Genomic DNA, 111,662 nt, shown 5'->3' with positions numbered 1-111,662 from the left:
TTCCTAACTCCGGTTCCATGCCCCACATTCCAGACGCAGAAATCATCACCATCGGCGACGAGCTCCTCTATGGCCAGGTCATTGATACCAACTCCGCCTTTATGGGCCAGGAGCTGGGCAAGCTCGGCATTCGGGTCCGGCAGATTACCAGTGTTTCCGACCGCGCCGACGAGATTGTGCAGGCCCTGGACGCGGCCCGCACCCGGGCGCAGGTGGTGCTCATCACCGGCGGGCTGGGCCCCACCAAGGATGATTTGACCAAGAACATCCTGACCGAGTATTTCCACACCGAGCTGGTGCTCAACGAAGCCTCCCTGCGCGACGTGGAGTCCATTTTTGCCCGCTTCAACCGGCCCATGCTGGAAGTAAACCGCCAGCAGGCGTATTTGCCCGCCTCGTGTACCCCGGTGCGCAACGTGGTGGGCACGGCCCCCGGCATGTGGTTCGAAGACCAGGGCGTGGTGTTTGTGAGCATGCCCGGCGTGCCCTTCGAGATGAAGCGCATGATGACCGACACGGTGCTGCCCCGCCTCAAGCGCCACTTCCAGACCCCGCCCATCGAGCACATCGTGGTGCAGACCGTGGGCCTGGGCGAATCATTTCTGGCCGAAAAAATTGCGGCCTGGGAAGATGCCCTGCCCACTAATATGAAACTGGCCTACCTGCCCTACCTGGGCGGGGTGCGCCTGCGCCTGACCGGCTCCGACGACGGGCAGCCCAACCTGCGCCCCCGCATGGAAGCCCGCATGCCCGAGCTGCGGGCCCTGCTCGGCGACCATATTTTTGCCGAGGGCGAAATACCTCTTGAAGCCGCCGTGGGCCAGCTGCTGGCCGAGCGCGGCCTCACCCTGGGCACGGCCGAGAGCTGCACCGGCGGCTACGTGGCCCATAAGCTCACCAGCGTGACCGGTAGCTCCCGCTATTTCCTGGGCAGTATTATTTCGTATCATAACGACATCAAAGTCAGGGAGCTGGGCGTGAGCACCGAAAGCCTGGCTGCACACGGGGCGGTGAGTGAGGAAGTAGTGCGGCAGATGGCCGAAGGCGCCCGGCGCCGCCTGGGCGTCGACGTGGCCATTGCCACCAGCGGCATTGCCGGCCCCGACGGCGGCAGCGAGGAAAAGCCCGTGGGCACCTTCTGGCTGGCCTACGCCGACGAGCACCAAACCGTGGCCCGCAAAATTACCTTCAACCGCGGCCGGCAGCTCAACATCGAGTACGCCACGACCAGCGTGCTGAACCTGCTGCGCCAGAGTCTGCCCCGGCACTAAGGCCCCCTTTTGCCCCCGTTCTTTTCTGGACCGGGGTCAGTCATTCCTCGGGGAGCGTTCTGCTTTGCGGTTTCTGTTACCTTTGAGGCCTCAAACTCCCACCCAACAACCCCCAACAACCCAACAACCGCATGGCACGAGTGGAAATGGTGATGCCCAAAATGGGCGAAAGCATTATGGAAGGCACCGTCCTGAAATGGCTCAAGCAAGTCGGCGAGGCCATCGAGCAGGACGAATCAGTGCTGGAAGTGGCAACGGATAAGGTCGATACCGAAGTGCCCGCCATTCACGCCGGTGTATTGCAGGAAATCCTGGTGCAGGAAGGTCAGGTTGTGGCCGTCGGCGCCCCGATTGCCGTGATTGAAACTGATGCCGCCTCCGCTGGCGCTGCCGCACCCACGGCCGCTCCGGCCGCGCCCCAGGAAACGCCCGCCCCGGCCCTGAACGGCGCCGAAGTAAACGTACCCTACCTGCCCGAACAGCACGATCCGCAGGCCGACCAGCGCCTGGCCGTGGCCCAGCCCGGCCGCTTCTATTCGCCCCTGGTACTGAGCATTGCCCGCCAGGAAGGAATTTCGATGGCCGACCTGGAGTATTTGCCCGGCACCGGTAAAGAAGGCCGCGTTACCAAGCAGGACATTCTGGCCTACGTGGAAAACGGCAAGCAGCCGCTGGCTCAGGCCGCCCCCGCCGTGCCAGCCGCAGTTCCAGCGCCCGCCGCTACTCAACCGACCGCCCAGCTCCAATCGGCCCCGGCTCCCGCCGCCCAAGCTGCCCCGGCTGCCGTGGCCAGCAAGCCCGCCCCGTCGGTGAGCGGCAGCAACGAGCTGATCGAAATGGACCGCATGCGCAAGATGATTGCCCAGCGTATGGTCGACTCGAAGCGGATTTCGCCCCACGTAACCTCGTTTGTGGAGGCCGACGTGACCGAACTCGTGCACTGGCGCAACAAGCACAAGGACGCCTACAAGAAGCGCGAGGGTGAGAACCTGACCTTTACGCCGATCTTCATTCAGGCCGTGGCCCGCGCCATTCAGGACTTCCCCAACATCAACGTGTCGGTGGATGGGGACTACATCATCAAGAAGCGCGACATCAACATCGGGGTGGCCGTGGCCCTGCCTTCGGGCAACCTGATTGTGCCCGTGATTCATAACGCCGACCAACTCAACCTGAACGGGCTGAGCAAGCGGGTAAACGACCTGGCCGCGCGGGCCCGAGCCAACAAGCTCAAGCCCGAGGACCTGGAAGGCGGCACCTACACGCTGAGCAACGTGGGTTCCTTCGGCAACGTGATGGGCACGCCCATCATCATGCAGCCCCAGGTGGCCATCATGGCCGTGGGTGCCATCAAGAAAAAGCCGGCCGTGATTGAAACTCCGCAGGGTGATTTGATCGGCGTGCGGCACTTCATGTTCCTAAGCCACAGCTACGACCACCGCGTGGTCGACGGTTCGCTGGGCGGCATGTTCGTGCGCAAGGTGGCCGATTACCTGGAGCAATTCGACCCCAACACGGCCATCTAAACCCGCCGGGCCGAATTCCTTTTACACCAGAACAAGCCCGTCAAGTTGACGGGCTTTTCTTTTTGACAATCAGACTCGTATGAAAAATACCATCTACCTCATTGCCCTGGTTGTTTCCCTGGGCTGCATCCTGTTTCTGTACCAGAAGCTAACCGCCACGGAAGAAGCCCTGCACCAGGCCGAACAAAAGTTCGCCGACTGCCAGCAGGTCACCTTCCAACTCCAAAACCAACTCAGCCAAAAGAAGTGAGATGGTGAAATAGGGAAATGGTGAGTTGATGTTCAAACTGCGCGGTACGGCGCAAATCGAACGACAACTCACCATTTCCCTATTTCATCATCTCACCTTACGGCCGGCCGCCGCTGGGGCCCTGAGTGGGAGTGGCGCCGGCGCCGTTGCCCCCGTCGCTGTTGCCGCCGTCCTTGAGGTCGTCGTTGCTGACCGACTTTTTGCGGCGGTTCGGGGCCATGCTCATTTTGCCGATGCGGTAGCTCAGGTTGACGCGCAGGCCGGTGCGGTGAAACACGTTCAGGCTGTTCTGGTCCAAAGTGGCGGAGGAAATTTCGCTGCGCACCTTGTTGCTGGTCGTGAAGAAGTTGTCGGCCCCGAAGCCGATGGTGCCCTTCTTCTCGTTGAAGTCCTTCTTCACGCTGAGGCTATACACCCCGAAGCCGCCCTGGTAGCCCTGCAGCTGCACCTGCCGGCCGCGGTAGAAGCTGAAGGCCTGCAGGCCCCAGCCCTTGGTGAAGTTGTAGCCCCCCATCAGGCGCCCACTGGCCACCCAGCCCTGGTTGCTGGCCGCGTAGCGCGGGTCCGCGACGTTGTTGTCGAGCGTGGCGTAGTACACGTCGGCTCCGCCGCCCAGGGTTAGCTTGTTGTTGAGGTTCACGTTGGCAAACAGGCTGCCGCCGTAGGCGTTTTCGGTGCCGATGTTGGCGTAGCTGGTTTGAATGGCCCCGCCTTCCAGGGGCGTGCGGACCGGCTGAATCGAGCCGGTGGTGTTACGCACGAAGGTGGAGAAGTTGAGCGAGGTCTGCTTGAGGAAGGTATTGTAGCTCAGCTCGTAATTATTGGTGTATTCGGGCTGGAGCGTGGGGTTGCCGACGGTAATGTTGAGCGGGTTGGCCGACTGGGTATTCGGGTTCAGAAACTGCAGCGAAGGCCGCTGAATCCGGCGGTTGTAGGCCGCTTTAATCGTGTTGCCGTTGGTGAGCTTGCGCGAGAGGTTCAAACTGGGCACCAGCACCCCGTAGGACGGAATGGAGGGCGCGTTGTCGGTCCGGAAATCGGCGTCGATGGTGGTGTACTCGTAGCGGGCCCCGGCTTTGAGGGTGTAGTTTTTGAGGAAGCCCACCGTGTAGGAGGCGTAGCCGGCGGCCACGTTCTGGCGGTAGGTAAACACGTTGCTCAGGTTGAGGCCCGCCGTGGGCTGACCGTTGAGCAGGGTGGTATAGTCGCTGTTGACGCGGCGCATGATGTCCTTGCCGCCCAGCTCCACGAGCTGGTTTTTACCGACCGGCGTCTGGTAATCGGCCTGCACGGTTACTTCCTCGTTGTAGCTGTCGTTCTGGTTGCCGCGGGTGCTGCCAGCGCCTTCGCCCGTGAGGATGTAGTTGGTAAAGTCGTTGTTGCGGGTGTTGCGGCTGTACTGGGTGAGCAGGCTAAACTCGCGCTGGGGCGTTTCGAAAGTGTGGGTGTAGTTGAGCGTCGCGTCCAGGGTATTGGAGTTGTCGAGCACCTTCACGTCGCGCAAGCTGCTGGTAGCGGGCGTCGTGCCGTCGAAAAACTCGGTCGTGGTGGCCAGCCCGTCCTGGTAGTTGGTGCCGTTGCGCAAACCCAGCTGCACCGAGGCCGAGAGGAAGTTGTACTTGTTGATGTCGTAGTCCCAGCCCAGGGAGTAGCGCCCAAACAGGTTGTTGGTGCGCGTGTCGGCCGTTTGCAGGGTGCGGCTGCGCAGGCTGCGGGTGCTCAAATCGGAGCCCAGCAGGCTATAGGTGGTTTGCTCGTTGGTGAAGCTGCCGGGGGTGTTGTACATGGCCCGGCCGCCCCCGCCCAGTGAGAAGCCCATTTTGCCCACCCGGTAGGTGGCGTTCAAACCCAGGTCCGAACCGCGCAGGCCGGCGCTGCTGCGCAAGTCCAGGGTGAAGCCCTGCAGGTTGTTTTGCTTGGTCACGATGTTGATGATGCCCCCCGAGCCTTCGGCGTCGTACTTGGCCGAGGGCGAGGTAATGACTTCCACGCTCTTGATCTGGTCGGCCGGAATCTGCTTCAGGGCGTCGGCAATGCTGCTGGCCGAAATCGTGCTGGGACGGTTGTTGATGAGCACCTTGATGTTGGAGGAGCCCCGCAAACTCACGTTGCCGTCGAGGTCGACCGAAAGCATGGGCACGCGCTTGAGCACGTCGGTAGCGTCGCCGCCACGGGTGGTTTCGTCCTTTTCGGCGTTGTATACGGTCCGGTCTACCTTCTCCTCCACCAGGCTGCGCTGGCCTTCCACCACTACTTCGGCCAGCTTCTGCACCGACGATTCCAGGGTCAGATTGCCCAGCGCCACGGTGTTGCCGGCCTCGGTAATCACCACGCCGGGCTGCTCCAGGTTTTTGTAGCCGATAAAGCTGATCTGGACCGTGTAGGTGCCGGCCGGCACCCGCGGAATCGAGAACTTGCCCTTGTCGTCGGCCGAGGTGCCGTCCACGGCCTTGCCGGTGGCCGGGTTCAGCAGCACCACCGTGGCGTAGGATACGGGCTCCTTGGAAGCGGCGTCCGTCACGGTACCCGTAACGCGGCCGGTACCGACCGGAGCGGGAGCTGCCATCGGGGCGCCCTGGGGCGCCTGCCCGGGAGCTCCGGCAGGGCGGGCCCCAGCTGGGCGGGTTGCGCCGGCGGGCCGCTCACCTTGCGGCATCTGGGCCCAGGCCAGGCGGCCGGCGGTGGTCAGAACGAGAACGAGGAAAATCTTTTTCATGAACTTCAATCGAAAGCAAACCGCCCGGCAAACCGGCGCGGCACTGTGGTTACGCTATATATTGGCCCGAACTTACCCCGGGCCGGAAAGGGCCCCAAGCCAAATCGACTAACCGGCCGGTTCTCCCCCCGCAGACTGGTAAAGCATCCGCTGGTTTCGCCCGACAGGCACAGACACGGTTTTGCGGGCGGGGTGGCACCTAGCGGAAAAAATAGTCGTGCTTGGGCGGCCGAAGCCCGAAACCGCCCTGGCACCTACCCAGCCCTAACGGCCGCACCGGCCAAAGAAAAAGGCCAGCTCTACGGTAGAGCTGGCCTTTTCATATTTCGGCTAATTCGCTGCCTTACAAAGCCGCCAGGCTTTGCTCCAGGGCCGCAATTTTCGATTCGGCGTCGGCCTGTTTCTGCCGTTCGCGCTCCAGCACGTCGGGCTTGGCATTCTGCACGAACTTCTCGTTGCTGAGCTTTTTGAGCACTGTGTCGCGGAAGCCGCGGGTGTACTCCAGCTCTTTTTCCAGACGGGCTTTTTCGGCGCCTAAGTCAATCTGACCTTCGAGCGGCACGAAGAACTCCGCGCCACCCGACACGAAGCCTACCGAAGCCGCCGGGGCGTCCTGCACCAGGTTTACCTCGGTCAGGGCGGCCAGCTTGCGGATGATACCGTCGTAGTCCTGCAGCAGCTGGGCATCGTCGGTTTTGGCCGCCAGGGTCAGGGGCTTGTTGGGGCCCAGGCCCTTCTGGTTGCGGATGTTGCGCACCCCGGCCACGATGTCCAGGGCCTTGTCCATGCGGCTGAGCAGCTCGGCGCTGCCGGCCACGGGGGCCAGCTTGGGCCAGGGCGCCACGCAGAGGTATTCCTTGGGCCCCCGCTCCTTCAGCTCGTGCCAGATTTCTTCGGTGATGAAGGGCATGAACGGGTGGAGCAGCTTGAGCAACGTTTCGAGGTAGCCGATGGTGTGCTTCAGGGTTTCGGCGTCAATCGGGGCCTGGTAGGCGGGCTTCACCATCTCCAGGTACACCGAGCAGAAGTCGTCCCACACCAGCTTGTACACGGTCATTAGCGCGTCGCTCATCCGGAACTTGGCGAAGTGCTCATCCAGCTCAGCCAGCGTCGTTTGCAGCTTGGCCCCGAACCACTCCACGGCCTTGGCCGAAGCAAAGGGCAGCTCACTGTTCACCTCCCAGCCCTGGGTCAGGCGGAAGGCGTTCCAGAGCTTGTTGGTGAAGTTGCGCCCCTGCTCCACCAGCTTAATATCGAAGAGCAAGTCGTTGCCGGCCGGCGAGGAAAACAGCATGCCGGTCCGCACGCCGTCGGCGCCGTAGGTGGCAATCAAATCGAGCGGATCGGGCGAGTTGCCGAGTTGCTTGCTCATCTTGCGGCCCTGGTCGTCGCGCACGATGCCGGTCAGGTACACGTTGCGGAAGGGCACTTCCTTGCGGTACTCGAGGCCGGCCATAATCATGCGGGCCACCCAGAAAAACAGGATTTCGGGGGCCGTAACCAGGTCGTCGGTAGGGTAGAAATAGTTGATGTCAGCATTGTCGGGGTCCTTGAAGCCGTCGAACACCGAAATGGGCCACAGCCACGACGAAAACCAGGTATCCAGCACGTCCTCGTCCTGGCGCAGGTCCGAGAGTTGCAGCTCGGCATTGCCGCTCTGCTCCCGGGCCTGTTCCAGGGCCTGCTCCTCGTTCAGGGCTACCACAAAGGTGCCGTCGGGCAGGTAGTAGGCCGGAATCCGCTGGCCCCACCACAGCTGCCGCGAAATGCACCAGTCGCGCACGTTCTCCATCCACGCCCGGTACATGTTCTTGAACTTGGGCGGATGCAGCTTGATTTCGTCGTTTTCCACGACCTCCAGGGCCTTTTTGGCCATGTGGTCCATCTTGCAGAACCACTGCAAACTCAGCTTGGGCTCGATGACGGCCCCAGTCCGCTCCGAGGTCTGGAGCACGCTGTTGTAGTCCTCGATTTTCTCCAACAAGCCAGCTTCCTGCAGGTCTTTGGCAATCTGCTTGCGCACGGCAAACCGGTCCTGACCCACGTAGAGCTGGGCCTTTTCGTTGAGCGTGCCGTCGTCGTTGAGAATGTCAATTACGGGCAGGTTGTGCTTCACGCCCAGCTCGTAGTCGTTCAAATCGTGGGCGGGCGTCACCTTCAGGCCGCCGGTCCCGAAGTCCATGGCCACGTACTCGTCCAGGATAACCGGAATTTCGCGGCCCAGCAGCGGGATGCGCACTTTCTGGCCGTGCAAGTGGGTGTACCGCTCGTCGTTGGGGTTCACGGCCACGGCCACGTCGGCCATAATCGTCTCGGGGCGCGAGGTGGCAATTAGTAAGAACTTAGAATTCAGAGCTGAGAGCTGAGACTCGTTCTGGTCTTCCCCTTCATTTTCTGAGTTCTGAGTTCTTACTTCTGAGTTCTCATTACCTACCACTTCATACCGCAGGTAGTACATCTTGGCCACGGTGTCCTTGGCAATGACTTCCTCGTCGGAAATAGCGGTGCGGCCCTGCGGGTCCCAGTTGACCATCCGGATGCCGCGGTAAATCTGGCCCTTCTGGTAGAGGTCCACGAACACGCGCAGCACGGCCTCGGTCAGCTCGGGCTCCATCGTGAAGCGCGTCCGGTCCCAGTCGCAGGAGGCGCCCAGCTTTTTGAGCTGCTCGAGGATGATGCCACCGTACTTTTCCTTCCAGTCCCAGGCGTGGGTCAAAAACTCTTCCCGGCTCAGGTCGCGCTTTTCAATGCCTTGTTCCTTGAGCAAAGCCACTACCTTGGCTTCGGTGGCAATGGAGGCGTGGTCGGTGCCGGGCACCCAGCAGGCTTCCTTGCCCTGCATCCGGGCCCGGCGCACCAGCACGTCCTGAATCGTATTGTTGAGCATGTGGCCCATGTGCAGCACGCCCGTCACGTTGGGCGGCGGAATCACGACGGAGTAGGCGGGCTTGCGCGGGTTGGGTTTGGCTTTGAAAAAGCCCTGCTCCTGCCAGCGCTGATACCATTTGGCTTCAACGTCGGCGGGGGTATAGGTTTTGGCGATGGACATCGTCAACGGGGAATAGCGGTTCGGAATAGGGACAAAAGTAGGCAATTCGGCGCGGGGCGGGAAATTCCGGCCTCCTCCCTCCTGCACCTGCCCCCCGCTGCGACATTAAAAACATTACCCGGCTGCTATATGCCTCAAATCAAGCTACCTTTGCCCGCGACCAAAAAATCCCGTGGAGGTTTAATCAGTTTTTGATAACTTCTGATAATTTTCTCCTCTGCCTTTTGCCTCTATGGCTTCGCTTTTCGCCTTTTTGAAGAATAAGAAACCGGTTTCGGCCCCCGTTTCCCCTCCTTCGCCCTCCCCCGCCTCTACCGCCGCCACCGTCCGCATTGGCCTGGGCCAGCTGCTGGTGGAAGGCGGAGAACCCCAACGCAACCTCGAACGGGCCGCCCAGATGATTGCCGACGCCGCTCAGCAAGGCTGCGACCTGGTGCTGCTGCCCGAAACCCTGGACTTTGCCTGGACCCACCCCAGCGCCCTGACCGAAGCCCTACCCATTCCCGGGGCCTTCAGCGACGTGCTTTGCCAGGAAGCGCTGCGCCATAACATTATGGTGTGCGCCGGCCTGACCGAGCACCTGAACGGGCGCAACTACAACGCGGCCATTTTGATCAGCGCCCAGGGCGAAATTCTGACCAAGTACCACAAAATCAACCTCCTCACCGTCGAGCAGCCGTTTTACGCGGTGGGTCAGACCCTGAACGTGGTGGATACGCCCCTGGGCAAAATCGGGGTCAACGTCTGCGCCGACAACTACCTTGAGGGCCTTTCCATCGGGCACACCCTGGCCCGCATGGGCGCCGAGTTTATCCTGGCCCCGGCATCCTGGACGGTGGATTACTCCATTACGGAGGAAAACGACCCCTACCAGCAGAAGTGGGTGCGGCCGTTTTCCATTCTGGCCCAGCTCTACAACGTGGCCGTGCTCAGCACTACTTCGGTGGGCTACATCGTGGGGGGGCCTTACGAGGGCAAAAAAAGCATTGGCTGCTCCCTGGCCGTGGATGCCTCCGGCGTGCGCGCCCAGGGCGTTTTCAACGAATTTGCCGGCCAGCTCGTAGTTGCCGACATCCCGCGGCCGGTTCGGCCCGAGCAAGGCACGGCCATCGGCGACATGCTGCGCCGCAAAGGCTACCGTTTCGACGAGCTACCGGCTTAATCCCAAATTCTCTCCGCTCTTGCCTGCTCTTTCCACCTCTGATTCTGCTCCCGTTGCCCACCCTCGCCCTCAGCCTATGACGCACAGCTACCAACGCTGCACCCGTTGTATTATGGATACCACTGTGCCCGGCATTCAGTTTGATAACCGGGGCGAGTGTAATTTTTGCCTGCTGCACGATAAAATGGACCAGGCCTTCCCATTGGGCGAAGCCGGCCGCAAAAAAGTGCAGGAGCTGGCCGCCGACATCAAACGCCGGGGTCGGGGCCGCAAGTACGACTGCGTGCTGGGCGTGAGCGGGGGGCGCGACAGTTCGTTTACGCTCTGGTATTGCGTCACGCAGCTGGGTTTGCGCCCCCTGGCCGTACATTTCAACGACGGGTTCGGCAACCCCGTGGCCGGCGAGAACATGCTCAAGGCCTGCCGCAAGCTGGGCGTGGAAATGCGCACCATCACCTCCGACTGGCGCGAGTCCAAGGACCTCAAGATTGCCTTTCTCAAAGCTTCCACCCCCGATATGGAGGAAGGCACCGACGTAGGCATTGCCACGGCTCTCTACGGCGTGGCGGCCAAGGAAGGCATTCAGCGCATCATCATTGGGCAGTCGTTTCGCACCGAAGGCATTGCCCCGCTCTCGTGGAACTACCTGGACGGCAAGTACCTGAAGGCCGTACACGAGCGGTTTGGGTCGGTGCCGCTGCGGCCCTGGTCGCCGAACGACCCGGGCTTTAATCTGGGCCTGAAGGAAATGTTCTACTACACCTTCGTGCGCCGCATCAAAACCGTGACCCTGCTCTACCACGTCGATTACGTGCGCAGCGAGGTGGATGAGTTGCTGGCCCGGGAGCTGGAGTGGCAAAACCCCGGGGCCCACTACTTCGACGACCTTTACCAGAGCGTCATCTACTACCTGAACCGCACTAAGTTCAACATCGACCGGCGGCTGTTCAACTATTCGGCCCTGGTACGCGCGGGCCAGATGCGCCGCGACGAGGCCCTGGAGCGCACCAGCAAAATCAACTCCATCGAAGACCCGCGCGTTATTGACCTGTGCATTAAGCGCCTGGGCCTCACCCGCGCCGAGTTCGACCAGATTGTGGCCACCCCGCCCCGCACCTTCCACGACTACCCCAACAACTACCGCCTCATCCGTAAGCTCCGCTGGCCCATCCAGGCCCTGAGCCACCTGAACCTGCTCCCCGAGTCGGCCTACGACAAGTACTTCAACTGCGGCACGTGAGGCGAGGTGAGATGGTGAAGTGGTGAGTTTGTGCTGTTTTCATTAGGTACAAGCCACCCATCTGCCAGGCCCCACGAAACGCTGCTTTACCAAAAAGCCCTTTCCCGTTGGTACGAGAAAGGGCTTTTCGATTACTGGAGCTCGGTAAATTGTAAGGCGGAAGGCTGGCCTGACTAGTTTGCCAGCACAACAACTCACCACTTCACCACTTCACCATCTCACCTCACGCGCCAGCGTGCAGCCACTCTTTCTTGGTGAGCAGCTTTTCCTGGCTTTCGCGGTAGTCGGGGTCGTCCACGCAGCAGTCGACGGGGCAAACGGCAGCGCACTGGGGCTCTTCGTGGAAACCCACGCACTCGGTGCACTTGTCGGAGACGATGTAGTAGTACTCATCCGAGACGGGCGTTTGGGGGGCCGTCCCGGAAACCGTAGCGCCCCCGTCGACCTGTACTTCCTTCAGCGTAGTGCCGTCGGCCCACCGCCACTGGGCGCCGCCCTCGTAGATGGCCGTGTTGGGGCATTCTGGTTCGCAGGCACCACAGTTGATGCACTCGTCGGTTATCATGATGGCCATAGCCGGGGTCCTCTGGGTTGAGTTGATGCTAAATTATTACGAGCCTATACGCAGAAAATGCGTTAGTAGTAAGCCGGAAAGGCACGCAAAAGTAGAAACTAACCCGTACTCTTGCGAGTTTTTTAGTTGTTCCACCCTTGGAACGCAGCTTTGCCCAGGCTAAGCTAAGCGTTTACCCGCATTTTGCCCCTCCCCCATGAATCATTCCGACCGTGTTGCCGCCTTTGTGGCCCTGGGCCAGCGCCTGCAGCAGCTTTCCCCCGACGAACTCGCCGACCTAGCCCGCCGGGCCCGCAACAGCAATACCTGGTTTGACGAGCCCAACGTAACGGCTGCCGTGCGGGGCGTGGCCGCGCTGCTCAGTGAAGACACCCTGCGCACCTGGGCCGCCCGCTACCCGGCCGAGCCGGAACAGGCCCGCCGCGTGGGCGTGGTCATGGCCGGCAACATTCCGCTGGTCGGCTTCCACGACTTGCTCTGCGTGCTCATCAGCGGCCATTATCTGCTGGCTAAGCCCAGCGCCGACGACAAGGTGCTCATGACCTGGATTGCCCAGGAACTGACGACCCTGGAGCCCCGCTTTGCCGACCGAATCAGCTTCGTGGAACGCCTCAACGAGGCCGATGCCTTCATTGCCACCGGCTCCAACAACACGGCCCGCTACTTCGAGTACTACTTCAGCAAGAAGCCTAACCTAATCCGGCGCAACCGCACCAGTCTGGCCATCCTGACGGGTGAGGAAACCGCCGACACCCTGGCTGCCCTGGGCCGCGACATTTTCCAGTACTACGGCCTGGGCTGCCGCAACGTGTCGAAGCTTTACGTGCCCGAAAACTATTCCTTCACGCCCCTGCTCGACGCGCTGCAGCCCTGGGAAACGGTGCTGCAGCACAACCGCTACCAGAACAACTACGACTATAATAAGAGCATTCTGCTGGTCAACAACGTGCCGCACTACGACAACGGCTTTCTGCTGCTCAACGAGGCGGCCCCGCTCGTGTCGCCCATTTCGGTGCTGCACTACGGCACCTACGGCAGCGAGGTCGACCTGGTGGACCAACTCACCGACGCGGCCGAGCAGATTCAGTGCATCGTCTCGGACGGGGCGCGCTACGCCGGCAGCTTTGCCTTCGGGCAGGCCCAGTCGCCCAAGGTCACGGACTACGCCGACGGGGTAGACACCATGGCTTTTCTGGCGGAAATAGGCTAATACTTTCGGCCGATAGCACGAAAGAAATAACTTCACAAGTTTCTCTGACTTTTAATTGTATTTTTCGAACCAATTCCCCAAGTTAATAGGGCACTTCTCACCGACACGCCCTATATGCACACGCTTGAACAATCTCCAGAAATCGTAGCCAAGGAAGTCATTAGCACTTTCCGGTTTTCGGCCACCGACGTCCTGCCCCTGCCGGCCCAGCAGCAGTGGCGGCGCTACGAGGCCGAACGAGCCACGACGCTCGGCAATGGCTACCACAGCAAGGTTGACATCTATTTCCAGACCGCCGACGGCCGCACTAAGCGGGTATATACCACCGTCTGGGCCTGCGACGCCGAGCACCTGACGCTGAAGTCGGGTGGGGCGCTACCGCTGCGGGCCGTCGTCGGGTTCGACTTCTACTAGTTTCGCCGCTCTACCCCTGCCGGCGAATATTCACTGCTGCAACAGATTTCGCCAATAGCACAAAACAAAGCCCCGACCTAAGCAGGCCGGGGCTTTGTTTTGGGTAGCAACAGCTCAACTACGCACCGCGCAAGTTGAATTATTCTGCTAGCCGAATCCTTACACCCGGTCGAGCGTTTTCTGGATCAGGTCGTTGACGGTAGCTTCGGCGTTGGTGGCAAACTCGCCGGTGGCACGGTTGGCCACAATGGCGTTCAGCGACACTACTTCGTGGCCCAGCATGCGGCCCAGGGCGTAGTAGCCAGCGGTTTCCATCTCGAAGTTGGTCAGGCGGAATTCGCCCTCGGCGCTCTGGTGACGGAAGCTCTGGAAGCGGCTGATCAGGTCGGGCTGACGCAGGTCGAGGCGCAGCACCCGGCCCTGGGGGCCGTAGAAGCCGGGGCAGGTGAGCGTGTTGCCCACCACCATGCCGGCGCCCAGCTGCTCGCGCAGCAAGTCGGAGCCGCGCACGCAGTACGGGCGGTAGGCCAGATCCAGGCTTTGCTGAATGCCGGTGGCTACTTCTACCTCCAGGCCGGTTTCGACCAGCGGGTAGAACTGCATGAGCGAATCGAGGCCCACGGCGTGCTCGGTCACCAGGTGGGAGCCAATCGGAATATCGGCCTGCAGGGCGCCGCTGGTGCCCACGCGCACGATGCGCAGGGAAATGCGCTCCTCCAGCGGCCGGGGCTCCCGGGTTACGAAGTCGATGTTGACCAGCGCGTCGAGCTCATTAATGAGAATGTCGATGTTGTCGGTGCCCATGCCGGTTGAAATAACCGTGAGGCGCTTGCCCTTGTAGTAGCCCACGTGGGTTACGAATTCCCGCTTGTGAATCTGGGTTTCGATGGAATCGAAGTGCTGGCTGACCAACGGCACGCGCTCCGGGTCGCCGACGGTGATAATCGTTTCGGAAATATGGTCGGGCAGCAGGTTCAGGTGGTACACGCTGCCGTCGCGGTTGATGATCAGCTCCGATTCGGGAATGGGCATGGTGGGAAAGGTTGAGAGTGAAATGGTAAACGTTGAATGGTACTAGTGCTGTGGGCCGCAGCAACGGCTGAGGTATTTAACGAAAGAAGCCGGAATTGGTGTTTCCGGCTTTTTCAGTGGCTTGCCTTACGGCATGAAATTCGGATAAACTACGCCCCCGGCGGCCGGTAGGAAAGCAGGCCCTGTTCGGGATTATAGTGGTTGCTGAGCTTGGGATACGTGCCCGTGCCGTCGTAGGGGCGCTTCTCGGGGTGCTCTTGGCAAACCGGGGAGCAGGCGCCGTCGAGCTGCTGGCCGCAGGCTTCGCAGAGGGCCACGTGGGCGTTGCAGTGCGGGTTGGCACAGTTGATCATCCGGTCGGAAGGCGTGTTGCAGTGGTGACACTGGGCAATGACGGTCGGGTTGACGCGGTTCACGTCAACTGTCACGCGGTTGTCGAACACGTAGCACTTGCCGTCGAAGTCCTCCCCGCCGGTTTCGATGCCGTACTTGATGATGCCGCCGTGGAGCTGGTACACGTTTTCGAATCCCTGTTCCAGCAGGTAAGCACTGGCTTTTTCGCACTTCACGCCACCGGTGCAATAGGTCAGGATTTTCTTGTCCTTAAACTCCTTGAGCTTCTCGACCCGCTCGGGGAAGTCGCGGAAGTTTTCCATGTCCAGGGTCACGGCATTCTTGAAGCGGCCCACGTTGTACTCGTAGTCGGAGCGCACGTCGACCACTACCACGTCGTCGCGGTCCTTGAGGGCTTTGAATTCCTGGGGCGAGAGGTGCTGGCCGGTTTTTTCGTGGGGCCGCACGTGGTGCAGGCTGCTGTGCACGATTTCGGGCTTCACGCGCACGTGCAGCTTCTGAAACGTATGCTCCGGGGCCTCATCCACTTTAAACTCCAGGGCCGCAAACCGCGGGTCGGCCTTGACCAGGCGCATGTATTCCTCGCAGTCAGCCACCAGGCCCGATACGGTACCATTCAGCCCTTCGTGGGCTACGATGATGCGGCCCAGCAGGTTGAGGCGCAGGCAGAGGCGGTGATGCTCGTCGCGAAACGCCACCGGATCCTCGATGGGCGTGTAGCAGTAGTAGAGTAAAACGCGGAAATCCATATTGTAGAGCTGAGAACTAAGAAGTTAGAGCTGAGACGTATCAACGAAGGCTGCCTTGCCGGCAACTCTGAGTTCTCAGTTCTAGGTTCTGACATCACACTTTCTGCGCGGGGTTGCCGAAAACGGTCTGGTTGGCGGGCACGTCGGCCACGACTACCGAGCCGGCCCCGATGCGGGCCTTGGCCCCAATCTTGACGCCGGCCACGATGATGGCACCCGAGCCGATAAAGGCCTGCTCGTCGACTTTCACCCCGGAGTTGAGAATAGCCCCGGCGCCCACCTGCACGTAGTCGGCCAGCTCGGTGCCCACTTCTACCACGGCGTTGGGCCCCACTAGGCAGCCGTTGCCCAGCTTGGCGTTGCTGGCTACCACGGCTCCGGCGCTGATCAGGTTGCCGTGGCCCAGCCAGGCATGCTCGGCCACGCTGGCCCGGGCATGAATGGCATTGACGGGCACTACCTCGTACTCGTCGCGCAGCATGTTGGTCAGGCTGCGGCGGCTGGCGGTATCTTCCGTGGCCACGAATACTTCGCACTTCTTGCCCAGCAACTTGAGCAGTTCCTTATCGTCGGTGTTGCCCATCACGGGCACGTTATTGAACTCGGCGTTCTGCAGCTTGGCATCATCATCGAGCAGGCAATAGACCACTACATCATTGCTGGTAAAGGCATCGAGGGCCGTGGTGCCGAGGCTTTGCGCCCCCAGAATAATGACAGGATTTTCCATGCAAACAATTGAAAGCCGGCGGGCGGCGGTGCTTTTAAACCAAACCGCAAAGATACAACGCGGGTGGGGCTACAACAAACGGGAAGGTAAACCGGTGCGGCTACGCCGAAATTAGAGCCCGATACGGCGCAGCCAGCGGGCCGCGTACTCGTTTTGCAGGGCCAGCAATATAAGATAGGGCAGCATTACGGCCCGGTAGCGGTTGAGCGTGCCCAGGTTGGGCGTGCTCAGGCCCAGCAGGGCGGCCAGCACCAGACAGTAAAAGCCCAGGGCTAGTATCAACGCAAACGGCAGTTGTCCCCACTTTCCTCGAAGAGTTGCCACCCCGGCCACCAGCAGTACGAATATCAGCAGTACGTTTTCCAGGCCGGCGGCCACGTACAGCGGGGTCGAATCTTCCCAGGGCCAGGGCCGCACCACCGCGCTGACCACGGCCTTAGGGGCATTGCGCAGCAGGCTGGGCACGGTGGGCGCCAGGTCGTCGTACTCGATGTGGGGTCGGCGCCCGGAGCCTTCCCGCAGGTCGGAGTAGGTCCGGATCAACTGGCTGGTAAACTTATTCAGGCGAAAAACCGGGCTGACTTCGCTCCCGGCCCAGCCGCCCAGAACCAGCACCGCGGCAAACAGCAGCACGGCCACCCAGCGGCGACGGGTGCCGCTCAAGTGCTGGGCTACCCGCACGACGGCCAGCCCCGAAAGGGCCGCAAACAGCAGCACGGCAAAGAAATACCGCATCTTGAAGTGCAGCACGGCCAGCAGCACGGCGCCCAGCACCTGGCCTGGGCGCGGCTTTTCGGCGTTATAAAGCCAGCCCAGCACCAGGGCCAGCAGCCAGGTGCCGCTACCCACCAGCAGGCACTCCTTGGTCAGGCCGGCCGTCCAGTACACCACCGTGGGCCAGAGCAGAAAGGCCACCACCGGCGCCCCAACCGGCGCCAGCGGAAACAGCCGGTTTAGGGTTTTGGTCAGCTCCCAGCCGCCCATAAAGCCGAACAGCGACAGGTAGAGGCCGTTGGCCCACAGGCTGCCCAGCGTGGCCATGTTCAGCACCGAGAGCAGCTTGATAATGAAGAACGTGTTGGAATAGCCGTGAAACACCAGGCGCTGGCCGCGGTACTCGAAGGCGTCGCCGAACAGAGTGCGGAGCCAGGCCCCGGGCGCCTCCCAGAGCTGGGTAGTCAGGCTCAGGGACCAGCGCTGGAAGTAGTCGGCGTCGTCGCTGAGCAGCCAGCAGGCAATCAGGCAAGCCACTACTTTCAGGCCCAGCAGCGGCAGCAGCAGGCGGCCCAGCACCGGGTGCCGGTACTGCCGGCTCAGCCAGGGCCCGATTAGGGCCAGCAGCCCACAATTCAGAAGAACGGCTACCAGTATGCTCACCCCAGCACCAGGTTTTGCTGCAGAATCTGGCTGCCGATGGAGCAGCGCAAACACTGCCGGGGCTCACAATACGCCCGGTGCAGGGCCAGCAGGCCCTGGGAGTCGGCGGCCGAGCGGTGCACGAAGCCCAGCAGCTCGTAGGGCTCGGTCAGGTGGTTGTGTTCGGCAGGCAGGTGTTCGAGTAAGGCCACGGCAGATTCAATAAGCTCGGGCTGCCCCACGTAGCGGGCGTAGGCCACCCGTAGGGGCACCACCACGTTGGCAACAAGCAAATGTAGGCTACTGCGGCCAAGTGCGGGCACCTTGCCGGGCTTGCCGGGCCGGTAGTGCTGCCGCCAATAGGCCGGCACCGGCGCCGTGAAGAATTGTTCCAGCGTGTGGAGGTCGGTGGCGGTGAGCAGGGCGCTGAACAACACGGGCCGGGCGTGCAGCACGGCCACCAGCTGCGCCAGGCGCACGGTGGGAAAGTTGGCGGGCCGCAGCCGCAGAAAATTCCACGCGTGGGCCGGCAGGGCCGCCGCGCTTAGCTGGTACTTATGGCGCAGAAACTCGTATTCCTGGGCCAATGTGCGCAGATATTCGTCCTCGGCCAGTAGGGCCGCATCGGCCAGAAAGCCGGCCTGCCCAAACACCAGAGCTTCGAGCTGCCGCTCCTCGTGGCGGTGGCGGCGCACCACGGCCAGCGGCAAAGCCTTAGCCAGGCGGGCCAGGGGTTCCGTATTTTTCTTGAAGCCAAAGCCCGCCGCCAGAGCGTGGTAGGCCGTAGCTTCCCAGTCCTGGCCCAGCTGCTCGTGCAGGGCGGCCACGACATCAGCTTTCTGCTCGACGCGCTCCAGCAGGGCCCGTTCCACCATCATGGTGCGGGTAATCATGGGCACCCGGGGCAACAGCCCGGCGCAGGGCAACGCGGCCGGATTCCCTCCTTCTACCAAGTTCAGGTAAGTATGCATCAAACTCAGGGCAATGCGCGGGCCCAGGGCCAGAGCCGGAATCAACGAGCCATTGGTGCGGGCAATGTCCTGGTCGGCGGTATACACGACGTGCAGAATGACCTGGTCGTACTTAGGGTCGGCTTGGTGCTGGTGGCGGAGCCAGTCGGAGGCCCGCAGGTGAATTTCCACGGCCCCGTTCCACTCCACCTCTCCTATTTGCAGGCGGGCGTTGAGAAAGTCGGGGCCGGCGTCGGCGTTGCGGTAGCCGGGCCGGAGCACCGTAATAGCTTCCCCCTGCTGGGTTTGGAGGTCAGTTTTGTCGAAATACTGGTGCTGCCAGACGTAGTGGAGAAAATCTTCTTTCATAAGAATAGACCCAAATAGAAGTAGCCCTGCTAAATGCAGTTGGGTAAAGTACTGATTCGGAGGCGTACTGCCTACTGCTCGCCTGATATTTCAACTTCCACCCGAAGCCCCAAAACCAAACCGGCCCGCCCCTGCACGTAGCAGAAGCGGGCCGGTCGTTTCGGCAGAAGCTCTGGGGCTTAGCGCAGGTCGATGACCTTCACGCCCTTGTACTTGGTTTTGTCGAAGTTAAAGGTCGTCGCGTCAATCGGCGGGTTGGGCTGGAACTTGCGGATGGTGTAGGTGTAGCGGTTGCCGTTCTTTTTGAACATCTTCCAGCTTTTCACCGACTTATCTACTTTGCTCACCGTCAGGCGCACCTTAAAGACGGGGTTGTCCTTGTTTTCGGGCGAGAGTTCAATAACGTCGCAGGCCTCCCCGGCTTCCTTGGTTTCCTGGACGTAGGTGTACTTGTAGCCCTTTTTGTAGAGAGTGAAAATCTGGGTCGGCGAGACTTCCTGCTCGTCGGGGTCGAAGTCAGAGATGTTCACCTCATTTTCGGCCTTCATGTAGGTCCACATGGTCTGGCCATTGTTGATGATTTCCTGGCCGTTGAGCTTGATGCGGAACTTCTGGCCGCTGACGGTGATGTCGCCGGTCAGGTTTTCCTTCACTTTGGCCGCGTCGTTTTCCAGGGTCTGGGTAAAGTTGGCCTTGAAAGCCTTCATAGCCTGGTACTTGGCACTCATCTGGTCCAGAATCTTGCCGGCTTTGGGGTCCTGCTGCGCCGAGGCCGCGTGGGCCATCGTAACCGAAAGGGTGAGCAGGGCGAGTACTTTTTTCATTAGAAAGGAGTGGTATCTTGAGTAAGGTTAGAAGCGGAGGGCAGAACTAGGTTTAATCCTGAATGACAAAAGCCTAACCAATGGGCGGCGCTTTTGTCTCCCGCGGCGCTATCTAACTTTTGGGCAGGTTATTCAACAACTGTTCCAAACTGTATTCGTCCGGAATTAATACCTCCCGGGCCTTGCTGCCTTCAAAGGGCCCGACGATACCGGCGTGCTCGAGCTGGTCGATGAGGCGGCCGGCGCGGTTGTAGCCTAGCTTGAGGCGGCGCTGCAAGAGCGAGGTGCTGCCCTGCTGGTGGGTAACAATGACGCGGGCGGCTTCCTCAAACATACTGTCGCGGGAGGCGGCGTCGAAGTCTTCGTCGCCGCCGTTGCCGCCGCCGCTTTCCCCGGCCACTTCCGGCAGCAGGTAGGCGTCGGGGTAGCCCTGCTGCTCCCCGATAAAGTCGCAGAGGCGGTCCACCTCGGGGGTATCAATGAAGGCACACTGCACGCGAATAATATCAGAGCCCTGGGAAATCAGCATGTCGCCCTGCCCCACGAGCTGGTCGGCGCCGCCGGCGTCGAGGATGGTACGCGAATCAATCTTGGAAGTTACCTTGAAGGAAATCCGGCAGGGGAAGTTGGCCTTGATAATACCGGTAATAACGTTCACCGACGGGCGTTGGGTGGCCACGATGAGGTGAATACCGATGGCGCGGGCCAGCTGGGCCAGACGGGCAATGGGCGTCTCGACTTCCTTGCCGGCGGTCATCATCAGGTCGGCCAGCTCGTCGATGACCAGCACGATGAAGGGCATGAAGCGGTGGCCTTTCTTGGGGTTGAGCCGCCGCTCGATGAACTTGCGGTTGTACTCCTTCAGGTTGCGGCAGCCGGCATCCTTGAGCAGGTCGTAGCGCTTGTCCATCTCCATGCACAGCGAATTGAGCGTGTTCACCACCTTCTTCGTGTCGGTGATGATGGCCTCCTCGGTGTCGGGCAGCTTGGCCAGGAAGTGGCGCTCAATCTTATTGAAGATGCTCAATTCCACCTTTTTGGGGTCGACGAGCACGAACTTGAGCTGGGCGGGGTGGCGCTTGTAGAGCAGCGAGGCCAGAATCACGTTCAGACCCACCGACTTACCCTGGCCCGTGGCCCCGGCCATCAGCAAGTGGGGCATCTTGGCCAAATCGACCACGAAGACCTCGTTGGTAATGGTGCGGCCAAAGGAAATCGGCAAATCCATTTCGGTGTTGATGAACTTGTCGGTAGCAAATACCGAGCGGATGCTCACCATTTCCTTCTTTGTGTTGGGCACCTCAATACCGATGGTGCCCTTGCCCGGAATGGGCGCGATGATACGAATGCCCAGGGCCGCCAGGCTCAGGGCAATATCGTCTTCCAGGCTCTTGATCTTGGAAATGCGCACCCCGGCATCGGGCACAATTTCGTAGAGCGTGACGGTGGGCCCGATGGTAGCCTTGATGCTGGCGATGTTGATGCCGTAGTGGCCCAGGGTTTCGACGATGCGGTCCTTGTTGGCTTCCAGCTCCTCCTTGCTCACCTGGGCCTTGGCCTGCCCGTAGTCGTTGAGCAGCTCCAGGGTCGGGTACTGGTAGCGCGAGAGGTCGAGCGTAGGATCGTAGTTGACGGCGGGCATGGTGTCCATGTCCTCGTCGTCTTCGGCAATGGAGGCCATGTCGGCGCCGGCGGCGGGGTCCAGCTCCACGGGCGTGGTGTCAATCTGCAGGGTGGGGCCGGTGGTTTCGCGCACGGGCGCGGGCAGCGGCAGCGTAGCGGGCAAGGGCGCCTCGTCGTCACCGGCCAGGTCGGCCATCGACAAGGGCGTTGGGATGCTGGAAGGAGCTACGGCCAGCGGCTCGGGGTCGGTGGGCGTTTCGAAGGAAAAGCTCGGGCCTTTGGGCGCGCTGCTGAGGGCAGCGCCAGCGGCCGCCACCGTGGCCGAGGCGCTGGCCAGGCTGGCGGCCGGGGCTACGGTCAGGGGCAGGGCGGCGGCACTAGCAGCCAGGGCCGGAGCGGGTTCGGGAGCAGTAATGCTGAAGGCCGGGCCCGAGGCACTAACGGGTCCGGAACGGAAAGGGGGCTCATCGACTTCTTCGAGCTCCAGTTCGGGCTCGTCGTCGGCTTCCACGGCCAACTGCGCCGCGGCGGGACCCGCCACGGGGCCTACGCGGCGCAAGGTCATTTCGGGAGCAGGCTCCTCTTCTTGCTCATCATCAAATGAGGCCGCGGCGGGGAAGGCACTGGTATTAAACCGGTTAGCGGCTACGGCGGCGCCGGCCAGGGCTGGCTCCTCGGCCTCTTCGTCGCCGTCGGCGCGGCGCAGGTTGAGGCTGGTCACGTTGAAGAAGTAGACCACGAAGGAAATCAGCAGGAAGGCCAGCAGCAGCACCGTGCCCCAGCCAATGAGGCTGTCGAGCCAGAGGGCCGCTTCGTAGCCAATGCCGCCGCTCAAAAAGTCGAGGCTGTGGGCCAGGGCCGGGTCGGCGTCGGGGGCCTGCAGGGTGAGCACCACGTAGCCCAGCAGCACGCTCAGCCAGAACATGGAGAACAGGCACAAAGCCAGCACGTAGCTCAACGACACCTCCGCGCGGCGGAACACGATTTTGTAGCCCAGGAAGAACACGATGGGAATGACGGCAAACGCCGCCACGCCAAAGCCCTTGTAAATCAGGGCCTGGGCCAGCAGGGCGCCTACCAGCCCGAGCCAGTTGCCGGACTCCTGCCCCGCTTCCTTCACCGGCGTCGAGCCCAGGCCTTCCACCACGCTTTGGTCGGCGTGCCCGGTGAAGATGAAGGAGACGAAGGCAATAGTCAGGTAAATGGAGCTGAGCAGGAAAAAGAAGCCCAGAAACAGCTGGAAGCGCCGGTCGCGCAGGAAGCCAAACACGTTGCCTACCTTGAAGGCGGGCAGCTTTACGGCCCGGCGGGGGGCTTTGGGAGCTGCTTTGGGCGCACTGGGCCGCGGCTCACGGGTAGGCTCGGCGGTGGGCCGGGCCTGGTTTCGCGCCGGACGGGGTTCATTGCCCCGGCTCGGAGCAGCAGGAGCGTTCTGCTTGTACGTATTTTTTGCCATCTATCACGCACTAAAAGGCCAAATCTAGGGAATTCCGGCGGTTTCATGCTCCGCCGGGGGTGGGTCAGCCCGCCAATTTTCAGGGCTGTACTTCGTAAAGATACAGGTGCCAGTACGCGTTCCTAGCCGAAAATTCTCCGCGGGGCGTCAGGCCAGCGCGGGCGGGCTGAGCTAAGCGGGCGGCAGCCAGCACGTAACGGCCACCCAGGCGGCGGAAGGCTTCGGCATCGAAGGCAAAATCCTGCACCACGCGCTGCTGGAACGCCCCGACCCGGAAATTCTTGCCCAGCTCGGCCGAAAACAGGTAGCACCGGTTGCCCCAGTCGTCGAAGTAGGTGCGCAGGGCCGGGCTCTTGGTCAGCTCCCCGGCAATGAGGGGCCGGAAGGCGTGCTTGTAGGCCAGCGGATAGTTGTTCTGGTAGCTGTCCAGGGTATAGAAGCCGTTGAGCTGGGCAATGGCCGGCGGCAGCCCCAGGCAGGCCAGGCGGTAGGTGCGCGGGCTCTGCCCAGTCGTTTGCCGGATGGTATCCTGGACGCGGGCAAACAGCGGGGCAGCCACAAACTGCTGGTAGTTGGGCTCGGTGCGTTTGGGCCGACCGGCCAGCTGCCGCACGTTGAGCAGCCATTCGGTATTCATGCCTACGCCTACTACTATCTGCATCATAACCAGCACCATAACTACCCGAGCATCACGCAGCACTTGCAGACTCAGGGCCAGCACGATAAAGCCCAGCAGCGCCGTCAGAAAGTGAAAGCGCGTCAGGTTAAAAGCCCCCAGGGCGGGCACGGTCCGCTGCAGAGGCTCGATAAGGCGGGGATACACGCCGCAGAACACGGCTACGGCCGCCAGGGCCGCCAGCAGCACCAGCAGCGGGCGGCGGCGCTCCGGCGCTATGGGGCTGCGGCGGAGCAAGGCCACGGCCAGGGCCAGTAAAATCACGCCGCGGAAAAACCGGCTGGCGTGGTACTGGCCCATGAAAAAGTACTGGCCCGCCGACTTTAGTGCCCCACCCCAGCCCTGGGGCCCGAGCTGGCCCAGGTTGAACTCGAGGCGGTGGGGCACAAACTGCTTGGCCACCAGCAACGAGTACACGAGCGGGTATTCGACGACCAGATAAAGCGCCAGCAGCAGCACCACACCGCCCACCACCGGCCACGACCAGCGCCGGTGCGCCACCCAGTCGTGGAGCAGCAACAGCCCCAGGCCCACGGCCACGAAGGGCCCCACAAAGACGAACATCGACCAGAAGGGAAACGCGGCAATCAGCAGCCAGTCGGTCCAGCGGCCGGCACCGCGGCGCAGGTTCAAAAAGGCGTAGAGCAGCCAGGGCTGGCCCAGCACGGTAAGTCCGTAAATGGAGTAAAACGGCAGCACCGCCCAAGCCAAACTCAGGCCCGCGGCCAGGCTTCGCTCGGTGGGGCCGGTCAGCAGGTGGCGGCGCAGCAGCGCGTACATGCCCAGCAGGGCCAGCAGCCGCACCAGAACCTGCTGCACCAGATAAGCCGGCAAAGGCTCCAGCAGCCCAAAGAGCAGCATCGTCACGCTCAGGCCCGGCCGCAGGGCGTTGCGCGGCAGCCCGTTCATGATGGGCTCCACGACGGTGGTGGGCCGGTAGTCGAGGGCTACGTGGTGGCGGGTGAGCAGGTAGGGAATGGTCAGCTCCACGTCGAGGTTGTCGTCGAGGGTGACGTAGCTCTGCTCCCGCAGCAGGGCAAAAGGCAGCAAAAACAGCAGCAGAGCCAGCCCGGCCCAGCCCAAAGGAGAAACAAAACGACGAGGTGCGTGCATGAGCAGAATAGGCCAGCCGCAAAAGTAACCACTCCCTCCTGCCCTTGCCACCAAACATTTCCACGCCGTCTGCGTGCTACTGGTAGTTAGCCTTACTCTCGCCCCAGCCCTTGCCTATGACTGGTCCTTCCTTTCTGCTAAGTAACCAAGCCCGGCACGTCTACTGCGCAGCCCAGCACGAGCCCGAGAACGGCTGGATCCGCCTCACCTGGAGCGGCTTCGTCATCAACGACGACGGCGTGCAGGGCGCCAGCAGTTACCTGCGGCTGCTGCAGGGTACGCCCTGCAGCAGGCTGCTCAACGACAATAGCCGCGTCACGGGCCCCTGGTTCGACTCTATTGACTGGCTGGAGCACGTGTGGGCGCCGCAGGTGGTGGCCCTGGGGTTGCGCTACGTGGCCCACGTGCTGCCCGCCAACGATTTTCCCTCGGTGCTGCCGCCGGCCGACACGTTTGCCGGGCTGTTTGAACTGCAGATTTTCACGACCGTGGCCGAGGCCGAGCAGTGGCTGCGCAGCCGCGGCGCCGCCCACTCGGCCGAACAGGTAGCCTAAGCCGGCCCGACAGCTTAGCTGCGGGGGTGAAACTCGGTGATGATCTGGCGCAGGTAGTCCCGGTCGAGGTGGGTGTAGATTTCGGTGGTCGTAATGCTCTCGTGGCCCAGCATTTCCTGCACGGCCCGCAGGTCGGCCCCGCCCTCGATGAGGTGGGTGGCAAAGCTGTGGCGGAAGGTGTGCGGGCTCACCACTTTGCCGATGCCGGCCTTGTCGACGACATCCTTAATAATGTTGAAAATCATGACCCGGGACAGTTTGGTGCCGCGCCGGTTCAGAAACACGAAGTCCTCGTGGCCGGGCTCAATGTCGAGGTGGCAGCGCACCCCGCTGATGTAGAAGCCAATGTGTTTCAGCGCGTCGCGGCCGATGGGCACCAGCCGTTCCTTGTTGCCCTTGCCGGTCACGCGCACGAAGCCCTGGTCGGCGTAGAGGTTGGAGAGGCGCAAATCCGTCAGCTCCGACACGCGCAGGCCCGAGGAGTAGAGCGTTTCGAGGATGGCCCGGTTGCGGGTGCCCTCGTTGGTGCTCATATCCACGGCCTCCAGCACCCGGGTGATTTCCTCGTAGCTGAGCGTGTCGGGCAGCTTGCGGCCTACCTTGGGCGCTTCGAGCGTGTCGGTGGGGTCCAGGGTGAGCAGATCCTCCATTATCATGAAGCTGAAAAAGGCCTTGATGCCCGATAGGGTGCGGGCCTGGGAGGTGGCACTCATGCCCAGCTCGCCGAGCCAGGCCAGGAAGTCGCGCAGGATGCGGGTCGTGACCTGGGCCGGCGAGGCGGGCAGCTTGGAAATCTCCAGGTACTGGCGCAGCTTGCCGATGTCGCGCACGTAGGCTTCCACCGAATTGGCCGACAACGACTTTTCCAGCTGCAGATAGCCTTCGAATTGCTTGATGCTGACGGACCAGTTGGACATAGGAAAGGAAGCTAAAAACTCGTCTTAGAACGCCTGGGCATCGAAGCGGCCGTCTTTCACCACCACCGTTTGCCCGCCTGGGGCGGCGGCCGTGAAGCTAAACGTGCCGGCCACCACGGTGTAGCGCGAGGTGACGTTGTTGAACGTGGACGTGCGCGCCTCCACCTTGGTAATCGTGAGGCTGCCCGTGGAGGTCGAGTAGGTGTCGATGCTGCCGCCGCCTTTTTTCTGGCGCTCGAACTGGGCGCTAAAGCCCTGGCCCACGGCGTAGGTGCCCGGCTGCACGTTGGCGGCCGTCACGTACAGATCAAACTGGGTATGGTCGGTGCCGTCGTCGTACTGCTCGGCCGATACCCGGAAGCTGGTGCTGCTGTAGTTGGCGTCCATCTTGTCGTCGAGCACGTGGTCGGTGTAGGGCACCCAAACCTTGTCGTCGAGCATACAGCCGAAGGTATTTTTGCCGTCCTGGGTGGCATCGGGCAGCTTGGGAGCAACGATTTCCTCCACTTTCTTGCAGCCACTGCCGGCCAGCAGGGCCAGCGCTATCCAGCAGGAAGCCACCCCGTGACTTTTGGTAAATACCTTTATCATAAGTTCGCAAGTTAGAGAATTAGCCTTGACTTAAGCCCGCACCGCTACCGCCGACTAGGCGGCTTACCTTTACCCTGTTCTTTCCCCAGCCCCATTCCTTCAGATCATGCAAATTCTTATTATCAACGGCCCCAACCTCAATCTGCTGGGCCGGCGCGAGCCGGGCATCTACGGTACCCGCTCCTTCGAGGAGTACCTGCCCGAGCTGCGCGAGGCCTTCCCCGACTTCACCCTGGAGTATTTCCAAAGCAACCACGAGGGTGAGCTGATCGACAAAATCCACGAGGTGGGCTTCACCTACCACGGCATCGTGCTCAACGCCGGGGCCTACACCCACACCAGCCTGGCCCTGGCCGACGCGCTGGCCGCCATCAACTCGCCGGTGGTGGAAGTGCACCTCTCCAACGTGGCCGCCCGCGAGGAAATCCGCCACAAAAGCCTGCTAGCCAAAAACTGCCTGGGCAGCATCAGCGGCTTCAAGCTCGACAGCTACCGCCTGGCCCTGCACTACTTCGAAGGTATCCGCCCCAAGCGCGTGGGGTTTAAGGTTTAATGTGCTCAAGTGCTAATGTGAGTAATGTGCTAAATGTGGAGAAATTGTAACTGAGAGGCGTGGCCGTGATAATCCGTCCTCTAAAATGTGCGGAGTGTTCTAGATTGAAAGGTCTTTTCAGGGCTTTCTGGTAGGACGGGTCGTGCTGGGCAAAGGCCGGATTGGCGTCACTTAATACGCGGAATGTCGTGCCTTCTCGCGAGGACACGAGTTTTCGTTCCCCCCATTTCCCACATTAGCACTTGAGTACATTTCCCACATTAGCACATTAACCCTATACCTTTGCCGCTCATCCCCTAGCCTTTTCCACCTATGTATACATTCAACCCCGGCCCGTCGCAGGTGTATCCTGAGCTGCGCGGCTACTTGCAGGATGCCTTCGACGAGGGCTGGCTTTCGGCGCCCCACCGCGGGGAGCGGTTTACGGGCCTGATGCGGCAGACCGTGGCCGACCTGAAAACCAAGCTCAACATCCCGCAGGACTACACCGTGTTTTTCCTGAGCTCGGCCACCGAGTGCTGGGAAGTGCTGGCCCAGAGCCTGACGCCCACCAAGAGCTTCCACCTCTACAGCGGCGCTTTCGGCGAGAAGTGGTTTGAGTACGCCAAGGCCCTGCGCCCGGCCAGCACCGCCCTGCAGTTCGGCCTCGACGAGCTGCCCGAGGTGTATACCCTGCCCCTGCCCGCCGACGATACCGACCTGGTGTGCATCACCCAGAACGAAACCTCCAACGCCACCCAGCTGCGCGACGGGTTCATTCTGAACCTCTACAACCGCCTGGGCAACGCCCTGCTGGCCGTGGATGCCACCTCCTCGCTGGGCGGCATTCAGATGAAGTACATCAAGGCCGATATCTGGTACGGCTCGGTGCAGAAGTGCTTCGGTTTGCCGGCCGGCTTGGGCATCATGGTCTTGTCGCCGCGGGCGGTGGCGCGCTTCCGCCAGATCAACGAGCGGAGCCACTATAACAGCCTGGTGGCCCAGTACGAGAAGATGCTCAACTTCCAGACCACTCACACACCCAACGTGCTCGGCATCTACCTGCTGAGCCGGGTGCTGCAGGACCGGGAGCCCATCAAGGCCGTGCACCAGCACCTGCTCGACCGCGCCACCAAGCTCTACGACTACTTCGACCAGGCCACCCAGCTCACCCCGCTGGTAACCAACCCCGAAACCCGCTCCACCACCGTCATCGGCCTGCAGGGCCCGCCCGCCCTCATCGACGAAGTAAAGCGCCGCGCCAAAGAGCAGGGCCTGCAGCTGGGCAACGGCTACGGCAGCTGGAAGTCGGGCTCGCTGCGCATCGCCAACTTCCCCGCCATTCCCGACGCGGCCTACGAGCAGCTGGTCCAGTTCTTCGCCCGCGAGTTTTCTTAAGTAGTGAAGTTGTGAAAGGTGAAGTTGTGAATCGTGCCGTTTGTGCCGTCAGAACGACAACTCACCATTTCACAACTTCACCATTTCACCACTTCACCTATGTTCTCTCTCAAGGAAATCTTCTCGGTTACGCTCACGCTGTTTGCGGTGATTGATATTCTGGGCTCCATCCCGATTATCATCCAGATTCGGCAGCGCGAGGGCAAGATTCACTCCGAGAAAGCTACGCTGGTGGCGGGCGTGCTGATGGTGGTATTTTTGTTTCTGGGCCAGAGCATTCTGAGCTTGTTCGGGGTCGACTACCAGTCGTTTGCCCTGGCCGGGGCCATCATCATCTTCCTGATTGGCATGGAGATGATTCTGGGCATTGAGCTCTTCAAAAACGACCCGACGACGCGCACCGGCTCCATCGTGCCGCTGGCGTTTCCCATCATCGTGGGGGCCGGCACCATGACCACGCTGCTCTCGTTGCGGGCCGCCTACTCCCTGCCCAACGTGCTGGTGGGCATCGGCCTGAACCTGGTCTTTGTCTTCATCGTGCTCAAAAGCTCGGCCTGGATTGAGCGCAAACTCGGCAAAGCCGGCGAAGACATTCTGCGCCGCGTGTTCGGCGTGATTCTGCTGGCCATTGCCATCAAGCTGTTTAAATCGAACTTTTAGTACATGTGAGCAATGTGAGAAGTGTGGAAAATGTGAGAAATAACCGAGTGAGTCCATTGACCACTGGTCAACCCATTTTCACATTACCCACATTCAAACACATTGCTCACATTAAATAACATGATTCAACTCTTTACCGACGGCTCATCCCGCGGCAACCCGGGGCCGGGCGGCTACGGCGCCATCCTGCGCTACGGGCCCCACGAAAAGGAAATTACCCAGGGCTTCCGCCTCACCACCAACAACCGCATGGAGCTGCTGGCCGTCATTATCGGCCTGGAAGCCGTGACGCGTCCCGAAATTCCGATTACCGTGACCACCGACTCGAAGTACGTGGTGGATGCAGTGGAGAAAAAGTGGGTGTTTGGCTGGGCCGCCAAGCCCGACTTCGGCAAGAAAGCCAACGAGGACCTGTGGCGGCGCTTCATCAAGATTTACAAGCAGCGCAAGGTGCAGTTTCGCTGGGTGCGGGGCCACAACGGCCACCCCGAAAACGAGCGGTGCGACCAGCTGGCCGTGCGCAGCGCCGTGCACGGCCCCCTGCTCATCGACGCCGGCTACGAGGCCACGGCCGGGCAGCTCTCGTGAGGCCGGCCGCCTACGTCCCCGCCCTGACGGGTTTCCGGGCTTTGGCGGCCCTGAGCGTGTTCCTGTTTCATTTCCCGCCGGTAACAGCCGGCGGCAGCGCCGTTTTCAGCGTCCTGCACGCCCTGTTTCGGGAAGGCCACGTCGGAGTGTCGTTGTTCTTCACCCTCAGCGGCTTTCTGATTGCGCGGCGCTACTCCCAGCAGCACTTGGCCGGCCCCGCGCTGCGGACTTATCTGTTTCGGCGCTGGGCCCGGATTTATCCGGTGTTTTTCCTGGTCACCACCGCCACGTTTGTTTTCAGCAAGCTGTATCAGAACCAGGATGCCCTGCGCCTGTACCTGGTCAACATCACCCTGCTCAAGGGCTTGCTGCCGAACTACGCCTTCACCGCCGTGGCCCAAAGCTGGTCGTTGACGACGGAGGAGTGCTTTTACCTGCTGGCCCCGGGTCTGTTCTGGCTGGGCCGCCGGGCGGCGGTGCGCTGGTGGGTGGGCGCGGCTCTGGCCCTGGCGCTGATGGGTTTTCTGGTATACGGCGTGCTTTTTCCCACACCCGAATCCGGCTTTGCCCGCTTCCACTTCATGCTTGTCGTCACCATTTTCGGGCGGAGCACGGAGTTTCTGCTGGGTGCGGCCTGGGCGCTGGCCCCCGCCGGGTGGCTGCGCCGCCGCGCCACGCTGCTCGGGGCGTTGGGCGTGCTGGTCGTGGGTGGGGGGCTGGCAGCCATTCAGCTGCATTTCGGCAAAGTCAGCATTGATACGCCCCTGGGCGTGGCCGTCAACAACCTGGTGCTGCCCGCCGCCACGGGCCTGCTGCTCTACGGGCTGGCCACGGAAGCTACCCGGCTGCAAGCTGTGCTCAGCACGAAGGTTTTTCAGGTGCTGGGCCGGGCTTCCTACTGCTTTTATTTGCTGCACATGGGCTTTCTGCACGATTTTCTGCTGCGGTGGCTGCCCACTGGCTGGCCGGCGGCCCTGCTCTACGGGCTGGTACTGCTGCTGACCGTGGCGGCTTCCCTGGCCCTGTATTACCTGGTCGAGCAGCCGGTGCACCGCTGGCTGCTAAGCCGCGGCCGGCCGGTGGCGGTGGCCGGATAATGCCCCGAATGTGCTTCCTTCGCCCAACCCTGGCCGTTCGGGGCGGGCTTTGCGTACAGCCGATTACTATGAAACTCTCCTTTTTTCCCGCCCTGCTCGGCGCGCTCAGCCTCGGGGCCTGCCAGCAACAGATGGAAGCTTCCACGCCGGCCGCGGCCCAGAGCGTGAGCGTGCCGGTGCGGCCGGCCGTGGCCTGCTCCTGCCCGGCCGAAGTGCCCCAGGCCAGCACCACCCCCGACAGCCTGTTCGTGTTTTCGGCGGGCCCGGTCGTGTCGGTGTGCGGGTCCCGGGAGAAGGGCAAGCAGCTGGAGTTTTTCTCGGAATTCGCCGTTTCCACCTGCCAGCCGCACAAGGTGCTCAAGTACTGGGACGTGCGCGAAAAGTGCCGCCTCACCTTCCGCAACGACACGCTGACGGTGGAATCGGTGAAGAACCTGCCGGCGGGCAAAAACTTCAGCTACGAGTTCGTGACCTTCCGCATCGACCAGTTTTTTCCCCGCCAGGGCCAGATCCGGCACCGCTCTTTCCTGAACCCGCGCCTGACGCCCTACTCGCCCGAGGAAGTAGCCCGGGTTAAGCAGGAGTTCGAGAAAACCGCCTCGCTCAAGCCCGAGAAAAGCATTGAGCTGGCCAACCGTTTGCTGCTCAGCGCCCTGAGCGGCGACCAGCAGGCGGGCATCTACTTCCGGCAGTTTCCCGACAAATACCCGCTCACCGGTGGCTACGCCGAGGAATTCGCCGAGCTCCAGCGCCTGCTGCGCGACTGGGACCGGGAAGCCGCCGCCCGCCGCTAGGGCCGGTTCTACTTTTCACGTCTTGCCCGGCAGCCCGTTGGCCAACACCTATTTCCGCTTCAAGCATTTCACCATCGACCAGGCCGAGTGCGCCATGAAAGTGTGCACCGACGCCTGCGTGCTGGGCGCCGCCGCCGAGCTGACCACCGCCACCCGCATCCTCGACATCGGTACCGGCACTGGCCTGCTGGCTCTGATGGCCGCCCAGCGCAACCCCACGGCCCGCATCGACGCCGTGGAAGTTGAGCCCCAAGCCGCGGCCCAGGCGGCCGCCAACGTGGCCGGCAGCCCCTGGTCCGGCCGGGTACAGGTGCTAGCTGGCAGTCTGGCCGCGCTGGCCGCCACCGAGCCGGCGGCTTACGACCATATCCTGTGCAACCCGCCGTTTTTCCGGGAGTCGCTCCGCTCCCCGTCGGCGGCCCGCACCACGGCCCGGCACACCGCCCCCGACACGCTGACGTTTCAGGAACTAGCCGAGTTTGCCTCCCGGTTTTTGGCGCCCGGCGGGCAGCTGAGCGTGCTGTTGCCGCCCCCGGAAATGCAGCATTTCGAGCGGGAAGCTGCCCACGCCGGGTTATTTGCGCAGCGGCGCCTGGTACTGAGTCATCGGCCCGGCAGCAAGCCCCTGCGCCACATTACCCACTTTGGCCACCAGTCCCGGGCCGTGGAGCAGCAGCCGTTGGCCATTCACGAAGCCGAGAGTGAGGCGTACTCGGCCGAATTTGAAGCGTTGCTGCGCGACTTTTACCTGGCCTTTTAGCGTTGAGAGGCGGGCAATAAATCGGCAATCTGGGCCAGCTTGTCCTGGTAGAGCGAGTCGAGCAAGTCAGCCGACAAGGCCCCGAATTCGGCGGCCGGGTAGTGGCGCAGCACGGTGCCGCCGGCCAGCAGAGTTATTTCGTCGCAGGTTTCGGTGAGCGTGCCCAGTAAGTGGGAGGTCAGCAAAATACCCCGGTCCTGGGCCCGCAGGCGCAGCAGAATTTCCTTGAGCAGCAGGTTGGTGCCCATGTCGAGGCCGTTGAAGGGCTCGTCCAGAATTAGGTAGCGAAAATCCTGGACCAGCAGTGCCAGCAAGGCCAGCTTTTTCTTCATGCCGGCCGAATACTCTTCCGCGTACTGGTCCAGGGGCAACTCCAGCAGGCTGTTCCAGGCCGTAAAATCAACCCGGGGCCGGCGCCGGGCCTGCAAACAGAACTCCAGGTATTCGCGCCCGGTGAGGCGGGGGTAAAAGTAGGGCTCGTAGGGCAGCACCCCGGTATGCTCCCGGATGGGCAGCCCGGTGGTTTCCCGAATCTGGCCTGAATAGTCGGTCAGCAGCCCGTAGAGGCAGTGGAGCAGGGTCGTTTTGCCGGCCCCGTTGGCGCCCACTAGCCCGTGAATGGAGCCCGGCCGCAGGTCCAGATGTACGCCCTGCAACACTTGGTGCGCCCCGAAGCTTTTCCCTAGATTATGAATGCTAAGCATGCCAGTAAAGTTGGAGCCGTTTGCGGCTTTTCCAGAGTAAGCCGCCCAGGGCCGCCGCCAGCAAGGGCGCGTAGGCGGCATCGAGCAGGGGTAGCAGCGCCATGGTAATGGCGCCGGCCTGGGTGAGGCGCAGCAGCGTGGCGTGGGGGTAAAAAGCGTATTTGGCCAGAATACTCAAGCTCAGCACCAGCAGGCTCCAGAGCAAGGCGCCCAGCGTGCCACCCCATCCGGCCGGACTCAGGCCCGCCAGCCCCAGCAGCGGCAGGGCCGTGAGCAGGTACAGCCCCAGGGCCAGCAGCAGCTTGCGCCGCCCAAAGGCCACCGGGCCGCGGTACCCGGTAACCATCGTCGAGGGCTCGGGAATGGCGTAGAGGGTAGTCAGCAGCAGGCTCCAGGCCAGCAGCGCCCCGGCCGGCACCACCGTGGCGTGCTGCCAGGCGGCGGCGCCCACGGCCGCCAGCCAGCCCAGGCCCAGCACCGGCCGCCGAAACCCGCTTACCCACTCGAAGGCGTCACTGCGGAACAGGCTCCGGCGCCGCCGCTGGGTGGCCGACTTGCGGCCCAGCGGCAGAAACGGCCCCAGCAGCCCCGCGGCAACCGTGGCCAAAGCAGCCCCAAAATGCCCCAAACCCAGCAGCAAGCCCCAGACCGGCCCGAGCAGCAGCGCCGACTCCACGCTCAGCCAGGTCTTGTAGCGCGGAGAAACTATCGGCAGAAAGTCCAGGTCGGTGCGCTGCCGGTAGCCCGACCAGCTCAGGCTCAAGCCCAGCGCCGGCGCGGCCCACTGCAGCTGGGGCTTAGCCAGGAGCAGTTCCAGCAGCTTGCCGGCGGCCACTATTAGCATGCCGCCCAGCAGCAGGAGCCGCACCCAACCGACTTCGGCCAACAGCCGCCCCAGCACCAGCAGCCGCAGCCGTAGATATGCGCGCATCGTTTACCGCTCCAAAAAATCAGGCCGGCACGCCGGGCTGCAAGCTCACCTCGTGCTCCTCGAACCGAATGCCGTAGTCGGCTGCCAGCTCGTCCAGAATGGGCTCGTACAGGCAGGCTTCGGTCGGGATGACCACGCCGCGCTGCGCTACCAGCCCCGCGGCCAGGCGCCGCACGGCCATAGCCACCGGCAGGCCCACGGTTTTGGCCATAGCCGTGTGCGTGGCATCGTCGCCGAGCACCACCAACGACGATTCCCAGCGGTGGGGCACCCCGGCCAGGGAGTAGTCAAGGGTGTGCTGCATTACAATCATGTCGTGGTCCCCGGCCTGTAGCTGCCACTTCTCGGTGAGCAGGCGCTCCAGCAGCTGGGCCGGCGTGGCATCGGCCAACCCTACCGGCCGCGCCGAAAACACGTCGAGCCAGGCCAGGCGCTGCATTTCGGGGCCGTCGGGCGCTAAACCCAGATACGCCGCCGTGCGGTCCGGCAACGAAGTTTCCCGTCCATTCGGGGCGGGCAGGAACGATTCAACCAGCGCAGCCCAGGTCATGTCGGCCGAATTGCCGAGGTGCACCGCGTCATCGGTGAGGCCCAAACGCACGAAGGCCTGCCAGGCGGCGCAGTAGCCGGCCCGGCGCAGGGTGCCGCGCAGCATAGTCGGAATAGCATCCAGACCGTAGGGCGCCCGGTAGCTGAGCGAGTCGCGGTTGGCGTAGCCGTCGAATTCACCGTAGCCAGCTACCGTAATGGGCGTGGTGCGGGCAAAGAGCTGCTGGTAGGGAATAAAGCGCAAGTGGCCGTTTTCGAGGTATTTAGCCGTGCTTTGCCCGGCCAGCACCACGTTGCGCGGGTTCCAGGTAAACTTGTACTTCCACGGATTCTCGCCTTCCGAGTCGGGGGCCAGTAGCCCGCCGCAGTACGAGCGGAAGGCCGTGAGCTGCCCGCCCCGGGCCCGAATATCGTGCAGGGCCCGCATGGCCGACATATGGTCCAGGCCCGGGTCCAGGCCGCACTCCATCAGAATCAGGATGTCGGCGGCCTTGGCCAGCGCGTCCAGCTCCCGGATTTCAGCCGATACGTAGCTGGCCGTTACCAAATGGCGGCCGTGCTGCACGCAGGCCTTGGCCACGGGTAAATGAAACAGGGCCGGCAGCATGGAAATGACAATGTCGGCCTGCAGGACCAACTCGGGCAGCTGGGTTTCCTGCTGAATATCAAAGGCCACGGCCCGGGCATAAGCAGTGTGGGCGGCCAGTACCGGGGCCAGGTGGGCCGGATTCACGTCGGCCACGGTAAGCTGCCAGCCCTCCTCGGCGGCGTGGAGGAGCAGATAATGAAGCAGTGAGGAGGCCGAGCGGCCGGCGCCCAGGAGCAGAATGCGGGACATTAGCTAGAAAGTCAGGTGGTATGCTGCGGTGGGTAGTGGGTGGCCGCCGCGGCACAGGGTGGGAACTGGGGCCAATAATCGGTAAAAAAAGCTAGTCCCGGTGCGAAACCTAATTTGCTACCCCGGCCAGCCGCTCAACAGTGCCTAGATAAAAGTCGCCGGCTTTTGGATAATTGTAGTACATTCACCGCCCCTTACCGGAACGGGGCCGCCATTCGGTTCCCGAACATTGTATTTTTCTCCCGATGGCCCACCCGCTCCATCTGACCATCACCGTCGAGGTGCTGGCCTCCGAAGCCGAACTCTCTCCCGCCGAAGCAACCACGTGGCAACAGGCCCGTGCCGCCACCGACCAAGCCTACGCGCCCTACTCCCACTTCCACGTGGGCACGGCGCTGCTGCTCGATAATGGCGTGATTCACAAAGGTACCAACCAGGAAAACGCGGCCTACCCTTCGGGCCTCTGCGCCGAACGCACGGCCCTCTTCGGCCTGGCTTCCTCCCAGCCCGAGCGCCGCATTCTGTGCATGGCCGTGGCAGCTAGGCCCGCCAACGGCGACTTCGTGGCCGTGACCTCCTGCGGGGCCTGCCGCCAGGTGATGACCGAGTACGAAAACCGCCAGGGCTCCCCTATTCCGCTGCTGCTGCCCGGCCCCAACAACACCATCTACCGCTTCCGCTCCCTGGCCGACCTACTGCCCTTCCAGTTCTCGGCCAGCGACCTGCCGACGGTGAATTAGTAAAATGGTGAGATGGTGAGTTTGCTGCTCTAGTAGCGGTGCAGCTCTGCGCCATTAGCGCAACTTAAACGAACAACTCACCATTTCACAAGTTCACCATTTCACTATATGGAGCGACGCCTCACCGTTACCCGCTCGGCCCGGTATTATCAGGCCGGAGAGCTCAGTGTGGCCACGCGGCGGGTGTGGTTTGTGTGCCACGGCTACGGACAGCTGGCCGCTTACTTTATCCGGCACTTCCAGCGCCTCAACCAAGCTGATCCTGCGACGGTCATTATTGCCCCGGAGGGCTTGTCGCGCTTTTACCTGAACGGCACCAGCGGCCGGATTGGGGCTACGTGGATGACGCGGGAAGACCGCCTGGCCGAAATCGAGGATTACGTAGCCTACCTCAACCAGCTGGCCCGGGCCGTACTGGCCGAGTGCGGCCCGGCGGCGCAGGTCACGGTGCTGGGCTTCTCGCAGGGCGCTGCCACCGTCAGCCGCTGGCTGGCCCGGGCTTCGTTTCGCCCGGCCCGCCTCATCCTCTGGGCCGGCGCCTTCCCGCCCGACATGGATTTCACCGTGGCCTCTCACCTGCTCCGGCAGCTGCCCGTCACGCTCGTGTGCGGCACCCAGGACGAGTTTATTGACGACACAGCCCTCACCCAGCAGCGGGACTTTCTGCAGAAGCTGGGCGTCGAGCCCGACATCATCCGCTTCGAAGGCCGACACGAGCTAAACGCAACCGTGCTGGACGGCCTGCATCAGGCTTCGTGAATTTGCCAAAAAGGCCGGCCACAGTGCGTGGTCGGCCTTTTTAGCGGAATACCGGTCGGTGAGTTAGCGGCGGTTTATCAGCGTGGCCGCGCCCTGGGACCCGGCAAAGACGGTGATTTCGGCAATGTGGACGTTGGCCGGCCGGGTCACCATAAACTGGATGACTTCGGCAATATCCTCGGGCTTGAGCGGGTCGTAGCCCTGGTACACCTTGGCGGCCCGCTCGGTGTCGCCCTTGAAGCGGACCTGGGAAAACTCGGTTTCCACCGCCCCGGGATTCACCTCCGCCACCCGGATGTTGAGCGGCAGCAAGTCAATGCGCATGGCTTTGGTCAGGGCCGCCACGGCCGCTTTCGAGGCGCAGTACACGTTGCCGTTGGCGTACACCTCGTGGCCGGCAATGGAGCCGATATTAATAATATGGCCCTGCTGCCGCTCCCGCATGCCCGGCAGCACCGCCTGGCTCACGTTGAGCAGTCCTTTCACGTTGCTGTCCAGCATGGCGTCCCAGTCGGTAGGGTCCCCGTCCTGAATCGGGGCCAGGCCGTGGGCCCCCCCGGCGTTATTGATGAGCACGTCAATCTGCCGAAACTCCTCCGGCAGACTAGCCACGGCGGCATCCACGGCAGCCCGGTCGCGCACGTCGAAGGTCAGCAGGTGAATCCGGGTGGGCGCCAGCTGCTCGGCCAGCTCTTCGAGGCGCTCCTGGCGCCGGCCGGTCAATATCAGCTGAAAACCGGTTTGGGCCAGGGCTACGGCCGTGGCGCGGCCAATTCCGGAGGATGCCCCGGTGATAAAGGCAGTACGAGTCATAACGTGCGGCAAGAACCGGCCGAAGCCGGTTTATTCGAAATTCAGGTAGAGCGTGACGGTGTTGCTTTTCATGCTCTGCAGGCTGCGGCTGTACACGTCCTTGCCCGGCACGAGCAGGTTAGTCAGGCCGTGGGAAAAGCGCAGCTCGGGGGCAAACTTGAACAGCGGGTAAAACAGGTCGAGTCCCACCCCGTACTCAATGGCCAGGTCCCCGCTGGCGGCCTGCAGCTGGTTGCGCAGCGGGTCCTTGCGGCGGTTGCCCACGTTGATGCTGGGCTTGAGGCCGCCTACCACGTACACCCGCGCGTTGCGCCGCCGCTCCGACTTAAACTTGAGCAGCAAGGGCAAGTCAATCTGGGTACCCCCGATTTCCTGGGTAAAGACCGAGTCGGCCGGCTCGTAGCCGTAGGGCTTGAATTCGATGCGCCGGGTCAGAAAGCTCACCCCAGGCGCAAAGCGCAGGTTGAAGTAGTCGGCCAGCCGCACGTCGCCGATAAAGCCCACCGACAGGCCCGGACTCACCAAAGAGTTGGCCGATACGGCCCGGCCGTTCTGGATGGCCTGCACGTAGGCGGGCGACTGCTCAATCTTGTAGCGCGAGAAGTTGGGGGCAATGTAGAAACCCGGGTGAAACCACTTATCGTCGTAACCGGGGTTGTTATTGACGGTAATGGATTTGACTTGTCCCCGGCTGCCCTTACTGGAGCTGGTTTTACTTTTTTTCTGCGCCAGAGCCGAGTGCGGGGCTAGGCCGGCTACCAGAGTCAGGGCCGCCAGGGCGGCTACTTTTGCGCCGTGTAAATGGAGCTGATGCCAAACGTGAGGGGTTGCCATGTAGGATTTGTAAAACCAACCTGCGTGAGAATAGCCAGGAAATTCTGGCCATCGGGAAAGGCCTGCACCGACTCGGGTAAGTAGGTATAGGCCGCGCGGTCCTTGGAAATCAGTTTACCGAACACCGGCAGAATGTGCCGGAAATAAAAGTTGTAGGCCTGCTTCATCGGGAAAGCCGTGGGCTTGGAAAACTCCAGAATCACCACTTTGCCCCCCGGGCGCAGCACCCGCTGCATCTCGGCCAGGCCCTTCTGCAGATTCTCGAAGTTGCGCACCCCAAACGAGGCCGTAACCGCGTCGAAGTGGTTGTCCGGAAACGGCAGATTCTCCGAGTCGCCCAGCTCCAGCTGAATCCGGTTGGCCAGGCCCTTTTCCGTGAGCTTGCGCCGCCCCACGTCCAGCATGCCTTCCGAAATATCGACGCCCGTCACCTTGGTTTCGGGCGAGAGGCGCAGGCTTTCGATGGCGAAGTCGGCCGTGCCGGTGGCAATGTCCAGAATCCGGGCCGGGCGCAGCTGCTTAAGCTGGTCAACGGCCTTACGGCGCCAGTAGATGTCGGTGCCGGCGCTGAGGAAATGGTTCAGGAAGTCGTATTTACCAGCAATGCTGTTAAACATCTGGGCTACCTGGGACTTTTTGCCGGCAGCATCATCTTTGTAGGGAACAACGGACATACTTCTGAGGCGAAGAACGAAGACTTAACGGGAGAATTGCCCAAACATAACGCTAGTGGCGGCATTATGTTGAAAAAAAACGGGCCGGGCGAAATGCCCGGCCCGTTTTGCGTAGCTCAACTGACAGCTTAGTCGTTGTCGGTCTTCACTTTGGTTTTCTCACCAGTGGCGTCTTTGGTCTTGGCGTCAATCGTACCATTTTTAGTTTTGGTCTTCGATTCTTCGCCGTTGGCGCCTTTGGCTTTCACCTTTACTTTGTCGTCATCCTCGTCCACCTTGGTTTTCACCTTGGTGCCGTCGGCCATCTTCACCTTGCTCTTGCCGGGGGTCAGCGTAGCCGGGTTGTTGCCCGACGAGCCGGGAGCACCCGAGCCGCTGCCCGTGGAAGAAGCACCGCTGGCGGCGGGCTGCAGGCGGGGCATGGCTTCACCCTCCTTCAGGATGGGGCGGAACTCCACGCGGCGGTTGAGCTGCATGTTCTCGGGCGAATCGTTGGTAGCAAAAGGCACTCTTTCACCGTAGCTTACCGTGGTCAGGCGGGTTTCAGCAATACCGCTCTTCTTCAGGTAGTTGTAAGCAGCATCGGCACGGTTCTGCCCCAGTACCATGTTGTACTCGTCGGTGTTGCGCGAGTCGCAGTGGCCTTCAATCGAGATGTTCAGGCCGGGGTTAGCCTTCAAAATGCCGCTGATGTTGTTCAACTCCTTGATGGACTCGGGGCGCAGCTTGTACTTATCGGTATCGAAGTAGATCTTCTTGAAAGCGTACGTGCTGGAGGTGTCCACGTAGGGCACGTAGAAGTTCTTCTCAATTACCGTCGAGTCGCTGGTCGACACCGGCACGGCAAACTCCTGGGTTTCGATGTTCTTGCCATCCTTCGACACGGCTACTTGGTAGGTACGGCCCGAAAGCACGCTTACCTGGTAGTCGCCGGTTTCAGGCTTGGTCACGTCGCGGTAGCTCAGGGCCGTTTTGTCGGCCTGGGTACCCGAGAAGACCAGCTCTACGCCGGGAATGATGGTGCTGTCACGCTGCGAGTACACCTTACCGCGGATGATGGCGTTCTTGATGTAGTTGATGGTGTAGATGTCCTTCTCGCCGTAGCCGCCGATGCGGTAGCTGGAGAGGTAGGCGTAGCTGCCATCGGGGCTCAGGCGGTAGTACGTGTCATCGTCGGGCGTATTGACGGGGTAGCCCATGTTTTCGGGGCGGCCCCAGGTGCGGCCCACCGAGTCGTACTCCGACTTGAAGATGTCGTAGCCACCCATCGTGTTGTGGCCGCGCGAGCTGAAGTACAGCGTCTTGCCGTCCTTGCTCAGGTAGGGGCTGTCGTCGTCGAAGGGCGTGTTAATCACGTTGCCCAGCGACTTGGGCGTGCCCCAGTCGCCGCCCGGCTGGCGGGTGGCGTAGTAGATGTCCAGCGTGTTCTGATCCGAATACTTGCTGGTTGAGAAGTAAATCGTTAGTCCATCCGGCGTGATATAGGCATCCGACTCGAAGGCTTTCGAGTTGATGTTGTTATTCAGCTTCTTGGGTTCGGTCCAGTCGCCGCTGGCTTTTTCGGAGTAGAAAATGTCGCCATTCTCATCCTGCCGATACATCAGCATCTTAGTGTCGTTGTCGAACACCTGGATGGAGGCATCGTGGCCTTTGCCGTTCAGGGCGCCGCTTAGGGAGCGGGGCTTTTCCCAGTTCTCGTCGTCGATGCGCTTGGCTTCGAAGATATCCTCGTAGTATTCGCCGTCGGCGGCTACGCTCTTGTTCTTGGGGTTGGCCGTCGAACCCGAGGCGCCGGTAACGTTTTCGCCGCGCGAGGTGAAGAGCAGCAGCTTATCATCATTGGAAATCACGGGGCTGTGCTCCGAGAAGGCCGTGTTGATGGTTGGGCCCAGGTTCTTAACGAAAATGTCCTTGGGGCTATTGAACTGCACCTTGGCGTTTTTGCTGTGCTGGATCAGCTGAGCCAGGGCGGCTTTGCGGGTATCCTTCTTGCCCAGGGTGGTGTTGTAGGCCTGGAAGTGGGCAATTGCCTCGTCGAAGTTGTAGTTCAGGTGATCCACGCGGCCGAGCCAGTACTCCACATCCTTCGAAACCTTGGGTTTCAGGCGCTGGGCCTTGTAGATGTAGTCGCTGGCCTTTTCCTTGTCAAAGGACATGTACGCAATACCAGCCCGGAACAGGGCCAGCGCGTTGTTCGGCTCCTTGGCCAACACCTGCTCGTAGAAAGGGATGGATGCCCGGTAGTTCTCTTGGTCAAAGAACTTGTTTGCAGTCTTTAGCGTCTTGCGGGTGCTCTGGGCCAGCGCAGGCTGGGCCACGGCTGCGGCAAGAGCGAAGGTGCAAGAGGCTGTCAATAACCTTCTGACTAAGTTGTCCATTGTAGGAGGGGTTTGAGAATAAGGAGTTGCAGGGAGGTTTGCAGAAAAAGCGCCGCCCTTTGCGGCTGCAAATTTTTTAAGAGTTGCCTCTTATACTGAAAACCTGTTCCAGGGTTAAGCCTGCCAGCCGTTTTTTTCTGGACTGAAGCGTTACAAAGAGAACATTCACGCTTCTAAAGGAACCAGCTTGGCAATACGGAACAAGGCAAGTTGCGGGCAAAGATAGAAATTTTATAATACGACCTTAGCCGTATCCAATTGTAAAGAGGTTTTACATAATCCAAGCGGCGGAAAGGACTTGGGCTGCCATATGTAAAAAGAGGCTGCAGGCCGCGCAAATATAGGCGTGCTTCGTAAACTGCAAGGTTTTCCGTAAAAATTTATTGCGCGGCATCACCCGGCGTTATCTGCTACCTTTGCAGCCTCACCCCAGCAGTTTTGGCTTATGATTATCCGCGAAGCAAAATTTATGATGAGCAATTCGCGCGTTGACCAATGTCCGCCGCCGACGTTGCCCGAATACGCCTTTATTGGCCGTTCCAACGTCGGCAAGTCTTCCTTAATTAATATGCTGACTGGCCACAAAGGATTGGCCAAAACGTCTTCCTTGCCCGGTAAAACCCAATTAATCAACCATTTCTTGATTAATGACAACTGGTACCTGGTCGACTTGCCCGGCTATGGCTACGCTAAAGTCAGCAAGGATTCGCGGGCTACCTGGGGCAAAATGATTAATTATTACCTGCGCAATCGGGAAAATCTGGCCTGCGTATTTGTGCTGATTGACTCGCGCCACGCCCCGCTGGCTCCCGACCTGGAATTTATGGAAATGCTCGGCGCGGAAGGAATTCCGTTCGTAATGGTTTTTACCAAAGCCGATAAGCAGTCGACCTCCCGCACGCAGCAAAATATTACGGCTTACCTGCAGAAGATGCAGCAGAGTTGGGACGAGCTGCCGCGTCATTTTATTACATCGGCCGAGGAAAAAACTGGCCGCGAGGAATTGTTGGGCTTCATCGACGAAATAAACCGGCAATTAGCCCAGCAAGCGGAGAATGCGTAGATTGGCCCTGTAATTGCCACGCTCACCGGCCAACAATTCGCCCCTAGTTTTTTCTTTTCCTCCCGGTTTTTTCCATGAAAAAAATCCCATTTATTCTGGCCCTGGGCCTTCTCGCCGGTACGTCAACGGCCTTTGCTCAAAAAACGAAGGTTAAAGTGAAGACCGACGGCCCGGCTCCCGAAACGACGGCTCCCGCCGCGGAAGCCGCTCCCGCGGCCGCCGCTGCTCCGGGTCACGTCGCGAAGTCTATTCCCGTAGCCGAGTATTACGAAGGCGGACAGGAAGCCTTGTATGCCTTCATCGAGAAAGAGCTCAAATACCCGGTTATGGCCCGCCGCAACCGGATTCAGGGCACCTGCATCGTGAGCTTCACGCTCAATACGGACGGCACGATGTCGGGCATCAAGCTGGTGAAGAACATTGGCGGCGGCTGCGGGGAAGAAGCCCTGCGCGTAACCCGCCTGCTCAAGTTCCGCAAGCCCGACTACGCCGTGCTGACCAGCCTGCCCATCGTATTTAAGCTGCCCACGCCGGGCAAGGATGCCGCTCCGGCGCCCACCGAATAACCATCTGATTTTCTTACCCAACTCTTTTTTCTATGCCCTACGACCTCAAGGAAATTGCCGCAATCAGTGGAATGCCCGGTCTTTATCGCCTGGTGCGTCCTACCCGAGCCGGCGTCATTGTAGAGTCGCTTGATGAACGCGGCACCCGCTCGGTAGCCTCGGCACGCAATAAGGTGTCGCTGCTGCAGGAGATTTCCATTTATACCCAGGATTACGACCAGACCATCCCGCTGACGGAAGTATTCGACCGGATCTACCAGAAGTACGGCACCGATCTGACTGTTACTAACAAGTCGGACGACCGGGACCTGGCCACGTTCATGGGTGAAATCATCCCCGATTACGACCGGCAGCGCGTGTACATGTCGGACATCAAAAAGCTGGTGTCGTGGTACAAGGCCGTCAGTGGCCGCCTCGAGTACCAGGCCGCCGACGCCGAGCAGCCCACCGAAACGGCGGCCAGCGTGGAGGAAACTTCGGCCGAAGCCCCGGCCAAAGGCAAGAACAAAGTAGCCACCAAGGAGTCGACCGAAGCGGGCACCCAGCAGGAGGCTCCCGCCGCCGACGAGGCTCTGAGTACGGCTGGCATTATTCCGACCGAGCAGGATGCGGAAGCCGCCGGCAACCCCGAAGCCGCCACGGCCGCTCCGGCGAAAAAGTCCCGGAAGAAAGCCGAGTAGGCTTCTCTCCTACCATCAAAAAGCCCGGCGGATTAGTATCCGCCGGGCTTTGTGTTTGGGAGCTGGCCCAGTCTAGAGCGAGGCTACCGCGTCGGTGTATTCGGTGGCGAGAAACTCCTCGGCTTTTTCGACCAGTTCGGTCGAGCCGATGAAGAGTGGGCTGCGCTCGTGCAGGCTCTTGGGCTCGATTTCCATGGTGCGGCTGCGGCCGTTGCTGGATTTGCCCCCGGCCTGCTCCACGATAAAGGCCAGGGCGTTGCACTCGTACATGAGGCGCAGCTTGCCGTTGGGGGCTTTCTTGGTGGCCGGATACATGTAGATGCCGCCCTTGAGCAGGTTGCGGTGAAAATCGGCTACCAGGGAGCCAATGTAGCGGGCCGAGTAGCCCTGCTGCTTGCAATAGGCCACGTACGCCGCCGTGCCTTCGGAAAAGTACTCCGAGCTGCCTTCGTTGATGGAGTAGATGGCGCCGGTTTTGGGCGTGCTGATCTGGGGGTGGGAGAGGAAAAATTCGCCCAGGGAGTTTTCGTAGGTGAAGCCGTTGACGCCGTTGCCGGTGGTGTACACGAGCATGGTGCTCGAGCCGTAAATTACGTAGCCGGCCGCCACCTGGTGCGTACCGGTTTGGAGGCAGTCCTGCTCGGTGCCCTCGGAGCCCGTAGCCGACACCCGGCGGTAGATGCTGAAGATGGTGCCGATGCTGACGTTGACGTCGATGTTGGAGGAGCCGTCCAGGGGGTCGATGGCCACGACGTACTTGCCCTGGTTGTTACCGGTCTGAATCATGTCCTCGTCTTCCTCGGAAATGATGGTGCAAACCTCCCCCCCATTGCGCAGGGCCCGGATAAAGCGGATGTTGGCAATGACGTCGAGCTTCTGCTGCTCCTCGCCCTGCACGTTCTGGTTGCCGTAGGCACCGGCAATGTCAATAAGACCGGAGCGGTTGATTTCGCGGTTGACAATCTTGGCTGCCAGGGCAATATCACGCAGCAGCTGGGAAAGCTCCCCCGTGGCGTAGGGGAAGTCCTCCTGCTTGCGCATAATGAATCGGTCGAGGGTGGTACCGACGGGGAGAGCCAGTTTGTTGTGGTCCATAAAAGTGGGTGGGTGAGCAGGTGGTTCTGGCCTACAAAACTAAGCTTTTTCGCCACATCTGCCGCCCGCTGCCTACTTTTGGCCCATGCAGGAACCCCATTCCCTCCAGGTATATAAGTTCGGCGGCGCGTCGGTAAAAGACACGGCAGCCATCCGGAATCTTTGCCGCATTGTGCGGGAGCACGCGGCCCAGCAGCAACTGCTCATCGTGGTGTCGGCGATGGGCAAAACCACCAACGCCCTGGAGGAAATCTTCCAGCTGGCCTTTACCGGGCAGGACTGTGGGCCGAAGCTGGACGCGCTGCGCAGCTTCCACCTGGGCGTGGCCCAGGAGCTATTCGGGCAGGAATCAACGGAGACCGGGCAGCTGCAGGACCTGCTGGCCCAACTGGAGCAGCAGTTGGCCAGTCTGCAGCCGCCGCCGGCCCCGGCCGATACCTACGACCAGCACTACGACCAGATCATCAGCTTTGGCGAGCTGCTGGCCACCTGCATCGTGGCCCGGGCCCTGGACGCCCAGTGGCTCGACTGCCGGCCCCTGCTGCGCACCGACCATACCTGGCGCGAGGGCCGCATCGACTGGCCCACTACCGAGTGGAACGTGCGCGACCAGCTGCCCACCCTGCTGCAGCGCGGCCCGGTGGTGACCCAGGGCTTTCTGGGCGGCACCCCCAACGGCCTGACCACGACGCTGGGCCGGGAAGGCTCCGACTACACCGCCGCCATTTTTGCCTACTGCCTGCAGGCCCAGGCCGTGACCATCTGGAAAGACGTAGCCGGCCTGCTCAACGCCGACCCCAAGTTCTTTGCCGACACGGTGCGGTTTCCGCAGATCAGCTACCAGGAAACCATCGAAATGGCCTACTACGGGGCCTCGGTTATTCACCCCAAAACCATCAAGCCCCTGGCCGTGCGCCAGATTCCGCTGCTGGTCAAGTCGTTTCTGGACCCCACGGCCGAGGGGACGCGCATTGGCGAGGGACGGCACGAGCCGTTGGCGCCGGCCTTTATTCGCAAAGACGGGCAATGTTTGATTTCGTTTGAGTCCCGGGACCTGACCTTTATTTCGGAGGAAAACCTGGAGGTTATTTTCGGGGCTTTGGCCCAGGTGCGGCTCAAAATCAACATGATGCAGAATTCGGCCATTTCCTTTTCCGTCTGCACCGACTTCTCGGCCTACCGCCTGGAAAAGCTGCTGAGCCAGTTGCGGGACCAGTTCACGATTCACTACAACACCGAGCTGGAGCTCTACACCATCAAAAACTACGACCCGGCCAGCCTGCAGCGGCTGACCACCGGCCGGGAGCTGCTGCTCGAGCAGCGCAGCCGCCAGACCTTCCAGTTTGTGTGCCGGGCCCTACCGGTGACGGGGTTGCTGTAGGGGTTGGCGCGGCAGCCAAAACCTGATTTTAACGGCTTTTTTAAACCTTTTTGGCCGGTATTGGCTTCTCCAACTACCTTTGTGGAGAATCATTCTTACCTGTGACACCTTTTTCCGACCATTCTGAGTTTCCCAGCTGCCAGCCCAACCGGGACGAGCTGCGCCAGCGCCTGGCCACGGCCGGGCTGCGGGCCACCACCCAGCGCATCCTGATTTTGGAGAGCTTACTGCTGCTGCCGGGCCACCCCACCGCCGAGCAGGTGCACCGGCAGGTAGCGGCCACCGAGCCGACCGTGTCGCTGGGCACGGTGTATAAAACCCTGGACAGCTTTGTGGCCGCCGGCCTGACCAAGCGCGTGGCTTCCACCGAGGGGGCCTGCCGCCGCTACGACTCCGACTGCACCGCCCACCACCACCTGTACTGCACCGACACCAAGGAAATCATCGACTACAGCAACCCCGAGCTGGACGCGCTGATCCGCGACTTTTTCGCGACCCGCGGCCTGGGTGACTTCCAGCCCCACTCCTTTTCCCTGCACATCGCCGGCTCCCGGACTTCTTGATTAGTTGTCAGTTGGTAGTTGTCAGTTGTTAGTGCGGTTTTGTCCTAACAACTGACAACGAACAACGAACAACTAAAGACTACAACGCTTTTCTCTTTTCACTTTCATAATACTCCAATACAATGGCAGTTCTCGTTGGCAAACGTGCTCCTTCTTTCAAGGCTACGGCCGTAATCGACAGCGAATTCGAAGAGGATTTCTCTTTGGACCGCTACCTGGGCAAGAAGCACGTTATCTTCTACTTCTACCCCGCCGACTTCACCTTTGTGTGCCCCACCGAAATCATTGCGTTCCAGGAGCGTCTGGCCGATTTCGAAGCCAAGGGCGTGGCCATTGTGGGCTGCTCGACCGACACGCACTTCTCCCACTTCGCCTGGCTGCAGACGCCCCGCGACAATGGTGGCATTGAGGGCGTAACCTACCCGCTGGTAGCTGACGCTACCAAGACCATTGCCTCGAACTACGACGTGCTGGGCGGCCACTACGACTACAATGAAGCCGGCGAAATGACCTTCGTGGGCTCGCCCCTGGCCTACCGCGGCCTGTTCCTGATCGACAAGGACGGCATCGTGCGCCACCAGGTGGTAAACGACGGTCCGCTGGGCCGCAGCATCGACGAAGCTATGCGCATGGTGGATGCCCTGCAGTACTTCGAAGCCAAAGGCGAGGTGTGCCCCGCCAACTGGGAAGAAGGTAAAGAAGCCATGCAGGCCACCCGTGAGGGCGTAGCCAGCTACCTGGGCAAGCAGGCCTCGCACTAGTTAGGGCTTAAAAATACTAGCTTTGGAAAGCCTCAACCGTCTGGTTGGGGCTTTTTTCGTTTGTCGGCCGGTAAAAGCCTATTTTTGCGGAATTCGAGCGAATCCAGGCCCAGCCGAACCTAAGCACCAGGCACTAGGCTCCAAGCACCAAGCATCACACCTTGCGTTTTCTCTATACCATTGGCCTCCACCTCTACGCCCTGCTGCTGCGGCTGGTAGCGCCCTTCGTGCCCAAGGCCGCGCAGTGGGTGGCCGGCCGCCGGGGCCTGCTGGAGCACATCCGGGCCACGCTGCAGGCCGATACCGCGCCCCGGGTGTGGTTTCACTGCGCGTCCCTGGGCGAGTTTGAGCAGGGCCGCCCCCTCATCGAAGCCTACGCCCAGCGCCACCCCGACCACAAAATCGTGCTGACGTTCTTCTCGCCCTCAGGCTACGCCGTGCGCCACAACTGGCCCGGGGCCGACTACGTGTTCTACCTGCCCCTCGATACCCAGGCCAACGCCCGGCAGTTTCTGGACGCGGTGCAGCCCCGGCTGGCGGTGTTCGTCAAGTATGAGTTCTGGTACTACTTGCTTTCAGGGCTGCAGCAGCGCGGGGTGCCCACCATCTGCGTGTCAGCCATCTTCCGGCCCGGGCAGGTGTTCTTCAAGCCCTGGGGCGGGTTTTACCGGCGCATGCTGCAGTGCTTCACCCACATTTTCACCCAGAACGAAGCCTCCGTGCAGCTGCTGCGCCAAGCCGGCCTCACCCAGGCCAGCGTAGCCGGCGACACCCGCTTCGACACGGTGGTCCGCACGGCCCTGGCTCCGCCCAAGGAGCTACCCCTGGTCGACGCCTTCACCGACGACTGGCTGCCCGTGTGCATCGTGGGTAGCAGCTGGCCCGAGGACATGCCCGTGCTGACGCCGCTCATGCAGCAGTACCAGCAGGAATTGCGCTTTATCGTGGCACCTCACGAAATCAGCGAGCATAACCTGCGCCTGGTGGAGGAAGCCCTGCCCGGCAAAGTGGTGCGCTATTCCCAGGCCCAGCCCGCCACCGTGGCCCAGGCCACCGTGCTGCTCATCGACAACGTGGGTTTGCTCAGCCAGCTCTACCGGTTCGGGCACTTTGCTTACGTCGGCGGAGCCTTCGGCAAGGGCTTGCACAACACCCTGGAAGCCGCCGCCTTTGGCCTGCCCCTGTTCTTTGGCCCTACCTACGGCAAGTTTCAGGAGGCTATTGACTTGGTGGAAATGCGCTGCGCCTTCCCCGTGCGCACGGCCCAGGAGCTTAAAGATGCCTTTGCCCCGCTGTTCCGCAACGAAGCCAACCGCCTCGTCGTGCAAGACCTGAGCCTGGAATACGTCCACCAAAAAGCCGGCGCCACCGCCCTCATCATGCGGTGGCTCGCGGTGAATGAGTGAGTTAGTGAATGAGGAAGTTTGATGTTCAAATGGCAAAGTACCGCGCAGGATGAACAACAAGCCTCCATCCCACTAAGAATTCATTCACTAAATCATTAACTCACTCATTCACAGATGACCGGTATTGTAGTTAAATCGACGGGCTCTTGGTACCTGGTGCGCGAAACGGCCACGGGCAAGCTGCACCGCTGCCGGCTGCGGGGCAAGTTCAAGAACAAGAACCTGAAGGTGAGCAACCCGCTGGCCGTCGGCGACCAGGTCGACTTCACGGTGGAGGAGCAAACCGAGGGCGCGGGCGTGATTCACCACATCGAGCCCCGCCGCAACTACATCATCCGCCGCTCGGTGCACAAGGCCGAGCACGCCCACATTGTGGCCGCCAACCTCGACCAGGCCCTGCTGGTCGTCACGCTGGTGTCGCCGGCTACCTCGTTCGGGTTCATCGACCGGTTTCTGGTGACGGCCGAGGCCTACGGCATTCCGGTGACGCTGATTTTCAACAAAACCGACCTCTACGACGAGGATCTGACCGACTACCAGGACCAGGTGCTCAAGATGTACAAGCGCACGGGCTACCCCGGCCTGCGCTGCTCGGCCGAAACGGGCGTGGGCGTGGCCGACGTGGATGCCCTGCTCGACGGCAAAGTTTCGCTGCTCTCGGGCCACTCAGGCGTGGGCAAAAGCACGCTCATCAACGCCCTGGTGCCCGATTTAGACTTGAAGACTCAGGAAATCAGCGAGTTTTCCGACAAGGGCGTGCACACCACCACCTTCGCCGAAATGCTGGAAGTGCGGCCCGGCACCTACCTCATCGACACGCCCGGCATCAAGGAACTGGGCTTGGTGGATATTCCGCCCGGGCAGCTGGCCCACTTCTTTCCCGAGATGCGCGCCTTGCTCAACCAATGCCGCTACCACAACTGCCAGCACGTGCACGAACCGGGCTGTGCCGTGCGCGAGGCCGTAGAAAAAGGCAAGATTGCCCTGCCCCGCTACGACAGTTACGTGAGCATGCTCAACGACGAAGACAACCGCCACTAGGCCGGCCGCGCCCACCTCGACAACAGATAGTTGGCCCGAAACCCAACCCCGCAACCCTCTCCGGCGAATACCGGAGAGGGTTTTCGTTTCTCCACCTCCTATAACGTCTCTGAGCATGTCTACTGCCCTTCCCAACGTCGCCTTTATCGGCCTCGGCAACATGGGCCGCGCTATGGCGGCCAAGCTGCTGGCCGCCGGCTACCCGCTAACGGTCTACAACCGCACCGCCGACAAGACCGAACCGCTGCGCGCACTGGGCGCCAAGGTAGCCGCCACGCCCGCCGAAGCAGTGGCGGAGGGCGCTTTTGTGGTGACGATGGTGACCGACGACGCGGCGCTGCGGGCCGTAACGACGGGCAAAGACGGCTTTCTGAACAGCATGCCACCCGGCGCGGTGCACGTATCGTGCAGCACGGTGGGCCCCGAAACCACCCGGGAACTGGCCCGGGCGCATTACCGCCACGGCTCCCGCCTGATTGCCGCACCCGTGTTTGGGCAGCCTGAAGCCGCCACCGAGGCCAAGCTCTGGGTGTGCACCAGCGGCTCGGTGCCGGCCAAGGAAAAGGCCGAGCCGCTGCTGAAAACCTTCAGCCAGGGCATTCACGACTTCGGCAAAGACACCGGGGCGGCCAACGTGGTCAAGCTCTGCGGCAACTTTATGCTCGGCGCCGCCATCGAAGCCATGGCCGAAGCCTTCGACCTGGCCGAGCGCAGCGGCCTAGACCGGCAGCAGGTGTGCCAGATGCTGACCAGCACCGTATTCGATACGCCGGTGTACCGCGGCTACGGGCCAGTGCTTGCCACCAAAAACTACCAGCCCCTGGGCCGGGCCCCTTACATTCTGCGCAAAGACCTGGGCCTGATGCAAACCGAGGCCAAGGAAATCGGGGTCAACATGCCGTTTGTCAATATTATCCTCAACCACCTGGCTACTACCGTAGCCCGCACGCCCGCCGATACCAGCTGGACGTCCTTCGCCCGCCATATTTCCGAGGAAGCGGGTCTGGTGCGGTGAATGAGTGAATGAGTGAAGTTGTGTCCTTGCGAGCCGCTCGAAGCCATCCGTCCTCTGAAATGCAGAAAGCTTTCTAATGTGAAAAGCCCTTTACTCCGGCTGGAATAAAGGGCTTTCTGGTAAAAGGTCACTCCGTGCTTCGCAGCGGACAGATGGATGCCGCTTGAGGCGCGGAATGCCGCGCGTCCTCGCCATGCCTGGCGAAGTGGAAGCAGCGGCTTAAATATTCGGGGCCGGGGGCAGCAGCACCTGGTCCACGATGTGGGTTACGCCGTTGCTGGAAATGACGTCGGGAATTTGGATAGTGGCATTGTTGACCATGATTTTGCCACCTTTCACCGAGATTTTCACTTTCTCGCCGTTGACGGTGGTCAGCTCCTGCCCGTCCTTGAGGTCGGAAGCCACGAGGCGGCCGGCAATGACGTGGTAGGTGAGCACGCCCTTAAGCTTTTCCTTGCTTTCGGGCTTCATCAGGCCGGCCATGGCCCCCTTGGGCAGCTGGATAAAGGCCGAGTTGGTGGGCGCAAACACCGTGAAAGGACCGGGGCCGCTGAGCGTGCCACCCAAATCGGCGGCCGACACGGCCCGCACCAGGGTGCTCACGCTGCTGGCCTGGACCGCATTCTGGATGATGTTCTTGTCGGGGGTCATGGCCACGCCGTCCACCATTACGCCCTCGGGCTTGGCCATCCGGGCCGAGTCGGTCATCATGGCGGCCGAGTCGACGGTGGCAATGGCTTCGGTTTCGGTGGTGGCCTTTTCGGTGGTCTTGTTGTCGGAGCAGCTGCTCAGGGCGGGAGCGGCCAGCACGGCGGCGCACAGCGCGAAGGAGGCGTTTCTCAGGGTCTTTTTCATCGGACGCGGAACGGGGTTAGGAGATTGGTTGGGCAAAGGTCGGGGCAATATCGAAATATTCAGCTTCCGGCATTATGGCACTGTGTACGGAACCTGCCGCCCCGGCGGATGTTTTGGCAGCGCCTGATTTGGCTACCTTTGCCCGGCGCCCGAAACCTTTTCCGGCCATTGGCGCTTAGTAACCTTCCACCTATTCTCCCCCCTACCGCATGAAAACTGCCGAAATCCACACAACGCACGGCGTGATGAAAGTTGAGTTCTTCGAGCAAGACGCTCCCAACACGGTGAAGAACTTTACTGACCTGGCCCAGAAGGGCTTCTACGACGGGCTGAAGTTTCACCGCGTCATCCCCAACTTCGTGGTGCAGGGCGGCTGCCCCAACACCCGCGAAGGCGCCAAGGGCATGCCCGGCACCGGCGGCCCCGGCTACAAAATTGACTGCGAGCTGAAAGGCGGCAACCAGTACCACGACCGTGGCGTGCTGAGCATGGCCCACGCTGGCCGCAACACCGGCGGCTCGCAGTTTTTCATCGTGCACAGCCGCGACAACACCGCCCACCTCGACCGCAACCACACCGTGTTCGGCAAAGTGGTGGAAGGCCTGGACATCATCGACCAGATCAAAGCCAACGACGAGATTAAGAAAATCGTCGTAAACGAAGCGTAATGCTTGGTTGTTAGTTGCTAGTTGTCAGTTGTTAGGTCGTTCATACCAACAACGACCTAACAACTGACAACTAGCAACTAACAACTAACAACAGAAGAGCCGGCTGAGGAATCAGCCGGCTCTTCTGTTGTTGCGCAGGTCGGTGTGTAAAAAAACCAGTAGTTATTTCTCCTGAGGGGAGCAGCGGCCTACCAGCGCTGGAAAAACCAACGCGTCCCGTTGGCATTGTATTGCTTGTAGCTGGGGCGGTGCAGCGTGGGCCGGCCCTTGCTGACACTGCGCACGAAGGGCGTCCGACCGGCCGCCGCGGCTGGAGTGCTCGGCACCAAGAGGGCGATAACGAGGAGCAAAGCAGCGAGGCGGGCGATGAGGGAAGCGTTCATGACAGAAAAAGGTGGAAGCGTAGAGGTGTCGTTCGGAGTCGTTCCGTAGCCCATTGGGCCGTTGGAATGATACAAATCAACACTACTGGTTCCCGCTTTTTAGAAAGTTTTGCCCGACGGCTCTCTTTCCTGGGTGAATGAACGATTTTGCTGCACGAGCGGATTTAGCAGCGTAATATTCACCCGAAAAAAACCTGGGATTCATAGCCATTGCCCACCCCCAGCCGGGCATCCCAGACCACCGTGAACTATCAGCCGACCACGGCATTTCGGCTAATACAAAGGGCATTCTGGTTAACCCGGCCGCGCCCGCCGCGCCGACCTTTGTATTCGTTAACCAACCGAAACTACCTACTTATGCAAGCGGTCAGAATTCATGCCTTTGGAGGGGCCGAGGTCCTCCAACTACAAAACGACGTGGCGCGGCCCGTGCCAGCACCCGACGAAATCCTCATTAAAGTGTATGCCAGCGGCGTCAACCCGGTGGACTGGGTGGTGCGCGAAGGCGGCAACGACGCGCTGCGGGCTTACCTGACCCTGCCGATGACCCTGGGCTGGGACGCGGCCGGCGTGGTGACGGAGGTGGGCAGCGCCGTCACCGGCTTTCAGATCGGGGATGCCGTGTACGGGGAGCCCAACTTCCCCGGCGACGGCAGCTACGCCGAGTACTGCGCGGCCAAAGCCAGCCAGTTTGCCCGTAAGCCCGCCAGCCTGAGCTTCACCGAGGCGGCGGCCGTGCCCCTGGCCGGCCTCACGGCCTGGACCGCCCTTTTTGAGCACGGTAAGCTCCAGGCGGGTCAGCGCATCCTGATTCAGGGGGCCTCGGGCGGCGTGGGCGGCTTCGCCGTGCAGTTTGCCAAGGCCAAGGGCGCCTACGTCATCGGTACCGCCTCGGCCGGCAACCTGGAGTATGTGCGGCAGCTGGGGGCCGACGAGGTGATTGACTACCGCAGCCAGAAGTTTGAAGAGCTGGTGCATGACCTGGACCTGGTGCTCGAAGCCTCCCCCCTGCGCGACAATGCCGAGCGGGTGAAAGCCATTTCCGTGCTGAAAAAAGGCGGCACTTTCGTCACCGTCAACCTCGACTACCCCTTCGACGACGCGGTGCACGCGGCCCTGGTCCGGCAGCAGGCCACGGGCGAGCTGTCGAATAACCAGCCCCGGCAGGAGTGGCTCCAGGAAATTACCCAGCTCATTGACGCGGGCCAGGTGAAGGTGGTTATCAGCAACGTGTACCCCTTGGCGCAGGTGGCCGAGGCCCACCGCGAAAGCCAGACCTGGCACGTGCGGGGCAAGCTGGTGCTGCAAATCCACCCCAACGACGAGCCGGCATGAGGCGCTTCCGCACGATCAGCGAGTTTCACGCGTTTCGGCAGCTGCCCGCGCCCCAGCATCCGCTGCTCAGCGTGGTGGACGTGGGCGCCGTGCCGCCCCTCACGGACGAGGAGCCGACGAGCATGGTGTTCGACTTTTACTGCATTTCCGTCAAGCGCATGCACAATATGAGCATGAAATACGGGCAGCATTCGTTCGATTTCAACGAAGGTGTTATGTCGTTCATGGCGCCCAATCAGGTGTTCAGCCTGGCGGTGAGTGACCAGGCCGAGGAAGTGAGAAAGTCGGGCTGGGTAATCTACCTCCACCCCGATTTCCTCTGGAACACGCCGCTGGCCACTACCATCCAGCAGCACGATTTCTGGGATTATTCGCTCAAGGAAGCCCTGTTTCTGTCGGCGAAGGAGGAAGCCGCCATTCTGAGCCTGGTCTTCGCCATCGAGCAGGAGTATGCGTCCACCATCGACCAGTTTAGCAAGCCCATTATCATCTCCCACCTGGAAAGCCTGCTCCAGTACGCCGACCGGTTTTATCACCGCCAGTTCCTGACCCGTGAAAAGGCCAACCACGAGGTGCTCGACCAGGTGGACGCCCTGCTCCAGGCCTACTTCAACCGCCCTGACTTGGCCGAGCAAGGCCTGCCCACCGTGCACTACGTGGCCGATTGCCTGCACCTCTCGCCCAAGTACCTGAGCAATTTGCTGCGCGTCGTGACGGGCCAGAACACCCAGCAGCACATTCACGCCCGGCTGATTGCCAAGGCCAAAGAAAAGCTCACGGCCACCACCCGCACCGTGAGCGAAATTGCCTACGAGCTGGGTTTCGAGCACGTGCCCTCGTTCAGCAAGCTCTTCAAGGCCAAAACCAACCTCTCGCCCCTGGAATTCCGGGCCTCGTTTACCTGATTCCAACAGCAGCCAGCCCGACCTGGAAGCCGCCCCGTGTTTGCAGCATATTTTTCAAAAGCTGAAGAATATGCTGCAAACACGGGGCGGCCCTGTGGCAGCGCCGCCCGCTTACGAGACAATGTAGTCCACGATGGCGGCGGAGTGAATCTGAACCGTGTCGAACACCGGGATGGAAAAGTCGGCCTGGCTGATGAGCAGGGGAATTTCGGTGCAGCCCAGCACCAGGGCCGTAGCCCCGGCGCCGACCAGCTCCTGAGTAATTTCGAGGTAGCGGGCTTTGGTTTCGGGCCTAATGAGCCCCCGGCCCAGTTCCTCCTTGACGGTAACCTGCACGTAGTCCCGGGTTTCCGGCGACGCAGGAGTTAGCACGGTGATGCCAAACGCCTCCAGCCGCTCCCGGTAGAAGGGCATTTCCATGGTGAACTTGGTGCCCAGCAGCCCGATGGTAGTGTGCCCTTCCCGCCGCAGCACTTTCGCCGTTTCCGTCACGATGTGAATGAAAGGCAGGTCCAGCTCGGCCTCCAGCCGGTCGGCAAACAGGTGGGCGGTATTGGCGCAGAGGGCAATGGCCGCGGCATCGGCGCGCTTGAGGCTGAGGCAGGCGTCGCGCAGCAGCTCGGCGAAGTGGAGCCCGCCCAGCTTGTCATTCACGCCTTCGTTGATGAGCCGGTAATAGTCCAGGGTCGACACCCAGCTGATACCGCCCACCAACCCGATTTTCTTTTGTTTCATGTGGGCAATCCCAATAAACGGCCCCGCCATTTGAAGCTAGGCGGAGCGGGCACTTGCTGCCCCTCATCCAGTAGCCGCTACGGTTTCAGCCGTACGTAACGCTCAATATTAACCCTGTCTACGCCGGCACTGGCGACCTTCTCCACGCCACTTTGCGTGAGGGTATCGTTTTTTAACGTGAGAGTGAAGGCAAAATCATTATCCTCCCAGTTTCGGGCGCTGCAATACTCTAAATGCTCACTGTAGAGGCTGTCTTTGAGCGAATACCGGCCGCCCCCGGCCACGAACACCGCCACTGAATCCTTGCCTTTTTTCAAGTCGTGCTGTAAAAAGGCGAAGTGGCTGTCATTAATGACTTTGATAAACGATTCGTTTTTGCTGGTAGCAGTGGTCACCGTGTCTCCTTTCTCAATAACGGTCCGGTTAACCAGCTGCCAAGTGCCCGTTATGGGCATTTTACTGGCTTCGGAGGTGGGTTTTGTTTCTGACGTGCAGGCCGCAAAGCTGCCAAGTACAGCGGTGAGGGCGACTACAGTTACTCTTCTCATCTTATTGTTTTTTTTGATAAACCCAGAAACGTTGCTGTTGCATTAACGATAGGCACCGGGCTTTTCTACGACCAGCGCAACTAGCGGCGGCTAAGGTAGCAGAATCGTCTATATAGTGTTTTAAAGCTTTTGCGCACGGCTGGGCCACTGTAAAACCTCAGTTCGTCGGCCAGGCGGCGCTGCCAGCCGCCGGCCTTATCGGAGGCGTCGGACACCACGCCGCTACAGTCGCCAGGCATTTCGAACCGTTTGGGCGGCGGCGCCGACGAGACGCACCTATGCGCCTCTACCTTGTTCAACGGTAGCTACTACGTTAGTTCACCCCCACGCAACAAGGCCCCTCTACCGGGGGCAGAGAGGCCTTGAACGTGTTGCGGATAGGTATAGCGTAACGGAAAAAGCGACGGGGCTTAGGCGGCCAGCGTGGCGCGGTGGGCCGTCACCTCAGCTTGGGCTTCGGTCAGCACTTCGATCTGCTTATCGATCTGCTTGACATCGACCTGGCTCAGGACGCGGGCGGGGCCACTGCGGGCACCGCCTACATCTTTCAGGTTGTCGCGACGGTCGGTGGCTTTGCGCAGCTTGGTTTCATTCTGCTTCCGCAGACTTGCCGAGATGCCGGGCGTGGCCAGCAGGTTCGTGAAGCCCAGAATTTCGGCCTCGACCCCAATAAGCAGGGCTTTGACTTTCGTTTGGCCCTGCTCGGTACGAAAGTCGGCGTAGTCCAGGTTGGTGTCGCGGTTCTGGTAGCTGGCCAGTTCGGCGGCGAGGGCGGCGAGTACGTCGTCGCACTCGGCTCGGGTAGTGAGGAAGCTCAGGTCAAGAGCCATAAGAATAGGGGTTTAAAAAGTGAAACACCCTGGAATATAGAGGAGTTAAGGATATAATATTAAAAATTACCTATAAATATTTTTAGCGGCTCGAACGGTTAGCTGCTGCCCCCGCTGAGAGCAGTTCGGCCAGGCCCGCCGCCTCCATTTCCAGGGCTTCGGCCCGCAGCCGCAGCAGGTGGTAGCGGGCGGTGTCGTCGGCATCGTGCAGCGTAGCGTGGGCCTGCTGCTGCCGCTCCAGCAGCCACTGCCGGGTGCGGGTAGTTTCGGCCGGCGTGGTCAGCACGGCGGGCAAGCCGGGAGCGGCCAGCAGGCCGGGCAGCACCTGCTGCCAGCGCCGGGCCTGGGCGTGAGTCGCGGCTAGTTTCTCTAGTTCTTGGCGCAGCTTGCCGGCCTGGTGCTGGCAGGCCCGGAGCCGCTCGGTGAGCAGGCCGGCGGCCGGGGTGCCGGGTGGGGGTACTTCAGGCGTGGGTGGAGCCGGCCGGGCCGGGGCGTCGGCGGGCAGCAGGGCGGCCAGGGGGTTGAGGCGCAGCAGTACGCGGCCGGTAAGCACCCGGCGCCCGGCTTCGATATCGGCTACGTAGGGCCGGCTGATGCCTAAGTAGTCGGCTAGCTCTTGCTGGTCGAGGCCGAAGTGCTTGCGCACCTGAGCTACCAGGGTGGTGGATGAAATAGACTTACGGGGCATGGGACGCTAAATTTTGCAGCATATTTTCCAAAAAGTAAAAAATATGCTGCAAAAAGCCCTACTCAACCGAAAGCCCTGACTGCTGGCAGCAATCAGGGCTTTCGGTTGGCACTAGTAGATAAACTGTTTATGGCTTTGGCTTGCGGCGCTGCAGCTTCACCCGGCTGCTTTCCGGAGCTTGCTCCTCTACCGTTAGTTCTGGAAGTTTGTCAGGAGAAAACCCTGACTGCGCCTTGCGGGCAAAACGCTCGGCAATCAGGCGTAGCTCCTCTTCAGGAATGGGATTAGCCTTTTGCTCAGCTGCCTCCTGCTGGAGTTGGTACTGATGCCGCCATTTGATAAGCTCTAAGCGAGTCTCCCGGGGCGCAGTCCGATTTTCGCGCAAATACGCAGCGGCCCACTTGTCGAATTCAGCCGGACTGAGCTTGGGCCAGGAAGCTTTCGGAACCAGACGCCGGGCGCCGCTCACTGACTCCGCAACTATGGGAGTAGCCGGCACAGATCCGGAAGAGCTAGGCCAAGGGGCGTTTGACGGTAAGAACGCTTCGGGTTTCATAGTAGCAATATACGCAACGTGGCTACAGTTCGTCCAACACGATACGGGTGTAGCCGGTTTCATCCGCTACCTCCACTACCTCAAACTGGGTATTAGGAGCAAATAGCACTTCGTGCTCGTTTTGTCCGTCAACGCCGAATCTTGATAGTTCTTCAATGAGACGGCCGGTCCGTGACTGGATGATAAGTAAACAATTTTTTGGAGTATATAGGTATTTCCGGGCCGTACTCACCTTATAGCTAGCCGAGAGGAAGGCGGGCCAGCTAACGGGCTGCCTATCCTGAACGCGGGCCCGGTACTGCTGCACCTGCGCAGGCTCGAGCTGAACGCCGCTGTTGACTATCCCTTCGTAGGCAGGCAGCTTGACGAGCGCTGCCTGCCTACGCCTGCCCAAACAGGGAGGTATTACGGCCTCCGTTGGTGTACAGTGCCTGGTTTAAGGCATCATAGCCATCGTCGGTGTAGCAATAAATAACCGCCTTGTCGGCGGCAGAAAGCTGGGGTAAGGCCTCGGCCCGGCGGCCGGTCTGGACGGCGCGGAATGCGTCGGGCAGGTTTCTTTTTATGTAAGCAAGCAGTTTGCGTTGGTGCATAGATGAATAATTCTACTGCTAGATACGCAGCCCGGAAGCGCAACTCACGGAGCAGCGAAAAGATGCTTTAAAAATCTTGTGGCTCCCTACCCCTGCTGCCGCGGTTTCCACCCCGATTCCTTGCTACCTTCCGGGCTCCATACTATTCCCACTATCTCCATGCCCGAGTTGTTACCCTTGTTTCCGGGAAAAGAACTGCCCGCTCCCTTTGCCAAGTTTAAACCCGATACCGTCGTCCCCGATTTTGCCGAGCGGGTGCGCCACCTGCGCCACTGGCAGCAGGCCATCAAGGACCGCTACGTGCACGACCGCAAGGAGGAAGTGCTGCAGGCGGAGTTTCTGAACCTGATCTTCGGGCAGGTGCTCGGCTACGAGTACCAGGCCACCACCCACCGCCAGCTGGAGCTGGAGCTCAAAACCCTGACCGACGGCACCAAGCCCGACGGGGCCCTGGGCGAGTTCGTGGCCAAGCCCAGCGGCGGGCTAGGTGGGCCAGTACGGGCCGTAATCGAGCTCAAGGACGCCCGCACGGCCCTCGACGCGAAGCAGCGCCGCAGCACCGGCGGCCGGGCCGAAACCCCGGTGGAGCAGGCCTTCAGCTACCCCAGCAAGTACGGCGCGACCTGCCGCTGGGTGATGGTGTCCAACTTTATCGAGCTGCGCCTGTACGCGGCCAACGACCAGCTGCGGGCCGTGGTCTTCAACCTCGAAACCCTGCCCGACGACGAGGACCAGCTCCGGCGCTTTTTTGCCCTGCTGCTGCCCCAGCACTTGCTGCCCGCGCCCGGCCGGGCCGAGGCCCCGCTGGATGAGGCCCTGCAGCAGCGCCAGCAAGAAGAGCGCAAAATCACGAAGGAGTTCTACGAAGACTATAAAGCGGCTCGCCACCAGCTCCTGGAGCACCTCATTGAGCAGAACCCCGACGTGGCCCCGCTGGAGCTGCTGCAGCACACCCAAAAGCTGCTGGATCGGGTGATTTTTGTGTGCTTCTGCGAAGACAAGCACATCATTCCCTACCACACGTTTCGGCGGCTGCTGACCAACGTGCGGGAAAACAACTTCGACCCCACCGACGAAGAGAAGATTTACCGGACGGTGAAGGGCCTGTTTCGCAGCATCGACCAGGGCAACCCCGCCGCCAACATCAACCGCTTCAACGGCGGCCTCTTTGCGCCCGATGAGGCCCTGGACAAGCTCACTATCAAGGACCGGACGCTGGCCTCGGTTATCGGATTGGAGACCTACAACTTCGATTCGCAGCTGAACGTGAACATCCTGGGCCACATCTTCGAGCAGAGTCTCTCGGATCTGGAGCTGGAGCGGGCCCGCCTCAGCGGGCAGGCCCACGACCCCAAGCAGGGCAAGCGCAAGCAGGACGGCATTTTCTACACCCCCGAGTACATCACCCGCTACATCGTGCGGCAGGCCGTGGGCGGGTGGCTGCAGGAGCGCCGCCGCGAGGCCGGCCTGGAGCAGCTGCCCGAGCTCGACGAAAAGGACCGTGCAAGTATTCGACTCGATCAACGTAGCCTTGGTCGTGTTATCAAACCAAGGGACCGAGTTCAAAAGCATATTGATGCTTGGGAGCTATATAAGGAAAAGCTGACAAGTATTCGAGTCCTTGATCCAGCTTGCGGCTCTGGAGCTTTTCTGACGGAAGCGTTCAATTTCCTGTATAAAGAGGGACAAGAAGTGAACGATAAGTTAGCTCAGCTAAAAGCCGGTTACTTCAGTACCACGGACTTCGACCGCCACATTCTGCAGCACAACCTCTACGGCGTAGACCTCAACCCCGAGTCGGTGGACATTACGCGCCTGAGCCTATGGCTGCAAACTGCCAACCCCGGCAAGCCCCTCACCTCCCTCGACCACAGCATCCGCTGCGGCAACTCCCTCATCAGTGACCCCGCCGTAGCCGGCGACCGGGCCTTCGACTGGCAAGCCGCCTTCCCCGAAGTGTTTGAGCAAGGCGGGTTTGACGTGGTGATTGGCAACCCGCCGTATGGGGCATCATTTACAGAATCGGAGAAAGGATATATCAGTTCCTCATTCAAATCATACCGCTATAAGTTTGAGAGCTACATATACTTCATTGAAAAGGCTTTTGACCTTATGAGACCAGAAGCATACTTGAGCTATATCACTCCTGAACTCTGGCTAAGACTTGAGAATAGCTACCCTATTCGCGAGATAATTGCGAAGCATCATGGCTTCGTATCGATTTCCCTCTTTGGGGACCATGTCTTTCAAGATGCAATTGTTAACACTGTAAGCTTTCTGATCAAGAAAGATGGGAACGAAGGCCGCACACATACATCAGTATATCATGGAGAAGTAGAATGGCTGATAGAAACCTCCGATTGGACTACAAGCAAGAATTTTACAATTGACTATACATTGAGTCCTTTAAAAAAAGAGGTCATCAATCGGATAAGGAGTGTATCAAAGGTGCTTGGTGATTTTGGGCGTCTAACACAAGGAATCACTCCATATGACAAGGCAAGAGGCCAAGATGCTGACACTATCAAGAACAGAGCGTATCACTTCAATTTACAGAAGGACGAAACCTGTGGTAAATGGCTAGATGGTGAGAATATCAATCGGTACTCTCAAACCTGGAATAAAGAGTGGCTTAGCTATGGCTCGTGGTTAGGAGCGGCCCGAGATGCTTGGTTTTTTACCGGTCCTAGGCTCCTGTTTCGCGAGGTTCCTGGCGGAAACAAGCGAATTCAAGCTTGCTATGTTGAGGACACATTTTATCATGGGCATAGCATAACTCCCTTCAAATTATCTGATCCTGACTACGCTCTTTCACACTTCCTCTTATCTATTGCCAATTCAAAATTATTGAGTTGGTATAGTAGCATCATGCTTCCAAACTTCTCCAAAGAAGTTTTTCCGAAGCTGAACCCCCAAGACATAAAACTTCTTCCCATCCCCAACATCTCCCCCGCCGAGCAGCAGCCCTTTATCACTGCGGCTGAGGCGTTGCTTTCGGGGCACAAGGAGCTGCACGAGGCGGAGGCGAAGTTTGGGCGGCTGGTGCGGGCCGAGCTGGGGGTAACGCAGCCCCTGAGCGGCAAGCTGGCCCTCACCCAGCCCTGGCCGGTGTGGAGCACGGCCCTGGAAAAAGCCCGGGGCCGCAAGCTCACCCTGGCCGAGAAAAGTGACTGGGTGGAGTACTTCACCGAGTTTCAGAGCAAGCAGGAGCAGCAGCGCACCGCCCTGCGCCAGCAGGATGAAGCCCTGGATAAGCTGGTATATGCCCTGTATCAGCTCACCCCCGCCGAAATAGCGCTAGTCGAAGGCAAGCCCGCCCCTACCGAGTAGGCACTGCGTTTTTGCAGCATATTTTTTGTTTTTTGAAAAATATGCTGCAAAAACGCAACTGCTCATTAACACCAAACGCCCCGCGCACCTTTCGGTACGCGGGGCGTTTTGGCGTGTGGTAGCGCTGCTACCGAACTATTTCTTCTGCGTTTTCACGGTCTTGCCCGAGGGCTTGTCCTTGATTTCGGTTTCGTTTGCCTTCTCCTTGTTTTTGGTAGCGGGGTCGGTATGCTTCGGAGTGGTGGTAGTATTGGCCATGATAGGAAGTGCTAAGGTTGAAAGTATACTTCCTGTACGGCTGTCGAGCTCCAACGACTGGGCACCGGGCCCTATTTGTTTGGCGCAGGCCCCGCAGTACGGCGGCAGATTGCTACTTGAATAGCCTTTGCTAGAGCAAAAACGCCCCGCGCATCTTTCGACACGCGGGGCGTTTGGTATGTAGTAGCGCGAACTTTGTAGTTCGCGTACCTGAACGACCATCGTTGAAACACCCAATGGTGCGGGGCACGCGAACTACAAAGTTCGCGCTACATCCTACCGGCGGCGGCGGGGCTTTTCTTCCTCGTCCTCGTCGTCGTCGCCGCCGAAGCTGGGCATGGTGAACATCGACGACAAGAGGTCCTTGAACTGGGTGCCGGCCGTGACGCGGTTGCGCGAAATCAGGCTGTGCTCGGCCAGGCCGTGCAGGCAGAACTCCATCAGGAACCAGGTCGTGTCCGTGTCCTCGTTGGGGTGCAAAAAGGTCACGATGTTGCGCAGGCCGGGCACCTGCTCCAGGGCTTTGTGGTAGTCCTTGTCGGAGGCGTCGTTGAGCACGTCCACCGTGTTGCCGGCCCCGAACCAGTCCTGCACCTCCTTGTAGGGGTTCGGGATGTTCTTCTTTTTCTTCTGCTTGTCGGGGTCGGGGAAGTAGTTGAGGAAGAGCGTGCGGATGGCTTTGCCCATCAGCTTCTCGGCCACGATGCCAGCTCCCTCCTGCTCGCCTTCATACACCAGCTCCACCTTGCCGGTAAGAGCGGGCACGGCGGCCAGGAAGTCGGCAATGCGCACGTAGGTTTTCTTCTCGCCGTTGATCAACGCGCGCCGCTCGGCGGCACTCACCAGGCTTTCGTAGGCGGCAATGGTGAGGCGGGCCGACACGCCGCTCTTGGCATCGACGAACTCCGAACCCCGGGCCTCGACGGCCACCTGCTCCACAAGGTCGTGGATGATTTCGTTGCTGACCACCATGCCCTTCTGCTCGGGCTTGATGCGGGCTTCCTGCTTGGTGATGCGCTTCCCGATTTCGATGCTCTTGGGATAGTGCGTGATAATCTGGGAATCAATCCGGTCCTTGAGGGGCGTCACGATGGAGCCGCGGTTGGTGTAGTCCTCGGGGTTGGCCGTGAATACGAACTGGATATCCAGCGGCAGCCGCACCTTGAAGCCGCGAATCTGGATGTCGCCTTCCTGCAGGATGTTGAAGAGCGACACCTGGATGCGGGCCTGCAGGTCGGGCAGCTCGTTAATCACAAAAATACCGCGGTGCGAGCGGGGAATCAGGCCGAAGTGAATCACCCGCTCGTCGGAGTAGGGCAGCTTGAGCGTGGCCGCCTTGATGGGGTCGGCGTCGCCGATGAGGTCGGCCACCGATACGTCGGGGGTAGCCAGCTTCTCGGTGTAGCGGTCCGAGCGGTGCAGCCAGGCTACGGGCGTAGCGTCGCCTTTCTCGGCAATCAGGTTTTTGGCGTAGATGCTCAAGGGCTCCAGCGGGTCGTCGTTGAGCTCAGAGCCTTCCACGACGGGAATGTACTCGTCGAGCAGGTCCACCATGAGGCGGGCAATGCGGGTTTTGGCCTGCCCGCGCAGTCCGAGCAGGTTGATGTGGTGCATGCTCAGGATGGCGCGCTGCAGGTCGGGAATCACGGTTTCCTCGTAGCCGTAGATGCCGGGAAACACGTCTTCCTTGGCCTGGAGCTTGGCAATCAGGTTGTCGCGCAGCTCTTGCTTGACGGAACGGGGCTGGTAGCCGGACTTTTTCAAGTCACCGAGGGTACGGATGTCAGTTGATTTCATATCGGGGGATAGGGAGTAGGCCGGACTTACGCAAAACCGGGGCGGTTGGCGCTTAAGCCGGGCAATCAAATGGTACAACTACCCAAGGGGGTCGTTGGTTCGGCTGCGGGCGGCGGCCCGGGTAAAAATCGTGTGGGGGTTGAAAGCGTTTACCTGCCCGCGTCTGTCATCCTGAGCGCAACGCAGTGGCGTGAAGGACCTTCCTCGCCTACCCCGCCGAAGTTTGTACCAACGTGCCAATGCCCTTACTACCGCATGGTAAACGGGCTTTGCACATTGAACAACGTTTGTCACTAAGGCCAGGAAGGTCCTTCACGCCACTGCGTACGCCAGATGAAGGATGACAGATGGAAAAAGCCAGGGCTCTTATTAAAGCCGAATTAAAAATATCACGCTTCAGTACGATTTAATCCTATTTTAAGTAGGCGCTTCTTATTCGACTATAGTTTTGCAGCAGAATAGGACCTCATTCGCTCTGTAGGCTGCTGGCAGTTGGTAATCGGCCACCGCGAGCAGCCGGCCAAGTCGCTCTTGGCTTACCCTGCCCACCCTTCAGCGGCTTTCTGCCCCGCTGAGCTTCCCACCACACACGCCGCGTAGCCGAACTGCCGGCCGTGCTTAACCCACGGCGCCGGCCCTCACCCTACCGGCGTACACCCTTTGCTGTTATGGCCACCAAACAACTGGCGTTGCCCCCGCCTACTCCCTGGCAGCGGCTTACCCGCATGCTCGACCCCGAGCGCCGCTCCATCCGCTACATTCTTTTTTACGCCATTGCCACCGGCCTGATTAGCCTGACGCTGCCGCTGGGCACCCAGGCCGTGTTCAACCTGGTGTCGACCGGGGCCGTGTTCAGCTCCACCTACATCCTGATTGGGGTGGTCGTAGTGGGCGTGCTGCTGGCCGGCTTGCTGCTCATTGGGCAGTTTACGCTGGTGGAAGCCATGGAGCAGCGCCTGTTTGCCAAGGCTGCCATCGAGTACGCCTACCGCCTGCCCCGCATCGACCCCAAGGCCCTGGAAGGCGAAAATCCGCCGGAGCTGGTCAACCGCTTCTTCGACATTCTGACGGTGCAAAAAGGGCTGACCAAGCTGCTGATTGATTTGATGTTTGCCGGCATCCAGATTCTGTTCGGCGTCATCGTGCTGTCGTTTTACCACCCCGTCTTCGTGGGGCTGGGCCTGACTATCCTGGTATTGCTGGCCTTGGTGTTCTTTTTAAACTACCGCCGGGCCCTGCGCACCAGCATCGAGGAATCGGCTTACAAGTACGCGGCCGTAGGGTGGCTGGAACGGGTAGCCGGTACGCTACCGGAGTTTCGCCACAACCCCACCGCCCAGCAGCAGGCCCTGGACCGCACCGACGAGCTGACGGCCCAGTACCTGCGGGCCCGCAACAGCCACTTCCGGGTGCTCAAAAACTACTACGGCTGGGGCATTGCCCTGCGCACCCTACTCACCGGCGGCCTGCTGATTGCCGGCACCCTGTTCGTGGTGTCGCGGCAGATGACGCTGGGCCAGTTTGTGGCCGCCGAAGTGCTGATTGTGCAGATCAGCAGCTCGATTGAGAAGCTGATGACCGGTCTGGCCACCGTATTCGATATGCTGACCGGGGTGGAGAAGCTGGCCGCCGTGACTGACCTGCCCCTCGTGGAAAACGCTCAAACCGCCGCCAGCCATGCTTAACTTATCCAACCAGGGCGTCGACGAATCGGTGTGGCACGAGGACCTGGACCGCTCGCGCCAGGAGCTGCTCGAGCCCAAGGGGGCCCGGCTGCTGGGCCGGGTGCTCACGGCCGTGGGCCTGATCTTCGTCATACTCCTGTTTTTGCCCTGGCGCCAGACCATTGAGGGCACCGGTTCCCTGACCACGCTCAGCCCCCAGGACCGCCCCCAGACGGTGCAGAACGCCATTGCGGGCCGCATTGAGCACTGGGCCGTGCGCGAGGGCCAGCTGGTGCAAAAGGGCGACACGCTGCTGACCATTTCCGAAATCAAGGACGAGTACTTCGACCCCAACCTGCCCGAGCGGCTGCGCGAGCAGCTGGCGGCCAAGCAGGGCAACGTGGCGGCCAACGCGGCCAAGATTCAGGCCACCGACCAGCAGATTGAGGCCCTGCGCCTCACGCTGAACGTGCAGCTCGACGCGGCCCGCAACCGGGTAACCCAGGCCCGCAACACGGTCCGCATCGACTCGGCCGACCTGGTAGCCGTGCGCAACTCATTTCAGGTGGCCCAGTCCCGCCTGGCCCGCTACGAGGAAGGCTACAAAAACGGCCTGTTCTCGCTGACCGACATCGAAACCCGCCGGCTCAAGCTCCAGGAAGACCAGGCCAAGGTGACGGCCCAGCGCAACAAGCTGCTCAACGCCCAGCAGTCCCTGGCCAATGCCCGCATTGAGCTGAGCAACCTGCGGGCCAAGTACGAGCAGGATTTGGCCAAGACGCTGTCGGACCGCAGCTCGGCCGTGTCGAGCCGCTCGTCGTCGGAAGGCGAGGTGGCCGCCTTGCGCAACAAGATCAGCAACGTGGAGGTGCGCCGCGGCCTGTATGTGGTGCGGGCCCCGCAAACGGGCTACGTGGTGCGCACCCTCAAGGCGGGCATCGGCGAGACCATCAAGGAAGGTGAATCCATTGCCACGCTGCAGCCCGACGCGCCCGTGCTGGCCGTGGAAATGTACGTGCGGGCCATGGACGTGCCCCTGATTCAGCGGGGCCGCCCCGTGCGCCTGCAGTTCGACGGCTGGCCCGCCATCCAGTTTTCGGGCTGGCCCTCGGCGGCCGTGGGCACGTTTGGCGGCACCGTCACGGTCATCGATGTGGTGAGCACCACCAACGGCAAGTACCGCCTGCTGGTGCGCCCCGCCCGCCACAACGAGCAGGACCCGACCTGGCCCGCCCAATTGCGCCTGGGCTCGGGCGTCTACGGCTGGGTGATTCTGGACTCGGTGCCGGTGTGGTACGAAATCTGGCGGCAGCTCAACGGCTTCCCGCCCAGCCTGCAGGCCGCCCCGGATGAGGCGCCCATTAAGGGCCAGGACGACAAGAAGAAGTAGGCCATGACGACGGTATTCTCCTTTGCCGCCCGCCTGCGTCAGACGTTGGGCGGGCTGCTGCTGGGCCTGCTGCTGGGCCTGCCCAACGTGGCCTCCGCCCAAACCGTCCGCCTGCCCCAGCGTGAAGCCGGCCTGGATGCGGCGCCGGTTCAGACCCGGCAGCTGGCCGCCGACCAGCCTGTTGCCGATACGGCCCGGGTATTTTCCCTGCAGGATCTGGCCGATCTGGTCTTTGCCAACCACCCGCTGGTGAAGCAGGCCGCTTTGCTCAGCGCCGACGCCCAGGCTCAGGTGCTGGCGGCCCGCGGCGGCTTCGACCCCAAGCTGGGCTCGGGCTTCGACCGGAAGCTCTTCGGCGGCACCGACTACTATAACAAGTGGGCCAACGAGCTGAAGGTACCCATCTGGCCCGGCGGCATCGAGCTGAAGGCCGGCTACGACCGGATGGTGGGCACCTACGTCAACCCCGAGTACCGCACCCCGGCCGACGGGCTGGCGGGCGTGGGCCTTTCCGTGCCCCTGGGCCAGGGTCTGCTCATCGACGCGCGCCGCAGCACCCTGCGCCAGGCCCGCATTATGGTGGCCGCCGCCGAAGCCGACCAGGTCAAGCAGATCAACGAGGTGTGGCTGCAGGCCGTGAAAGACTACTGGAACTGGTACTACGCCGCCCAGCAGGCCGCCCTGGTGCAGGAAGGCGTGGCCCTGGCCGATACCCGCTTCCGGGCCACCAGCCGCCGCGCCCGGCTCGGCGACCAAGCCCCCATCGACTCGGTGGAGGCCCGTATTACGGTGCAGGACCGCCAGCTGCAGGCCGAGCAGCTGCGTGTGGAGCTGCAAAACGCCCGCCTGCTACTCTCCAATCACCTGTGGAACAAGGATGCCCAGCCCGTGGAGCTGCCCGCCTACGCCCTGCCCCAGCGCCCCACGCTGGTGCGGGTGGATACAACCCAGTTTAGACAGCTGCAAAGCCAGGCCGCCGCGTCCCACCCCACCCTGCTCAAGCTCGACGCCAAAATCCGGCAGCTGGGCGTGGAGGAGCGCTACCGCCGGGAGCTGCTCAAGCCCAAGCTCAGCGTGAGCGGCACCCTGCTCAGCCGCGGCGACTTCTACCGCCCCGAAGTGCCCGCCTACTACGACTTTGGCCGGGACAACTACAAGCTGGGCGTGGACTTTGCCTTCCCGCTGTTTCTGCGGCAGGAGCGCGGCAAGCTCCAGCAAGCCCGCCTGAAAGTGCAGGACGCCACCCTGGAGCAGCAGCAGAGCCGGCGCACCATCGTCAACCAGGTGCAGGCCGTGTATAATACGCTGCGGGCCTACGAGCGGCAGCTGGCCCTGCAGGAGCAGACCATTGCCAATCAACGCGCCCTGCTGCAGGCCGAGCTGCAGAAGTTTGAGCTGGGCGAAAGCACGATTTTCCTCATCAACGCCCGCGAATCCAAGCTCATCGAGCTGCGCGTCAAGCAGGAAAGCCTGCGGGCCGGCTACGAGAAAACCCGGGCCGAGCTTTACTACTACGCCGGCACCCGCACGCTGGGCGCGCAGTAGCGCTAACTGTGTAGTTCGCGTGCCCCGCACCGTTTCAACGATGGTCGTTCTGGCACGCGAACTACACAGTTCGCGCTACATAAAAAGGCCGTGCTGCTGAGCAGCACGGCCTTTTTTTACATTCAAAAACACTTTGTCTACAGCGTTTTACGGCGGTTGCGCTTGTAGTCCTCAAACACCAGGTGGCCCAGGCCTTTGAGGCTGCTGTAATAGGCTTTGCCCTGGTTTACCTGGGTGAATTCTTCCACGAACTGCTGCAGGTACGGGTCGGAGGCAATCATGAAGGTGGTGATGGGCACCTTGAGGCGGCGGGCGGCGGCGGCCAGGTTCAGGGTCTTGTTGACGACTTTGCGGTCCAGGCCGAAGCTGTTTTTGTAGTAGCCGTTGCCTTCCTTCAGGCAGGTGGGCTTGCCGTCGGTTATCATGAAAATCTGCTTGTTGGCCGTTTTGCGCTTGCGCAGCAGGTCCAGGGCCAGCTCCAGGCCGGCCACCGTATTGGTGTGGTAGGGGCCGACTTCCAGGTAGGGCAAATCCTTGATGGTGATGGGCCAGGCGTCGTTGCCAAACACGATGACGTCGAGGAAGTCCTTGGGATATTTCTGCTTGACGAGCTCAGCCAGGGCCATGGCCACCTTCTTGGCCGGCGTGATGCGGTCCTCCCCGTAGAGAATCATCGAGTGCGAGATGTCAATCATCAACACCGTGCTGGTCTGGGTTTTGTGCTCGGTTTCGCGCACTTCCAGGTCACCCTCGGCCAGCATAAACTCGTCGGTGAGGCCGTGGTTGAGCTGGGCGTTGCGGATGCTTTCGGTCATCGAAATCTGCTCCAGGGAGTCGCCAAAGCGGAAGTCGCGGATGTCGGTGCTCAGCTCGTCGCCCTGCCCGGTCTGGGGCGTGCGGTGGTTGCCGGAGTTGCCTTTTTTGAGCTTGCCGAAGATTTCCTCCAGGGCGCTCTTACGGATGCCCTGCTCGGTTTTGGACGTAATCTTAAAAGCGCCCTTCTCCTGCTCGTTCTCATCGATGTAGCCCTTTTTCTTCAGGTCCTCAATGAAGTTGCCCATCCCGTAGTCGTTGTCGGTCAGGCCGTACTGCTTGTCGAGCTCATTGAGCCACGACAAGGCCTCGGCCACGTCGCCCGACGTGATGGTCACCAGTTGCATGAATAGCTTAAACAGTGTCTCGAAGCCTTTCTCGGACGACTCTTCGGGCACGAAATCCCGGAAACGAAAACCTGCGGACATAATTCTGGGAGTTGAGGTTTGATAACAAAGCGGCGGGCGGCAATGTTCAGTACCGAGGTTTTAGCCCCGTCTGTCGTCCTAAGCAGTGCCAAGGACCTGAGAGCCGCCGCACGATAATCGTTGTTACGACTCGTGCCGGCGTACTAAGGTCCCGCCCCAACCGGACACCAGATGCAGGCTACCAGCTTCTTGATTTCTACATCACTCCAACCACACCACCATGAAAGCCATTTGGAACGATACCGTCATTGCCGAAAGCAACGACACCGTGGTAGTCGAAAATAACCATTATTTCCCCGCCGACGCCATTAAGCGGGAGTATTTTGAGGACAGCATTGCCCAAACCAGCTGCCCCTGGAAGGGCCGGGCCAGCTACTACTCCCTGCGCGTAAACGGGGAGCTCAACAAGGACGCGGCCTGGTACTATCCCGAGCCCAAGGATGCTGCCCGGCAAATCAAGAACCGGGTGGCTTTCTGGAAGGGCGTGAAAGTAGTGGAATAAGCGGGGCCCGGGCCTATCTTCACGGCCCGGCTTGCCGTATAGGCAGCCATATCCCCTATTTCGTTTTTGTATGCCTACCTCTTCCCGCCTGCTGCTGACGGCGGCTGTGCTAGCCACGGCCGCCACCGGCTGCGACAGTGCCCGCGAAACCACCACCGGCCAGCCCAACCCGACCACTTCGGCCGCGCCCGAAGCCGCTGCGGCGCCCGCGCCGGGCTTCACCAAAACCCTGACGGCGGCGCCCTACACCTTCGTGGTAAGCTCCGCCGGGCCGCTGGGGCAGCGGCAGATTTTGGTGCGGGCCGAGCAGGATGGGCAGGAGCTCACCACGGCTCAGGACTCGATTCTGGGCGAAGTGAAAGACGCCCAGCTGGTGAAACTGACTTCGGGGCCGGGCTCCGAGCTGCTCGTATTCGTGGAAGGGGCCGGCAGCGGCTCCTACGGGGAGGTGCGCGGCTACTGGTTTGGGGGCAAGGACTGGGAGCGGATGAGCCTACCCAAGCTCAGCGGCCCGGCCGCCCGCGGCTACCAGGGCCAGGACAAGTTTCGCCTCCAGGGCAAGGAAGTGGTGCGCTCCTTCCCTATCTACCAGGAAACCGACGCCAACTGCTGCCCCAGCGGCGGCACCCGCACCATCCGCTACTTGCTGCCCGACAAGAGCCTGACTTTTCGCCTCGTAAGCGTCGTCAACGAAGCTGGGCCGGCCGTGCAGTAAGCTTGCGGTGGTAGATTAGCCAAGCCGTTATCCTGCCGGGTAGCGGCTGTTGCTTTTTACGTGGGGCCAAGTGCGCAAGAATCGGGTTTCGGCCGGGCGGCCTAGGCCGTAGCTTTGGCCTGTATTCTGCTTTTCGCCATGACTGACTACCAACGCATTGCCGCCGCCATCGACTACATCCGGGCTAACTTCCGCGCCCAGCCCACGCTGGAGCAAATTGCCGCGCAGGCCCACTGGAGTCCGTTTCACTTTCAGCGCAAGTTTCAGCAGTGGGCCGGCGTGAGCCCGAAGAAGTTTCTGCAGTATCTCAGCGTGGAGCACGCCAAAAGCCTGCTCCAGCAACAACGGTCGGTAGCCGAGGCCTCGTACGAAACTGGCCTGTCGGGCTCGGGCCGCCTCCACGACCTATTCGTGACCCTGGAGGCTATGACGCCCGGCGAGTACCGCCAGGGCGGCGCTGCCCTAACCATCCGCTACAGCTTCGGGGAAGGCCGGTTTGGCTCGTACCTGGTAGCCTCCACCCCGAAAGGTATCTGCCGCCTGCACTTCGCCGATGATGCCGAACTGGCCCTGGCCGAACTGCGCCAGGAATGGCCTCAGGCCACGCTGCTGGAACACGCAACACCGGAACACGCCCAGGTAGCCCGCTTCTTCGCCCGCGAGTTTGGCCCCGCCGACCGGCTGCACTTGCACCTAAAAGGCACTGATTTCCAGCTCAAAGTGTGGGAGTCTTTGCTGCGGATTCCGGAGGGCCGCCTCACGACCTACGCTGGCTTGGCTACCGCCGCCGGGCACGAAGCCGCCGTGCGGGCCGTGGGCACGGCTATTGGGGCCAATCCGGTGGGCTACCTGATTCCCTGCCACCGCGTGATTCGGCAGGGCGGGGAGCTGGGCCAGTACCGCTGGGGAGCCTCGCGCAAGGCGGCGCTGGTGGGTTGGGAAGCCGCCCAGCTAAACGCCGAGCCGGAAACTGCTTAAGTCAGAACGTTCCGGAATCCAGCGACTCGAGGCATCTGATTTGACGCTGGTTTTGCCCCTCACCAAGCACGACGACCACCAGAAAAAAAGCCCTTACTCGGGTTGAGTAAGGGCTTTTTTTTGGTGGCAGTGAGCTAACTACTCAATCCACTTGAACTTGTATTCGAGCTTGGGCACCGGCATGCGGTCGGCCACGCGGCGCAGGCGGCCGGGCAGGGCCATGATATAGTCGCGGGCTTTTTCGGCGGCTCCGTTCAGGCCCGTAATGTGCTCCAGCTTCCAGGTGGTAATCAGGCCTTCCAGGATGTCGGTGTAGTCCTGGCTGGTATACACGCCCAGGCGCTGGGCGGCGTCGGTGAAGTGGCCGAAGGTTTTGCCCATTTCCACGCCCATTTCCCGCATGTAGTGGGCCGGCATCACGATTTTCTTGCGCATCATGTCCTCGAAGGCCAGCATCATTTCCGAGGGGTCCACCTCGAAAATCTTGTCGACAAACGTCTGGTACACACGGGCGTGGCGGGTTTCGTCGCCGGCAATCATACCGCAGATTTTGGACAGCTGCGCGTCGCCGGCCTTGCGGGCCAGGGTACCCACGCGGCGGTGCGAGAGGTTGGTGGCCGCTTCCTGGTAGCTGGTATAGATGAAGGCCCGGTACGGGTCGTGGGCCGTGCCCAGATCGAAGCCGTCGGCAATCAGGTACTGGGTGCTGAGCTCGAACTCGCGCATGTTGACGCGGCCAGACAGATACAGGTAGCGGTTGAGCAGGTCGCCGTGGCGGTTTTCCTCGGCCGTCCAGCCCCGAATCCACTGGGCCCAGCCGTTGTTGGGGTCCCGGTTCAGGTCGTCGAGCTGGTGAAACCAGGCTTCGTAGTTGGGCAGCGCTTCTTCCGTAATAGTGTCGCCGATCAGCACCGCTAAGAGGTCGTAGCTCAGCCCTTTGGCCCGCTCGCGCAGTTCACGCACTTCATCGAAGAAGGTTTCCGAGCGGGAGTCGGGAAGGTAGTCGGCGGGTTGCCAGCTGTCCTCGACCTTTTTAAGAAAGCCGTCAATATTTTCTTTTAAAAAGGATTCGAGATGCTGAAGCACCTCCCCGCGGGAGGCCACAGTTGCAATCATAGGAAGAGGAAAAGAGGTATTTTCGGGGTCAAATGTAGGCATTCACCACCCACAGATACGTAAAACCGACCTCCTCCGTCGCCTATAAAATTTTGGCATTTTACCTTTATTTCATCCTGGCTACACCAACGCCAAACGGTTGGGGCAAGTCGGGAGCAGTTGGCAAACTAGCCGCTGGGGGCTGCAGGCGCACTTGGTAGCTGGCCCCCACCAGGTAGGCCGTTAGCCACGGCACCGCCTCGGGCGCCAGCCACCACTGGGTAGTAGGCTGCCCGGCCAAGCGGGCCAGGGCCGGCGCCTGGGCCCGCGTACCGGTAAGCCGGGCCCGCAGGGCAGGCTGCGACGGGTCGAGGGTGGGCCAGCCGGTGAGGCACAGCACGGAATGGGGCGCAAACTGCAGCACCTGAAACGGCGACTGGGATTTGAAAGCCGCTTCGAGGCCGGCCGTTACCAGCACCGCGCCGCGCTGAGTAGCTGCCTGGGCGGGCCCGAGTACGGCCAGGCCCCGGGCCTGCTCCCGGCCCAGCACCTGGCGCCGGTGCACGGTTTTGAAGGCATAGGCAATGAGCAGCAGGGCCAGCGTACCGAAAAAAACCGGAGACAGCCGGGGCAAGGGCCGGCGGGTATCGCGCAGAAAGTAAATCAGCGTGGTCATCGTCCAGAGGCTGAACAGGGGCATGCCCAGGCGGGGTGGCAGCTTGAGCCCCACCGCCAAGCCCGCCAGCAGCGCCCCGAAAAACAGCTGGGTCAGCCAGAAGCGGCGGCGCTGCGGGTAGCGGCGGCTGCGGGCCACCAGCAGCCCCCCGACGGTCAGCAGCACCAGCAAGGCAAAATAGTCCCGCCCCAGCAAGCTCAGCGCGGCCAGGGCTTTGTGAGGCGCCACTTGGGTCAGAAAATAGCCTGCCTCCAGGCGGGTAGCCCGCCGAAACAGCCCGGCATTAACCAGGGTGGAGTCGCCCAGGGCCCAGTGCGCCACGGCCTGCAGGCCCAGTGAGTCGGCGGGCGTGGCGGGCACGGGGCGGTAAAGCTCGTAGTCGTTGAGGTTGGACTTGAGCACGTCCAGGGTGCGGTAGGTGGCCCCGGCCGGGGTGCGGAGCAGCAGCAAGCCCCCATTGGCCAGTAAGAGCAGGGCCAGGGCGCCGCCAACCAGGGAAGCCCCGCGGCGGCCAGCCAACCACAGCGCGCCCGGCCCGGCCGCCGCCACTCCCAGCAGGGCCGCGCTGGGCCGAATCAGCCAGGCCAGCAGCAGACTTAGCAGGGCCAGGGCCAGAATCCGGCGGCGGGTGGGCCGCTGGGCGGCCAGCAACAGGGCCGTGCCCGCCAGCAGCACCGGCACCCGCACGTAGTTGAACCACAGGCCGTGCTCGAGCCAGGCCAACGCAAAAAACACCACCAGCACCACCGTAATCCGGGGCCCGGGCAGGCGGCCGCGCAGCAGCTTGTCGAGCACGGCAAAGCTGAGCACGGTGGCCAGGTAGAGCAGCGCGTAGAGCAGCAGGCCGTACCAGGGCAGCGTGGGCCAGTGCTGGTACAAAGCCGCCAGCAGCCGGGCTAGGCCGTGAAAGTAGAGGTGCAAATCGGTGACGGGGGCGGCGGCCGTGCTGCCCTGCAGCAGCAATGTGATGCTCACGTCGTCGTTGGTTTCGTAGTAGCAGCCCAGGCCCAGGCCGGCCAGCAGCAAGAGCAGGGCCGGCAGCACAACAACGCGCAGAAATCGGGAGTGCAGCATGAAAACCAGCGGGCGGCCGCCGCCACAACAGCCGCCGCGCCGGGGTAAAGATGGGAAACCCGCCGGGGTTTCCCAGCGCCGGCCGGGGCGGCAGACTTCACTCAGCCGGTTCGGCGGCGGGCAAGTGGCGCCAAATTGGTTGCTTTGCAGCCGTGAAGCCCCCGTACTCCTCCCGCCTGCCCGACCTGACGCTGGTTTTCGTGGTGCTGCTGACCGTGGCCTACTTTCTGCTGACCCACGAAGGGCTCTACGACCTGGACGACTATTTCTACGCCCGCTACGCCCACGCGCTGGCCAGCGGCACGCTGCGGGTGGAGCCCGACCCCCAGGGCCTGCTCCACGACCCGCTCAAGGAACGGTGGCTGATTTTTGGGCCGGTGGCCGTGCTTTACCGGCTCTTCGGCATCGGCATCATCACCACCACGCTCTGGCCCCTGCTGGCCACGCTGGGCTGCTCGGTGCTCATCTGGGCCACCTACCGCCGCCGGGAGCCGGTGGTGGCCTCCGGGGCTATGCTGCTGCTGGGCCTGCACTACTTCACGCTCAACCTGACCAATTACCTCTACCCCGACAACATTCTGATGTTCTGGTGCCTGGGCTGCGCCTTGGCCTTGCTGCGGGGCCGGCAGGCCCCGCGGGGGCAGCTGCTCTGGGGGGGCGGGTTTGCACTGCTCAACTTCGCGGCCCTGCTCAGCAAGGAAACCGTGGTGTACTACCTGCCTTTCTACCTGGCGCTGCTGGCGGCCGACGTTTTCCGGCGACGCAACCTGCCGTTCTGGCTGGGTGCGGCAAGTGTGGGCACGGTGGTGCTGGGCGCCTACCTGGCCTTTTACCAGGTGTATACCCACGACGCGCTCTATCGAATTCATCTTATTGAGCACACCAATGACTACCTGAAGGAGGGCAGCTACCTGGGCGGTAACCGGGGGGCCCTGCTGGCCCGCGTCACGTACCTGCCCCTGGCCTTTTTCGTCGGCATCGGGCTGGGCGGGGCGCTGGGGCTGGCCGGCTACGCGGCGGGGCAGCGCCGACTGTGGCAGCAGCCCGGGGCCCGGTTCTGGCTGGGCCTGGCCGGCACTACCCTGGCCTTTTACTGGCTGGGCAGCACTTCCCTTAGTCAGTACAACCCCATTACGCTACTGCCCCGCATGACCACGCCCCTGCTACCGCCCCTGTGTGTGGCCGCCGGCTTTGGGCTGCGCGCTTTCCTGGAGAAAGGCCGGGGCGGCTACTGGCTGGCCCTGCTCCTGCTGGGCTGCGCGGCCTGGCTGCACAACAGCGTTTCGGTGATTTACGGCCTGCTAGCCCTATATTTTGCCGGGGCTACCTGGCTGGCCAGCACCGGCGCGGCTTCTTCCGGCTGGCGGCCCGGCACCAGCCGCTTTGCCGCCCTGGCCCTGGGCGCATTAGCCCTGGCGCTGAGCATTAGGCCGGTCTATTTTATGAGCAAGCCCGGCGTGTCGGGCTACGCGGCCCAGCAGCGCATCATCGGGCGGCAGCTGGGAGCCCCGGCCCGGGGCGTGGTGTTCGTGGATGATTTCCTGGTCGGCAACTACGACTTCTACTACGGCTTCCGGGTGCCGGCCGGGCTGCAGTTCCGGCGCTACACCGCCGCCGACTCGGTGCAGCTACGCCCCGGGGAACGGGCCTGGCTGTTGGTTAATAGCCGCACGCTAACCAATCCCGAGCTGACCCGCAAGCTGATTCGCTACTCCGAGGCCGAGGTGCTGGCCCGCTTCCCCCGTCGCCGCCTGCTGGCCCAGGACCAGTCCGTACGCCTGTATCAAGTGCAGTAAAACGCAAGCCATTAGCCCTGGCGCAGCTGGGCGTAGTGGTTCAGCAGCCAGTCGAGGGGGCGGGCGGCCTGGGCGTGGCGCAGCAGCTGGTAGAGGGCCCGGGCTTCAGTGAAATTGCCCCAGCGCACGGCCTGGCGCAGCTCCCAGCGCAGGCGCACGGCCAAGGCCTGCCGCTCCGGGGGCGTGCGGCACAAAGCCAGAGCCTTTTCGCAGACCCGGATGGTGGAGGCCAGAAACGGGTCCTGGGGCCGGTAGCCGCGCCGCGACATAGAGCTGGGGTGCAGGCGCTTTCGGGTCGTGACCTGGTCGAGGAAGTAGAAGCGCCAGTGGCGGGCGGCCCGCACCCAGAAGTCGAAGTCCTCGTAGGCCAGGGTTTCGTCGTAGCCGCCGAGCTGCGCCAGCGTGGCCCGGCGCATGAGCATGGTGGGCGTGCTGATAAAGTAGCGGCTCAGCACGTCGGCAAACACCCAGCCGGTGGCCGGGCGCGGGTGCAGGCCGGCCGCGTCGCGCCGGTAGTGGTGGCGCACGAAGCGGGAGGTTTCGTCAATCAGCTCGGCATCGGTAAAGACTACGCCGTAATCGGGCTCCAGGCGCTGGAAACAGGCCACCTGCTCGGCTATGCGCTGGGGCAGCAGCACGTCGTCGGTGGCAAAGTCGAGGACGAACTCCCCGCTCGACTCCCGAAAGGCCTGGTTGAAGGCCCGGCAGTTGCCCTGGTTGGCGGGCAGCAGCCGCAGCTGCCAGCCGGGGTGGCGGGCGGCATACTCCCGCAGAATGTCGGCGCTGCCGTCGGTGCTGGCATCATCCACGAGCAGCACTTCCAGGTTCGGGTAGGTCTGGGCCAGAATAGAATCGAGGGCCTCGGCCAGAAACGGGGCGTGGTTGTAGCACAAGGCCACGATGGTAACCAGCGGCAGCGTTTCCGGCGCCGGCCGGGGGTGTTGATGTGCGGAAGTGTCCAACCCGGATGCTTGCATACTCACTCAGCGCCAGTGCGGCCGAAAATAAACCAGGCAGCCGACCAGCAAGATACCAAACCGGGCGGCGTGGGCCAGGGGCGCACCCAGCAGGCCGTAGCGGGGCAGCAGCACGGCCAGCAGCCCGGCGTAGAGCAGGGCCGAACCGGCCTGCACGGCCACGTAGCGCCCCACGTGGGCTTTGGCCATGAGCAAAAACAGCAGCGTCCAGGTCAGGAACTTGGCCCAGTCGCCGATGAACTGCGGGGCCAGCAGGTCGCGGGCGGCGGCAAACTGCGCGTCGAAGAGCAGGGGCAGCAGCCAGTCGCGCCCGAGGTAGAGCAGGCCCAGCCCCAGGGCCGCCCCGGGCGCCAGCACCGCCAGCACCGTGCGCACGTAGTGGCGCAGGGGCCCGGGCTGCCCAATCAGGGCCGAGAGCCGGGGGTAGTACACGCTGCCCATCACGGCCGAAAACACCATCGTGTAGTTGTCCGACAGCTTGGCCACGGCCTGCCAGAGGCCGGTCTGCTCGAGGGTAAAATAGCGAATCAGCACGTCGCGCAGCACGAAGTCCACGGCTTTGCTGAACACCAGCACGCTGACGGCCATGAGCAGAAACTGCCCCAAATCCCGCGTGGCCCGGCGGCTGAGGCGGCCCCGCAGCGGCTGTAGCAGGCCGTGGCGGGCGCAGAGCCCGAGCGTGGGCAGCAGCGTCAGGCCCTGGGCCAGCAGGTAGGCCAGCAGCACGTTCTCGACCGGCAGCCCGGCCCCCAGGGCCGCCCCCACCCCGGCCACGCCCAGGCCGCTGAGCACCACCGTGAGCCAGACGTAGGCCCGCAGCTGCCCGGCGGCCAGCAGCACGGCCACCCAGAACGTGTTGGCCGTGAGCAGCCCGATGCCCGCCGCAAACAGCGCCACCCACGGCACGGAAGGCGCAAAAACGCCCACCAGCGCCTGCCGGCCCACCACCAGGGCCACGGTACCCAGCACCAGGGCCAGGGCGTTGAGCAGCAGCCCGGCGCCCAGCCAGGCCCGGTACCGCCCCGAGCCGGCCCGCAGCGGAGCCAGGTACTTGACGATGCCCACGTGGGTGCCCTCGTTGGGCAGGGTCGTGAACAGGGCCATCAGATTCTGAAAGTGGGCCAGCAGCGTGAGGCCGCCGGGCCCGCCGTACACGGCCAGGAGCTTGTTGAGCAGCAACGCCCCGGCCGTGCGCGCGCCCACGGCCACGCCCGAGCTCAGCACGTGGCGCAGAAAACGCCCCGCCCCGCTGGCCGCGGGGGCGGCAACGGCAGGCGTATCGGGCAGGTCGGCGGGTTCCATGGTCGGCAAAAGTAGCGGATGTTCGGACTTGGGCCCGCACCCGGACGTTGTGGCCCGGCATGCGTGCGGAAGGCCAGTCAAGGGCCTGGCAACCGTTCCGCACGCGTGCAGAGCCCTTCCCAGGGGCTTCGAAGGCACCGGGCACCGGTGCCGGACGCTTTCCAAGGGCTTGGGAGCCATTCCGCACGCGTGCAAGGTGCCTTTCAAGGGCCTAAGAGGCATCCTTCAGCGCTGAAGATGGCCTCCAAAGTGCTTGACAGGCCCTCTTCAGCGGTGAAGGAGGCCTTCCAAGGGCTTAAGAGGCCCGCTTCAGCGCTGTGAATGGGTTCGGGCCACCCGCTCGGGCACTTGCCGCACCAGCTTGCCGGCCCCGGCCCTACTTCTCGAAGGTGAGCTTGAGGCTGGGTACGCCGCCGAGGTGGCGCTTGAATTGCAGCAACGAGCTGTTCAGGCCCTCGGGCAGCGTGGAAGTGCCAAGGTCCAGGAGCTGCTGCCCGTTGGCCCGCCCGAAGGCGTGCAGGCCCTCGTTGAGCAGCACCACGGGGCTAAAGGTGTTATAGGCCAAGGGGCTGGCGGGGTAAAAATTGTACAGCACCCGGCTGCTCACCCGAATGGCAATAGTCAGCGCGGCCCACTCCCCGCCCGGGGTGCGCACCGAGAACAGGAAGTGGTCCTGCGGAAACTGCCGGAACAGCTCCTGCAGCCGCTCCAGGCTCAAGGACAGCGTCTGGCCCTTCTCCTGGCGGCAGCGGCTCAGAAATTCGTAGGCCAACGGCAGGTAGAGCGAGGTTTCCTGCTCGAAGACGAAGCCCTGCTGCCGGCACTTGCGCAGGCGGCGCCGCTCGGAGGGATGCAGGCGGGCCTGGAAGTCCTGGTCGAGCGGCAAATGGTGGTTGATTTCGGCCAACGCCACCGAGTAACCCAGCTGCTGCAGGACGTGGGTGAGCCGGGCGCTGCTGGCCGGGTCGTAGGCGAAGGGGTGGCTGCGCAGCCGCATATGGGCCAGGCCCCGGGCTGCCAGCAGGGCCTGGACCTGCTCCAGAAACACCCGCAGCACGGCCGCGGGCAACTCCGGGGCCAGCTGCACGGCCCCAAACGGAGCCTGCCAGGGGCTGTAGCCCCAGCCCTGGGCCACGTCGGCGGCCACGTGCAATTGGGCCACGGTGCGCTGGCGGGCGTGGTCTTCGAGGTAAAACGAGAGCTGCTCCCCGGCGAAGCGCTGCAGGGCCTGGTGCTCGGGCCGCAAATACAGGTAGGGCTCAAACGCGAGGGGCAGCGCCGGCAGGGCCACTTCCGGGCCGGGCCCGGCCTGCCACCGCACTACGTACCGGCTTTCCTCCAGGGGCAGGGGCAGCAGCTGAGGAGAAGCAAGGGGCATGCGGGGAAAAGAAAAAGGCGACTAACGGGGCTGAATGGGCGAAAGTACAAGTAAAATCGGGGTGCCGGCTGCAAAGCCAGCCGCCGTGTCGTATTTTTGCGGCCCTTTTGCCGTTTCCCTCCCTTCACTGCTTACCTCCCCGCATGCTCGCCCTTTTCCTATCCGTCTTTTGCTCGGTTTGTATCGTCTTTATTTTCAAATACTTTGCCCGCTTCGGCGTCGACACCTTCCAGGCCCTGATTGTCAACTACGGCACCTGCGTGGTGGTGGGCTGGCTGGCTTCGGGGCGGCCCAGCCTGGCCCCGGTGCTGGCCGGCGGACCCTGGCTGGCGGCGGCCGTGGCTTTGGGGGGCCTCTTTATCGGCACGTTTTACCTGGTGGCCCTCACGGCCCAGCGCGTGGGCGTGAGTGCAGCCTCGGTGGCCAATAAAATGTCCCTGATTCTGCCCGTACTCCTGAATTTGCTGGTGCTGCGCCTTTCCCAGCGGCCCTACACCTTTATTAACTACGCCGGCATGGCCCTGGCCCTGCTGGCCATCCTGCTCACGGCCCTGCCCCGCCGCGCGGCCCCGGCCGCCGACTCCGCCGCCCCGGCTACGCCCGCGGCCGGCTGGTGGCTGCCCGTGCTGCTGTTCGTGTCCAGCGGCGCCGGCGACTCCCTGCTCAACTTTGCCAGCTCCTCGCTGCTGCCCGACGCGGCCACCCGCACGCTGTTTCCGCTGGTTACCTTCGGCACGGCCGGCATCATTGGCCTGCTCTTGCTGCTGAGCCGCGGAGTGCAGGCCGGCCAGTCGTTTGCCCCCAAAAACCTGGTGGCGGGCTTTGTGCTGGGCATTCCCAACTACTTCTCAATTTACTTCCTGATTCTGGCCCTGGGCAACTTCGGCAACGACGGCGCCTTCGTCTACCCCGTGGCCAACGTGGCCACGATTCTGCTGGGGGCCGTGGGCGCGGGCTTCCTGTTCCGGGAGCAGCTCGGCACCCGGGGCCGGGTGGGCCTAGCCACGGCCGTGGTGGCCCTGATGCTGATTTCCTACCAGGAAATTGTGGCCGTGTTCTAACCCGGTTCTTTCGCCGCCCGATGCCCCGTCGCCCACCGAAGCCTGTTTTCGGTGGGCGGCGCCTTTATCTGCTGGCTTGTTTTGCCGTATGCAACCGGGAAAAACGCCTGCTTCACGGCCGCTTCATCAAAAGGCCACGTTCAAAACCCTACTTTGGCATCCGGCGCGGGCTCTTACCGGGCCCGCCCTGCTGCTGCCCTTGCCGCGTCCTACTTCCTGCTCATGACTGCCGACCCTTCCCTGCCGCTTTCCTCTGCCGCCGACCTCGACCCGGATTACGAAGCACCCGAGCCCCGCACCGGCATTTCCGACCGGGCCGCCACCCAGCAGGCCCGGGAGCAGCAGGTGGGCCAGCGCCCCGGCACGCTCACCATCCGGGAAGGCTCCCTACGGCCCCGCCTGTTTTTGATTTCCTACAGCAGCTCGTTTTTCACCGAGCAGGAATACGACAGCTACGACGAGCTGCTGCACTACTTCCAGGCCAACCCCCAGCTTAAGCACTGGCTCGACGTGCGCGGCTACAACGACCTGGGCCTGATTCAGCGGCTGATGCAGGATTTCGGGATTCACGCCCTGCACATGGAAGACGTGCTGGGCGACTACCAGCGGGCCAAAGTGGACGTCTTTGACGAGGACCGCCTGTTTCTGGTGTCCCGGATGACGGACTTCACCTCGTCCCTGGAAATCGACGACGACCAGCTTTCCCTCGTCACGGGCGACAACTTCGTGGTTTCGTTTCAGGACGACTACGACGACTGCCTCGACTCGGTGCGCAACCGCCTGCGCTCGGGCTTTAGCATGATCCGGCACAAGCCGCCGCTGTACCTGGCCTACGCCCTCACCGACGTGGTGCTCGACCACTACTACCCCACCATGGCCGCCATCGGCGACTATATCGAGATTCTGGAAGACCGGATTTTTAACGGCCGGCCCAACCGCCGCCTGCTCAGCCGGATTCTGCAGATCAAGAAGGACATCGTGCGCTTCCGCCGCCTGGTGTACCCCGAGCGCGAGAAGATTGCCGAAATCCTGCGCATGCCCGACCAGGTTATTCCCGAGGAAATCAAAGTTTACTTCAAAGACTGCTATGACCACGCCATCCAGGCCATGGACCTGGCCGAGAGCTACCGCGAATCCATCAGCAGCCTGATGGACTTGTACCTCTCCGACCAAAGCAACCGCATGAACGAGGTAATGAAAGTGCTGACCATCATCAGCAGCATTTTCATTCCCCTGAGCTTCGTGGTGGGCCTCTACGGCATGAATTTCCAGCGCGAAAACCCCAACGGCACCATCAACCACCTCAACATGCCCGAGCTCTACGAGCCCTGGGGCTACCCCGCCCTACTGGGCCTGCTGGCCGTCATCGTGGCCGGGCAGCTCATCTACTTCTACCGCAAAGGCTGGCTGACGAATCGGTGATTGTTGTTAGTTGACTGTTGTTAATTGTTGTTAGTTGATTGTTGTTCGTTGTTAGGGCTGTCCTCCTGAGGCGCAGCCGAAGGACCTGCCTCGCCTTCGTAACAAGCATCATTCAACGTACCAAAGCCCTTTTCTGCTTGCGTGGAAAAGGGCTTTGGTACGTTGGTACAACCCTCAGTGGGGTAGGTGAGGAAGGTCCTTCACTCTGCTTCGCGCCGTTCAGGATGACAGCCCTAACAACGAACAACAATCAACTAACAACAATTAACAATCAATTAAACTTCAGCGCGGTGCGGCGGAGCTCGTTGCCAATGATGCGGTAGAGCTGGTAGGTGTTGGTGCCCGCGTCGAAGGCCAGGCCTACGGTGGGGGCGCTGCTGTCGAAGGGCTGCCCGCCCACGAGGCGGCCCTGGGTGTCGTAGATGTAGGCCTTGTGCGGGCCGGGCTCGGTCAGCACGTAGGCGTCGCGGCCGGTACCGAAGCTCAGGAACTGCACCGGCTTGGGGCCCGAGGTCACGAAGCTCTGGCTGAGCAGCGGCCGGCCCGAGGGCTCAAACAGGTTCAGGCGGCCCCCATCCTGGCGCACCACCACGTAGCGGCGCTGATTCTGGTCGGGCACCAGCCCAAACACCGAGCTGCGGCTCCAGGTAGCCACCCGGCTGCGCCCCACGATTTCGCCGCTCAGCGTGAAGCTGACCCGCTCCCCGTGCTGGCTGACCACCGTCAGACGAGTGCGGCGCAAGGTGGGGCCGCTTTCCACAAAGGCGCCCGAGTGCAGCCGCGCCCCCACGCTGATGGGGAAACCCGGATACACGCTGCCCTGCTCGTCGTAGGCGTAGATATACCCGTTTTCGAGCAGCACCACGATGACGTCGCGCCCTCCTACCACCAAGTACTGGGGCGGGGCGGCCAGCCCGAACTCCATGCGCTTGGGCTGCCAGCCGGCGTAAGCGCGGCCGTTGGTGTCGTAGAGGAACAGATTGCCGCCCCCGCCGCCCACCAGCAGCCGTGGCGCCTGCCGCCCCATCGGCGGCGAAATAGTCAGGGACGAAGCCTGCACGCTGTCGGGCAGGTTCAGGGGGAAGTCGGGTCGCTCCCGCCCGCTCTCGTCGAGCAGGTGCAGGCGGCTAGGGGTGGCAAAAAGGTAGCCCGTAGCCGGGCCCGTGGTAAGCCGGTGCACGGTGCCCACCAGCGGCCCAAGCAGCGAATCGGACCAGGCCACCACGTTGTCGGGCGTCACGTAGTGCAATACGTGCTGGTTGTCCTGCACCAGCACGCCGGGTACGCGGGCCCCGGTCACGGGCACCAGGGCCGGGGCGCTGGTCAAGGGCGTTTTGAAGGCCAGGGCCCCACCCGTCCCGTTGGCCGCCTGCGGCTTGGCCACGGCCGGCCCGATGGCCGGATGCCGCAGCACGAGCTGGGTGAAATACTGGGCGCCGGGTTCGGCTTCGTTGGCGGGCGGCACAAACTGCAGGGCAATCTGGGGAAAGCGCTGAAACAGGGTTTCGTTGCGCAGCAGCCCGGCCCGGCGCTCCTCCACCAAGCCGCGCAGCAGCACGTTCCAGCTGTTACGCGTGTCAATCAGGACCCGCAGGCGAGCCTGGGGCTGGAGTTCCTGCAAAAAAGCCACCTGCGTAGGCGAGCGGCTCCAGACTTCACCCGCCGCCACGTCGGTGAGCCACAGACGCAGGTCGGCCGCTTCCTCACCGAAAGCCAGGTAGTTGCCGACCTGGGCCACGGCGGGCAGGGCGAAACCCCGGAACAGGGGCCCCAGCAGCTGGGCCGGCAGCTCGGGCACGCCAGTTTGATAAATCTGGTAGGGTCCCACTCGCTCGAAGGCCGGGCTGGCCCCGTTCTGCCGCCGCAATTGGCCCAGCAGAATAGCCGCCTTGGCCGGATTGGCACAGTATACCAGGGCCAGCTTGGCCGGCCGGATTCGGGCCGAGGGCGTGGCCAGGTAGCACAGGGCGGCTTCTTCCCGCAGGCCGGCGGCCAGGCTGTCCAGCAGCGGGAGGTTTTGCTGGTTTAGCGAATCGACATTGGCTGGGCGGGCCGGGCGCAGCACCTGCACCGGCCCCAGGCCCAAATGCACCAGCACGGCCGTTCGCAACGACAATACTTCGGCCATGCGCAGGCGCTGAGTGGGCTGCAGGCGCAGGCGCTGCTGCAGCGCGTCGCGGGCCGTTTCGGGGTTGGCAAAGCCGTTGAACACCACCTTGTTGCCGGCCAGCTTCATTTCAAACTGCCCGTTACGGGCCAGGCTGGTCACGGTGCTGATGCCGGGCTCGGCCTCGGGCCGGAAAAACACGCTCAAAAACCGCGGCAGCCGCCGGTAATTAATCAGCAGCGTGGCGTCTACGTCCTTGAGCTGCAGGAAGTCGGTGCTCTGGAAGTCGGCCGCAACGGAGGGCAGATTCGGGTGTTGCAGGCGTTGCACCACACCCTCCACCAAGGCCGGGCTGGCACTCATCACCAGGTGGTTGCGGTAGTTAAAGAAGGTCATGCCCTCGTCCGTGTCCCGCTCCCGAATCTCGGTCAGCTGCTCGCCCAGATACTCGCGGGTGCCGACCTGGTAGTGCGGGTCGCGGGTCAGGCCATCAACCAGGGTGCGCACCTGCCGGTACTCACGCACGCTGCCGATGGGCACCTGAAAGAGCACGTCGAAGGTGCGCGCCCCAGTGACGTGCACCGAGGTCAGCACTTTTTTGGTGCCCAAAAACCGCAGCACCACGTTGGGCGTGCCCGTGATGCTGTCGACCAGGCCCACGTGCTCCTCCACCTGCTGGAAGTAGCGCACGGCCGTCAGATTGTCCCAGAGCTGGGTTTCTTTCAGGTGGCGCACCAGGGTGGCATGGTCGCGGGTGGCCACCACGAACACCGCATCGTCGGGCACCAGCGACCAGGGGTCGACGGGCACGCTAGCCACGGCGCGGCGATAGTACACGTAGGAGCCAAGGGCCGAAACCAGCAGCAAGCCTATCAGAAACACCAGAAGCTTTTGCGACATTACGCGGTGGCGGGAGAAGTAACGGGCGGCAAAAGTAGCTATTCGTGGCCCAACTGCGCGGCACTGGGCCGGGCCGGTTCCACGTGCACCCGCACGGGGTTACTCTGCAGGCTTACGCGCGGCACCCGGCGCAGTTGCCGGCGCATGGCGGCCCAGTGCCGGGCCCGTAGCGTTTCCGGGCTTTGCCCGCCCTGCTCGGGCCAGTAGGTGCCGTTACCCATCCACGGCCCCTGCTCGGGCTCCAGGGTGGCGTAATGAAAGGTGATTTCGTAGTCGCCGGCCGGTAGCGTGGGGTAAATCTGGGGAATCAGAAAATTCACCTGCGCCACCTTGAGCAAGGGGTTGAAACTGGCCTGGGGTGACAGGGTCACAAAGTCGGTGGAGTCGAGGCCGGCAACCGTGCCGCACCGGATGCCAGCAGCGGGCAGCTGGGCCGGCCGCAGCTGCCGGGCCACGAAATACGCGGCCGGGGCGCGAAAAAGCGCGTCGGAGCCTTCCAGGGCGTACACCAGCGTCAGGGCGGAGTCGGCCTTGTTCTGAATGCGCACCCGGAAGATAATTGGCTCTCCCTGGTAATGCTCCCGGGCAATGGGCTCGATGGTGCAGGCCAGCTGCCGGGCCGGCACCCGGGGCCGCTCGAGGCGCTGGGCCTCCCCGCCCAGGGCTGCCAGTAGCCCGCCGCCCAACAGTAGCAAACGATGAAGTAGCATAGAAAAGCAGAAGACCTGGCCCCGCCGCGCGGCTAGTCCGGCGACGAGTCGTATCTTGGACAAGATACACCGTTTCGCGCGCTATGCTTCGTCGTTGGCTTTTGCTGCTTGCTCCGGCCCTGCTATGCGCGGCCTGCTTCCAGATTCGGGAACCCGAGCCCGCAGATGCCGTCAGTGACTGGATTACGCCCACCCAGATTGATATTCTGCTCGCCAACTTCACGGCGGCCGTGCAGCGGGCCAACGTGACCAACTACGAGCGGTGCTTTAGCGGCCCGGCCTACCGCTTCGTGCCCGACCCCACGGCGGCCGGCACGGCCGCTGCCCTGTTTGCCAACTGGAGCGTGAGCGAGGAGCGCGACTATTTCAACAGCCTGCGCCGCCGCCTGGCCGCCGGGGCTACCAACCAGCTGACCCTCACCGACCGGCGCGACCAGCTCTTCACGGCCGACTCGGCCGAGGTATCGGCTTTGTACCAATTGCGCCTGACCCAGCAGGACACCGCGTTTCGCACCAACCTGGTCGAAGGCAACATCCGGCTACTGGTGCGGCGCCGCAACAACGAGTGGAAAATTGCCGGTTGGCGCGACCAGCGCACTTCCGCCCGCGGCACCTGGACCGACGTGAAGAAGTATTTTATAACGCATTAGTTGTTAGTTGTTGGTTGTCAGTTGTTAGTTCGTGCTGACAGCTGCCCCCTAACAACTGACAACGAACAACCAGCAACTACCAATCAACACCCCATGCAGCGGTTTCGAGGTCTTCAGGTGGCAAAGTGGGGCGGGGCAGTGGCTACGGTCGGAGGAATGCTGGTGGCGGCCTGTAACCCCTTTGCCCCGGCCCTCGACGACGTGCCCACCGACCCCAACAAGCTGCTGGGCAACCCGGTCACGGTGCGGGGCTTTTTCGAGCGGTTCCGGGCCAGCTACCAGCTGCGCGACTCCACGCTCTACGGGCAGCTGCTCGACCGGCGCTTCACGTTCACTTTCCGCGACTTTGCCAACAACGTGGACCGCTCCTGGAACCGCGACGTGGAAGTAAACACGACCTACCGCCTGTTTCAGGCCGCGCGCACGGCCAACCTGCAGTGGACCCAGTACCTGCCCACCTCTGACTCGGCCTTTTCCGATACGCTGGCCTACGTGGAGCGCTCCTTCAGCCTGACTATCGAGCAGCGCGACAACCAGACCTTCGCCGGGGCCGGCAGCGCCCGCCTGGTGCTGGTGCGCAAAAACCGCAACGACCCCTGGCGCATGCGCAGCTGGTACGACCGGAGCGAATTCTGATTTCGACGGCCGACGGCCGGCCCAAGCGCCACTGTGTAAGAAGAAGCCCGCTGCTTGCCGCGGGCTTTTCTTTTCTATCTTCCGGCTTCCAAACTCCCTCATTCTTCCTCTATGCCCGAACAACAAGGCCACTTTCAGCGCGCCATTACTCTTTTCGACGCCGTCATGATTGTGACCGGCAGCATGATTGGCTCCGGTATCTTTATCGTCTCGGCCGACATTTCCCGGCAGGTGGGCTCCAGCGGCTGGCTACTGGTGGTGTGGCTGCTCACGGGCGTCATCACCCTGGCCGGGGCCGTGAGCTACGGCGAGCTGGCCTCTATGTTCCCCAAAGTGGGCGGGCAGTACGTGTACCTGCGCGAGGCCTACAACAAGCTGGTAGCCTTTCTCTACGGCTGGACGCTGTTCCTGGTAATTCAAACCGGCGTTATTGCCGCCGTGGGCGTGGCCTTCGCCAAGTTTACCGGCGTGCTCATTCCCTGGTTCAGCGTCAAAAACGTGCTGTTCAAAACCGGCCCCCTGGTCGGCGACTATAGCTTCGAGTTCAGCAGCGTGCAGCTGCTGGCCATTCTGCTCATTGTGGGCATCACCGCCATCAACGCCCGGGGCGTGCGGGCCGGCAAGCTGATCCAGAACGTGCTCAGCAGTACCAAGCTCGTGGCCCTGGCCCTGCTCATTATCGGCGGCCTGACGCTGGGCCTCAACGCCGAAGCCGTGCAGGCCAACTTCCACGATATCTGGACGGCCGTGCGCTACCCTGCCCCCGGCGTATCGGCGGCCCCGCTCCCGCTGAGCCTCAGCGGCTTGGTTGTCGCCATTGGCATGGCCATGACCGGCTCCCTGTTTTCCTCCGACTCCTGGAACAACATCGGCTTTGCCGGCGAGGAAATCGTGAACCCCGAGCGGACGCTGGTGCGCAGCATGGCCATCGGTACGGCCATCGTGACGGCGCTCTACATTCTGGTCAACGTGGTGTACCTGCTGGCCCTGCCTTTGGTGGGCTCGCCGGAGGCCACCACCCTGGCCGGCCGCGGCATTCAGTACGCCACCGACGACCGGGTGGCAACGGCCGTAGCCGAGCACGTGCTGGGTCCGGTAGGCGCTGTGGTCATGGCCGTGCTGATTATGCTCAGCACCTTTGGCGCCAACAACGGCATCATCCTCTCCGGGGCCCGGGCCTACTACGCCATGGCTAAAGACGGGCTGTTTTTCCCCGGGCTGGCCCGCCTCAACGCCGCCGGCGTGCCGGCCCGCGCCCTGTGGGCCCAGTGCCTGTGGGCCTGCCTGCTCTGCCTGAGCGGTTCCTACGGGCAGCTGCTCAACTACGTGATGTTCTCGGTAATTCTGTTTTACGTCATCACCATCATCGGCATTTTCGTGCTGCGCCGCACCCGCCCCGACGCTCCCCGGCCCTACCGGGCCTGGGGCTACCCCGTGCTGCCCATTATCTACGTGGTGCTGGCCTCGGTTTTCTGCGTTATCCTACTCGTGGCCGAAGATACGGCCCTGTTCTCGCGCCGCGGCCTGATGCTGGTAGCCCTGGGCGTGCCGGTATTCTTCCTCTTCGGCAAGCGCTTCGCCAACACCCCCGCCCAGCAGTAATGGCCACCGAACCCGTAAGCACCACAAAAAAAGGCCACCCAGTACTGGGTGGCCTTTTTTTGTGGTGCTTACGACCGCAGTTTACCGGCGGCGGCGCTTGCCCCCTTCCGCCGGGGTCAGCGTCACGTTGACGGGCTGTCCGCCGCGGGCCCGCAGCTCCTGGTCCTGGTAGCCGCCGTAGCCGTATACCAGCGTGTTGTCGCCGGCGGGTACTTCCAGGGTATAGTTGCCGTTGGCATCGGTGCCGGTGCCCTTGCGCGAGCCTTTTACCAGTACGGTAGCGCCGGCCAGCGGGCGGCCATTCTCGTCCAGAATCCGGCCCGAGAGCGTTACGTTGACGGGCTCGGCGGGTGCGGCGGCAACGGGTGCTTCGGCTTCGGGCAGCGGTGCTACTTCGGCCGGAGCCATTTCGGTCGGGCGCACGGGCTGGGCCGCTACGGCGGCCGCGGCGGCCGGGCGGGCCACGGGTTTAGCGGCCGTGGCTACGGGCGCCGTAGCCGCTTCGGGGGCTACGGTAGCGGTGGCGGCATCGGCGGGCTGCTCTTCCGCCGGCCGGCTGCCCGTTACGGTAGCATCGCCCAGCACGAAGGAGGGCATGACGTTGGAAATAGCCGACTTTGCCGTTTTAACGGGCACAAAGGCGTACCCCAGGCCGGCAAATAATACAATAGCGCCCACGATGATGGCCAGCCGCCCGTTGCCGGAGGAAAAATCCTCTTCTTCCTCAGTGGCTAGCAGCTCAGCCTCGTCGATTTCTGGTTCATTTGAAGGGGTAGAAGTGCTCATAGATGCGTGAATTGTGGGTGTTAGAAAATGATCAGGGTACCGCCTAAAGCCTTCGAACGGGCGCAGTTGGGCCGCGTTTTGTTGTAGCTTTATTTCGGGTTTCTAAAGATATATAAATAGTCATACACTGTCCTAACATTTTCGTAACCCTGCGCCGGCCGCTTCCGTACCCAGCGGCCAATTCCTCCTATCCGCCAGGGTCACAACTGCCGCAAACCCATAAAAAAAGCCCCGGACCGTGCCGGGGCTTTTCGTAGCAACTGCTGCTGACGGCATTTAGTCGCGGGGAGTTCGGGGGGGGCCGCTGGGCGCTTTTTCGCCAAACTGCTGCTCCCGGGTGCGGATGTCCATATCCTTTTCGTAGCTGCCTTCCGCCTCGAAGCCCGGGCCCTGAGCCTGCTCCCCTGGCGTGGCGTGGTTGTTGGCCCCGTAGGGGGTCAGATCGTCGCCGCCGATGTGCAGGTTTTCGAGCTGATCTTTCTGGTCGCTGCGCTGGGTATAGCCGTTGGCGCCCATGTTGCGGTGGGCCGAGGGGTCATCGGAGGCTTTGCCGTTACTTTCGCCTTCCTTGTACTCACGCTCTTTTTCCAGGCCCTCGTTCTTAGTAGTGCCGGGCGTTTTGGTGATTTCTTCGTTTTCGTTATCGGTAGCCATCTGGAGAGGTGCTTTGGGTTGACGGGGGAATTTGTTAGTAGCTTACGCACCGGGGCCGGGGAGGTTGGGCGCGCGGCCGCAGGAGTTTAGTGCCCAACCCAACGCGTATCCTCAAACCCCGACCCGCAAAGTGCGGTTGATAACGTCCTGACGGGCCACCCCACACCGCCGGTAGCGGCATTGGGCAGCGGGCCGCCTACATTTGATTGCCGGGCCCTCCCGGCCGACTTCTTCCTTCTTGTATGCGCCTTCTCATTATTGGCAATGGTATAACGGGCGTAACGGCGGCCCTGACGGTACGCCGCCTGCAGCCCGCGGCCCGGATTACCCTGGTGTCGGGGGAAAGCACCCACCATTACTCCCGCACGGCCCTGATGTACGTGTATCTGGGCCATATGCGCTACGCCGATATCAAGCCCTACGAGGACTGGTTCTGGGCAGAAAACCGCCTGGAACTGGTTGAGGCCACGGCCGCCAGTCTGGATACGCAACGCCAGACCGTAACCCTGCACGACGGCCGGCAGCTGGGCTACGACAAGCTGCTGCTGGCCACGGGCTCGGTGAGCCGCCGGGCCGATTGGCCGGGGCAAGATCTGCTGGGCGTGCAGGGCCTCTACGGCCTGCCCGACCTGGCCCGCATGGAGCGCGACACCCACGGCATCGGGCAGGCCGTGGTGGTAGGTGGGGGCTTGATTGGGGTGGAACTGGCCGAAATGCTGCACTCGCGCGGCATCAGCACCACGGTGCTCGTGCGCGACGCCCACTACTGGGGCTCGGTGCTGCCCGCCCCGGAGGCCCGGCTCGTGGATCAGCAGTTTGCCGAGCACGGCGTGACGGTGTGCTACCAGACCGAGCTGGCCGAAATCCTGGCCGACGCGCAGGGCCGGGTGCGGGCCGTGCGCACCACCGCCGGCGAGGAACTGCCCTGCCAGTGGCTGGGCCTGGCCACGGGCGTCACGCCCAACCTAAGCCTGGTACAGGACACGGCCGTGGAAACCGACCGGGGCATCTTGGTGGATGCGCAGCTGCAAACCAGCGTGCCGAACGTGTACGCCGCCGGCGACTGTGCCCAGCACCGGCAGCCGGGCCCTGCTGAGGTGCCCGTCGAGCAGCTGTGGTACACCGGCCGCATGCAGGGCGAAACCGTGGCCCATACCATCTGCGGGCAACCCACGGCCTACCAGCGCGGGGTGTGGTTTAACTCGGCCAAGTTTTTTGCCCTGGAATACCAGACCTACGGCCGCGTGCCGGCCCAGGCCGAAGCCGGCACCGACTCCTTTTACTGGGAGCACCCCAGCGGCCGGCAGGCGTTGCGCATCAACTTCAGCAGCACCCCGGGCTTTGCCGTAACGGGCTTCAACGCCCTGGGGCTGCGCCTGCGCCACGAGGTGTGCGCCCGGTGGATCAGCGCCCAGACGCCCATCCGGGAGGTCATGGCCCAGCTGGGCGCGGCCAACTTCGACCCCGAGTTTTACCGCCAGCACGAGCCCGACATGGTCCGGCAGTTCAACCAGCAGTTTCCCCAGCACGCCACGGTCTTGCAGCGCCGCAAAGGATTATTTGCCCGCTTCTAGACTGCTGCAGAAATTCAACTGCAACGGCCGCCTAAACTTTGCCCACCCGTAGCCGGCTACTTTTCTGCGGCCAGCCCCGAATCATTCCGGCCGGAACCGGCTTGTAGCTACTTCACTCCTATTTTCCGCCTTCTATGGATTTCACCAAGCTTTACCGGCCCAGCGCCCTGAACAGCTTCCAGTTTATTGCCGTTACGGGCCTGCTTATGAGCGGGGCCGCCCACCTGATTCTGCACTATTTCGTGCACCGCCTCCCCGAGGGTTTTACCTGGCTCTACGCCTGCTGGGCGGCGCTGTACGTGGTGGGCACCCTGCTCAACCTGTTTGGCAAGCCCAGTGAAGGACATCACCACCATCATTAATTAGCCGGGCGGTATGTTTGGTTGCGGCCAAAAGCTTATCTTACTGCTCGGCTTGCCGAACTACCTCTCTCCGCTGCCCCATTCACCGCTTCTCTCCGATGCCCGCTTCCCCTGCGGCAGCTAGCCTGGCGCTGGCCCAGCCGCCTTTACCTACGGTTTCCACGCCCGAAAAAACCACGCTTACCATCATTGGGCTGGGCTTTCTGGCGTTGCTCGTGGCCGCCGCCGACGCCGATGCCGACCGGGCCCGGCTCAGCCTGTACGCGGCCCTGAGCCTGGTGAGCGGCGGCACGCTGGCCTGGGCCTGGCTTAAGTACGGCCGCCAGCCCGCCGGCCTGCAGCACGACAACCTCTGGCTGCGCGGCAGCACCAGCCGAGGGGCCGTGGCCTGGGTCACGGCCGTAGTCCTGACCGGTTTCTACGTGCTGCTCTACTGGTACAGCACCCCCGACGACAAAGGCAACTTCGGCCTGCTCAACGGCCTGGTACACACGCTCGACCCATTCAGCCAGCTGCTGCGCCAGCGGCCGGCCGACCAGTGGTTTCTTTACGGCACATTCTACACCCTGGCCATTCTGCTCATGGGCGGCCGGGCTTTGTGGAAGTACCGGCACTCCCGCTACCAGCGCCTGCGCACCGGGTCAGTCATGTTTTTCCAGCTGGCCTTTGCGTTTCTGCTGCCCGGCGTGCTGCAGTTTTTCCAGCAGCCCGAGTTCTACTTCACCTACTTCTGGCCCCTGAAGTACGACTACCTGTTTCCCAGCTCGTTTGAGTATTTGATTCGGGACGGGCAGGCCCTGGGCGTTTTCATGGTGGTATGGGGCGCCGTGATGTCGTTCGTAGCCACGCCCATTCTCACCTATTTCTACGGCAAGCGCTGGTACTGCTCCTGGGTGTGCGGCTGCGGGGGCCTGGCCGAAACCGCCGGGGACCCCTACCGTCAGCTGTCCGACAAGAGCCGGGCCGCTTGGCGCTGGGAAGTGCGGCTGATTTACCCGATTCTGGCCCTGATTATTCTGGTAACGATTATCGTGTGGCTCAACTATTGGCTGCACGGCGCCCTGCTGGGCTCCCTGGCCGACGGGCTGTACCGCTTTTACGGCTTCGTGATTGGGGCCGTGTTTTCGGGCGTGGTAGGCGTGGGCTTCTACCCTATTCTGGGCAACCGGGTGTGGTGCCGCTTTGGCTGCCCCATGGCCGCCTACCTGGGCTTGCTGCAAAAGCATTTTTCCCGGTTCCGCATTACCACCAACGGCGGGCAGTGCATCAGCTGCGGCAACTGCTCCAACGTGTGCGAGATGGGCATTGATGTCAAGCAGTACGCCCAGCGCGGGGAGCCCATCATCCGGGCCTCGTGCGTGGGCTGCGGTATGTGCAGCACGGCCTGCCCCCGGGGCGTGCTCAACCTGGAAAACGGACCGCGCGAGGGCCGCTACCAGGGTTCCTCGTTTATTCACGCCGATAGTTTGCGGCTCCTTTCCTAATCCTTGTTCTATGCGAAGCTCCGCGTACGGTCGGTTTCTTCTGCTAGCTATACTCGGCGGGCTTGGCGCCTGCCAAACGGCCCTGATTCGGTACCAGTTTCCGACGGCCCTGCGCGGGGCGGCCCCCACCAGCACCCGGCCCGGCACTGTCAGCGCCCAAACCGGCGTGCCGCTGCAGGTCTGGGATGAGCAGCAGGTGCAGCGCATCGTACGCGCCGAGGCCGAGGATGAAGACGCCCCCCTCGGGGTCGCCCAGCCCCTGCAGCCCTACCAGGGCTTTTCCGATGCCCGGGTCGTAGGCCTGCGCTTTGCCGCCGACACGGCCACCGTGGCTCTGGCCCGGCTGCGGGCCCTGCCCCCGCCCAGCCTTAAGATTCAGAAGGCCGAGGACGAAGGCGTGATTCCGCCCGGTGTGGTCTGGATTGGGGACCAGTTTCAGATGGACGAGGTGGAAGTGCCCAACGTGGAATGGCAAACATTTTTGCACAGCCTGGCCAAAACCAAGTCGGCCGCCGAAGTCCGCCTGTATCTGCCCGACTCGACGGTGCAGCCCGTGCGGGGCTATTTTACCAATCCCTTTTACCGCCTCTACCCGGTGGTGGGCATCAGCTACGAGCAGGTACTCGAATACTGCCGCTGGCGTAGCCGCACCGTAACCCGCCTGCTCAACGAGGACCGCGGCATCCGCAGCTCCCGCGACCCGAAATACGTGCGCATCACCTACCGGCTGCCCACCGAGGCCGAATGGGAATTTGCGGCCCACTACGGCACCAAGCTGCCCTACGGCTACGAGGTGTCGACGGCGGAAGTAACGGTGAATCCGCAGGCGGCCGAGTACCTGCGCCTTCGCTCGGGCACGACCAACTCGGCGGCCCAGATTCGCAAGGATATTCTGGCCTTCAACCGCCAACGCTCCGAAATCGTGATGTTCAACTGCCGCCGGGAAGCACCTTACTTTCTGGCCGCTTCCACGCCCAGCTACGTCTACGACCTGCCCGTCAATGGCCTGGGGCTCTACCACATGACCGGCAACGTGGCCGAACTGGTGCAGGAACAGGGCGTGACTAAAGGCGGTAGCTACCAGGACCGGCTCGTGGAGTGCGCCATCAAGGAGTGCGGCAGCTACCAGGGCCCAGCGGCCCACATTGGCTTCCGGGCCGTGTGCGACGTTGAGTTTCCCAACCAGGCCCCGCTGGCTACTTCGCAGAAGCACTAACCCGGCCTACCGCATGAATCTTCGACATTGCCTGCAGGGCAGCCTTGTGGCGCTGACCGGCGTCTTGGCAGGCTGCTATTCGGTGCAGGCCCCCGCCAGCATCCTGCCCGGGCCCTACAGCGCTACCACGGCCTTGCCCCTGGCCGGCACGCGCATTCCCAACCTGGGCCGCTACTCGGGCCCGGCCTCAACTGTTGGGTTCCGGTGCGTGTGCCAGATTTCGTTTCCCAACCGCCGCTAACGCCAGCTTTACTTCACAAAGGCCAGCAGGGCTTCCCGGAATTTGGCAAAGGCCTCCAGATGCGGAATGTGGCCCACCTTGTCCAGCTCCACCAGCTTGGCGCCTTTGATCTGGGCGGCGGTGCGCCGGCCCAGCGCGGGGTACTGCCCCATGGCGGCCAGCACTTTCGGGTTCTTAATCAGCTTTTTACCCACCACCGTGCGGTCGGCCTGCCCGATGATGAGCAGCGTGGGAGCCTGCACCCGGCTGAACTCGTACGCCACCGGCTGCTGGTAAATCATGTCAAAGGTCAGGGCATTGGCCCGGGCCACTTTTGGGAAGTCCGGGCTTTTGGTTTGGGCCGCCAGCGGCAACAGCCACTCGTCGTGGGCCTGGGGGTAGCCGTTGGGGTAATAGGTAGCGTGGTACTTGCGGATGCTTGCCTCGGTGCTTCTGCGCTCGGTGGCCTCGGCTTGGTCAATGGTCTGGAATGGCACGCCGACGCGGTAATCTTCCAAGCCGATGGGGTTTTCGAGCACCAGCTTTTCGGTGGCTTCGGGGTAGAGCAACGCAAAGCGGGTGGCCAGCATACCGCCCATGCTGTGACCCACGACCACGGCCTTTGGCACGCCCAGCGTGTCGAGCAAATGCTTGGTGTTGCGGGCTAATTGGTGAAAGGAGTAGTGCAGATCCGGCTTGTCGGACTTGCCGAAGCCCACCTGGTCGGGCACCACCACCCGGAAGCCCGCCCCCGTCAGCGCCTTAATGGTCTCGCGCCAGTAGGCCCCGAAAAAGTTTTTGCCGTGCAGCAGCACGACGGTACGGCCGTTGGCTTTAGTAGTGGCCGGCACGTCCATGTAGGCCATGCGCAGGGCCTGGCCTTCGAGCTTCAGGGGCAGGTACTTGACCGGAAACGGATACTCGTAGCCGTCGAGCGTGGCGTTGAGGACGGTATTTTGGGCCGAGCCGGGCCGCGAGAGCAGCAGGGCCAGCAGTAGTACAGACAGAAAGCGAAACATGGCGTAAACGGGTCAGGGAGTTGCCCGTGGTTACGCAGAATCAGCGGCCGGGGCTACACTGCACCGACGCAAAAGCCGCCGGGCGCTAGTTGGACGGAGGTTTCCCGTCGAAGCGGCTTTGCAGCTGGGCCCGGTAGTCGGCCAGTAAATCGGTGTGCGGATCAAGCTCCCAGGCCCGGTCGAGTTGCCGGCGGGCCTCTTCCAACTCCCCGCGCTGCAGATGGTAGATGCCCAGGTTGCGGTAAGCGTAGGCGTTCTGGTCGTCGAGGCGCAGGGAGTAGCGCACGTGGCCCAGGCCCTCATCGGTTTCGCCCAGCATCAGCAGGGCCAGGCCCAGGTTGGCGTGGGCGTAAGCAAAGCCCGGATTGAGCTCCAGAGCCCGACGAAAATCGGGCACGGCCTGCGCGTACTGGCCGGCCCGGTTGTGGGTGTAGCCGCGGTTGTTGAGGGCAAAGGAGTTGGCCGGGTCCAGTTGCAGGGCTTGCTCATAGCAGGCAAAAGCGGCGTCCAACTCGTTGAAGTGCGCGTGCAATACGCCTTCATTAACCCAGCCATTACTGGTGGGCTGATACTGGGCGCGGTAGGTGGTTAGTATCTGGCGGGCCTGGTCGCACTCCTTAGTTATTACCAAGGCCGACACCACCATGCTAATTGTGTCGGATTGGTGGCGCCGGCTGGCCAGAAAGGGCCGCAGCCCCCGGACCGCTGCGTCATACTTACCGGCCTGGTAGTCGGCCAGGGCTGCTTGGTGCGCCAAAGAGTAATGCCGCAGAAGCCAGGCGGAACGCAGCAGCGTCCCGTCGGTATGCGTAGTCGAGCCATTGGCCAAGGCCACCGGTGTGGAGCTAGGCACCAGGTTCAGGACCAATGACAGCCCAGTGCCCACTACGAAGGCAATACTGGCCATGCGCCACAGATCATTCGTTGCGGTGTGAAATACGAGCCATGCCAGCCCGGCCGCCACCACGGCCGGCAACAGAGGGCCGGCCAGCAACATTAGCACCCGCCGGGAGCCGGACAGCGGGTAAGTAAATTCGCACAGCCCCCCCGACCACTTCAACGGGTTACGAATAATATACAGCCCGGACGTGCGGCCCAGCGGCGCGGCCCAGCGGCAACCGGAAGCTACGGTCCTGGTTGCCGTGGGAGCCCGCAAAAACCTGGACTGGACCGCCCCCGAGCAGCCGGCCCACTACAGCGTGTCCCAGTTCGTGCACCAAGGTCACGGCGGGCCGGCTCAGCAGAAGCAATAAAATCAGGGTGGGCAGCAGCAGCGCAAGCGTCATACCGGCCCAAGGTACGGTATTCACTAGCCCGCTTGGCTACCTGCGGGCCATAAAATTGCTTATTCCGCGCCCTTGCTCAACGCCCCCGGCTGCTTGCGCAGCAGCTCGATGGTGCGCGTATCCTCGTTGCTCCACACCACGCTGCGGATGCTGTCCACGTCCATCACGCTGTGGCCGTCGGCCTCGGCAAACTGGGTGTAGACTTCCAGCAGCAGCTCGTCTTCGGTGAGGCGGGCCACGTAGCCGTAGAAAGTGGTGTCGGCATAGGTTTCGAGCTGGAGCAGCTGGTGGGTTTCGTGGGCTTTCTGCAGCAGGGCCGCCACGCTAAGGTCGTCGTTGCTGATGCCGTCGGGGGCGGCCGGCAGGCCGTACACCACCTCGGGGTTGTGCTCCTTGAACTCAATCAGGCGCACGTACCGGTCGTCAAAGTGCACCTGGGTCACGGTCTGCATGCTCAGGGTCTGGACACCGGTGGGCAAACCCTGGCGGGTAAGAGTGCGCAAGAGCAGCAACTCGGCGTTGTGACTCAGCACGTAGCCCAGAAACATGGGGCCGCCAGTTTGCACGGCCACTACGCGGCGGCTGCGCTGGGCGCGCTGCAGCAGGTCGGTCAGTAAAGCTCCCATCAACTTATTTTTCCAGGCCGGCCAGCACGTCCTTGGCGGTGCTCACGTGGTCGGTGGCCCGGTTCAGGGAGTTGAAGATGTACTGGATAACGCCCTGCTTATCAATAACGAAGGTAACGCGGCCGGGAATGATGCCCAGCAGGGCGCGGGGTACTTCGTAGAGCTTGCGCACCCGCCCACCCGCGTCGGCCAGCAGCGGAAACGGCAGGCGGTGCTTCTGGGTAAACTTCTGGTGGGAGGCTTCCGAGTCGGAGCTCACGCCCACCACTTCGGCCCCCAGCTCGAGAAAATCTTCGTACTGGTCGCGAAACGAGCAGGCTTCGGCCGTGCAACCGGGCGTGTCGTCCTTGGGGTAGAAATAGAGCACGATACTGCGCTGGCCGCGCTGGTCGGAAAGGCGAAAAGTTTCGCCGGAAGTCGTGGTAAGGGTAAAATCGGGGGCTTGGTCACCAACCTGGAGCATGCGCTACGGAATAAGGAAAGCAGAATATAGACCGAAACCTATTCGGCCGGCCGAAGGTTTGAGCTCGGCTGTGGGCTTAAACGAATAACCGCGCCGAAGGTGCATCTTTGCACCGGATTTGTGGTCTGTCGGGCCCGGTCCGTCCCGTTTTTCTGCTTCGTCGCGCCCCGCTGCCGACCTCGCCTGCCCCACCCCCCATGCCCGATTTGCCCGCCGCGCCGCGTATTCACGTCATTATTCCGGCCTACAACGAAGAACAGTCCATTGCCCTGGTGCTGGCCGAAATACCGGCCGGGCTCGTTGATGAGGTCATTGTGGTCGACAACAACTCCCGGGACCATACCGGAGCCGTGGCGCGGGCGGCCGGAGCCACGGTGTTGCGCGAAAACCGGCCCGGCTACGGCCACGCCTGCCTGGCGGGCATGGCCTACAGCTTCGGCAAGCCCGCCGCCGAGCAGGCCGACATCATCGTCTTTCTCGACGGCGACCATTCCGACTACCCCGCCGACATGCCCGCCGTGCTGGCCCCCATTCTGCGCGGCGAGGCCGATATGGTTATTGGCTCCCGGGCCCTGGGCGAGCGGGAAAGCGGCTCGATGCTGCCCCAGCAAATCTTCGGCAACTGGCTGGCCACTAGCCTGCTGCACCGGCTCTACGGGGTGCGCTTCACCGACCTGGGCCCCTTCCGCGCTATTCGAGCCGAGGCCCTGCGCAATCTGGGCATGGCTGATACCACGTATGGCTGGACGGTAGAAATGCAGCTCAAGGCGGCCAAGCACCGCCTGCGTAATCAGGAAGTGCCCGTCCGCTACCGGCGCCGCATCGGAGTTTCGAAGGTTTCGGGCACGGTGAAGGGCACGTTGGGCGCCGGCTACAAGATTTTGTGGACGATTTTCAAGTATTTGTAGCACCCGGAGCGCCGCCGCCCGTTTTGATTTGTACGTTGACTTTGTTGCCCCTTTAAATGCAAGGACTGGAAATCGTTCTTCTGGTTCTCTACGGACTCTGCCTGGCCTTTATTCTGGGCTTTAGTCTGACGCAGTTCCACCTCACCCGCCTGGCCCGGCGCGCCTACGCCCGGCCGCCCCGGCCCGTGCCCCCGGCGCCGGCCCACTGGCCCCGCGTGACGGTGCAGCTGCCCATCTACAACGAACTGTACGTGGTGGAGCGCATCATCGAGGCCGCTGCCGGGCTGGATTACCCCGCCGATAAGCTCCACATTCAGGTCCTCGACGACTCCACCGACGAAACCGTGGCCCTGGCCGCCGCCGCCGTGGCCCGCCACCAGGCCCAGGGCCTGCGCATCACGCAGGTGCGGCGGCCCACCCGGGACGGCTACAAGGCCGGCGCCCTGGCGTACGGGCTGCAGGAAACCGACGGGGAATTCATTGCCATTTTCGACGCCGACTTCGTGCCCGAGCCCGATTTTCTGCGCCGCACGGTGCCCTACTTCGCCGAGGCCGCAACCGGGGTGGTGCAAACCCGCTGGACCCACCTCAACGAGGAATATTCCCTGCTGACCGAGCTGCAGGCCTTCGGCCTGAATGCCCACTTTCTGGTGGAGCAGGTGGGCCGCAACCGGGGCGGGCACTTCATCAACTTCAACGGCACCGGCGGGGTATGGCGGCGCCAGTGCATCGAGGATGCCGGCGGCTGGCACGCCGATACGCTCACCGAAGACCTGGACCTGAGCTACCGGGCCCAGCTGCGGGGCTGGCACTTCGTGTATTTGCCCGGGGTGCAGGCCCCGGCCGAGCTGCCCGCCGAGCTGCCCGCCCTCAAGTCGCAGCAGCACCGCTGGACCAAGGGCGCCGCCGAAACGGCCCGCAAGCACCTGCGCCAGGTGCTGCGCTCGGGCCAGAGCACCAGTACCAAGCTGCACGCCGCGTTTCATTTGCTCAACAGCACCGTCTTCGTGGCCATTCTGCTGATGGCCGTGCTCAGCGTGCCCCTGCTCTACATCCGGGAGTTTGAGCCCCGGTTTCAGCCCGTTTTCCGCCTGGCCTCGGTTTGCATTCTGGGCTTTTTGCCGCTGACCTACTACTTCTACACTGCCTGGCGGGTGGGGGCTCCGGCGGGTCGGCTGCGGGAGTTTGTTCCCCGTTTTCTGCTGTTTCTGGCCGTCACCATGGGGTTGTCGCTGCACAATTCCCGAGCCGTGCTGGCGGGCTTGGCCCGGCGCCCCTCGGCCTTTATCCGGACGCCGAAAATGGGCCTCGTCAAGCGGCAGGGCACCTGGATTGGGCGCCAGTACCGCACCGGCCGCCTCGACGGGCTAACCGTGCTCGAAGGCCTGCTGGCGTTGTATTTCCTGTTCGGACTGGGCCTGGGCCTCTACCTGCGCAGCTACGGGCTGCTGCCGTTTCACAGCCTGCTCACGGTCGGTTTCGGCCTGATTTTCTACTACTCGCTGCGGCACAACCGCGCCAATTCGTGAGCGGGCGGCCTACCGGCGCACAGGGGCTGGCGGCTTTGCTGAGCCTGGCTGCCTATGCCGGGCTGGCCTACTACACGCCGCGGCCGGCTTTGGGGCAGTTTATAGCCCTATCCGGACTAGCCACGGCGGCGTACTGGTGGCTGCTGCGTAGCTCGTTGCCGCTGCGCTACGGCCTGCTGCTGGCCCTGGCCGTGCGCCTGCTCTGGCTGCCCGCCGTGCCGGCCCTGTCCGACGATTATTTCCGCTTCCGCTGGGACGGCAACCTGGTAGCGGCCGGGCACAACCCCTACCTGCTGACGCCCACCGCCCTGCTGGCTTCACCTACTGATTCGCGCGTTTCGCCGCTGCCGCCGCTCACCCGCCCCGAAATCCGGCACCTGTACGAGCAGCTCAATTCGCCCCACTATTTTTCGGTGTACCCACCCGTTTGCCAGGCGGCTTTCGGCCTAGCCAGCAGACTATTTCCCCGCGATGCGCAGGGCTTCATCCTCGTGCTGCGCCTCGTGATTCTGCTGGCGGAAATGGCCACGGCCCTGCTGCTGCTGCGGCTGCTGCCCCACCTGGGCCTGCCCGCCGACCAAGCCCTGCGGTACCTGCTCAACCCGCTGGTCGTGGTGGAGCTGGCCGGCAACCTGCACTTCGAGGCCCTGCTGATTTGCGGCCTGCTGGCGGCGGTGTGGCTGCTGGTGCGGGGGCGCTGGGCCCTTTCGGCGGCGGCCCTGGCCGGGGCCATTGCCACTAAGCTGCTGCCCCTGCTGATGCTGCCCCTGCTGGCGCGCCGCCTGGGTTTCCGGCCGTTTCTGCGCTACGCCAGCCTGACGGCAGTGGTGCTACTGGCGCTGTTTATCCCCTTCATTTCCGCTGATTTGCTGCGCAACCTGAGCCGCAGCCTGGACTTATACTTCCACAAGTTTGAGTTCAACGCCAGTCTGTACTACCTGCTGCGGGCGGTGGGCTATTGGCAAACGGGTTACAACCAGATTGCCCGCCTGGGCACTTTCCTGGCCCTGGCTACCGGCGCCGGAGTGCTGGGGCTGGCGGCCTCCGAGCGGCGTCCAACGTTGCTCACGTTGCCCCGCGCCCTGCTGTTTGTCCTCACTCTGTACTTTGCCCTGGCTACCACCGTGCACCCTTGGTACCTTACCACGCTGGTGGCCCTGAGCACGTTGACCCACTACCGGTACGCGCTGGTGTGGTCGGCCCTGATTCCGCTGTCCTACGCGGCGTACCAAACCCGGGCCTACAGCGAAAATCTGGGCCTGGTGGCCTTGGAATATACCGTGGTTGCGGCCGTGCTGCTCTGGGAAATAACTCGTCGGCCGCTCCTGCTGCACCCGGAATAACGGGGTTGCGGCAACTTACTCGTACACCTTATTGCCCTTGCTGAGCCAAAGGCTCCACAGGGCCGAATACGGGTGCACATTCTGGGTCAAACCCTGCTGGTTGTACACCGGCCGGCCTTCGTTGACCCACTGAAAAATGCCGCCGTACAGGTTTTGGACTTGGGTAAAGCCCAACGCCCGCAGCCGCTCCCCCACCCGCTCGCTGCGGTAGCCTACGGAGCAGTATACCACCACTTTCCGGTCCCGGGGCAGGTCGGCAAACGTGGCTTTTTCGTAGGTATCGAAGTCCACGAACCGGGCGCCCGGCAGGTGGCTGACCCGGTACTCGGCCGGGGTGCGCGTGTCGAGCACGACCACCGCGGCCGGGTTTTGCTGCAGCTCCTGGGCCAGGGCCGCGGGCCGGACGACGGGCACGGTGTTTTTGTAGAGCGTGCGCAGCAGCCGGTCGTAGCCCGGGTTGTCGCCCGTCTGGGCCTTGGAGCCGCAGGCCGACAACAACAGCCCCCAGGCCAGAAAAGCAGGTCGTTTCATTTCACACCAAGGGTTAATGTGCTAATGTGTTGGAATGTGCTGATGTGCTAATGTTTAATGTGGCTGAATGTGCAGAATGTGGGGAAATGTGTCTTTGCCAAAAGGCACGACGAAGGCAGCCGTCCACTGCCCAGGTAGCCACGCCCTTTTATCAGAAAGCCCTTTTCGTCATTACACGCCAAGGCTCGTCAGGCAAGAGAATCCAGCACATTTCAGAGGACGGATGGCTTCGCAAGCTCGCAAGGACATATTTCTCACATTCAGCCACATTCAGCCACATTAAACATTAGCACATCAGCACATTACATAGACAATTCCTTGGCTTTGTTCATCATTTGCACGCCGTGGACCAAGGCGGCGCCGCCTTTGATGGCCGCGGCTACGTGCACAGCTTCCATCATCTGAGCTTCGTCGGCGCCTTTTTGCAGGGAGTCGGAAGTGTAGGCATCAATGCAGTAGGGGCACTGCACGGCGTGGGCCACGGCCAGGGCAATGAGGGCTTTTTCCCGCTCGGTCAGGGCGCCTTCCTTGAATACTTCACCGTAGTACTCGAAGAACTTGCGGCCCATTTCGGGCTGCCACTCCGAGATATTACCAAATTTGGCCAAGTCGGCGGGGTTGTAGTACGTTGATTTTTCCATGATAGAACTGCGTGTAGCGGGCTGCGGCCCAAGGAAGAAAAGAAAAATATACGGATGGCGGCCAGCAAGCTCAACCGCCAGGAAGCTAACTTACACTACCGCCGCCGCACCCGGATAATGACTTGCTCCTCATTTTCCCGGGTCAGGGGCTCGACTTCAATTTCGTCGGCCTCATCAAAATACACGGCCAGGCCCCGGATGATTCCCACGGCCAGCGCGCCCATGCGTCGCTCCGACTCGTAGCGCACCTCCAACTCCTTGTCGGTCAGCCGGGTGACGTGCAGCGTCGGCGGGCGGGTGCCGGGTGCGTCGCGGCGCACGGCCCCGTGCATGGCCTCTTCGGTGTTTTCAATCATGGCCAGCGTGTCCCAGCCGGGCTGCACGTAGCGCTTGTACACCAGCATGAGGTCGGGCACCAGAAACTCGCCAAACTTTTCCTGCAGCCGCTCGGCCGGAATCCCGGTCATGAGAGCGGCCTGCCCGACCAGGGCGTACATGTGGGCGTCCGGGTACACCTCGTTCATCTCAAAGTCGGCGCTAGACAAGCCCGAAAGCTCTACCAGCCGCAGCCAGGTGCTGTGGTCGTACTGGGTTTGAACGAAGCGTTTGAGCAGGTTGATAATGGAGCCGTGCACGGGTGGTAATAAAAAAGGTACTGGTACTACTACCACCAGAAGCCGCTTATTGTTAAGCTTTCTTCCGAAAGTACCAGTACCAGCACCGTGCAGCTACGCAAGAAAAGTGTGTAGTCGGCTTAGAATTTCCCTAAAACCGTCATCGTCGATAAGGTCGGATTTTCACTACCCCCGGCGGGTTCTACGGTCATGGCGAAGGCCTCGGCGCTGGCCACGTCCTTCATCTGCTGCAGACTGTCGCCGGCGGTGGTAGCGGCGGCCAGCACACCCGCATCCACGGGCTTGCCTTTGTCCATGGCCCAGAGCTGGTACTGCTTGCCTTCGGGCAGGGCGGGCAGGTTGCGCACGTCTACGTACACGGCCTTGGTGGCCACGTTGTAGAGCACCCGGGCCTTGGCCTGGGGCGCGGTGGGCGTGCCGGCCAGTTCTACCTGCCGAAACTGCTCACTGCGCAGCACGGCCAGCTCCTGGGTGCGGGTATCAAGGCGCTTTTCCACGGCCTGCATGGTCGAGGCCACCCGCGACTGATCGGCTTGCAGGGCCACCAGCTGGGTTTCGCTGTCTTTCCAGCGGTTGTACAAAATCAGGTTGGCCGCGGCGCTCAGTACCAGCAGGGCTACCGAAGCCGCCATCATCCAATTAAAGCCGGCGGCCGGCGCTTCCTCCGCCACCGGGGCCGAGCTAATAGGCCGCACCACGGGCTCGGGGGCCGGAGCCGCCGCTACGGGCGTCGGCGCGGGCGCCGTTTCCTCCTGCCGAATGGCGGCCTGCCAACCAGTCAAAACCCGCTCCCGCATCCCGTCCGGCGGGTTTTGGGCATGGGCTTGGGCGTAGGTTTCCAGGCCTTGCTGCACAAGGTCCAGCTCCTGCCGAACTTCTGGGTATTCGGCGGCGTAGCGCTCCACTTCGGCGCGCTGCGCCTCGTCGAGCACGCCCAGAGCGTATTCTTCCAGAATTCCAGATTCGATGTACTCCTGAATGTTCACGGCTATCGAATCAGTTTAGAAAGTACTTTGATGGCCGCCCGGGCCCGGGTTTTCACCGTTCCCAGCGGCAGGTTGAGTTCTTCAGCCACTTCGCTTTGTGTAAATCCGCCAAAATAAAGCAGGTCAATGATTTGCTTTTGCTCCGGAGCCAGCTTACCAGTCATTTCCTGCAGACCAATGTGCTCAGGCCGGAACGTGGGAGTTGCCGCCTGGCGCAGCGCGGCACTATCTTCGATGGGCTGCGTGCGGGTATCTACGCGGTACTGCCGGGACCGGATTTTGTCGATAGCCAAATTCCGGGAAACATTCAGCACCCAGGTGAAAAGCCGCCCTTTGGTGGGGTCGTAGGACTGGAACGAATGCCAGATTTTGACCAGGCTTTCTTGCAGCACGTCTTCGGCAATTTCCTCTTTCTTGACGATGCGCAGAATAACGCCGTACAAAGCCGCCGAATACTTATCGTAGAACAGCGTCATGGCCGATTCATCCCGGTCGCGAAGGCGCTGCACGAGCAGCTCTTCGGAAACGGATGTCGGTGATTCGGGAGTGGTGGGAGACACAGGCAACAGCTTTGAAAGGCCGACCGCACGTACGCTACGCGCTCAGCAATGAGACGAAAGTACACTATAAACCTTATTCTGCAGTAAGCAGCGTCGGTTGGGTTGCGTAAAAGTACCGGGGCGCAGGTCCTACGGTGGTGCTTAAGGCCGCGCCGTATTCACCAAGCCCTATGTTTTGCCTAACAGCACGCTATTGTAGTTGTTTGTAAACTTTCTGAGCTCTTTTTGTTTTCTCATGGCCATCGAATCCTTTAACCCCTATACCGGCAAGGTGCTGCGGCGCTTCCGGGCCTTTTCCTGGACCAAAACCGAGCGAATCCTGACCCAGGCCGCCCGGGCCGCCACCGCGTGGCGCGAAACTACCTTTGCCACGCGCCGCGCGCTCATGCACCGGGCCGCCGAGCTGCTGCGCGAGCGGCAAGACGAGCTGGCCCGCCTCATGGCCCTGGAAATGGGCAAACCCGTCGTCGACGGCCGGGCCGAGGTGCTCAAGTGCGCTCTGACCTGCGACTATTATGCTGACCACGCCGAAGATTTTCTGCGCGATGAGCAAATCAAGACCGAGGCCCGGCGCAGCTTTATTGCCCACGAGCCCCTGGGCGTGGTGCTGGCCATCATGCCCTGGAACTTCCCCTTCTGGCAGGTTATCCGCTTTGCCGCCCCGGCCCTGATGGCCGGCAACGTGGGCTTGCTCAAGCACGCCTCCAACGTGCCCCAGTGCGCCCTGGCCCTGGAAAAAATCTTCCACGACGCGGGCTTCCCGCCCGCCACGTTCCGCACCCTGCTCATCGGCTCCGATTTGGTGGAAAAGCTGCTGCAGGACGACCGGGTGAAGGCCGCCACGCTGACCGGCAGTGAGCTGGCCGGCTCCAAAGTGGCTGCCACGGCCGGGGCCCAGATCAAGAAAACGGTGCTGGAGCTCGGCGGCTCCGACCCCTTCGTGGTGCTGGCCGACGCCGACCTGGAGCTGGCCGCCAAAACCGCCGCCCAGGCCCGCATGGTCAACGCCGGGCAGAGCTGCATTGCCGCCAAGCGCTTCATCGTCGATAAATCCATCGTCAAGCCCTTTATCAGCCAGCTCAAAACCCACCTGCTGGCTTTGCGCACCGGCGACCCGCTCGACGAGGCCACCCAGTACGGCCCCCTGGCCCGCCCCGACCTGGCCGACGAGCTCACCAAGCAGGTGGAAGACACGGTGAAGGCTGGGGCCAAAGTGGAGCTGTTCGGCGGGCAGAAAGCGCCCGGCATGGCCCTGTTCCGGCCCATGATTCTGTCGAACATCAAGCCCGGGCAGCCGGCTTACTACGAGGAGCTCTTTGGCCCGGTGGCCCTCATTCTCGAAGCCCGCGACGAAGCCGACGCGGTGCGCCTGGCCAACGACTCGCCCTTCGGCCTGGGCGCCTCCGTCTGGACCCGCGACCAGCAGCGCGGTGAGGCCGTGGCCCGCCGCATCGAATCGGGAGCGGTGTTCGTGAATGCCATGGTCAAGTCGTCGCCGGAAATGCCCTTCGGCGGGGTCAAGAAGTCGGGCTACGGCCGGGAGCTGTCTTACCTGGGCATCCGCGAATTCGTGAACCAGAAAAGCATCTGGATAGCCGGCGAAGCCCCCGTGGTCAAGAAGAAAGTAGAGTGATTTTGAATGTGGAAAATGTGAGGAATGTGGTTGAATGTGTCCTTGCGAGGAAGAATGACATTCGGCGCCTCAAGCGGCGTTAATCCGTCCGCTGCGCAGGTAGTCACTCCCTTTTACTAGAAAGCCCTTTATTCCAGTTGGAGTAAAGGGCTTTTCATTTGAGGACGGGCAGCATATTTCAGAGGACGGATGGCTTCGCAAGCTCGCATGGACACGAGTCCTCACATTTTCCCATTCAACCACATTCCTCACATTCCCCCACCTTAAATATAGCCCAGCAGCTTGTAGGTCAGGAAGCCGAGTAGCTCGTGGAGCAGGTGGCTCCAGCGGCCTAGGGCGGTGGCGTCGGGCAGCCAGTAGGTAAGGGAATGGAGGCCCCGGTCTTCGGTGCGAAAGTCGACGGGGAAGGGCGTGGGATGCAGGCCTACTTTGGCGAAGCAGCCCAGGGCCCGGCGCTGGTGGAAGGCCGAGGTAATGAGCACCAGGCTCTTGAGGTCGGGGTGCTGGGTGAGCAGCTGCTTGGTGTAGAGGGCATTTTCGCGGGTGTTGCGGCTGCGTTCCTCCAGCAGAATATCCTGGCGGGGCACCCCGGCCAGGCGCAGCAGGGTAGCAATATCGTGGGCTTCGGTGTGGGCCACTTCCCGCAAGGAGCCCGAGCCCCCGCTGATAATGATGCGGCGGATGCGCCCGGCCCGGTAGAGCCACAGCGCGTGCGTCACCCGGTCGGCGCCCTCGGCTAAGTACACCCGGTCGTGGGGCGACTTCTGGGGCCGGGTCACGCCGGTGAGCAGCACGCCCGCGTCGTGGGGGGCAACGGTGCGCAGCGGTACGGGTGGCAGCTCCCAGGCCAGCCAGGCCTCGTTGACCAGTCCGCCATTAGTGCCCAGCACCACGACGGCCAGGGCCGCCACCACGAAGCCGCGCTGCCGGGCGGGACGCCGGCTCAGCAAGGCCCCACCGAGCAAAGCTAGCAGCCAGATGGCGGGCTCCAGCAGGTAGGGCAACGTTTTGGAGACAATGAAAAACACGGCCGCGAAGCTAGGAGGAAATTAGCGGGCCGACGCCCTAGAACCGCAAAAACAACAGCAGAAACGTAGTTAATAAGGCCAGCAGGGCCCACAGGTCCTCGTGCAGCCGCAGGCGCAGGAGCCGCTAGCTTAGTGGTTTTGGGGCAGAAACTCCCGCAGGCGCTCCAGCATGTCGAGCACTTGCTGCTCGGTGGTCAGCGTGTCGCACTCCAGGATGCGGCCCTGGCAGTAGCTCACGAAGAACGGGGCCACTTTCTGCTGCATCAGCTTCTTGGCCACCGGACTTTCCTCCGAGGCCAGGCGCAGAAACAGGATGGTTTCGTAGGGTTCGTCGTTGGCAAACTGCTCGAAGGGCGGGGCCAACGACGCACAGATTTCGCAGTTGTCGGAGGTGAACTTGGCCAGCACCTTCATGTGCTCGTGGGTATAGCGGCGCAGGCCCTCATCGTCGGTATCGTAGACGCGCTGACGGTCTTTCTCTTTCATAAAACGGGTAAAAAACTGAAGTAGCAGTATACGGCCCGCCAGCGGATTCAGGTATGCCTACTGGGCATAAACAGAACGTCATGTCGACCACTGGTCGACATGACGTTCTGTTGCAATACCGGCTAGCTATTTACCGCTTTCCTTACGCCGGCTTTTTGAGCATCATCGTGCGGATGTAGCGCACCGGGGCGCTGCCGTAGCTGAGAAACTGCTCGTTGAAGGCTTTGAGGTCAAACTGGCTGCCCTGCTCCTTTTTGAGCTCCTGGCGCAAATCGTAGATTTCGGTGTAGCCGGTGAAGTAGCTGGCCAGCTGCACCTGGCTCAGGGTGGCCCGCTTCCACTTGTTGGTAGCCTCCGACTGCTCCTGGAACCCGTCGCGGGTGAGCAGGGCCACGATGCTGGCCTCGGAGGCGTTGTTGACCTGGATTTCGTGGTCGAGAATGGCGTTCAGGGTCACGCGCATATTCCACTTGTCCCACATGAGCCACATTTCGTCGGTGTTGCCGCCGTAGCCGCTTTCCAGCATCATGCGCTCGGCGTACACGGCCCAGCCCTCAATCATGGCCCCGTTGCCGAAGATAGATTTGATAAGCGAAGGACTGCGGTTGGCGTACACGAGCTGGGTGTAATGCCCCGGAATGGCCTCGTGGATGTTGAGAATCTGCAGGGTGTACTCGTTGTACTCGCGCAGGTAGCTGTTGGCCTGCTCGGCGGGCTGCCCGTCCAGGGGCTCCACGTTATAATAGGTGTCGGCCGACGTATCATAAGGCCCGGGGGCCGACACGGAGGCGCCGGCCCCGCTGCCGCGCATGTAGAGCGGGGTTTCGCGCACCACCAGGGGCTTGGTCGGGTCCTGGGTGAGCAGTTTCTGGTCGTTGACGAACGTAACCAGGGTTGGAATCTGGGCCTTCACGGCGGCCACGAAGCCGGCCGGGGTGGCGTGGTTCTGGGAGAGCCGGCTGATAACCTGCTGCACGGCAGCCAGCGAATCGGCGGGCCGGGGCTGGCCGGCAAAGTACTTGGGCCAGAGCCGGGCGGCCCGCTTCTTCATGTCGCGCAGCAGCTCCTGCTTGTGCTGCTGGGCCTTCTGGTAGACCTGGTCGGCCGAGTAAGTGCTCTGAATGTCGTAGGCAAACTTCCGGTCGTAGAGAGCCTTGCCTAGGCGGAAGCTGCGGAACTTGCCGGCCGGCAGCACTTCTTCCTGGAGAAACTTGATGTAGTTTTCGAGTACCAGCTTGGTCGTCGCCACCCGGTCACGGAAGTCTTTCTTCTCCCGCTCACTCAGGCCCGAGCGGCCCAGTGAATCGAGCAGGGCGGGCCCGAACACCGCCAGTGCCCCCTTGCTTTGCTGAATAGCCAGCTTGGTGTGCTCCTGGGTCGGGTTTTGGATGTTGTCCTCGGCGGCGGCGTAGTAGTCGGAGGCCCGGGAAATCTTCAGCGAGATGCTGCGCAGGCGGCGGTCCAGGG

At 62.2% G+C, this 111,662-nt stretch carries 106 protein-coding genes (1 of these 106 cut by a window edge); 51 read left to right on the top strand and 55 right to left on the bottom strand.

The genetic code is table 11. The annotated features are described in order from the left end of the window. The first annotated feature begins 17 nt into the window (after positions 1-17). The 3 genes from CLV45_RS07890 (at position 18) to CLV45_RS24865 (ending at position 3,047) form a co-directional block, all read left to right on the top strand. On the top strand, positions 18-1,271 hold the full coding sequence (locus CLV45_RS07890; protein WP_100335815.1) for a competence/damage-inducible protein A: 1,254 nt from the start codon (positions 18-20) through the stop codon (positions 1,269-1,271). Positions 1,272-1,402: 131 nt separating this feature from the next. Continuing rightward, positions 1,403-2,797: a dihydrolipoamide acetyltransferase family protein gene (locus tag CLV45_RS07885; RefSeq protein ID WP_100335814.1), complete on the top strand. Its 1,395-nt coding sequence runs from the start codon at positions 1,403-1,405 to the stop codon at positions 2,795-2,797. A gap of 79 nt (positions 2,798-2,876) precedes the next feature. Next, entirely contained in the window at positions 2,877-3,047 is a 171-nt protein-coding gene (locus CLV45_RS24865) for a hypothetical protein (RefSeq protein ID WP_157807363.1), read from the top strand. Positions 3,048-3,144: 97 nt separating this feature from the next. On the opposite strand, the gene CLV45_RS07880 is transcribed toward CLV45_RS24865, so the two are convergent. Both CLV45_RS07880 and CLV45_RS07875 read right to left on the bottom strand, forming a co-directional pair. After that, positions 3,145-5,763 (bottom strand): TonB-dependent receptor domain-containing protein, encoded by a 2,619-nt coding sequence (locus CLV45_RS07880; RefSeq protein WP_100336987.1) that lies wholly within the window; start codon positions 5,761-5,763, stop codon positions 3,145-3,147. Between the two features lie 343 nt (positions 5,764-6,106). Further along, positions 6,107-8,812: a valine--tRNA ligase gene (locus tag CLV45_RS07875; RefSeq protein ID WP_100335813.1), complete on the bottom strand. Its 2,706-nt coding sequence runs from the start codon at positions 8,810-8,812 to the stop codon at positions 6,107-6,109. A 232-nt stretch (positions 8,813-9,044) separates the two neighbouring features. On the opposite strand from CLV45_RS07875, the gene CLV45_RS07870 reads away from it, so the two are divergent. Both CLV45_RS07870 and CLV45_RS07865 read left to right on the top strand, forming a co-directional pair. Beyond that, positions 9,045-9,974, top strand: coding sequence for a carbon-nitrogen hydrolase family protein (locus CLV45_RS07870; protein WP_100335812.1), 930 nt, complete (start codon positions 9,045-9,047; stop codon positions 9,972-9,974). A gap of 76 nt (positions 9,975-10,050) precedes the next feature. Then, positions 10,051-11,214, top strand: a complete 1,164-nt coding sequence (locus tag CLV45_RS07865) for an N-acetyl sugar amidotransferase (protein ID WP_100335811.1) — start codon at positions 10,051-10,053, stop codon at positions 11,212-11,214. Between the two features lie 223 nt (positions 11,215-11,437). Here CLV45_RS07865 and CLV45_RS07860 read toward each other — a convergent pair whose 3' ends face one another. Then, positions 11,438-11,788: a 4Fe-4S dicluster domain-containing protein gene (locus CLV45_RS07860; protein WP_100335810.1), complete on the bottom strand. Its 351-nt coding sequence runs from the start codon at positions 11,786-11,788 to the stop codon at positions 11,438-11,440. A 196-nt stretch (positions 11,789-11,984) separates the two neighbouring features. On the opposite strand from CLV45_RS07860, the gene CLV45_RS07855 reads away from it, so the two are divergent. Together CLV45_RS07855 and CLV45_RS07850 are read left to right on the top strand one after the other, a co-directional pair. After that, the gene (locus tag CLV45_RS07855; RefSeq protein ID WP_100335809.1) at positions 11,985-12,998 is read left to right on the top strand and encodes an acyl-CoA reductase; all 1,014 of its coding nucleotides are present in this window, start codon (positions 11,985-11,987) and stop codon (positions 12,996-12,998) included. Between the two features lie 114 nt (positions 12,999-13,112). Beyond that, positions 13,113-13,412 (top strand): hypothetical protein, encoded by a 300-nt coding sequence (locus CLV45_RS07850; protein ID WP_100335808.1) that lies wholly within the window; start codon positions 13,113-13,115, stop codon positions 13,410-13,412. Positions 13,413-13,571: 159 nt separating this feature from the next. On the opposite strand, the gene CLV45_RS07845 is transcribed toward CLV45_RS07850, so the two are convergent. The 8 genes from CLV45_RS07845 to CLV45_RS07810 all read right to left on the bottom strand — a co-directional run bounded on the left by CLV45_RS07845 (position 13,572) and on the right by CLV45_RS07810 (position 24,641). Beyond that, on the bottom strand, positions 13,572-14,444 hold the full coding sequence (locus tag CLV45_RS07845; RefSeq protein WP_100335807.1) for a nucleoside phosphorylase: 873 nt from the start codon (positions 14,442-14,444) through the stop codon (positions 13,572-13,574). A gap of 149 nt (positions 14,445-14,593) precedes the next feature. Beyond that, a complete protein-coding gene (gene trhO, locus CLV45_RS07840; protein ID WP_100335806.1) occupies positions 14,594-15,547 on the bottom strand; it encodes an oxygen-dependent tRNA uridine(34) hydroxylase TrhO in 954 nt (317 codons plus the stop codon). Between the two features lie 94 nt (positions 15,548-15,641). Further along, on the bottom strand, positions 15,642-16,274 hold the full coding sequence (locus tag CLV45_RS07835; RefSeq protein WP_100335805.1) for a NeuD/PglB/VioB family sugar acetyltransferase: 633 nt from the start codon (positions 16,272-16,274) through the stop codon (positions 15,642-15,644). Positions 16,275-16,385: 111 nt separating this feature from the next. Then, on the bottom strand, positions 16,386-17,651 hold the full coding sequence (locus CLV45_RS07830) for a hypothetical protein (protein ID WP_100335804.1): 1,266 nt from the start codon (positions 17,649-17,651) through the stop codon (positions 16,386-16,388). Further along, a complete protein-coding gene (locus CLV45_RS07825; RefSeq protein ID WP_100335803.1) occupies positions 17,648-18,949 on the bottom strand; it encodes a DUF2851 family protein in 1,302 nt (433 codons plus the stop codon). The genes CLV45_RS07830 and CLV45_RS07825 overlap by 4 nt, the downstream gene beginning before the upstream one ends. A gap of 179 nt (positions 18,950-19,128) precedes the next feature. Further along, positions 19,129-19,773: a LolA family protein gene (locus CLV45_RS07820; RefSeq protein WP_100335802.1), complete on the bottom strand. Its 645-nt coding sequence runs from the start codon at positions 19,771-19,773 to the stop codon at positions 19,129-19,131. 112 nt (positions 19,774-19,885) lie between these two features. Next, on the bottom strand, positions 19,886-22,852 hold the full coding sequence (locus tag CLV45_RS07815) for an FtsK/SpoIIIE family DNA translocase (protein WP_100335801.1): 2,967 nt from the start codon (positions 22,850-22,852) through the stop codon (positions 19,886-19,888). Between the two features lie 79 nt (positions 22,853-22,931). Beyond that, the gene (locus CLV45_RS07810; protein WP_157807361.1) at positions 22,932-24,641 is read right to left on the bottom strand and encodes a DUF6044 family protein; all 1,710 of its coding nucleotides are present in this window, start codon (positions 24,639-24,641) and stop codon (positions 22,932-22,934) included. A gap of 116 nt (positions 24,642-24,757) precedes the next feature. Here CLV45_RS07810 and CLV45_RS07805 point away from each other — a divergent pair, with 116 nt between their 5' ends. Beyond that, positions 24,758-25,195, top strand: coding sequence for a hypothetical protein (locus CLV45_RS07805; protein ID WP_100335799.1), 438 nt, complete (start codon positions 24,758-24,760; stop codon positions 25,193-25,195). A gap of 14 nt (positions 25,196-25,209) precedes the next feature. Here the strand turns inward: CLV45_RS07805 and xerD are convergent, their stop codons facing one another. Together xerD and CLV45_RS07795 are read right to left on the bottom strand one after the other, a co-directional pair. Beyond that, entirely contained in the window at positions 25,210-26,112 is a 903-nt protein-coding gene (gene xerD, locus CLV45_RS07800) for a site-specific tyrosine recombinase XerD (RefSeq protein ID WP_100335798.1), read from the bottom strand. Between the two features lie 24 nt (positions 26,113-26,136). Then, the gene (locus CLV45_RS07795; protein WP_100335797.1) at positions 26,137-26,703 is read right to left on the bottom strand and encodes a DUF6252 family protein; all 567 of its coding nucleotides are present in this window, start codon (positions 26,701-26,703) and stop codon (positions 26,137-26,139) included. Between the two features lie 106 nt (positions 26,704-26,809). On the opposite strand from CLV45_RS07795, the gene aroQ reads away from it, so the two are divergent. The 7 genes from aroQ to CLV45_RS07760 all read left to right on the top strand — a co-directional run bounded on the left by aroQ (position 26,810) and on the right by CLV45_RS07760 (position 32,532). After that, positions 26,810-27,256 (top strand): type II 3-dehydroquinate dehydratase, encoded by a 447-nt coding sequence (gene aroQ, locus CLV45_RS07790; RefSeq protein ID WP_100335796.1) that lies wholly within the window; start codon positions 26,810-26,812, stop codon positions 27,254-27,256. 312 nt (positions 27,257-27,568) lie between these two features. Continuing rightward, a complete protein-coding gene (locus CLV45_RS07785) occupies positions 27,569-28,633 on the top strand; it encodes an aminotransferase class V-fold PLP-dependent enzyme (protein WP_100335795.1) in 1,065 nt (354 codons plus the stop codon). Positions 28,634-28,732: 99 nt separating this feature from the next. Further along, the gene (locus CLV45_RS07780; RefSeq protein ID WP_100335794.1) at positions 28,733-29,293 is read left to right on the top strand and encodes a MarC family protein; all 561 of its coding nucleotides are present in this window, start codon (positions 28,733-28,735) and stop codon (positions 29,291-29,293) included. 120 nt (positions 29,294-29,413) lie between these two features. Continuing rightward, the gene (gene rnhA, locus CLV45_RS07775) at positions 29,414-29,881 is read left to right on the top strand and encodes a ribonuclease HI (protein WP_100335793.1); all 468 of its coding nucleotides are present in this window, start codon (positions 29,414-29,416) and stop codon (positions 29,879-29,881) included. After that, positions 29,878-30,978: an acyltransferase family protein gene (locus CLV45_RS07770; protein WP_157807360.1), complete on the top strand. Its 1,101-nt coding sequence runs from the start codon at positions 29,878-29,880 to the stop codon at positions 30,976-30,978. Before rnhA ends, CLV45_RS07770 begins: the two co-directional genes overlap by 4 nt. Positions 30,979-31,046: 68 nt before the next feature. Next, positions 31,047-31,772 (top strand): hypothetical protein, encoded by a 726-nt coding sequence (locus CLV45_RS07765; RefSeq protein ID WP_100335791.1) that lies wholly within the window; start codon positions 31,047-31,049, stop codon positions 31,770-31,772. A gap of 37 nt (positions 31,773-31,809) precedes the next feature. Next, positions 31,810-32,532, top strand: a complete 723-nt coding sequence (locus CLV45_RS07760; protein ID WP_245882778.1) for a tRNA1(Val) (adenine(37)-N6)-methyltransferase — start codon at positions 31,810-31,812, stop codon at positions 32,530-32,532. On the opposite strand, the gene CLV45_RS07755 is transcribed toward CLV45_RS07760, so the two are convergent. The 3 genes from CLV45_RS07755 to CLV45_RS07745 are packed head-to-tail and all read right to left on the bottom strand — an operon-like array spanning position 32,529 to position 35,554. Beyond that, positions 32,529-33,236: an ATP-binding cassette domain-containing protein gene (locus CLV45_RS07755; protein WP_157807359.1), complete on the bottom strand. Its 708-nt coding sequence runs from the start codon at positions 33,234-33,236 to the stop codon at positions 32,529-32,531. The two genes, CLV45_RS07760 and CLV45_RS07755, sit on opposite strands and share 4 nt — an antisense overlap. Then, the gene (locus tag CLV45_RS07750) at positions 33,229-34,167 is read right to left on the bottom strand and encodes a hypothetical protein (RefSeq protein ID WP_100335789.1); all 939 of its coding nucleotides are present in this window, start codon (positions 34,165-34,167) and stop codon (positions 33,229-33,231) included. The genes CLV45_RS07755 and CLV45_RS07750 overlap by 8 nt, the downstream gene beginning before the upstream one ends. A 19-nt stretch (positions 34,168-34,186) precedes the next feature. Next, positions 34,187-35,554, bottom strand: a complete 1,368-nt coding sequence (locus CLV45_RS07745) for a saccharopine dehydrogenase family protein (protein ID WP_100335788.1) — start codon at positions 35,552-35,554, stop codon at positions 34,187-34,189. 245 nt (positions 35,555-35,799) lie between these two features. On the opposite strand from CLV45_RS07745, the gene CLV45_RS07740 reads away from it, so the two are divergent. Together CLV45_RS07740 and CLV45_RS07735 are read left to right on the top strand one after the other, a co-directional pair. Then, positions 35,800-36,294 (top strand): cytidine deaminase, encoded by a 495-nt coding sequence (locus tag CLV45_RS07740; protein WP_100335787.1) that lies wholly within the window; start codon positions 35,800-35,802, stop codon positions 36,292-36,294. Positions 36,295-36,402: 108 nt separating this feature from the next. Then, positions 36,403-37,053, top strand: a complete 651-nt coding sequence (locus CLV45_RS07735; RefSeq protein WP_100335786.1) for an alpha/beta hydrolase — start codon at positions 36,403-36,405, stop codon at positions 37,051-37,053. A gap of 63 nt (positions 37,054-37,116) precedes the next feature. Here CLV45_RS07735 and CLV45_RS07730 read toward each other — a convergent pair whose 3' ends face one another. The 4 genes from CLV45_RS07730 to CLV45_RS07715 all read right to left on the bottom strand — a co-directional run bounded on the left by CLV45_RS07730 (position 37,117) and on the right by CLV45_RS07715 (position 41,692). Next, the gene (locus CLV45_RS07730; protein ID WP_100335785.1) at positions 37,117-37,866 is read right to left on the bottom strand and encodes an SDR family NAD(P)-dependent oxidoreductase; all 750 of its coding nucleotides are present in this window, start codon (positions 37,864-37,866) and stop codon (positions 37,117-37,119) included. Positions 37,867-37,896: 30 nt separating this feature from the next. Continuing rightward, complete coding sequence (gene porT, locus CLV45_RS07725) at positions 37,897-38,700, bottom strand: type IX secretion/gliding motility protein PorT/SprT (protein WP_100335784.1); 804 nt, start codon at positions 38,698-38,700, stop codon at positions 37,897-37,899. Beyond that, positions 38,649-39,374 (bottom strand): bifunctional demethylmenaquinone methyltransferase/2-methoxy-6-polyprenyl-1,4-benzoquinol methylase UbiE, encoded by a 726-nt coding sequence (gene ubiE, locus CLV45_RS07720; RefSeq protein WP_100335783.1) that lies wholly within the window; start codon positions 39,372-39,374, stop codon positions 38,649-38,651. Before ubiE ends, porT begins: the two co-directional genes overlap by 52 nt. A 128-nt stretch (positions 39,375-39,502) precedes the next feature. Further along, complete coding sequence (locus CLV45_RS07715) at positions 39,503-41,692, bottom strand: OmpA family protein (protein WP_100335782.1); 2,190 nt, start codon at positions 41,690-41,692, stop codon at positions 39,503-39,505. 505 nt (positions 41,693-42,197) lie between these two features. Between CLV45_RS07715 and yihA the strand changes: the two genes are divergently transcribed. From yihA to CLV45_RS07700, 3 genes are all read left to right on the top strand, one after another. Next, a complete protein-coding gene (gene yihA, locus CLV45_RS07710; RefSeq protein ID WP_100335781.1) occupies positions 42,198-42,815 on the top strand; it encodes a ribosome biogenesis GTP-binding protein YihA/YsxC in 618 nt (205 codons plus the stop codon). Between the two features lie 74 nt (positions 42,816-42,889). Then, the gene (locus CLV45_RS07705; RefSeq protein WP_100335780.1) at positions 42,890-43,381 is read left to right on the top strand and encodes an energy transducer TonB; all 492 of its coding nucleotides are present in this window, start codon (positions 42,890-42,892) and stop codon (positions 43,379-43,381) included. A gap of 32 nt (positions 43,382-43,413) precedes the next feature. Then, a complete protein-coding gene (locus CLV45_RS07700) occupies positions 43,414-44,061 on the top strand; it encodes a DUF5606 family protein (RefSeq protein ID WP_100335779.1) in 648 nt (215 codons plus the stop codon). Positions 44,062-44,133: 72 nt separating this feature from the next. Here CLV45_RS07700 and fbp read toward each other — a convergent pair whose 3' ends face one another. Next, positions 44,134-45,156, bottom strand: a complete 1,023-nt coding sequence (gene fbp / locus CLV45_RS07695) for a class 1 fructose-bisphosphatase (RefSeq protein ID WP_100335778.1) — start codon at positions 45,154-45,156, stop codon at positions 44,134-44,136. Positions 45,157-45,241: 85 nt separating this feature from the next. On the opposite strand from fbp, the gene CLV45_RS07690 reads away from it, so the two are divergent. From CLV45_RS07690 to CLV45_RS07665, 6 genes are all read left to right on the top strand, one after another. Continuing rightward, entirely contained in the window at positions 45,242-46,537 is a 1,296-nt protein-coding gene (locus tag CLV45_RS07690; protein ID WP_100335777.1) for an aspartate kinase, read from the top strand. A gap of 101 nt (positions 46,538-46,638) precedes the next feature. Continuing rightward, a complete protein-coding gene (locus CLV45_RS07685) occupies positions 46,639-47,100 on the top strand; it encodes a Fur family transcriptional regulator (RefSeq protein WP_100335776.1) in 462 nt (153 codons plus the stop codon). Positions 47,101-47,222: 122 nt separating this feature from the next. Then, on the top strand, positions 47,223-47,861 hold the full coding sequence (locus tag CLV45_RS07680; RefSeq protein ID WP_100335775.1) for a peroxiredoxin: 639 nt from the start codon (positions 47,223-47,225) through the stop codon (positions 47,859-47,861). A gap of 161 nt (positions 47,862-48,022) precedes the next feature. Next, positions 48,023-49,267: a 3-deoxy-D-manno-octulosonic acid transferase gene (locus CLV45_RS07675; protein WP_100335774.1), complete on the top strand. Its 1,245-nt coding sequence runs from the start codon at positions 48,023-48,025 to the stop codon at positions 49,265-49,267. Between the two features lie 114 nt (positions 49,268-49,381). Beyond that, positions 49,382-50,308, top strand: coding sequence for a ribosome small subunit-dependent GTPase A (gene rsgA, locus CLV45_RS07670; RefSeq protein WP_100335773.1), 927 nt, complete (start codon positions 49,382-49,384; stop codon positions 50,306-50,308). A 115-nt stretch (positions 50,309-50,423) separates the two neighbouring features. Further along, on the top strand, positions 50,424-51,323 hold the full coding sequence (locus tag CLV45_RS07665; RefSeq protein WP_100335772.1) for an NAD(P)-dependent oxidoreductase: 900 nt from the start codon (positions 50,424-50,426) through the stop codon (positions 51,321-51,323). Between the two features lie 219 nt (positions 51,324-51,542). Here CLV45_RS07665 and CLV45_RS07660 read toward each other — a convergent pair whose 3' ends face one another. After that, a complete protein-coding gene (locus CLV45_RS07660; RefSeq protein WP_100335771.1) occupies positions 51,543-52,178 on the bottom strand; it encodes a fasciclin domain-containing protein in 636 nt (211 codons plus the stop codon). 209 nt (positions 52,179-52,387) lie between these two features. On the opposite strand from CLV45_RS07660, the gene CLV45_RS07655 reads away from it, so the two are divergent. Next, positions 52,388-52,846 (top strand): peptidylprolyl isomerase, encoded by a 459-nt coding sequence (locus CLV45_RS07655; RefSeq protein ID WP_100335770.1) that lies wholly within the window; start codon positions 52,388-52,390, stop codon positions 52,844-52,846. Between the two features lie 188 nt (positions 52,847-53,034). On the opposite strand, the gene CLV45_RS07650 is transcribed toward CLV45_RS07655, so the two are convergent. Then, positions 53,035-53,229, bottom strand: a complete 195-nt coding sequence (locus tag CLV45_RS07650; protein WP_100335769.1) for a hypothetical protein — start codon at positions 53,227-53,229, stop codon at positions 53,035-53,037. 357 nt (positions 53,230-53,586) lie between these two features. Here CLV45_RS07650 and CLV45_RS07645 point away from each other — a divergent pair, with 357 nt between their 5' ends. After that, positions 53,587-54,564: an NADP-dependent oxidoreductase gene (locus CLV45_RS07645; protein WP_100335768.1), complete on the top strand. Its 978-nt coding sequence runs from the start codon at positions 53,587-53,589 to the stop codon at positions 54,562-54,564. After that, positions 54,561-55,469, top strand: a complete 909-nt coding sequence (locus tag CLV45_RS07640; RefSeq protein ID WP_100335767.1) for a helix-turn-helix domain-containing protein — start codon at positions 54,561-54,563, stop codon at positions 55,467-55,469. The genes CLV45_RS07645 and CLV45_RS07640 overlap by 4 nt, the downstream gene beginning before the upstream one ends. Before the next feature lie 111 nt (positions 55,470-55,580). On the opposite strand, the gene CLV45_RS07635 is transcribed toward CLV45_RS07640, so the two are convergent. The 7 genes from CLV45_RS07635 to CLV45_RS07605 form a co-directional block, all read right to left on the bottom strand. Beyond that, positions 55,581-56,204, bottom strand: a complete 624-nt coding sequence (locus CLV45_RS07635) for an aspartate/glutamate racemase family protein (protein WP_100335766.1) — start codon at positions 56,202-56,204, stop codon at positions 55,581-55,583. A 77-nt stretch (positions 56,205-56,281) separates the two neighbouring features. Next, the gene (locus CLV45_RS07630) at positions 56,282-56,752 is read right to left on the bottom strand and encodes a hypothetical protein (RefSeq protein WP_100335765.1); all 471 of its coding nucleotides are present in this window, start codon (positions 56,750-56,752) and stop codon (positions 56,282-56,284) included. Positions 56,753-57,162: 410 nt separating this feature from the next. Beyond that, positions 57,163-57,582 (bottom strand): hypothetical protein, encoded by a 420-nt coding sequence (locus CLV45_RS07625; protein ID WP_100335764.1) that lies wholly within the window; start codon positions 57,580-57,582, stop codon positions 57,163-57,165. A gap of 82 nt (positions 57,583-57,664) precedes the next feature. Then, complete coding sequence (locus CLV45_RS07620; protein ID WP_100335763.1) at positions 57,665-58,270, bottom strand: helix-turn-helix domain-containing protein; 606 nt, start codon at positions 58,268-58,270, stop codon at positions 57,665-57,667. A 127-nt stretch (positions 58,271-58,397) separates the two neighbouring features. Then, the gene (locus CLV45_RS07615; protein ID WP_100335762.1) at positions 58,398-58,769 is read right to left on the bottom strand and encodes a hypothetical protein; all 372 of its coding nucleotides are present in this window, start codon (positions 58,767-58,769) and stop codon (positions 58,398-58,400) included. 79 nt (positions 58,770-58,848) lie between these two features. Further along, positions 58,849-59,133, bottom strand: a complete 285-nt coding sequence (locus tag CLV45_RS25585; RefSeq protein WP_157807357.1) for an ADP-ribosyltransferase domain-containing protein — start codon at positions 59,131-59,133, stop codon at positions 58,849-58,851. Positions 59,134-59,206: 73 nt separating this feature from the next. Continuing rightward, on the bottom strand, positions 59,207-59,419 hold the full coding sequence (locus tag CLV45_RS07605; protein ID WP_100335760.1) for an ADP-ribosyltransferase family protein: 213 nt from the start codon (positions 59,417-59,419) through the stop codon (positions 59,207-59,209). A 159-nt stretch (positions 59,420-59,578) separates the two neighbouring features. Here CLV45_RS07605 and CLV45_RS07600 point away from each other — a divergent pair, with 159 nt between their 5' ends. Beyond that, positions 59,579-62,749: an Eco57I restriction-modification methylase domain-containing protein gene (locus tag CLV45_RS07600; RefSeq protein WP_100335759.1), complete on the top strand. Its 3,171-nt coding sequence runs from the start codon at positions 59,579-59,581 to the stop codon at positions 62,747-62,749. 135 nt (positions 62,750-62,884) lie between these two features. Here CLV45_RS07600 and CLV45_RS25445 read toward each other — a convergent pair whose 3' ends face one another. Both CLV45_RS25445 and CLV45_RS07595 read right to left on the bottom strand, forming a co-directional pair. Next, positions 62,885-63,007 carry a hypothetical protein gene (locus CLV45_RS25445; RefSeq protein ID WP_262496866.1) on the bottom strand — a complete coding sequence of 41 codons (123 nt, stop codon included), beginning with the start codon at positions 63,005-63,007 and terminating at the stop codon, positions 62,885-62,887. A gap of 276 nt (positions 63,008-63,283) precedes the next feature. After that, positions 63,284-64,804 carry a sigma 54-interacting transcriptional regulator gene (locus tag CLV45_RS07595; RefSeq protein ID WP_100335758.1) on the bottom strand — a complete coding sequence of 507 codons (1,521 nt, stop codon included), beginning with the start codon at positions 64,802-64,804 and terminating at the stop codon, positions 63,284-63,286. Positions 64,805-65,472: 668 nt separating this feature from the next. On the opposite strand from CLV45_RS07595, the gene CLV45_RS07590 reads away from it, so the two are divergent. The 3 genes from CLV45_RS07590 to CLV45_RS07580 are packed head-to-tail and all read left to right on the top strand — an operon-like array spanning position 65,473 to position 69,403. Continuing rightward, positions 65,473-66,489 carry an ABC transporter transmembrane domain-containing protein gene (locus CLV45_RS07590; RefSeq protein WP_100335757.1) on the top strand — a complete coding sequence of 339 codons (1,017 nt, stop codon included), beginning with the start codon at positions 65,473-65,475 and terminating at the stop codon, positions 66,487-66,489. Beyond that, a complete protein-coding gene (locus tag CLV45_RS07585) occupies positions 66,482-67,858 on the top strand; it encodes an HlyD family secretion protein (RefSeq protein WP_100335756.1) in 1,377 nt (458 codons plus the stop codon). The genes CLV45_RS07590 and CLV45_RS07585 overlap by 8 nt, the downstream gene beginning before the upstream one ends. A 3-nt stretch (positions 67,859-67,861) precedes the next feature. After that, positions 67,862-69,403: a TolC family protein gene (locus CLV45_RS07580; RefSeq protein WP_100335755.1), complete on the top strand. Its 1,542-nt coding sequence runs from the start codon at positions 67,862-67,864 to the stop codon at positions 69,401-69,403. 137 nt (positions 69,404-69,540) lie between these two features. On the opposite strand, the gene CLV45_RS07575 is transcribed toward CLV45_RS07580, so the two are convergent. Then, positions 69,541-70,644, bottom strand: a complete 1,104-nt coding sequence (locus tag CLV45_RS07575; RefSeq protein WP_100335754.1) for a vWA domain-containing protein — start codon at positions 70,642-70,644, stop codon at positions 69,541-69,543. Between the two features lie 220 nt (positions 70,645-70,864). Between CLV45_RS07575 and CLV45_RS07570 the strand changes: the two genes are divergently transcribed. From CLV45_RS07570 to CLV45_RS07560, 3 genes are all read left to right on the top strand, one after another. Continuing rightward, positions 70,865-71,146, top strand: coding sequence for a DUF427 domain-containing protein (locus CLV45_RS07570; protein ID WP_100335753.1), 282 nt, complete (start codon positions 70,865-70,867; stop codon positions 71,144-71,146). 70 nt (positions 71,147-71,216) lie between these two features. After that, positions 71,217-71,861 (top strand): hypothetical protein, encoded by a 645-nt coding sequence (locus CLV45_RS07565; protein WP_100335752.1) that lies wholly within the window; start codon positions 71,217-71,219, stop codon positions 71,859-71,861. A gap of 138 nt (positions 71,862-71,999) precedes the next feature. Further along, a complete protein-coding gene (locus tag CLV45_RS07560; RefSeq protein WP_100335751.1) occupies positions 72,000-72,839 on the top strand; it encodes a bifunctional transcriptional activator/DNA repair enzyme AdaA in 840 nt (279 codons plus the stop codon). A gap of 138 nt (positions 72,840-72,977) precedes the next feature. Here CLV45_RS07560 and CLV45_RS07555 read toward each other — a convergent pair whose 3' ends face one another. Together CLV45_RS07555 and CLV45_RS07550 are read right to left on the bottom strand one after the other, a co-directional pair. Next, positions 72,978-73,955, bottom strand: coding sequence for an acyl-ACP desaturase (locus CLV45_RS07555; protein WP_100335750.1), 978 nt, complete (start codon positions 73,953-73,955; stop codon positions 72,978-72,980). 106 nt (positions 73,956-74,061) lie between these two features. Next, complete coding sequence (locus tag CLV45_RS07550) at positions 74,062-75,684, bottom strand: hypothetical protein (RefSeq protein WP_157807356.1); 1,623 nt, start codon at positions 75,682-75,684, stop codon at positions 74,062-74,064. 152 nt (positions 75,685-75,836) lie between these two features. On the opposite strand from CLV45_RS07550, the gene CLV45_RS07545 reads away from it, so the two are divergent. Continuing rightward, positions 75,837-77,480: an ArnT family glycosyltransferase gene (locus CLV45_RS07545; RefSeq protein WP_100335748.1), complete on the top strand. Its 1,644-nt coding sequence runs from the start codon at positions 75,837-75,839 to the stop codon at positions 77,478-77,480. 11 nt (positions 77,481-77,491) lie between these two features. On the opposite strand, the gene CLV45_RS07540 is transcribed toward CLV45_RS07545, so the two are convergent. The 3 genes from CLV45_RS07540 to CLV45_RS07530 form a co-directional block, all read right to left on the bottom strand. After that, positions 77,492-78,442, bottom strand: coding sequence for a glycosyltransferase family 2 protein (locus CLV45_RS07540; protein WP_157807355.1), 951 nt, complete (start codon positions 78,440-78,442; stop codon positions 77,492-77,494). A gap of 21 nt (positions 78,443-78,463) precedes the next feature. Beyond that, complete coding sequence (locus tag CLV45_RS07535; RefSeq protein WP_100335746.1) at positions 78,464-79,759, bottom strand: MATE family efflux transporter; 1,296 nt, start codon at positions 79,757-79,759, stop codon at positions 78,464-78,466. Positions 79,760-80,135: 376 nt separating this feature from the next. Beyond that, the gene (locus CLV45_RS07530) at positions 80,136-81,137 is read right to left on the bottom strand and encodes a GNAT family N-acetyltransferase (protein WP_100335745.1); all 1,002 of its coding nucleotides are present in this window, start codon (positions 81,135-81,137) and stop codon (positions 80,136-80,138) included. 143 nt (positions 81,138-81,280) lie between these two features. Here CLV45_RS07530 and CLV45_RS07520 point away from each other — a divergent pair, with 143 nt between their 5' ends. Together CLV45_RS07520 and corA are read left to right on the top strand one after the other, a co-directional pair. Further along, positions 81,281-82,198 (top strand): hypothetical protein, encoded by a 918-nt coding sequence (locus CLV45_RS07520; protein ID WP_157807354.1) that lies wholly within the window; start codon positions 81,281-81,283, stop codon positions 82,196-82,198. Between the two features lie 222 nt (positions 82,199-82,420). Next, a complete protein-coding gene (gene corA / locus CLV45_RS07515; RefSeq protein WP_100335742.1) occupies positions 82,421-83,620 on the top strand; it encodes a magnesium/cobalt transporter CorA in 1,200 nt (399 codons plus the stop codon). 271 nt (positions 83,621-83,891) lie between these two features. Here corA and CLV45_RS07510 read toward each other — a convergent pair whose 3' ends face one another. Together CLV45_RS07510 and CLV45_RS07505 are read right to left on the bottom strand one after the other, a co-directional pair. Then, positions 83,892-86,627: a hypothetical protein gene (locus CLV45_RS07510; RefSeq protein ID WP_100335741.1), complete on the bottom strand. Its 2,736-nt coding sequence runs from the start codon at positions 86,625-86,627 to the stop codon at positions 83,892-83,894. A gap of 38 nt (positions 86,628-86,665) precedes the next feature. Then, the gene (locus CLV45_RS07505; RefSeq protein WP_157807353.1) at positions 86,666-87,337 is read right to left on the bottom strand and encodes a hypothetical protein; all 672 of its coding nucleotides are present in this window, start codon (positions 87,335-87,337) and stop codon (positions 86,666-86,668) included. 83 nt (positions 87,338-87,420) lie between these two features. On the opposite strand from CLV45_RS07505, the gene CLV45_RS07500 reads away from it, so the two are divergent. From CLV45_RS07500 to CLV45_RS07490, 3 genes are all read left to right on the top strand, one after another. Then, positions 87,421-87,987, top strand: a complete 567-nt coding sequence (locus CLV45_RS07500; RefSeq protein ID WP_157807352.1) for a hypothetical protein — start codon at positions 87,421-87,423, stop codon at positions 87,985-87,987. A gap of 93 nt (positions 87,988-88,080) precedes the next feature. Then, a complete protein-coding gene (locus CLV45_RS07495; RefSeq protein WP_157807351.1) occupies positions 88,081-88,623 on the top strand; it encodes a hypothetical protein in 543 nt (180 codons plus the stop codon). 111 nt (positions 88,624-88,734) lie between these two features. Next, complete coding sequence (locus CLV45_RS07490; RefSeq protein WP_100335737.1) at positions 88,735-90,225, top strand: APC family permease; 1,491 nt, start codon at positions 88,735-88,737, stop codon at positions 90,223-90,225. An 81-nt stretch (positions 90,226-90,306) separates the two neighbouring features. Here the strand turns inward: CLV45_RS07490 and CLV45_RS07485 are convergent, their stop codons facing one another. Together CLV45_RS07485 and CLV45_RS07480 are read right to left on the bottom strand one after the other, a co-directional pair. After that, the gene (locus CLV45_RS07485; protein ID WP_100335736.1) at positions 90,307-91,011 is read right to left on the bottom strand and encodes a carboxypeptidase-like regulatory domain-containing protein; all 705 of its coding nucleotides are present in this window, start codon (positions 91,009-91,011) and stop codon (positions 90,307-90,309) included. 276 nt (positions 91,012-91,287) lie between these two features. Further along, positions 91,288-91,665, bottom strand: a complete 378-nt coding sequence (locus tag CLV45_RS07480) for a hypothetical protein (RefSeq protein ID WP_170061827.1) — start codon at positions 91,663-91,665, stop codon at positions 91,288-91,290. A gap of 242 nt (positions 91,666-91,907) precedes the next feature. Here CLV45_RS07480 and CLV45_RS07475 point away from each other — a divergent pair, with 242 nt between their 5' ends. The 5 genes from CLV45_RS07475 (at position 91,908) to CLV45_RS07455 (ending at position 96,542) form a co-directional block, all read left to right on the top strand. Beyond that, entirely contained in the window at positions 91,908-93,239 is a 1,332-nt protein-coding gene (locus tag CLV45_RS07475) for an NAD(P)/FAD-dependent oxidoreductase (RefSeq protein ID WP_100335735.1), read from the top strand. A 134-nt stretch (positions 93,240-93,373) separates the two neighbouring features. Continuing rightward, positions 93,374-93,601 carry a hypothetical protein gene (locus tag CLV45_RS07470; RefSeq protein WP_100335734.1) on the top strand — a complete coding sequence of 76 codons (228 nt, stop codon included), beginning with the start codon at positions 93,374-93,376 and terminating at the stop codon, positions 93,599-93,601. A 98-nt stretch (positions 93,602-93,699) separates the two neighbouring features. Then, a complete protein-coding gene (locus CLV45_RS07465) occupies positions 93,700-95,085 on the top strand; it encodes a 4Fe-4S dicluster domain-containing protein (RefSeq protein ID WP_100335733.1) in 1,386 nt (461 codons plus the stop codon). A 10-nt stretch (positions 95,086-95,095) separates the two neighbouring features. Then, a complete protein-coding gene (locus CLV45_RS07460; RefSeq protein ID WP_100335732.1) occupies positions 95,096-96,301 on the top strand; it encodes a formylglycine-generating enzyme family protein in 1,206 nt (401 codons plus the stop codon). Positions 96,302-96,314: 13 nt separating this feature from the next. Next, positions 96,315-96,542 (top strand): hypothetical protein, encoded by a 228-nt coding sequence (locus tag CLV45_RS07455; protein WP_157807350.1) that lies wholly within the window; start codon positions 96,315-96,317, stop codon positions 96,540-96,542. A gap of 8 nt (positions 96,543-96,550) precedes the next feature. On the opposite strand, the gene CLV45_RS07450 is transcribed toward CLV45_RS07455, so the two are convergent. From CLV45_RS07450 to CLV45_RS07435, 5 genes are all read right to left on the bottom strand, one after another. Then, positions 96,551-97,540 (bottom strand): alpha/beta fold hydrolase, encoded by a 990-nt coding sequence (locus tag CLV45_RS07450; protein WP_100335730.1) that lies wholly within the window; start codon positions 97,538-97,540, stop codon positions 96,551-96,553. Between the two features lie 85 nt (positions 97,541-97,625). Further along, positions 97,626-98,447: a tetratricopeptide repeat protein gene (locus CLV45_RS07445; RefSeq protein ID WP_157807349.1), complete on the bottom strand. Its 822-nt coding sequence runs from the start codon at positions 98,445-98,447 to the stop codon at positions 97,626-97,628. 157 nt (positions 98,448-98,604) lie between these two features. Then, the gene (locus CLV45_RS24860; RefSeq protein WP_157807348.1) at positions 98,605-98,826 is read right to left on the bottom strand and encodes a hypothetical protein; all 222 of its coding nucleotides are present in this window, start codon (positions 98,824-98,826) and stop codon (positions 98,605-98,607) included. 59 nt (positions 98,827-98,885) lie between these two features. After that, positions 98,886-99,452, bottom strand: coding sequence for a hypothetical protein (locus tag CLV45_RS07440; protein WP_100335728.1), 567 nt, complete (start codon positions 99,450-99,452; stop codon positions 98,886-98,888). Between the two features lie 4 nt (positions 99,453-99,456). Then, complete coding sequence (locus CLV45_RS07435) at positions 99,457-99,915, bottom strand: peroxiredoxin (RefSeq protein WP_100335727.1); 459 nt, start codon at positions 99,913-99,915, stop codon at positions 99,457-99,459. A gap of 197 nt (positions 99,916-100,112) precedes the next feature. Between CLV45_RS07435 and CLV45_RS07430 the strand changes: the two genes are divergently transcribed. The 3 genes from CLV45_RS07430 to CLV45_RS07420 are packed head-to-tail and all read left to right on the top strand — an operon-like array spanning position 100,113 to position 103,695. Continuing rightward, positions 100,113-100,823, top strand: coding sequence for a glycosyltransferase family 2 protein (locus CLV45_RS07430; protein WP_100335726.1), 711 nt, complete (start codon positions 100,113-100,115; stop codon positions 100,821-100,823). A 56-nt stretch (positions 100,824-100,879) separates the two neighbouring features. Next, positions 100,880-102,352, top strand: coding sequence for a cellulose synthase family protein (locus CLV45_RS07425; RefSeq protein WP_100335725.1), 1,473 nt, complete (start codon positions 100,880-100,882; stop codon positions 102,350-102,352). Then, positions 102,349-103,695, top strand: a complete 1,347-nt coding sequence (locus CLV45_RS07420) for a hypothetical protein (protein ID WP_100335724.1) — start codon at positions 102,349-102,351, stop codon at positions 103,693-103,695. Before CLV45_RS07425 ends, CLV45_RS07420 begins: the two co-directional genes overlap by 4 nt. A gap of 15 nt (positions 103,696-103,710) precedes the next feature. On the opposite strand, the gene CLV45_RS07415 is transcribed toward CLV45_RS07420, so the two are convergent. The 5 genes from CLV45_RS07415 to CLV45_RS07395 all read right to left on the bottom strand — a co-directional run bounded on the left by CLV45_RS07415 (position 103,711) and on the right by CLV45_RS07395 (position 107,048). Further along, positions 103,711-104,226 (bottom strand): rhodanese-like domain-containing protein, encoded by a 516-nt coding sequence (locus CLV45_RS07415; RefSeq protein WP_100335723.1) that lies wholly within the window; start codon positions 104,224-104,226, stop codon positions 103,711-103,713. A gap of 302 nt (positions 104,227-104,528) precedes the next feature. Then, positions 104,529-104,867, bottom strand: a complete 339-nt coding sequence (locus CLV45_RS07410) for an arsenosugar biosynthesis-associated peroxidase-like protein (protein ID WP_100335722.1) — start codon at positions 104,865-104,867, stop codon at positions 104,529-104,531. Between the two features lie 95 nt (positions 104,868-104,962). Beyond that, the gene (locus CLV45_RS07405) at positions 104,963-105,502 is read right to left on the bottom strand and encodes a heme NO-binding domain-containing protein (protein WP_157807347.1); all 540 of its coding nucleotides are present in this window, start codon (positions 105,500-105,502) and stop codon (positions 104,963-104,965) included. A gap of 119 nt (positions 105,503-105,621) precedes the next feature. Then, a complete protein-coding gene (locus CLV45_RS07400; RefSeq protein ID WP_100335720.1) occupies positions 105,622-106,488 on the bottom strand; it encodes an anti-sigma factor in 867 nt (288 codons plus the stop codon). A 2-nt stretch (positions 106,489-106,490) separates the two neighbouring features. After that, positions 106,491-107,048, bottom strand: a complete 558-nt coding sequence (locus CLV45_RS07395; protein WP_317045096.1) for an RNA polymerase sigma factor — start codon at positions 107,046-107,048, stop codon at positions 106,491-106,493. A 235-nt stretch (positions 107,049-107,283) separates the two neighbouring features. Here CLV45_RS07395 and CLV45_RS07390 point away from each other — a divergent pair, with 235 nt between their 5' ends. Further along, entirely contained in the window at positions 107,284-108,681 is a 1,398-nt protein-coding gene (locus CLV45_RS07390; protein ID WP_100335719.1) for an NAD-dependent succinate-semialdehyde dehydrogenase, read from the top strand. A gap of 263 nt (positions 108,682-108,944) precedes the next feature. Here the strand turns inward: CLV45_RS07390 and CLV45_RS07385 are convergent, their stop codons facing one another. From CLV45_RS07385 to CLV45_RS07375, 3 genes are all read right to left on the bottom strand, one after another. Next, positions 108,945-109,709, bottom strand: a complete 765-nt coding sequence (locus CLV45_RS07385) for a YdcF family protein (RefSeq protein WP_100335718.1) — start codon at positions 109,707-109,709, stop codon at positions 108,945-108,947. A 129-nt stretch (positions 109,710-109,838) separates the two neighbouring features. Beyond that, complete coding sequence (locus CLV45_RS07380) at positions 109,839-110,195, bottom strand: thioredoxin domain-containing protein (protein WP_100335717.1); 357 nt, start codon at positions 110,193-110,195, stop codon at positions 109,839-109,841. Between the two features lie 142 nt (positions 110,196-110,337). Next, a protein-coding gene (locus CLV45_RS07375; protein ID WP_100335716.1) for a DUF885 domain-containing protein crosses the window boundary here: on the bottom strand, positions 110,338-111,662 show its 3' portion. It continues 460 nt past the right edge of the window; 1,325 of the gene's 1,785 nt are visible here — the last part of the coding sequence; the start codon falls outside the window, past its right edge; its stop codon occupies positions 110,338-110,340.

The organism is Hymenobacter chitinivorans DSM 11115 (assembly GCF_002797555.1).
Lineage (GTDB): Bacteria > Bacteroidota > Bacteroidia > Cytophagales > Hymenobacteraceae > Hymenobacter > Hymenobacter chitinivorans.
This window is presented reverse-complemented; position numbering and strand designations above follow the sequence as displayed.

Excerpts from the sequence above, each read along its gene's own strand:
- CLV45_RS07890 (WP_100335815.1), top strand. The coding sequence starts at position 18 with ATGCCCCACATTCCAGACGCAGAAATCATCACCATCGGCGACGAGCTC.
- CLV45_RS07885 (WP_100335814.1), top strand. The coding sequence starts at position 1,403 with ATGGCACGAGTGGAAATGGTGATGCCCAAAATGGGCGAAAGCATTATG.
- CLV45_RS24865 (WP_157807363.1), top strand. The coding sequence starts at position 2,877 with ATGAAAAATACCATCTACCTCATTGCCCTGGTTGTTTCCCTGGGCTGC.
- CLV45_RS07880 (WP_100336987.1), bottom strand. The coding sequence starts at position 5,763 with ATGAAAAAGATTTTCCTCGTTCTCGTTCTGACCACCGCCGGCCGCCTG.
- CLV45_RS07875 (WP_100335813.1), bottom strand. The coding sequence starts at position 8,812 with ATGTCCATCGCCAAAACCTATACCCCCGCCGACGTTGAAGCCAAATGG.
- CLV45_RS07870 (WP_100335812.1), top strand. The coding sequence starts at position 9,045 with ATGGCTTCGCTTTTCGCCTTTTTGAAGAATAAGAAACCGGTTTCGGCC.
- CLV45_RS07865 (WP_100335811.1), top strand. The coding sequence starts at position 10,051 with ATGACGCACAGCTACCAACGCTGCACCCGTTGTATTATGGATACCACT.
- CLV45_RS07860 (WP_100335810.1), bottom strand. The coding sequence starts at position 11,788 with ATGGCCATCATGATAACCGACGAGTGCATCAACTGTGGTGCCTGCGAA.
- CLV45_RS07855 (WP_100335809.1), top strand. The coding sequence starts at position 11,985 with ATGAATCATTCCGACCGTGTTGCCGCCTTTGTGGCCCTGGGCCAGCGC.
- CLV45_RS07850 (WP_100335808.1), top strand. The coding sequence starts at position 13,113 with ATGCACACGCTTGAACAATCTCCAGAAATCGTAGCCAAGGAAGTCATT.
- CLV45_RS07845 (WP_100335807.1), bottom strand. The coding sequence starts at position 14,444 with ATGCCCATTCCCGAATCGGAGCTGATCATCAACCGCGACGGCAGCGTG.
- trhO (WP_100335806.1), bottom strand. The coding sequence starts at position 15,547 with ATGGATTTCCGCGTTTTACTCTACTACTGCTACACGCCCATCGAGGAT.
- CLV45_RS07835 (WP_100335805.1), bottom strand. The coding sequence starts at position 16,274 with ATGGAAAATCCTGTCATTATTCTGGGGGCGCAAAGCCTCGGCACCACG.
- CLV45_RS07825 (WP_100335803.1), bottom strand. The coding sequence starts at position 18,949 with ATGAAAGAAGATTTTCTCCACTACGTCTGGCAGCACCAGTATTTCGAC.
- CLV45_RS07820 (WP_100335802.1), bottom strand. The coding sequence starts at position 19,773 with ATGAAAAAAGTACTCGCCCTGCTCACCCTTTCGGTTACGATGGCCCAC.
- CLV45_RS07815 (WP_100335801.1), bottom strand. The coding sequence starts at position 22,852 with ATGGCAAAAAATACGTACAAGCAGAACGCTCCTGCTGCTCCGAGCCGG.
- CLV45_RS07810 (WP_157807361.1), bottom strand. The coding sequence starts at position 24,641 with ATGCACGCACCTCGTCGTTTTGTTTCTCCTTTGGGCTGGGCCGGGCTG.
- CLV45_RS07805 (WP_100335799.1), top strand. The coding sequence starts at position 24,758 with ATGACTGGTCCTTCCTTTCTGCTAAGTAACCAAGCCCGGCACGTCTAC.
- xerD (WP_100335798.1), bottom strand. The coding sequence starts at position 26,112 with ATGTCCAACTGGTCCGTCAGCATCAAGCAATTCGAAGGCTATCTGCAG.
- CLV45_RS07795 (WP_100335797.1), bottom strand. The coding sequence starts at position 26,703 with ATGATAAAGGTATTTACCAAAAGTCACGGGGTGGCTTCCTGCTGGATA.
- aroQ (WP_100335796.1), top strand. The coding sequence starts at position 26,810 with ATGCAAATTCTTATTATCAACGGCCCCAACCTCAATCTGCTGGGCCGG.
- CLV45_RS07785 (WP_100335795.1), top strand. The coding sequence starts at position 27,569 with ATGTATACATTCAACCCCGGCCCGTCGCAGGTGTATCCTGAGCTGCGC.
- CLV45_RS07780 (WP_100335794.1), top strand. The coding sequence starts at position 28,733 with ATGTTCTCTCTCAAGGAAATCTTCTCGGTTACGCTCACGCTGTTTGCG.
- rnhA (WP_100335793.1), top strand. The coding sequence starts at position 29,414 with ATGATTCAACTCTTTACCGACGGCTCATCCCGCGGCAACCCGGGGCCG.
- CLV45_RS07765 (WP_100335791.1), top strand. The coding sequence starts at position 31,047 with ATGAAACTCTCCTTTTTTCCCGCCCTGCTCGGCGCGCTCAGCCTCGGG.
- CLV45_RS07755 (WP_157807359.1), bottom strand. The coding sequence starts at position 33,236 with ATGCTTAGCATTCATAATCTAGGGAAAAGCTTCGGGGCGCACCAAGTG.
- CLV45_RS07750 (WP_100335789.1), bottom strand. The coding sequence starts at position 34,167 with ATGCGCGCATATCTACGGCTGCGGCTGCTGGTGCTGGGGCGGCTGTTG.
- CLV45_RS07745 (WP_100335788.1), bottom strand. The coding sequence starts at position 35,554 with ATGTCCCGCATTCTGCTCCTGGGCGCCGGCCGCTCGGCCTCCTCACTG.
- CLV45_RS07740 (WP_100335787.1), top strand. The coding sequence starts at position 35,800 with ATGGCCCACCCGCTCCATCTGACCATCACCGTCGAGGTGCTGGCCTCC.
- CLV45_RS07735 (WP_100335786.1), top strand. The coding sequence starts at position 36,403 with ATGGAGCGACGCCTCACCGTTACCCGCTCGGCCCGGTATTATCAGGCC.
- CLV45_RS07730 (WP_100335785.1), bottom strand. The coding sequence starts at position 37,866 with ATGACTCGTACTGCCTTTATCACCGGGGCATCCTCCGGAATTGGCCGC.
- porT (WP_100335784.1), bottom strand. The coding sequence starts at position 38,700 with ATGGCAACCCCTCACGTTTGGCATCAGCTCCATTTACACGGCGCAAAA.
- ubiE (WP_100335783.1), bottom strand. The coding sequence starts at position 39,374 with ATGTCCGTTGTTCCCTACAAAGATGATGCTGCCGGCAAAAAGTCCCAG.
- yihA (WP_100335781.1), top strand. The coding sequence starts at position 42,198 with ATGATTATCCGCGAAGCAAAATTTATGATGAGCAATTCGCGCGTTGAC.
- CLV45_RS07705 (WP_100335780.1), top strand. The coding sequence starts at position 42,890 with ATGAAAAAAATCCCATTTATTCTGGCCCTGGGCCTTCTCGCCGGTACG.
- CLV45_RS07700 (WP_100335779.1), top strand. The coding sequence starts at position 43,414 with ATGCCCTACGACCTCAAGGAAATTGCCGCAATCAGTGGAATGCCCGGT.
- fbp (WP_100335778.1), bottom strand. The coding sequence starts at position 45,156 with ATGGACCACAACAAACTGGCTCTCCCCGTCGGTACCACCCTCGACCGA.
- CLV45_RS07690 (WP_100335777.1), top strand. The coding sequence starts at position 45,242 with ATGCAGGAACCCCATTCCCTCCAGGTATATAAGTTCGGCGGCGCGTCG.
- CLV45_RS07680 (WP_100335775.1), top strand. The coding sequence starts at position 47,223 with ATGGCAGTTCTCGTTGGCAAACGTGCTCCTTCTTTCAAGGCTACGGCC.
- rsgA (WP_100335773.1), top strand. The coding sequence starts at position 49,382 with ATGACCGGTATTGTAGTTAAATCGACGGGCTCTTGGTACCTGGTGCGC.
- CLV45_RS07665 (WP_100335772.1), top strand. The coding sequence starts at position 50,424 with ATGTCTACTGCCCTTCCCAACGTCGCCTTTATCGGCCTCGGCAACATG.
- CLV45_RS07660 (WP_100335771.1), bottom strand. The coding sequence starts at position 52,178 with ATGAAAAAGACCCTGAGAAACGCCTCCTTCGCGCTGTGCGCCGCCGTG.
- CLV45_RS07655 (WP_100335770.1), top strand. The coding sequence starts at position 52,388 with ATGAAAACTGCCGAAATCCACACAACGCACGGCGTGATGAAAGTTGAG.
- CLV45_RS07650 (WP_100335769.1), bottom strand. The coding sequence starts at position 53,229 with ATGAACGCTTCCCTCATCGCCCGCCTCGCTGCTTTGCTCCTCGTTATC.
- CLV45_RS07645 (WP_100335768.1), top strand. The coding sequence starts at position 53,587 with ATGCAAGCGGTCAGAATTCATGCCTTTGGAGGGGCCGAGGTCCTCCAA.
- CLV45_RS07640 (WP_100335767.1), top strand. The coding sequence starts at position 54,561 with ATGAGGCGCTTCCGCACGATCAGCGAGTTTCACGCGTTTCGGCAGCTG.
- CLV45_RS07635 (WP_100335766.1), bottom strand. The coding sequence starts at position 56,204 with ATGAAACAAAAGAAAATCGGGTTGGTGGGCGGTATCAGCTGGGTGTCG.
- CLV45_RS07630 (WP_100335765.1), bottom strand. The coding sequence starts at position 56,752 with ATGAGAAGAGTAACTGTAGTCGCCCTCACCGCTGTACTTGGCAGCTTT.
- CLV45_RS07625 (WP_100335764.1), bottom strand. The coding sequence starts at position 57,582 with ATGGCTCTTGACCTGAGCTTCCTCACTACCCGAGCCGAGTGCGACGAC.
- CLV45_RS07620 (WP_100335763.1), bottom strand. The coding sequence starts at position 58,270 with ATGCCCCGTAAGTCTATTTCATCCACCACCCTGGTAGCTCAGGTGCGC.
- CLV45_RS07605 (WP_100335760.1), bottom strand. The coding sequence starts at position 59,419 with ATGCACCAACGCAAACTGCTTGCTTACATAAAAAGAAACCTGCCCGAC.
- CLV45_RS07600 (WP_100335759.1), top strand. The coding sequence starts at position 59,579 with ATGCCCGAGTTGTTACCCTTGTTTCCGGGAAAAGAACTGCCCGCTCCC.
- CLV45_RS25445 (WP_262496866.1), bottom strand. The coding sequence starts at position 63,007 with ATGGCCAATACTACCACCACTCCGAAGCATACCGACCCCGCTACCAAA.
- CLV45_RS07595 (WP_100335758.1), bottom strand. The coding sequence starts at position 64,804 with ATGAAATCAACTGACATCCGTACCCTCGGTGACTTGAAAAAGTCCGGC.
- CLV45_RS07590 (WP_100335757.1), top strand. The coding sequence starts at position 65,473 with ATGGCCACCAAACAACTGGCGTTGCCCCCGCCTACTCCCTGGCAGCGG.
- CLV45_RS07585 (WP_100335756.1), top strand. The coding sequence starts at position 66,482 with ATGCTTAACTTATCCAACCAGGGCGTCGACGAATCGGTGTGGCACGAG.
- CLV45_RS07580 (WP_100335755.1), top strand. The coding sequence starts at position 67,862 with ATGACGACGGTATTCTCCTTTGCCGCCCGCCTGCGTCAGACGTTGGGC.
- CLV45_RS07575 (WP_100335754.1), bottom strand. The coding sequence starts at position 70,644 with ATGTCCGCAGGTTTTCGTTTCCGGGATTTCGTGCCCGAAGAGTCGTCC.
- CLV45_RS07570 (WP_100335753.1), top strand. The coding sequence starts at position 70,865 with ATGAAAGCCATTTGGAACGATACCGTCATTGCCGAAAGCAACGACACC.
- CLV45_RS07565 (WP_100335752.1), top strand. The coding sequence starts at position 71,217 with ATGCCTACCTCTTCCCGCCTGCTGCTGACGGCGGCTGTGCTAGCCACG.
- CLV45_RS07560 (WP_100335751.1), top strand. The coding sequence starts at position 72,000 with ATGACTGACTACCAACGCATTGCCGCCGCCATCGACTACATCCGGGCT.
- CLV45_RS07555 (WP_100335750.1), bottom strand. The coding sequence starts at position 73,955 with ATGATTGCAACTGTGGCCTCCCGCGGGGAGGTGCTTCAGCATCTCGAA.
- CLV45_RS07550 (WP_157807356.1), bottom strand. The coding sequence starts at position 75,684 with ATGCTGCACTCCCGATTTCTGCGCGTTGTTGTGCTGCCGGCCCTGCTC.
- CLV45_RS07535 (WP_100335746.1), bottom strand. The coding sequence starts at position 79,759 with ATGGAACCCGCCGACCTGCCCGATACGCCTGCCGTTGCCGCCCCCGCG.
- CLV45_RS07530 (WP_100335745.1), bottom strand. The coding sequence starts at position 81,137 with ATGCCCCTTGCTTCTCCTCAGCTGCTGCCCCTGCCCCTGGAGGAAAGC.
- CLV45_RS07520 (WP_157807354.1), top strand. The coding sequence starts at position 81,281 with ATGCTCGCCCTTTTCCTATCCGTCTTTTGCTCGGTTTGTATCGTCTTT.
- corA (WP_100335742.1), top strand. The coding sequence starts at position 82,421 with ATGACTGCCGACCCTTCCCTGCCGCTTTCCTCTGCCGCCGACCTCGAC.
- CLV45_RS07510 (WP_100335741.1), bottom strand. The coding sequence starts at position 86,627 with ATGTCGCAAAAGCTTCTGGTGTTTCTGATAGGCTTGCTGCTGGTTTCG.
- CLV45_RS07505 (WP_157807353.1), bottom strand. The coding sequence starts at position 87,337 with ATGCTACTTCATCGTTTGCTACTGTTGGGCGGCGGGCTACTGGCAGCC.
- CLV45_RS07500 (WP_157807352.1), top strand. The coding sequence starts at position 87,421 with ATGCTTCGTCGTTGGCTTTTGCTGCTTGCTCCGGCCCTGCTATGCGCG.
- CLV45_RS07495 (WP_157807351.1), top strand. The coding sequence starts at position 88,081 with ATGCAGCGGTTTCGAGGTCTTCAGGTGGCAAAGTGGGGCGGGGCAGTG.
- CLV45_RS07490 (WP_100335737.1), top strand. The coding sequence starts at position 88,735 with ATGCCCGAACAACAAGGCCACTTTCAGCGCGCCATTACTCTTTTCGAC.
- CLV45_RS07485 (WP_100335736.1), bottom strand. The coding sequence starts at position 91,011 with ATGAGCACTTCTACCCCTTCAAATGAACCAGAAATCGACGAGGCTGAG.
- CLV45_RS07480 (WP_170061827.1), bottom strand. The coding sequence starts at position 91,665 with ATGGCTACCGATAACGAAAACGAAGAAATCACCAAAACGCCCGGCACT.
- CLV45_RS07475 (WP_100335735.1), top strand. The coding sequence starts at position 91,908 with ATGCGCCTTCTCATTATTGGCAATGGTATAACGGGCGTAACGGCGGCC.
- CLV45_RS07470 (WP_100335734.1), top strand. The coding sequence starts at position 93,374 with ATGGATTTCACCAAGCTTTACCGGCCCAGCGCCCTGAACAGCTTCCAG.
- CLV45_RS07465 (WP_100335733.1), top strand. The coding sequence starts at position 93,700 with ATGCCCGCTTCCCCTGCGGCAGCTAGCCTGGCGCTGGCCCAGCCGCCT.
- CLV45_RS07460 (WP_100335732.1), top strand. The coding sequence starts at position 95,096 with ATGCGAAGCTCCGCGTACGGTCGGTTTCTTCTGCTAGCTATACTCGGC.
- CLV45_RS07455 (WP_157807350.1), top strand. The coding sequence starts at position 96,315 with ATGAATCTTCGACATTGCCTGCAGGGCAGCCTTGTGGCGCTGACCGGC.
- CLV45_RS07450 (WP_100335730.1), bottom strand. The coding sequence starts at position 97,540 with ATGTTTCGCTTTCTGTCTGTACTACTGCTGGCCCTGCTGCTCTCGCGG.
- CLV45_RS07445 (WP_157807349.1), bottom strand. The coding sequence starts at position 98,447 with ATGGCCAGTATTGCCTTCGTAGTGGGCACTGGGCTGTCATTGGTCCTG.
- CLV45_RS24860 (WP_157807348.1), bottom strand. The coding sequence starts at position 98,826 with ATGACGCTTGCGCTGCTGCTGCCCACCCTGATTTTATTGCTTCTGCTG.
- CLV45_RS07440 (WP_100335728.1), bottom strand. The coding sequence starts at position 99,452 with ATGGGAGCTTTACTGACCGACCTGCTGCAGCGCGCCCAGCGCAGCCGC.
- CLV45_RS07435 (WP_100335727.1), bottom strand. The coding sequence starts at position 99,915 with ATGCTCCAGGTTGGTGACCAAGCCCCCGATTTTACCCTTACCACGACT.
- CLV45_RS07430 (WP_100335726.1), top strand. The coding sequence starts at position 100,113 with ATGCCCGATTTGCCCGCCGCGCCGCGTATTCACGTCATTATTCCGGCC.
- CLV45_RS07425 (WP_100335725.1), top strand. The coding sequence starts at position 100,880 with ATGCAAGGACTGGAAATCGTTCTTCTGGTTCTCTACGGACTCTGCCTG.
- CLV45_RS07415 (WP_100335723.1), bottom strand. The coding sequence starts at position 104,226 with ATGAAACGACCTGCTTTTCTGGCCTGGGGGCTGTTGTTGTCGGCCTGC.
- CLV45_RS07410 (WP_100335722.1), bottom strand. The coding sequence starts at position 104,867 with ATGGAAAAATCAACGTACTACAACCCCGCCGACTTGGCCAAATTTGGT.
- CLV45_RS07390 (WP_100335719.1), top strand. The coding sequence starts at position 107,284 with ATGGCCATCGAATCCTTTAACCCCTATACCGGCAAGGTGCTGCGGCGC.
- CLV45_RS07380 (WP_100335717.1), bottom strand. The coding sequence starts at position 110,195 with ATGAAAGAGAAAGACCGTCAGCGCGTCTACGATACCGACGATGAGGGC.